Annotated in this window: 106 protein-coding genes, 2 tRNA genes and 1 pseudogene (2 of these 109 running past the window's edge); 63 read left to right on the plus strand and 46 right to left on the minus strand. The window is 64.6% G+C overall.

Annotation, left to right across the window (positions count from 1 at the left end; genetic code table 11):
• The 3 genes from paaN to AM2010_RS12990 form a co-directional block, all read right to left on the minus strand.
• Positions 1–386, minus strand: partial view of a phenylacetic acid degradation protein PaaN gene (gene paaN / locus AM2010_RS12980; protein WP_047807431.1) — the beginning only. It extends 1,330 nt beyond the left edge of the window; only the first 386 of its 1,716 coding nucleotides appear in the window; its start codon is at positions 384–386; the stop codon falls past the left edge of the window.
• Between the two features lie 89 nt (positions 387–475).
• On the minus strand, positions 476–1,906 hold the full coding sequence (locus tag AM2010_RS12985; RefSeq protein ID WP_047807432.1) for a carotenoid oxygenase family protein: 1,431 nt from the start codon (positions 1,904–1,906) through the stop codon (positions 476–478).
• Positions 1,907–1,956: 50 nt separating this feature from the next.
• On the minus strand, positions 1,957–2,913 hold the full coding sequence (locus AM2010_RS12990) for a DUF1295 domain-containing protein (RefSeq protein WP_047807433.1): 957 nt from the start codon (positions 2,911–2,913) through the stop codon (positions 1,957–1,959).
• Between the two features lie 120 nt (positions 2,914–3,033).
• On the opposite strand from AM2010_RS12990, the gene AM2010_RS12995 reads away from it, so the two are divergent.
• From AM2010_RS12995 to AM2010_RS13015, 5 genes are all read left to right on the plus strand, one after another.
• Positions 3,034–4,017: a winged helix-turn-helix transcriptional regulator gene (locus AM2010_RS12995; RefSeq protein WP_047807434.1), complete on the plus strand. Its 984-nt coding sequence runs from the start codon at positions 3,034–3,036 to the stop codon at positions 4,015–4,017.
• 265 nt (positions 4,018–4,282) lie between these two features.
• The gene (locus AM2010_RS13000; protein ID WP_160325579.1) at positions 4,283–6,607 is read left to right on the plus strand and encodes a TonB-dependent receptor; all 2,325 of its coding nucleotides are present in this window, start codon (positions 4,283–4,285) and stop codon (positions 6,605–6,607) included.
• Between the two features lie 10 nt (positions 6,608–6,617).
• On the plus strand, positions 6,618–7,526 hold the full coding sequence (locus AM2010_RS13005; protein ID WP_053044089.1) for an SDR family NAD(P)-dependent oxidoreductase: 909 nt from the start codon (positions 6,618–6,620) through the stop codon (positions 7,524–7,526).
• Complete coding sequence (locus AM2010_RS13840) at positions 7,523–7,954, plus strand: nuclear transport factor 2 family protein (protein ID WP_053044090.1); 432 nt, start codon at positions 7,523–7,525, stop codon at positions 7,952–7,954. The genes AM2010_RS13005 and AM2010_RS13840 overlap by 4 nt, the downstream gene beginning before the upstream one ends.
• Before the next feature lie 4 nt (positions 7,955–7,958).
• Positions 7,959–9,491 carry an AMP-binding protein gene (locus tag AM2010_RS13015; RefSeq protein WP_053044091.1) on the plus strand — a complete coding sequence of 511 codons (1,533 nt, stop codon included), beginning with the start codon at positions 7,959–7,961 and terminating at the stop codon, positions 9,489–9,491.
• A gap of 378 nt (positions 9,492–9,869) precedes the next feature.
• Here the strand turns inward: AM2010_RS13015 and AM2010_RS13020 are convergent, their stop codons facing one another.
• Both AM2010_RS13020 and AM2010_RS13025 read right to left on the minus strand, forming a co-directional pair.
• Complete coding sequence (locus AM2010_RS13020; RefSeq protein WP_150115294.1) at positions 9,870–10,769, minus strand: SDR family NAD(P)-dependent oxidoreductase; 900 nt, start codon at positions 10,767–10,769, stop codon at positions 9,870–9,872.
• Positions 10,770–10,780: 11 nt separating this feature from the next.
• Positions 10,781–12,484 carry a class I adenylate-forming enzyme family protein gene (locus tag AM2010_RS13025; RefSeq protein WP_047807436.1) on the minus strand — a complete coding sequence of 568 codons (1,704 nt, stop codon included), beginning with the start codon at positions 12,482–12,484 and terminating at the stop codon, positions 10,781–10,783.
• Positions 12,485–12,668: 184 nt separating this feature from the next.
• On the opposite strand from AM2010_RS13025, the gene AM2010_RS13030 reads away from it, so the two are divergent.
• The 3 genes from AM2010_RS13030 to fghA all read left to right on the plus strand — a co-directional run bounded on the left by AM2010_RS13030 (position 12,669) and on the right by fghA (position 16,046).
• Positions 12,669–13,826, plus strand: coding sequence for an acetyl-CoA C-acyltransferase (locus AM2010_RS13030; RefSeq protein WP_047807437.1), 1,158 nt, complete (start codon positions 12,669–12,671; stop codon positions 13,824–13,826).
• Between the two features lie 36 nt (positions 13,827–13,862).
• Positions 13,863–15,095: an acetyl-CoA acetyltransferase gene (locus AM2010_RS13035; RefSeq protein WP_047807438.1), complete on the plus strand. Its 1,233-nt coding sequence runs from the start codon at positions 13,863–13,865 to the stop codon at positions 15,093–15,095.
• Between the two features lie 96 nt (positions 15,096–15,191).
• Positions 15,192–16,046: an S-formylglutathione hydrolase gene (fghA, locus tag AM2010_RS13040; RefSeq protein WP_047807439.1), complete on the plus strand. Its 855-nt coding sequence runs from the start codon at positions 15,192–15,194 to the stop codon at positions 16,044–16,046.
• 34 nt (positions 16,047–16,080) lie between these two features.
• Here fghA and AM2010_RS13045 read toward each other — a convergent pair whose 3' ends face one another.
• The 3 genes from AM2010_RS13045 to metX form a co-directional block, all read right to left on the minus strand.
• The gene (locus tag AM2010_RS13045; RefSeq protein ID WP_047807440.1) at positions 16,081–16,644 is read right to left on the minus strand and encodes a DUF1993 domain-containing protein; all 564 of its coding nucleotides are present in this window, start codon (positions 16,642–16,644) and stop codon (positions 16,081–16,083) included.
• A gap of 393 nt (positions 16,645–17,037) precedes the next feature.
• On the minus strand, positions 17,038–17,640 hold the full coding sequence (gene metW / locus AM2010_RS13050) for a methionine biosynthesis protein MetW (RefSeq protein WP_047807441.1): 603 nt from the start codon (positions 17,638–17,640) through the stop codon (positions 17,038–17,040).
• Complete coding sequence (gene metX / locus AM2010_RS13055; protein ID WP_047807442.1) at positions 17,633–18,745, minus strand: homoserine O-acetyltransferase MetX; 1,113 nt, start codon at positions 18,743–18,745, stop codon at positions 17,633–17,635. Before metX ends, metW begins: the two co-directional genes overlap by 8 nt.
• A 113-nt stretch (positions 18,746–18,858) precedes the next feature.
• Between metX and hisC the strand changes: the two genes are divergently transcribed.
• Positions 18,859–19,959 (plus strand): histidinol-phosphate transaminase, encoded by a 1,101-nt coding sequence (hisC, locus tag AM2010_RS13060; RefSeq protein WP_047807988.1) that lies wholly within the window; start codon positions 18,859–18,861, stop codon positions 19,957–19,959.
• On the plus strand, positions 19,956–20,870 hold the full coding sequence (locus AM2010_RS13065) for a prephenate/arogenate dehydrogenase family protein (RefSeq protein WP_047807443.1): 915 nt from the start codon (positions 19,956–19,958) through the stop codon (positions 20,868–20,870). The genes hisC and AM2010_RS13065 overlap by 4 nt, the downstream gene beginning before the upstream one ends.
• Here the strand turns inward: AM2010_RS13065 and AM2010_RS13070 are convergent.
• Genes AM2010_RS13070 through ftsE form a run of 4 tightly spaced genes read right to left on the minus strand, consistent with a single transcriptional unit; the run spans position 20,867 to position 23,779 of the window.
• Positions 20,867–21,565 carry a lysophospholipid acyltransferase family protein gene (locus AM2010_RS13070; protein WP_047807989.1) on the minus strand — a complete coding sequence of 233 codons (699 nt, stop codon included), beginning with the start codon at positions 21,563–21,565 and terminating at the stop codon, positions 20,867–20,869. The genes AM2010_RS13065 and AM2010_RS13070 overlap by 4 nt on opposite strands.
• Positions 21,562–22,101, minus strand: a complete 540-nt coding sequence (locus AM2010_RS13075) for a YdcF family protein (RefSeq protein ID WP_047807444.1) — start codon at positions 22,099–22,101, stop codon at positions 21,562–21,564. The genes AM2010_RS13070 and AM2010_RS13075 overlap by 4 nt, the downstream gene beginning before the upstream one ends.
• Positions 22,098–23,030: a cell division protein FtsX gene (locus AM2010_RS13080; RefSeq protein ID WP_201784057.1), complete on the minus strand. Its 933-nt coding sequence runs from the start codon at positions 23,028–23,030 to the stop codon at positions 22,098–22,100. The genes AM2010_RS13075 and AM2010_RS13080 overlap by 4 nt, the downstream gene beginning before the upstream one ends.
• Positions 23,027–23,779, minus strand: coding sequence for a cell division ATP-binding protein FtsE (gene ftsE, locus AM2010_RS13085; RefSeq protein WP_047807445.1), 753 nt, complete (start codon positions 23,777–23,779; stop codon positions 23,027–23,029). The genes AM2010_RS13080 and ftsE overlap by 4 nt, the downstream gene beginning before the upstream one ends.
• Before the next feature lie 155 nt (positions 23,780–23,934).
• Between ftsE and AM2010_RS13090 the strand changes: the two genes are divergently transcribed.
• From AM2010_RS13090 to AM2010_RS13105, 4 genes are all read left to right on the plus strand, one after another.
• Positions 23,935–24,810, plus strand: coding sequence for a zinc-ribbon domain-containing protein (locus AM2010_RS13090; protein WP_047807446.1), 876 nt, complete (start codon positions 23,935–23,937; stop codon positions 24,808–24,810).
• 106 nt (positions 24,811–24,916) lie between these two features.
• Positions 24,917–25,003: transfer RNA gene (locus AM2010_RS13095), tRNA-Leu, on the plus strand.
• Between the two features lie 362 nt (positions 25,004–25,365).
• Positions 25,366–27,075, plus strand: a complete 1,710-nt coding sequence (locus tag AM2010_RS13100; protein WP_082132930.1) for a PDZ domain-containing protein — start codon at positions 25,366–25,368, stop codon at positions 27,073–27,075.
• Positions 27,072–27,683 carry a hypothetical protein gene (locus AM2010_RS13105; RefSeq protein ID WP_058350927.1) on the plus strand — a complete coding sequence of 204 codons (612 nt, stop codon included), beginning with the start codon at positions 27,072–27,074 and terminating at the stop codon, positions 27,681–27,683. Before AM2010_RS13100 ends, AM2010_RS13105 begins: the two co-directional genes overlap by 4 nt.
• Before the next feature lie 52 nt (positions 27,684–27,735).
• Here the strand turns inward: AM2010_RS13105 and AM2010_RS13110 are convergent, their stop codons facing one another.
• Positions 27,736–28,161, minus strand: coding sequence for a DUF2147 domain-containing protein (locus AM2010_RS13110; RefSeq protein ID WP_047807448.1), 426 nt, complete (start codon positions 28,159–28,161; stop codon positions 27,736–27,738).
• Entirely contained in the window at positions 28,158–29,012 is an 855-nt protein-coding gene (locus tag AM2010_RS13115; RefSeq protein WP_047807449.1) for a metal-dependent hydrolase, read from the minus strand. The genes AM2010_RS13110 and AM2010_RS13115 overlap by 4 nt, the downstream gene beginning before the upstream one ends.
• A gap of 147 nt (positions 29,013–29,159) precedes the next feature.
• Here AM2010_RS13115 and AM2010_RS13120 point away from each other — a divergent pair, with 147 nt between their 5' ends.
• On the plus strand, positions 29,160–29,786 hold the full coding sequence (locus AM2010_RS13120; RefSeq protein WP_047807450.1) for a TetR/AcrR family transcriptional regulator: 627 nt from the start codon (positions 29,160–29,162) through the stop codon (positions 29,784–29,786).
• A gap of 113 nt (positions 29,787–29,899) precedes the next feature.
• On the opposite strand, the gene AM2010_RS13125 is transcribed toward AM2010_RS13120, so the two are convergent.
• The 3 genes from AM2010_RS13125 to AM2010_RS13135 form a co-directional block, all read right to left on the minus strand.
• Positions 29,900–30,280: a VOC family protein gene (locus tag AM2010_RS13125; protein ID WP_047807451.1), complete on the minus strand. Its 381-nt coding sequence runs from the start codon at positions 30,278–30,280 to the stop codon at positions 29,900–29,902.
• A gap of 61 nt (positions 30,281–30,341) precedes the next feature.
• Entirely contained in the window at positions 30,342–31,454 is a 1,113-nt protein-coding gene (locus tag AM2010_RS13130) for an S-(hydroxymethyl)glutathione dehydrogenase/class III alcohol dehydrogenase (protein ID WP_047807452.1), read from the minus strand.
• Between the two features lie 282 nt (positions 31,455–31,736).
• On the minus strand, positions 31,737–33,167 hold the full coding sequence (locus tag AM2010_RS13135) for an NAD-dependent succinate-semialdehyde dehydrogenase (RefSeq protein ID WP_047807453.1): 1,431 nt from the start codon (positions 33,165–33,167) through the stop codon (positions 31,737–31,739).
• 105 nt (positions 33,168–33,272) lie between these two features.
• Here AM2010_RS13135 and AM2010_RS13140 point away from each other — a divergent pair, with 105 nt between their 5' ends.
• The 5 genes from AM2010_RS13140 (at position 33,273) to AM2010_RS13160 (ending at position 37,627) form a co-directional block, all read left to right on the plus strand.
• Entirely contained in the window at positions 33,273–33,629 is a 357-nt protein-coding gene (locus AM2010_RS13140) for a hypothetical protein (protein ID WP_047807454.1), read from the plus strand.
• 81 nt (positions 33,630–33,710) lie between these two features.
• Entirely contained in the window at positions 33,711–34,160 is a 450-nt protein-coding gene (locus AM2010_RS13145; RefSeq protein WP_047807455.1) for a hypothetical protein, read from the plus strand.
• An 80-nt stretch (positions 34,161–34,240) separates the two neighbouring features.
• Entirely contained in the window at positions 34,241–34,912 is a 672-nt protein-coding gene (locus AM2010_RS13150; protein WP_047807456.1) for a glutathione S-transferase family protein, read from the plus strand.
• A 32-nt stretch (positions 34,913–34,944) separates the two neighbouring features.
• Positions 34,945–35,343, plus strand: coding sequence for a peptide-methionine (R)-S-oxide reductase MsrB (gene msrB, locus AM2010_RS13155; RefSeq protein WP_047807457.1), 399 nt, complete (start codon positions 34,945–34,947; stop codon positions 35,341–35,343).
• A 97-nt stretch (positions 35,344–35,440) separates the two neighbouring features.
• Positions 35,441–37,627, plus strand: a complete 2,187-nt coding sequence (locus AM2010_RS13160; protein WP_047807458.1) for a transglycosylase domain-containing protein — start codon at positions 35,441–35,443, stop codon at positions 37,625–37,627.
• Between the two features lie 95 nt (positions 37,628–37,722).
• On the opposite strand, the gene AM2010_RS13165 is transcribed toward AM2010_RS13160, so the two are convergent.
• The 3 genes from AM2010_RS13165 to hflK form a co-directional block, all read right to left on the minus strand.
• The gene (locus tag AM2010_RS13165) at positions 37,723–39,273 is read right to left on the minus strand and encodes a Do family serine endopeptidase (protein ID WP_236699468.1); all 1,551 of its coding nucleotides are present in this window, start codon (positions 39,271–39,273) and stop codon (positions 37,723–37,725) included.
• A 109-nt stretch (positions 39,274–39,382) separates the two neighbouring features.
• Positions 39,383–40,228: a protease modulator HflC gene (gene hflC / locus AM2010_RS13170; protein WP_047807459.1), complete on the minus strand. Its 846-nt coding sequence runs from the start codon at positions 40,226–40,228 to the stop codon at positions 39,383–39,385.
• A gap of 1 nt (position 40,229) precedes the next feature.
• On the minus strand, positions 40,230–41,390 hold the full coding sequence (gene hflK, locus AM2010_RS13175) for a protease modulator HflK (protein ID WP_236699469.1): 1,161 nt from the start codon (positions 41,388–41,390) through the stop codon (positions 40,230–40,232).
• Positions 41,391–41,493: 103 nt separating this feature from the next.
• Between hflK and AM2010_RS13180 the strand changes: the two genes are divergently transcribed.
• The 4 genes from AM2010_RS13180 to AM2010_RS13195 are packed head-to-tail and all read left to right on the plus strand — an operon-like array spanning position 41,494 to position 47,243.
• On the plus strand, positions 41,494–42,459 hold the full coding sequence (locus tag AM2010_RS13180) for an Mrp/NBP35 family ATP-binding protein (protein ID WP_047807994.1): 966 nt from the start codon (positions 41,494–41,496) through the stop codon (positions 42,457–42,459).
• Between the two features lie 2 nt (positions 42,460–42,461).
• Positions 42,462–44,780, plus strand: coding sequence for a molybdopterin cofactor-binding domain-containing protein (locus tag AM2010_RS13185; RefSeq protein WP_047807460.1), 2,319 nt, complete (start codon positions 42,462–42,464; stop codon positions 44,778–44,780).
• Positions 44,777–45,799: a ferrochelatase gene (hemH, locus tag AM2010_RS13190; protein ID WP_047807461.1), complete on the plus strand. Its 1,023-nt coding sequence runs from the start codon at positions 44,777–44,779 to the stop codon at positions 45,797–45,799. Before AM2010_RS13185 ends, hemH begins: the two co-directional genes overlap by 4 nt.
• A gap of 43 nt (positions 45,800–45,842) precedes the next feature.
• Positions 45,843–47,243 (plus strand): cytochrome P450, encoded by a 1,401-nt coding sequence (locus AM2010_RS13195; RefSeq protein ID WP_047807462.1) that lies wholly within the window; start codon positions 45,843–45,845, stop codon positions 47,241–47,243.
• A gap of 19 nt (positions 47,244–47,262) precedes the next feature.
• On the opposite strand, the gene AM2010_RS14070 is transcribed toward AM2010_RS13195, so the two are convergent.
• Complete coding sequence (locus tag AM2010_RS14070; protein ID WP_082132931.1) at positions 47,263–47,421, minus strand: DUF1674 domain-containing protein; 159 nt, start codon at positions 47,419–47,421, stop codon at positions 47,263–47,265.
• A gap of 54 nt (positions 47,422–47,475) precedes the next feature.
• Between AM2010_RS14070 and AM2010_RS13200 the strand changes: the two genes are divergently transcribed.
• Complete coding sequence (locus AM2010_RS13200; RefSeq protein ID WP_047807463.1) at positions 47,476–48,720, plus strand: RsmB/NOP family class I SAM-dependent RNA methyltransferase; 1,245 nt, start codon at positions 47,476–47,478, stop codon at positions 48,718–48,720.
• A gap of 35 nt (positions 48,721–48,755) precedes the next feature.
• Here AM2010_RS13200 and AM2010_RS13205 read toward each other — a convergent pair whose 3' ends face one another.
• The 3 genes from AM2010_RS13205 to msrA all read right to left on the minus strand — a co-directional run bounded on the left by AM2010_RS13205 (position 48,756) and on the right by msrA (position 50,817).
• Positions 48,756–49,058, minus strand: coding sequence for a hypothetical protein (locus AM2010_RS13205; protein ID WP_047807464.1), 303 nt, complete (start codon positions 49,056–49,058; stop codon positions 48,756–48,758).
• Positions 49,059–49,338: 280 nt separating this feature from the next.
• Positions 49,339–50,118: a class I SAM-dependent methyltransferase gene (locus AM2010_RS13210; protein ID WP_047807995.1), complete on the minus strand. Its 780-nt coding sequence runs from the start codon at positions 50,116–50,118 to the stop codon at positions 49,339–49,341.
• Between the two features lie 132 nt (positions 50,119–50,250).
• Positions 50,251–50,817: a peptide-methionine (S)-S-oxide reductase MsrA gene (msrA, locus tag AM2010_RS13215; protein WP_047807465.1), complete on the minus strand. Its 567-nt coding sequence runs from the start codon at positions 50,815–50,817 to the stop codon at positions 50,251–50,253.
• Between the two features lie 104 nt (positions 50,818–50,921).
• Between msrA and AM2010_RS13220 the strand changes: the two genes are divergently transcribed.
• From AM2010_RS13220 to AM2010_RS13245, 6 genes are all read left to right on the plus strand, one after another.
• A complete protein-coding gene (locus AM2010_RS13220) occupies positions 50,922–51,752 on the plus strand; it encodes a class I SAM-dependent methyltransferase (protein ID WP_047807466.1) in 831 nt (276 codons plus the stop codon).
• 43 nt (positions 51,753–51,795) lie between these two features.
• Positions 51,796–52,647, plus strand: a complete 852-nt coding sequence (gene aguB, locus AM2010_RS13225) for an N-carbamoylputrescine amidase (protein WP_047807467.1) — start codon at positions 51,796–51,798, stop codon at positions 52,645–52,647.
• Positions 52,644–53,150: a 2-amino-4-hydroxy-6-hydroxymethyldihydropteridine diphosphokinase gene (gene folK, locus AM2010_RS14075; RefSeq protein ID WP_269084053.1), complete on the plus strand. Its 507-nt coding sequence runs from the start codon at positions 52,644–52,646 to the stop codon at positions 53,148–53,150. Before aguB ends, folK begins: the two co-directional genes overlap by 4 nt.
• A 24-nt stretch (positions 53,151–53,174) precedes the next feature.
• Positions 53,175–53,250, plus strand: a tRNA-Lys gene (locus AM2010_RS13235).
• A gap of 297 nt (positions 53,251–53,547) precedes the next feature.
• Positions 53,548–56,391 (plus strand): TonB-dependent receptor, encoded by a 2,844-nt coding sequence (locus AM2010_RS13240; RefSeq protein WP_236699470.1) that lies wholly within the window; start codon positions 53,548–53,550, stop codon positions 56,389–56,391.
• A gap of 113 nt (positions 56,392–56,504) precedes the next feature.
• A complete protein-coding gene (locus AM2010_RS13245) occupies positions 56,505–57,356 on the plus strand; it encodes an alpha/beta hydrolase (protein WP_047807996.1) in 852 nt (283 codons plus the stop codon).
• A gap of 160 nt (positions 57,357–57,516) precedes the next feature.
• On the opposite strand, the gene AM2010_RS13250 is transcribed toward AM2010_RS13245, so the two are convergent.
• A complete protein-coding gene (locus tag AM2010_RS13250; protein ID WP_082132933.1) occupies positions 57,517–58,266 on the minus strand; it encodes a polysaccharide lyase family 7 protein in 750 nt (249 codons plus the stop codon).
• Positions 58,267–58,520: 254 nt separating this feature from the next.
• On the opposite strand from AM2010_RS13250, the gene phhA reads away from it, so the two are divergent.
• Complete coding sequence (gene phhA / locus AM2010_RS13255; protein ID WP_150115321.1) at positions 58,521–59,411, plus strand: phenylalanine 4-monooxygenase; 891 nt, start codon at positions 58,521–58,523, stop codon at positions 59,409–59,411.
• Between the two features lie 97 nt (positions 59,412–59,508).
• On the opposite strand, the gene AM2010_RS13260 is transcribed toward phhA, so the two are convergent.
• The 5 genes from AM2010_RS13260 to AM2010_RS13280 all read right to left on the minus strand — a co-directional run bounded on the left by AM2010_RS13260 (position 59,509) and on the right by AM2010_RS13280 (position 65,303).
• Complete coding sequence (locus AM2010_RS13260) at positions 59,509–59,787, minus strand: hypothetical protein (RefSeq protein WP_047807472.1); 279 nt, start codon at positions 59,785–59,787, stop codon at positions 59,509–59,511.
• Between the two features lie 78 nt (positions 59,788–59,865).
• Positions 59,866–60,123: a hypothetical protein gene (locus AM2010_RS13265; RefSeq protein WP_047807473.1), complete on the minus strand. Its 258-nt coding sequence runs from the start codon at positions 60,121–60,123 to the stop codon at positions 59,866–59,868.
• 117 nt (positions 60,124–60,240) lie between these two features.
• The gene (locus tag AM2010_RS13270) at positions 60,241–61,050 is read right to left on the minus strand and encodes an undecaprenyl-diphosphate phosphatase (RefSeq protein ID WP_047807474.1); all 810 of its coding nucleotides are present in this window, start codon (positions 61,048–61,050) and stop codon (positions 60,241–60,243) included.
• Between the two features lie 106 nt (positions 61,051–61,156).
• Entirely contained in the window at positions 61,157–63,310 is a 2,154-nt protein-coding gene (locus AM2010_RS13275) for a M13 family metallopeptidase (protein WP_047807475.1), read from the minus strand.
• A 154-nt stretch (positions 63,311–63,464) separates the two neighbouring features.
• Positions 63,465–65,303 (minus strand): ABC transporter transmembrane domain-containing protein, encoded by a 1,839-nt coding sequence (locus AM2010_RS13280; protein WP_082132934.1) that lies wholly within the window; start codon positions 65,301–65,303, stop codon positions 63,465–63,467.
• 163 nt (positions 65,304–65,466) lie between these two features.
• On the opposite strand from AM2010_RS13280, the gene AM2010_RS13285 reads away from it, so the two are divergent.
• Positions 65,467–66,711, plus strand: coding sequence for a polyhydroxyalkanoate depolymerase (locus tag AM2010_RS13285; RefSeq protein ID WP_047807476.1), 1,245 nt, complete (start codon positions 65,467–65,469; stop codon positions 66,709–66,711).
• Between the two features lie 36 nt (positions 66,712–66,747).
• Here the strand turns inward: AM2010_RS13285 and AM2010_RS13290 are convergent, their stop codons facing one another.
• The 5 genes from AM2010_RS13290 to AM2010_RS14240 all read right to left on the minus strand — a co-directional run bounded on the left by AM2010_RS13290 (position 66,748) and on the right by AM2010_RS14240 (position 70,824).
• Positions 66,748–67,359, minus strand: a complete 612-nt coding sequence (locus tag AM2010_RS13290) for a DUF4126 domain-containing protein (protein WP_047807477.1) — start codon at positions 67,357–67,359, stop codon at positions 66,748–66,750.
• 110 nt (positions 67,360–67,469) lie between these two features.
• On the minus strand, positions 67,470–68,648 hold the full coding sequence (locus tag AM2010_RS13295) for an acetyl-CoA C-acyltransferase (protein ID WP_047807478.1): 1,179 nt from the start codon (positions 68,646–68,648) through the stop codon (positions 67,470–67,472).
• A 105-nt stretch (positions 68,649–68,753) separates the two neighbouring features.
• A complete protein-coding gene (locus AM2010_RS13300; protein ID WP_047807479.1) occupies positions 68,754–69,203 on the minus strand; it encodes a MaoC family dehydratase in 450 nt (149 codons plus the stop codon).
• A gap of 63 nt (positions 69,204–69,266) precedes the next feature.
• Positions 69,267–70,664, minus strand: a complete 1,398-nt coding sequence (locus AM2010_RS13305; RefSeq protein WP_047807480.1) for a DUF5935 domain-containing protein — start codon at positions 70,662–70,664, stop codon at positions 69,267–69,269.
• Positions 70,657–70,824 carry a hypothetical protein gene (locus tag AM2010_RS14240; protein WP_156178744.1) on the minus strand — a complete coding sequence of 56 codons (168 nt, stop codon included), beginning with the start codon at positions 70,822–70,824 and terminating at the stop codon, positions 70,657–70,659. Before AM2010_RS14240 ends, AM2010_RS13305 begins: the two co-directional genes overlap by 8 nt.
• 101 nt (positions 70,825–70,925) lie before the next feature.
• Here AM2010_RS14240 and AM2010_RS13310 point away from each other — a divergent pair, with 101 nt between their 5' ends.
• The 5 genes and pseudogenes from AM2010_RS13310 (at position 70,926) to AM2010_RS13325 (ending at position 80,312) form a co-directional block, all read left to right on the plus strand.
• Positions 70,926–72,152 (plus strand): TIGR04063 family PEP-CTERM/XrtA system glycosyltransferase, encoded by a 1,227-nt coding sequence (locus AM2010_RS13310; protein WP_047807481.1) that lies wholly within the window; start codon positions 70,926–70,928, stop codon positions 72,150–72,152.
• A 32-nt stretch (positions 72,153–72,184) separates the two neighbouring features.
• Positions 72,185–73,918: a hypothetical protein gene (locus AM2010_RS13315; RefSeq protein WP_047807482.1), complete on the plus strand. Its 1,734-nt coding sequence runs from the start codon at positions 72,185–72,187 to the stop codon at positions 73,916–73,918.
• 219 nt (positions 73,919–74,137) lie between these two features.
• Positions 74,138–75,067: pseudogene (locus AM2010_RS14540) on the plus strand (glutamate synthase subunit alpha); the annotation flags it as partial.
• 73 nt (positions 75,068–75,140) lie between these two features.
• Positions 75,141–78,818: a glutamate synthase large subunit gene (gltB, locus tag AM2010_RS13320; RefSeq protein ID WP_476739284.1), complete on the plus strand. Its 3,678-nt coding sequence runs from the start codon at positions 75,141–75,143 to the stop codon at positions 78,816–78,818.
• Between the two features lie 57 nt (positions 78,819–78,875).
• Positions 78,876–80,312, plus strand: coding sequence for a glutamate synthase subunit beta (locus tag AM2010_RS13325; RefSeq protein ID WP_047807483.1), 1,437 nt, complete (start codon positions 78,876–78,878; stop codon positions 80,310–80,312).
• Between the two features lie 162 nt (positions 80,313–80,474).
• On the opposite strand, the gene rpoZ is transcribed toward AM2010_RS13325, so the two are convergent.
• The gene (rpoZ, locus tag AM2010_RS13330; protein WP_047807484.1) at positions 80,475–80,819 is read right to left on the minus strand and encodes a DNA-directed RNA polymerase subunit omega; all 345 of its coding nucleotides are present in this window, start codon (positions 80,817–80,819) and stop codon (positions 80,475–80,477) included.
• A 107-nt stretch (positions 80,820–80,926) separates the two neighbouring features.
• On the opposite strand from rpoZ, the gene AM2010_RS13335 reads away from it, so the two are divergent.
• Complete coding sequence (locus AM2010_RS13335) at positions 80,927–82,117, plus strand: phospholipase D-like domain-containing protein (protein ID WP_082132935.1); 1,191 nt, start codon at positions 80,927–80,929, stop codon at positions 82,115–82,117.
• A gap of 6 nt (positions 82,118–82,123) precedes the next feature.
• On the opposite strand, the gene AM2010_RS13340 is transcribed toward AM2010_RS13335, so the two are convergent.
• Entirely contained in the window at positions 82,124–83,638 is a 1,515-nt protein-coding gene (locus tag AM2010_RS13340; protein ID WP_047807485.1) for a replicative DNA helicase, read from the minus strand.
• Between the two features lie 152 nt (positions 83,639–83,790).
• Between AM2010_RS13340 and AM2010_RS13345 the strand changes: the two genes are divergently transcribed.
• The 3 genes from AM2010_RS13345 to AM2010_RS13355 are packed head-to-tail and all read left to right on the plus strand — an operon-like array spanning position 83,791 to position 85,435.
• Entirely contained in the window at positions 83,791–84,285 is a 495-nt protein-coding gene (locus AM2010_RS13345; protein ID WP_047807486.1) for a UPF0262 family protein, read from the plus strand.
• Between the two features lie 10 nt (positions 84,286–84,295).
• Positions 84,296–85,009 carry a glycoside hydrolase family 25 protein gene (locus AM2010_RS13350; RefSeq protein ID WP_047807487.1) on the plus strand — a complete coding sequence of 238 codons (714 nt, stop codon included), beginning with the start codon at positions 84,296–84,298 and terminating at the stop codon, positions 85,007–85,009.
• A 21-nt stretch (positions 85,010–85,030) separates the two neighbouring features.
• A complete protein-coding gene (locus tag AM2010_RS13355; protein WP_047807488.1) occupies positions 85,031–85,435 on the plus strand; it encodes a cytidine deaminase in 405 nt (134 codons plus the stop codon).
• Between the two features lie 30 nt (positions 85,436–85,465).
• Here AM2010_RS13355 and AM2010_RS13360 read toward each other — a convergent pair whose 3' ends face one another.
• Both AM2010_RS13360 and AM2010_RS13365 read right to left on the minus strand, forming a co-directional pair.
• Positions 85,466–86,608, minus strand: a complete 1,143-nt coding sequence (locus AM2010_RS13360) for a M14 family metallopeptidase (protein WP_047807489.1) — start codon at positions 86,606–86,608, stop codon at positions 85,466–85,468.
• Positions 86,605–87,237 (minus strand): DUF4136 domain-containing protein, encoded by a 633-nt coding sequence (locus AM2010_RS13365; RefSeq protein WP_053044095.1) that lies wholly within the window; start codon positions 87,235–87,237, stop codon positions 86,605–86,607. Before AM2010_RS13365 ends, AM2010_RS13360 begins: the two co-directional genes overlap by 4 nt.
• A 112-nt stretch (positions 87,238–87,349) precedes the next feature.
• On the opposite strand from AM2010_RS13365, the gene galE reads away from it, so the two are divergent.
• From galE to AM2010_RS13380, 3 genes are all read left to right on the plus strand, one after another.
• Positions 87,350–88,390 (plus strand): UDP-glucose 4-epimerase GalE, encoded by a 1,041-nt coding sequence (gene galE, locus AM2010_RS13370; RefSeq protein WP_047807490.1) that lies wholly within the window; start codon positions 87,350–87,352, stop codon positions 88,388–88,390.
• A 98-nt stretch (positions 88,391–88,488) separates the two neighbouring features.
• Positions 88,489–88,614 carry a type B 50S ribosomal protein L36 gene (ykgO, locus tag AM2010_RS13375; RefSeq protein WP_007165381.1) on the plus strand — a complete coding sequence of 42 codons (126 nt, stop codon included), beginning with the start codon at positions 88,489–88,491 and terminating at the stop codon, positions 88,612–88,614.
• A gap of 84 nt (positions 88,615–88,698) precedes the next feature.
• Positions 88,699–89,334, plus strand: a complete 636-nt coding sequence (locus AM2010_RS13380; protein WP_047807491.1) for an HAD family hydrolase — start codon at positions 88,699–88,701, stop codon at positions 89,332–89,334.
• Between the two features lie 67 nt (positions 89,335–89,401).
• Here AM2010_RS13380 and AM2010_RS13385 read toward each other — a convergent pair whose 3' ends face one another.
• Entirely contained in the window at positions 89,402–89,740 is a 339-nt protein-coding gene (locus tag AM2010_RS13385; protein ID WP_047807492.1) for a DUF8200 family protein, read from the minus strand.
• 169 nt (positions 89,741–89,909) lie between these two features.
• Between AM2010_RS13385 and AM2010_RS13390 the strand changes: the two genes are divergently transcribed.
• On the plus strand, positions 89,910–90,455 hold the full coding sequence (locus AM2010_RS13390) for a winged helix-turn-helix transcriptional regulator (protein WP_047807493.1): 546 nt from the start codon (positions 89,910–89,912) through the stop codon (positions 90,453–90,455).
• A gap of 46 nt (positions 90,456–90,501) precedes the next feature.
• On the opposite strand, the gene AM2010_RS13395 is transcribed toward AM2010_RS13390, so the two are convergent.
• Complete coding sequence (locus tag AM2010_RS13395; RefSeq protein ID WP_047807494.1) at positions 90,502–92,010, minus strand: YifB family Mg chelatase-like AAA ATPase; 1,509 nt, start codon at positions 92,008–92,010, stop codon at positions 90,502–90,504.
• Between the two features lie 158 nt (positions 92,011–92,168).
• Here AM2010_RS13395 and AM2010_RS13400 point away from each other — a divergent pair, with 158 nt between their 5' ends.
• From AM2010_RS13400 to bla, 8 genes are all read left to right on the plus strand, one after another.
• Complete coding sequence (locus tag AM2010_RS13400; protein WP_047807495.1) at positions 92,169–92,921, plus strand: hypothetical protein; 753 nt, start codon at positions 92,169–92,171, stop codon at positions 92,919–92,921.
• A gap of 98 nt (positions 92,922–93,019) precedes the next feature.
• Positions 93,020–93,154 (plus strand): 50S ribosomal protein L34, encoded by a 135-nt coding sequence (rpmH, locus tag AM2010_RS13405; protein ID WP_047807496.1) that lies wholly within the window; start codon positions 93,020–93,022, stop codon positions 93,152–93,154.
• A gap of 147 nt (positions 93,155–93,301) precedes the next feature.
• Positions 93,302–93,670 (plus strand): ribonuclease P protein component, encoded by a 369-nt coding sequence (gene rnpA / locus AM2010_RS13410; protein ID WP_047807497.1) that lies wholly within the window; start codon positions 93,302–93,304, stop codon positions 93,668–93,670.
• Positions 93,667–93,876, plus strand: a complete 210-nt coding sequence (gene yidD / locus AM2010_RS13415) for a membrane protein insertion efficiency factor YidD (protein ID WP_047807498.1) — start codon at positions 93,667–93,669, stop codon at positions 93,874–93,876. Before rnpA ends, yidD begins: the two co-directional genes overlap by 4 nt.
• Positions 93,877–93,921: 45 nt before the next feature.
• Positions 93,922–95,700: a membrane protein insertase YidC gene (yidC, locus tag AM2010_RS13420; RefSeq protein WP_047807499.1), complete on the plus strand. Its 1,779-nt coding sequence runs from the start codon at positions 93,922–93,924 to the stop codon at positions 95,698–95,700.
• Entirely contained in the window at positions 95,697–96,335 is a 639-nt protein-coding gene (yihA, locus tag AM2010_RS13425) for a ribosome biogenesis GTP-binding protein YihA/YsxC (protein ID WP_047807500.1), read from the plus strand. Before yidC ends, yihA begins: the two co-directional genes overlap by 4 nt.
• A gap of 57 nt (positions 96,336–96,392) precedes the next feature.
• Positions 96,393–96,854 (plus strand): GNAT family N-acetyltransferase, encoded by a 462-nt coding sequence (locus tag AM2010_RS13430; protein WP_047807501.1) that lies wholly within the window; start codon positions 96,393–96,395, stop codon positions 96,852–96,854.
• The gene (gene bla, locus AM2010_RS13435) at positions 96,845–97,750 is read left to right on the plus strand and encodes a class A beta-lactamase (protein WP_053044096.1); all 906 of its coding nucleotides are present in this window, start codon (positions 96,845–96,847) and stop codon (positions 97,748–97,750) included. The genes AM2010_RS13430 and bla overlap by 10 nt, the downstream gene beginning before the upstream one ends.
• Before the next feature lie 48 nt (positions 97,751–97,798).
• Here bla and AM2010_RS13440 read toward each other — a convergent pair whose 3' ends face one another.
• A complete protein-coding gene (locus tag AM2010_RS13440; protein ID WP_082132936.1) occupies positions 97,799–98,806 on the minus strand; it encodes an isoaspartyl peptidase/L-asparaginase family protein in 1,008 nt (335 codons plus the stop codon).
• A gap of 123 nt (positions 98,807–98,929) precedes the next feature.
• On the opposite strand from AM2010_RS13440, the gene AM2010_RS13445 reads away from it, so the two are divergent.
• A complete protein-coding gene (locus tag AM2010_RS13445; protein ID WP_047807502.1) occupies positions 98,930–100,156 on the plus strand; it encodes a mechanosensitive ion channel in 1,227 nt (408 codons plus the stop codon).
• 95 nt (positions 100,157–100,251) lie between these two features.
• On the opposite strand, the gene AM2010_RS13450 is transcribed toward AM2010_RS13445, so the two are convergent.
• Positions 100,252–100,962: a hypothetical protein gene (locus tag AM2010_RS13450; RefSeq protein ID WP_058350930.1), complete on the minus strand. Its 711-nt coding sequence runs from the start codon at positions 100,960–100,962 to the stop codon at positions 100,252–100,254.
• A 228-nt stretch (positions 100,963–101,190) separates the two neighbouring features.
• On the opposite strand from AM2010_RS13450, the gene ispG reads away from it, so the two are divergent.
• Positions 101,191–102,351 (plus strand): flavodoxin-dependent (E)-4-hydroxy-3-methylbut-2-enyl-diphosphate synthase, encoded by a 1,161-nt coding sequence (gene ispG / locus AM2010_RS13455; protein WP_047807504.1) that lies wholly within the window; start codon positions 101,191–101,193, stop codon positions 102,349–102,351.
• Between the two features lie 54 nt (positions 102,352–102,405).
• On the plus strand, positions 102,406–103,122 hold the full coding sequence (locus AM2010_RS13460) for a murein L,D-transpeptidase catalytic domain family protein (protein ID WP_047807505.1): 717 nt from the start codon (positions 102,406–102,408) through the stop codon (positions 103,120–103,122).
• Positions 103,123–103,142: 20 nt separating this feature from the next.
• Here AM2010_RS13460 and AM2010_RS13465 read toward each other — a convergent pair whose 3' ends face one another.
• Positions 103,143–104,585, minus strand: coding sequence for a L,D-transpeptidase family protein (locus tag AM2010_RS13465; protein ID WP_047807506.1), 1,443 nt, complete (start codon positions 104,583–104,585; stop codon positions 103,143–103,145).
• 165 nt (positions 104,586–104,750) lie between these two features.
• Between AM2010_RS13465 and AM2010_RS13470 the strand changes: the two genes are divergently transcribed.
• The 4 genes from AM2010_RS13470 to AM2010_RS14245 all read left to right on the plus strand — a co-directional run bounded on the left by AM2010_RS13470 (position 104,751) and on the right by AM2010_RS14245 (position 109,813).
• The gene (locus AM2010_RS13470; protein ID WP_047807507.1) at positions 104,751–105,632 is read left to right on the plus strand and encodes a DMT family transporter; all 882 of its coding nucleotides are present in this window, start codon (positions 104,751–104,753) and stop codon (positions 105,630–105,632) included.
• Positions 105,633–105,807: 175 nt separating this feature from the next.
• Positions 105,808–108,480 (plus strand): aconitate hydratase AcnA, encoded by a 2,673-nt coding sequence (gene acnA, locus AM2010_RS13475; RefSeq protein WP_047808002.1) that lies wholly within the window; start codon positions 105,808–105,810, stop codon positions 108,478–108,480.
• Positions 108,481–108,588: 108 nt separating this feature from the next.
• Positions 108,589–109,107 carry a rhodanese-like domain-containing protein gene (locus AM2010_RS13480; protein ID WP_047807508.1) on the plus strand — a complete coding sequence of 173 codons (519 nt, stop codon included), beginning with the start codon at positions 108,589–108,591 and terminating at the stop codon, positions 109,105–109,107.
• 91 nt (positions 109,108–109,198) lie between these two features.
• Positions 109,199–109,813: a hypothetical protein gene (locus tag AM2010_RS14245; protein WP_053044097.1), complete on the plus strand. Its 615-nt coding sequence runs from the start codon at positions 109,199–109,201 to the stop codon at positions 109,811–109,813.
• 549 nt (positions 109,814–110,362) lie between these two features.
• Here the strand turns inward: AM2010_RS14245 and ruvB are convergent.
• Positions 110,363–111,394 (minus strand): Holliday junction branch migration DNA helicase RuvB, encoded by a 1,032-nt coding sequence (gene ruvB, locus AM2010_RS13490; protein WP_047807509.1) that lies wholly within the window; start codon positions 111,392–111,394, stop codon positions 110,363–110,365.
• 88 nt (positions 111,395–111,482) lie between these two features.
• Between ruvB and AM2010_RS13495 the strand changes: the two genes are divergently transcribed.
• Positions 111,483–111,863, plus strand: a complete 381-nt coding sequence (locus AM2010_RS13495) for a GIY-YIG nuclease family protein (RefSeq protein WP_047807510.1) — start codon at positions 111,483–111,485, stop codon at positions 111,861–111,863.
• A 35-nt stretch (positions 111,864–111,898) separates the two neighbouring features.
• Here AM2010_RS13495 and ruvA read toward each other — a convergent pair whose 3' ends face one another.
• Entirely contained in the window at positions 111,899–112,507 is a 609-nt protein-coding gene (gene ruvA, locus AM2010_RS13500) for a Holliday junction branch migration protein RuvA (protein ID WP_047807511.1), read from the minus strand.
• Positions 112,508–112,799: 292 nt separating this feature from the next.
• On the opposite strand from ruvA, the gene aroC reads away from it, so the two are divergent.
• Positions 112,800–113,129 carry the 5' end (the start) of a chorismate synthase gene (gene aroC / locus AM2010_RS13505; RefSeq protein ID WP_047807512.1) on the plus strand. Its footprint extends 753 nt past the window's final position, so 330 of the gene's 1,083 nt are visible here — the first part of the coding sequence; the start codon lies at positions 112,800–112,802; its stop codon lies off the right edge, out of view.

A 113,129-nucleotide genomic window follows, 5' to 3' on the forward strand; every position in this document is an offset into this window, starting at 1 on the left:
TCGAGGCAGACCATCGCGCGGGTTTCGAAATCGACCTTGCGCCAGCTGCGCAGGGCCGCGCTGCCGGCTGCGATGAGCGCCGCCGGTTCGCTGCGCGGATAAGTAATGCCCAGGGCTTCGCGTGTGTAGGGCGACACTTCGTTGCCGATCCATTCCGCGATGCCGGGCTGATCGATCCCGTAGCGGGTGCCGAGAAGCCGTTCGAACGCGGCGCGCCCCGCCGCCGGCTTCTCCGCGCCGTGAATCTTGCTGGAGGGGGAATCCGAAAACGGGCTCCAGCTTTCGCGCGTGGCGACGGCCTCTATCGCGCGTTCCAGGGTGGCGCCATGTCGTTCCGCCAGCTGCTCGTAAGCCGCGTTGTCGGGTGCGGCAGGCTTGCTCGCCATAGTGTTCGGTCCTTCGTCAAATTCGAAAAGTGGGGCGGTGCGCGGGGAAGCGGCGGCTGCAGCCTTCCGCTTCCCCGGCGAAATCTCGCTCAGACGGCGATCTTGTCCCCGTCGGCCCAGGTCGCGTGGAAGCCCGCAGGCACGCGAGCCGGCAGAGGAATGCGGGCGATCGGTCCCTGGGAGAATTTCTTGGCATCCAGGATCAGCACTTCGGATGCGCCGCTTTCGGTGTGCGTGACATATGTGATGACGTAACCATCGTCTTCGTCCTTCGCGTTGGCGCGCGGGGCGAAGACGGGTTCCGAACCGCCAAGCTGGTCGTCGAAGAGGTATTCCTCCTTCGCGCCGGTTTCCAGGTCGTACTTGATCAGACCCTCGAACCGCTGAAGATTCTCGTTCGCCATCGCGACATGGTACGACCAGCGGGTCTTGCGTCCGGCATAGGCCTGGTTGATGGCGGGAAATTCGCTCAACCGGTCGTCGAGCTGGCGCGAGGTGATCTCACCCGTCTTCATGTTCATCCGCCATTCCCAGGCATAGGCGTGGAGCGCCAGGATGTTGACCATGCCGCCGAACTGCCCGTGTTCGGGGTTCGGCTTGAAGTTGTTCGGCGTCATCCGGCAGGCGATCATGACGACTTCGTCGCCTTCCTCCCACGAATTGGCGACGTGGTAGAGATAGCAGGGATCGGTTTCGAACCACTTCACGTCCTGCGCAGTGCCATTGCGCGGCACGACGCCGAACCGGGCGCCGCGCTGTTCGGTCCTGATCTGCCACATGCCGTTGCGGATGCCGCTGTCGGTGAAGACGACCGGCAGATCGTGCAGGATCACGTAGTTTTCGGTGAACCCCATGTCGTGCGGCAGGCGCGGCCCGGGCAGATCGATCTTGGCGAAATGCGTAAGCTCGTTATCGGCGCTCACCACGCCGAAGCTCATCCAGGGTTCGTAGAGAGAATAGTCGAAAAACAGGAACTCGCCCGTTTCGGGATCGACTTTCCCATGCGCCGATACGTTTCGCGGCAGCTTGCCGCCGAAATCCTCGTTGCCGAGGGTTTCCAGCGTTCGGGCGTCGAGCCGCACGGGTGTGCCGGAGATATACCACAGGGCCATCAGCTGCCCATTGTGCATTACCAGATCGGTGTTGGCCGTGTCCTTGTACACTTTGTTCGGCCGGTCGCGGTTTGCCGGGACCAGGACCCCGCGCGCATCCGCACCGTCGCCCTTCATGTCGGCGAGATTGTCGTCCGACAGAACATAGCGATTGCGATATTCGGCCTTCCCGTTTTCGAAATAGATCGAATGCACCATGCCTTCGCCGTCGAACCAGTGATGCGGCTCGTCGGGAATTTCGAAGGGGTTGGGGCCATTGCGCACATATGCACCCCACAGATCCGTGGGCAGTTCACCGATCACGGCGAGGTCGGTCGCGGTAACCTCTTCCAGCTGAGGGGCATAGAAGCCCTGGACGTAAGGGTTCAGCGCGTTGACGTTTCCCTCTGCGAGACTGGCGGCATTCATGGCGACTCTCCTTTCGAAGACGAGTAACAAAATCGGTCTATTAATGCAAGTTAAGGTGTTTTGCGCGACCACGGGAAGAAGCGCGGGGTGCGCTGGCAATAGGCTTTCCACGCGTCACCGCGGGTTCGGCGCATGTGCGCTTCCTTGAACGGGCCGGCCGATCCGAACCCCATGAACCAGGTCGCGAACAGCGGGCCGACGATCGTCAGGAAGCCGAAGGGATGGGCCAGCGCGCAGAAGAAATATCCCCACCACATCACCGCCTCGCCCAGATAGTTGGGCTGGCGAACGATGCTCCACGCACCCGTGTCGAGAATCTTGCCGCGATTGGCCGGATCGGCGCGGAAGCGGGTCAGCTGGCGATCGGCGACCGCCTGCAGCGTGAAGCCCGCCAGCCATACACCGCCCCCGACGACCGCCCATACGAGCGAAAAGTGCGCCACCACGGCAAAGGCAAGCGGGGCGGCCCATAGCCAGAGCGTCACGCCCTGCAGGGCATAGACCTGACACAGGCTCCACCACGACCATTGCGTGCCGAACGCCTGACGCCAGGCGGCATAGGGCTGCCGTTCTTCCGCATGATTCTGCGCGTGCGTCTGAATGACCAGACGAACCGCCCAGAGCGATACCAGCGACAGAATCACCGGGGCCATCCCCGCGCCCGTGCCCGACGTGCCGGGAGGCGAGGATAGAAACGCGGTCCAGGCAACGACGGTCGGCGCCAGTGGATAGGCGATGTCCATAAAGCCGTGATTGCGCTTTGCGCTGCCGAGCACCCATGTGACGAAAAGCAGCGTCGCGGCTGCCAGGCCGCCCGCAAACCAGGCGGAAAGCGCTTCGCCAAGCGCGCCGCCCCGGACGGCGATGCCGAGCGCGAACAGTGCGGCGGGGATGCCGGCCAGCGTGAAATGCCAGGCCTTGCCTTTGGTCTTCTTCGGCATCTTTGCCAGCCAGGCGACCGCCAGCAAGAGCAGGGCCCCTAGAACAATCGCGTCGATGGCTGGCAATGCACTTCTCCCGATAGCCTCGACACGCATTAAACTTTTTAGGTCTTTTAATGCAAGGGACAATCTGATGAGGTGAGCGGAGTTGCTTCTCACGCGCAAAGCGCTCTACATCGAAACCGAATGACCAGATCCCCTCCCGCCAGATCCCCTTCGGTGCGTGCGCTGATTACCGGCAATCCTGTGGCGCTGGCCCACGCAGTCGTCGGCGATGCGTGGACGCAGCTCATTTTGCGAGAGGCATTTTACGGGGTCCGCCGGTTCAACGAATGGTCCGACGCCCTGCATATTCCGCGCACCGTGCTGTCGGGACGGCTCAAGCGGCTGGTCGACAACAAATTGCTGGAAAGCGTCGTGCCGGAAGGCCGCAAGCGTGCCGAATATCGACTGACCGCGATGGGGGTCGATCTGTTCGGGGTCGCGCTGATGCAGGGCCGGTGGGAACGCGATTATGCGCCATCGCCCATGCAGTCGCGTTACGACATGGTGTTTTACGATGCGGCGAGCGGGGAACGGCTGGACCCCGTGGTCCTCAACGGCGTCGGCGGCCCGACGATCGATCCCTATCAGGTGGGTTGGGAAGCCGGCCCCGGACTGATCGAGCGCGATGCCCCGGCGCAGCGGCGCTGGCGCAGCAAGCCGCCGCCGATCGATCGGCCGATGATCGACCGTTCGGTCAAGATCATCGGCGATTACTGGAGCTGGCTGGTCGTCGGCTGCGCTTTCTTTCGCTTGCGTCGATTCGAGGAAATCCTGTCTGCGGCCGGCATGGCGCCGAACATCCTGTCGGACCGCCTGTCGCGCCTCGTCGCAGGCGGGGTGCTGGAAAAGCACGCCTACCAGTCCGGCCCTGAGCGCTTTGAATATCGCCTGACCCAGTCGGGCAGGGGCCTCTATCCGGTTGTCCTGGCGACACATGGGTGGTCGTTGCGCTGGCTCTGCGATGCTGCCGACCCGCCGCTTTCGCTGATCGACCGCAACACCGGGGAGTCCCTTCATCCCGTGGTCTGCGACAGCCACACGAAAATGCCCATCGCTGCGAAGGCCACGCGCTGGGTGATGCAGAACCCCGCATCCCCTCGCCGCGCGGTTCCTGACGCAGACTAAACGCGCTTCCAGTGCCGCCGCCTGCCCGATCGTGGGCACTGCCATCCGCTAACGACCTGCCGCCCCGCCGGACCCGACGCCAGCGGGCGCCGGGTGCTGCCGATTCGCGTGACGGGGCGCAAAGACACTGCTTGCAGTTAAGTCCATTTGTGATATCCATCCCGCAGAAATCGATTCCGAGCCTAACGGAACGATCGAGGGAGAGCCCATGAAACGCGCGACCACATTGTATCTCGGAACGGCCCTGGCTTTGGTTGCATGGCCGATGGCTGCAACAGCCCAGGACGCAGGGAATGCGGAGGTTGATGGCCCTGCGGAACCCGCTGAGGACATGGCCGGAGAGAGCGATCCGTTCACCATCGTCGTGACTGCGCAGCGCCGTGAACAGGATCTCAACCGTGTCCCCATCTCGATAGAGGTGCTGGGCGGCGACAAACTGGCCGACACCGGAATCAGTACATTGGAAGAAGTGACCCTTAGCGTCCCGAACTTCCAGATTACCCAGACCGGCCTGACCACCCAGACCTATATCCGCGGGATCGGGTCGGGTAACGACCCGGCTTTCGAACAGTCGGTTGCCCAGTATGTTGACGGTGTCAGCTATGGCCGGGCCCAGCTGACGCGCGCTCCGTTCTTCGATCTCCAGCGGGTCGAGGTTCTGCGCGGGCCGCAGTCGATCCTGTTCGGAAAGAATTCCACTGCCGGCGCTCTCAACATCATTACCGCCGAGCCGACCGATATGGTGGAAGCCGGGGTTACGGCCATCTACACCCCGGTGTTCGATGGCGTGGAAGGGCAGGCGTTCGTCTCCGGCCCGCTGGCGCCCAACCTGGCCGGGCGGATTGCGGTTCGCGGTCTGAGCGAAGACGGCTTCGTCTACAACACCGTCAAGGATCGCGACGAGCCGCAGCGCGAAGAGCTGGCCGGCCGCGGGACGCTGCAATACGATTCCGGCCCGTTCAAGGCGACGCTGAAGGGCGAGTATTCGACCTTCGACGTTACCGGCAGAAACCTGCTGGTCAGCCAGGATGTCGCCACGCGCACGCTGCCCAATGGCGCGCCGCTCGACTTTGCGACCGCGCTGGCGGGGGCGGGGCTGCCGGGCGTTCTGCAGGACACCACCTTCAATTACCGCCGTCAGGCCGACGCGGACGATTACGACCGGACCGACTTCTGGAACGCAACGCTGACGACCGAAACCGAGCTGGGCGATTCGCTTCTGACCACGGTGACCGGCTATCTCGGATATGACCGCACGACCAGCGTCGACCTCGATTTCACCTCGGCCAGCATTCTCGGCGCGCTTACCCGCGAGAATTACGAGCAGATCAGCCAGGAAGTTCGCGTCGCAACGCCGGACGACCGCACGCTGAGCGTCGTGGGCGGTGCCTATTTCGAGCACAACCGGCTGGAATATTCGGACGTCACCAGTTTCGGCCCGAACCTCGCCAACCTCGGCTACGGCGTCATTTCGGACATCGGCGTGGCACGCGATTTCGAACAGACCAGCACCACTTACGCCGTGTTCGCGCAAGTTCAGTGGCGGGTGAGCGACAGGCTGCGGGTCATCCCCGGATTGCGCATCGCGATCGACGATAAGACCGCCAGCCGTACGCTCGTCGCCCGCCAGGGTGCCTTCAGCTTCGACGGCCCGCTGGTCACCGCGCCGACACCGATCGTGGTCTTGCAGAGCGCGCTCGGCTTCTCGCTCAACAATCCCGGCGCGGGCACCGGGCATGACTTGTCCCGCAGCAGATCGGAAAGCAACGTTGTGCCTTCCATCGCGCTGGAATTCGACGTCACCGACGACGTTCTGCTCTTCGGGTCCTATCGCGAAGGCTACAAGGGGTTCGGGTTCGATGCCCGGTCGAACAACAACCAGTCGTTCGGCTTCGACGATGAATATGTGAACGCTTATGAAGCCGGCATTCGCGCCAGCTTTGCGAACAATGCCGCTTCGGTCGGCCTGACGCTGTACCGTTCGACATATTCGGACCTGCAGATCAGCCAGTTCGACGGCACGGTCGGTTTCAACGTCGGCAATGCGGGCAAGACGCGGACCCAGGGCGCGGAAGCGACTGCGCGCTATACCATTGCCCCGGGCATCGCCTTCAACCTGTCGGCGGCCTATCTCGACTTCGAATATCTGGATTTCCGGCGCGGCAATTGCGCGTTCGGCGAAACGCCGGATGGCGACGTCGTCAACGGGGTGCAGCTGTGCGACTATACCGGTGAACGCGGTCGCTTTACCCCGAAATGGAACCTCTACGGCGGGCTGAATGTGGATCGGCCGCTGTTTGGCGATATTCGCCTGAAGGCCAATGCGGACGTATCCTATACCGGCGAACACAACGTTCACGACAACCTGGACCCGGCGGGGATCGTCGATGGGTACACGATGGTCGATGCCCGGATCGGGTTCGGCACCGACAGGTGGACGATCGCCGCGGTGGGCCGGAACCTGCTCGACGAGCGGTTCCGGACGTACGCCGCGCAAGTGCCTTTCGCCAGCAACGTAGGGGCGAACACACAGTACGCGACGGCATCGCGGCCGCGCTCGGTGGCCGTGCAATTGCAGCTTCGTTACTGACAGGCGGACGATGCCCTCGAAGGCGCTCACGTTCTATGGCCGCTTCCTGCCGTCGTTCACCCGTATCGGATATGTCGCCCGGGGGCTGCCTTTGCGGCCCCCGGCCGGCTCTCTCGCCGGGCAGAGATGGCTGGTTACCGGGGCGACCGGCGGCATAGGCCGGGCCGTCGCGATGCGCGCCGCGCGACACGGCGCGCGCGTCATGGCCGTGGGGCGCGACCCGGCGAAACTCGCAGTGCTGGCGCGTGCATCCGAAGGGATCGAGCCGGCGCAGCGCGACCTGTCGCGGGTATCGGAAAATCTCGGCCTGGCGGAAGAATGCGGCAGCATCGACGTGCTGGTCAACAACGTCGGCGTGCTGGCGACCGCGTATGGCACAACGGCAGAAGGGTTCGAGACGAGTTACGCCACCAGCCTGCTCGGCCACTTCGCGCTTACCGAGGCGCTGATCGACGCGGGCAAGCTCGATCGCGCCGCAATCGTCAATGTGACATCGGGCGGCCTCTATAACGCCCCGCTCGATACGGCGCTGCTGAATCTCGACCGCGGCGCCTACAACGGCTTTCTCGCCTATGCGGCGAACAAGCGGGCCCAGCTCGCGCTCGCCGATCACTGGGCCGGGCGCATCGGCTGTGCCTATGCGATGCACCCCGGATGGGTGGCGACGGCGGGCGTTTCCGATGCCCTGCCGTGGATGGATCGCTGGCTTGGCCCCCTGCTGCGTTCGCCCGATCAGGGGGCCGACACGGCGATCTGGCTTGCCAGCAAGCGGCCGGCGCCCCGGCCTGACCGGGTCTGGTTCGACCGGGCCGCGCGTACCGCACACCATTATGCCCACACCAAAAACGCCCCTTCCGGCATCGACGATCTGCTGGCCAAGCTGCAGGCGGACGTTGCCCGGGCGAAGGACGGTCAATGACAACCAATACCGAACGGGTCGTACGCTTCTTCGACCACTGGCACGCGGCACGGATCGACGACATGGTCGCCATGTTCGCGCCCGATGGCCGCTTCCATTTCTCGGCCACTACCAAGCCGCCGGCGGTGGGGCATGACGAAATTCGCAAGTTCCTGACGGATTACAGCGATCTTTCCGTGACGAAGCGCCTGCGGATCAATGCGATCGCCCAGGCGGGACCGGACGTGTTCTACGAAGCGGTCGAAGACTTCGACCTCGCGAACGGACGGCGTGTCATCACGCCATATGCGGGGGTGGTGCGTGTGGAAAACGGCCGCTTCACCGACTGGCGCGATTACTTCGACCGGGCCACGATCGACGGCCAGGTGGCGGGCGAATACGGCCTGCCGCACTACGCGCTCGAACTGCTGGAACGCCCGGAAGATTGATCGCATGAGCATGAAGCCCCCCGCGACCGTACTGCTCGGCGATTTCATCCTCTATGCCATTGCCCGACATGGCACTGCGCCTGCGTTCATCGATGATCGCGGGCAGACGAGCTACAGCGAATTCGGCGCCATGGTCGCCCAGGCGCTGGCACGGCTCGAAGCGCTCGGCCTGCCCGAAGGGGCAACGATCGCCCAGCTTAGCGAGAACTGCACGCGCCAGTACGCGCTCATGGCCGCAGCCTATATCGGCGGTTACCGCTCGCTCACCCTTCACGCGAAGGGCGGGCGCGAGGATCAGGCGTATATTCTGGAAGACAGCGGCGCGGCCGTTCTGGTTGGCGGAGAAACCATGATCGCCGCTGCGATCGAGCTTGCCGCCATGAGGGGAATTGCCTGCTATTCGCACGAGGCGTGCGCCGGGGCGGAGCGCTTCTGGCCCGATGGGGCGCCCGCGCAGCCGCTTCCCTCGCGAGCGAAGGGTGGGGCGGAAAGCATCATCCGGCTGGCCTATACGGGGGGCACCACCGGGCGGCCCAAGGGCGTGATGCTGTCCAACCGCGCGCTGGCCGCCAACACCGTCATGGCGCTGACCCGGATCGATTTTCCGTCGCAGATCCGGTTCCTGTGCCCTGCGCCGATCTCGCACGGCGCCGGCTCGATCGTTTTGCCGACGCTGATCCGGGGCGGCACGGTCATCCTTCAACGCGAATTTTCGACTGCCGGATTTGCCGCCGCTGCCAAGCGGCATCGCGCCACGGTGAGCTGGATGGTGCCGACGATGATCGGGGCCCTGCTGGACGATCCGCAGTTGCCGGATGACGCGCTGGAAAGCATCGAAACGCTGATCTACTCGGGCGCACCGATGGAACCTGCCCGCGTGATCGAGGCGGTCGAGCGTTTCGGCCCGGTCTTCGTGCAATGTTACGGGCAGAGCGAAGCGCCGAACACGCTGCTGATACTCGACAAGGCTGCGCATCGCGAGGCGCCGGACGCTGCGGGAACCCCGTTCCCCTTCATCGAGATCGAATTGCGCGACGAACAGGGGGCAGTGGTCGAACCCGGCGAGGTCGGGGAAATCTGCGTGCGCGGCCAGCTTGTGATGAGCGGCTATCACGCAAGGCCGGAAGAAACCGCTGAAGTCCTCGACGATGGCTGGCTGCGCACCGGCGATCTCGCCCGCGTGGGGGCGGACGGCCGGTATCGCATCGTTGGGCGGGCAAAGGACATGATCATCACCGGCGGGTTCAATGTGTTCCCCGCCGAAGTCGAAGCCATCATGGCGCGCGACCCGGCTGTATCCTCTGTTGCGGTGTTCGGCACGCCGGACCGCAAATGGGGCGAGAGGGTCACGGCGCTGCTGGTGCCGAGAGCGGGCTGCGATGTCGATCCCGACCGGCTGCGCGCCGCCGTTCGCGAGGCGAAAGGGCCGGTCCACGTGCCCAAGGCCATCTTCACCACCGACGCGCTGCCCAAGACCGGCCTGGGAAAACCCGACAAGGTGGCCATGCGCCGCCTCTACGCCGAGAGCGGGGGTTAGGTCGTAGGCTCATAAATTTCGAAAGGCGGGAAGCGACTTCGTTGCGGACATTTCGACAAAACCCGTTACGTGACGTGGGTGAGATAGCTAGAAAGTCGCCTATGGACGAAGATTGGTTTGGGGTTTTGATTTGGGGCGCTTCTTTTTTGGGTGTCCTGCTTCTGCGATGGTCTTACCGAACCGGAGAAAGCCCAACAGGCTGGCCGTTCAGCGTCACTCGCCGCACTAAACCGGGACTCTATTGGTTTGATATGGTCATCGTCCTTGTGGCTACCGTCATGAGCTTTGGAATAGCGATTGTATGGCTAATGCGTTTGGCGACAGCATAAAGAACGATTCCCACCCCAATCTCTGCCGTTCGGCTAATGAGTCTACGGGCTAGTCCCGCTCTCTGATGCTGGCGTAGAAGTCCGCGAAGGCGGCCTCTCCCCCTTCCATCTCGCGATAGGGCGCAAGGTCCGAGATCTCTTCGGCGTTTCTGGCGAGCCAGGCCGTGTCGGCATCCGCGCTTCCGCCGCCGGCCCCTTCGACCATTGCGGCCCGGCGGAAAGTGCCGCCGCCGCAGACCCAGATCTGCCCGTTCACATCGCAGGCGGGGGATGCGAGCCATGCCGCGGCCGGGGCGGCGCGATCGGGGGACAGGCGCGGATCGCCTTTGCCGTCCTGCGCGCCGGTCATCTTCGTCGCCGCGTAAGGGGCAATGACATTGGTCCGAATGTCGGTGCGCGCCAGTTCGAGCGCGAGCGACCGGCCATAGGCGATCAGCGCGGCTTTCGATGCGGCATAAGGGGCCCGTCCGCGCAGCCCATGCAGCCCCGCAGACGATGCGACCAGCACGATCCGCCCGGCGGGCGATCGCTGCAGATGGGGCAGGGCGGCCTGCACCAGAGCGGCATTGGCAAAGAAGTTGATGTTCAGGACATCGCGCAGATCGGCCGGGTCGCTATCCGCCACTTTGGCGGCGGGGCCGGAAATTCCGGCGTTCAGGATGATGGCGTCGAGCCTGCCGAACTGATCGATGGCGCTGCCGACGATCGCTGCCGCCGCGCCTTCGGGCTCGACGGAATGTTCGTCCAGCCCGGCGCGATGCCCGGCAGCCCGCAGATCCTCGACCAGTGCGGCTGCCGAGCTGGGCCGATCGGGATGGACCCGATTGTTGACCAGAACGGTGTCGCCCTCTGCCGCGCAGGCCCAGGCGAATGCAGCCCCCAGCCCGGCGCCTGCCCCGGTGACGAGCGTGACGCGATCGAGGGCGTCGGTGCGATTGGTGATTGCCATGTCCGCGCCGATCACAGTTTTGCCAGGACGATGGCGCGCAGTTCGTCGCGAACCACCTTGTTCATCGCATTGCGGGGCACGGCATCGACCGTCACGAGGAATTCGGGCCGCTTGAAAATGGCGACTTCGCGTTCCTCCAGCCAGGCCGTCACGTCGGTGAGGCTGGGGCTTTCGCCCTCGTGCGGGACCACGGCGACCGCGATGCGTTCCCCCAGCCGATCGTCGGGCACGCCGACGGTCGCGGCTTCCCTGATCTGGGGCAGGCCGACCATCAGGTCGTCAAGCTCGGCCGGGGAAATGTTGACCCCGCCGCGCATGATGATCTCCTTCGATCGGCCCTGGAACTGATAGAAGCGGTTGCCCGGCCCGGCGATTTCGAACAGGTCGCCGGTGCGGTAATAGCCTTCGCTGTCGAACGCGCCCTGGCTCATTTCCGGCGCGCGCCAGTATCCGTCGAACACCATCGCACCGCCCAGCCGCAGCTCGCCGACCGATCCGGGGGCGGTAATCTCCTCTTCCGTTTCGAGATCCACAAGGCGCGATTTCATGATCTGCGCGGTGCGACCTTCCCAATCCGCGCCTTCAGCCCCGAAGCGGGGAAAGAAGCGGGCCCGCTCCGCCGCATCCGGCACCGAATGCTGGTTGGAAAACAGCGAGGCCCCCTCGTTCGATCCGAAGATATTGGCGATTTCGATGCCGTAGCGATCGCGCCACCCCTCGATCAGCCAGGGCGAAAGCGGCGCGGAGCCCGAACCGACGGTGCGCAGCGTTGAAAGGTCGAACTTCGCCAGCAGATCGGGCTGCTTCAGCAGCGCGCCCAGCACGGCCGGGGGGGCGATCGTGTAGCTGACTTTCTCCTGCTGCAACTGGGTCAGGAACGTGGCCACGTCGAAGGGGTGGTGGAGCACCAGGGTCCCGCCGCAGCGCAGCCAGGGCATCACGAGGCCGCCGATCGACCCGATATTGACCAGCGGGAACGGGTTGAGCACCGTATCGCCGCTCTGCATCGCGGTCGCTTCCACCATCACGTCCCCGTTGAGGACCCAGTGGTTGTGATTGCGCGGTACGCCCTTGGGCTGGTTTTCCGTGCCGGACGTCCAGCAAACGGTGAGGACTTCGCCCGCCTGGACGGGATTGTCGCTGCGATATTCTGCCAGGGCCGCGCGGTCGGCGTCCAGCATCGCCTCGTCCAGCGCGATCGCACCGGGGGCCTTCGCGGTATCGACGGCGCCGAACAGCATCAGCTTCACGTCCTGATCCGCGCAGATCTTCGCGGCCAGCGCGGCCTGGTCGTGATCCTGAAAGCGGAAAACGGTCAGGAAGGCGGCGGGCTCTACCTTGCCGAACACATGGGTCAGTTCGTGCTGGCGATACTGCATGACCACGGGGCTGAGGATCAGGCCCAGGCGCGCCGCGGCGAGGAATGTCACCACGGCATCGATTGTGTTGGGCAACTGCGAAACGATCCGGTCATCCTTGCGCAGGCCATGATCATGAAGCGCGGCAGCGAGCCGGTCGACGCGCTCGTCCAGCTGGGCCCAATCGACGCGTTGCGGTGCCTTGCCGTCCAGTGCCTCGCGGTTGGGCGGGTCGATCACGGCAAGCGGGGCATGCGTGCCGGCCATCGTCTGGAGCAGCAGCGTATCGACCGTGATGCCGGACCACCAGCCCTTGGCTTCATACTCGGCGATTCGCGTTTCGGGGGTGACGTACATCGATCTCTCCAGCTTGGCCGCCGGCTTGCCTCGGCGTTATAGCGACTATTGTAAGCATACTAATTTGATGCCACAAGAGAGTCGAGCGTGCGCGATTGCAAATGGCGCACAGCCCCTGCGGCCAGCCGTCCTCTCGTCGGGACCCTAACCGAACCACAGCAGGCAATCGAACAGGAACGTAGTCATGGAAGTTTATATCGCCGATGCCGTCCGAACCCCGCGTGGCAAGGCCAAGCCCGATGGCGGACTGGCAGAACTCAGCCCGCATGGACTGGCGACGACGCTGATCGACGCACTGGAAGAACGGAGCGGGATCGGCCGCGAGAATGTGGAGCGGCTCTCGCTCGGTTGCGTCGGCCAGGTGGGTGCCCAGGGCGGGCATCTGGCCCTGACGACGAAGATCGCCGCGCGCCTTCCCGAAGGCACGGTTACCCATACGCTCAACAACTTCTGCGTTTCGGGCCTGACCGCCATTGCCGAAAGCGCGAATGCGATTGCCGCAGGGCAGGCCGGCCTGGCCCTGGCCGGCGGGGTCGAGATGATGTCGCAAGTGCCCTTCATGGCGGACAAGGCCGATTATTACACGGCGCGCGAGTTCGCCGCGCGCGATCAGTATATCCCCGTGGTCCTCGCGGCCGAACGGCTGAGCGTGCGGGAGAACATCGACCGGGCGACGATGGATCGCGCGGCGATCGCTTCGCAGGGGCGGGCGGCTGCTGCCGAAAGCGACGATGCCCTCAACGCATCGCGTATCGCGCAACCCTCGCTCGATCGTGACGAGACGATCCGCCCGATCGACGCGGAGAAGGCGGCCGCGCTGGCCCCTGCCTTCGCCGCCATGGGGGAACAGTACGCAGAACCGCTCGACGGGGAAGCGCTCGATTACCGGATGACCGTCGCCCATGCCCCGCCAATGGCCGACGGCGCGGGGATTGCCATGCTCGGCACCCGCGAGCAGGTGGCGAACCCGCGGGCACGGATTGTGGCCTTCGCCGAAGCGGGGGGCGATGTGCGCGATTCCCTCCTCGGTGGCTTTGCCGCGATGGAGCGGGCGCTCGAAAAAGCGGACCTGTCACTTGCAGATATGGACCGTATTGAATTCATGGAAGCGTTCGCGGTTACGATTGCCAAGCTCGAACGGGACTATGCCGTCGACATGGACAAAGTGAACGTCGGGGGCGGCCATCTGGCGAAGGGGCATCCCATGGGCGCGACCGGCGCCATCCTGCTGTCGGCATTGCTCGACGCGCTCGATGCGTGCGAGGGGCGACACGGGCTGGTGGTAACGACCGGCGCCCAGGGCGTGGGCGCGGCGATGATCGTGGAGCGGCTCGCGCGCTGAACCGGCGCATTCGCGCCCGGGTTACGGAGATTTGCGATGGTATACATTCTTGGCGGCGCGCAGACCGATTTCGCACGCAACTGGGCACGCGAGGGCACCGACATGCTCGGCGCTTTCGGCGAAGTTGTGCGCGCCGGCCTGGACAATGCGAAACTCGATGCCGACGAGATCGAGACGGGCCATGTCGGCAATTTCGTCGGCGAGCTTTTTGCCGGGCAGGGCCTGCTTGGCGGATTCTTTGCGATGGTCGATCCCGCGTTCGATGGTCTCCCCACCGCGCGGCACGAAGCGGCCTGCGCCTCGGGAAGCATGGCGATCCTCGCCGCAATGTCCGAGATCGAGGCCGGGCGCTACGATCTCGCATGTGTCGTAGGCATCGAACAGATGCGCAATGTCGGCGGGCGACAGGCGGCGGATCACCTCGGTGCCGCATGCTGGCGAGGGCACGAGTTCGAAGATACCGATTTCGTCTGGCCCCGCGCGTTCTCTGATCTGGCCCAGGAGTACGACGACCGCTACGGCTTGAAGTACGAACACCTGATGCGGATTGCCGAAATCAACTTCGACAATGCACGCGCCAACCCCAATTCGCAGACCCGCAAGTGGGAATTTACCGACGACAGCTTCACCCAGCACGACGCGGCGAACCCCGTCGTTGAAGGGCGAACGCGGAAAATGGATTGCGGCCAGATCACCGATGGTGCGGCATCCGTGTTTCTGGCTTCGGAAAGCCGGGCCGCCGAATATGCCAGCAGGCGCGGCATGGCTCTGCAGGATCTGCCGCGGATCAGCGGATGGGGGCACACCTCCGCCCCGATTTCCTATCGCCGGAAGATCGAGGCAAGCGCGCAGGGCGACTATGTCTTCCCCCAAGTGCGGCGGGCAATCGAAGCTGCGCGCACCCGCGCCGGCGTTTCCGACATTGACCAGATCGACGCGGTCGAGACCCACGATTGCTTCACCACCACCGAATACATGGCGATCGATCACCTCGGCATTACGGCGCCGGGCGAAAGCTGGAAGGCGATCGAGGACGGCAGTATCGAGATGGGGGGGCGCATTCCGGTCAACCCCTCGGGCGGGCTGATCGGCCTGGGCCATCCCGTGGGCGCGACCGGCGTTCGCATGGCGCTCGACGCAGCGAAGCAGGTGACGGGCACGGTCGATGGCTACCAGGTCGAAGGGGCGCGCCGTGTGCAGACGCTGAATGTCGGCGGGTCGACGACGACGACCGCCAGCTTCATCGTCGAACGGCCTGAACGCGGCTGAACGCAAGGCACTGCCCAGATCCCTCCCGCCGATGCGGACGGGAATACGCGAAGCGAGCCTTCGACAAGCCCGGAGCGAGCGGATAGACGGGCACCCATGACCATCGAAACCATCAGCACCCATCGCGCCCACGGCGGCACCCAGGGCGTCTATTCGCACAGCTCGGCGATAACCGGCACGCCGATGACCTTCTCCGTCTTCGTGCCCGATCATGCGCCGGGCGCGCGCCTGCCGGTGCTGTGGTATCTTTCCGGCCTGACCTGCACCCACGCCAATGTCACCGAAAAGGGCGAATACCGCGCGGCCTGCGCGCGGCACGGGGTGATCTTCGTCGCCCCCGACACCAGCCCGCGCGGCGAGGATGTGCCCGATGCGGCGGACGAGTACGATTTCGGCCAGGGCGCGGGGTTCTATGTCGATGCGACGCAGGACCCGTGGGCGAAGAATTACCGGATGCGCAGCTATCTGGAACGCGAGCTGCCCGAAGTGATCGGCACCCAATTCCCCGCCGACATGGCGCGCCAGTCGATCACCGGCCATTCGATGGGCGGCCACGGCGCGCTGACCATCGGCTTGCGCAACCCGGATCGCTTCCGCTCCATCAGCGCCTTCGCGCCGATCGTCGCGCCCGGCGAAGTGCCGTGGGGCGAAAAGGCGCTGGGCCGCTATCTGGGGGAAGACCGCGCGGCCTGGCGCGAATACGATGCCGTCGCACTGATAGAAGACAGGTTCGCGCAAGAGGGCGCGCGCCATCCGCACCTGCTGATCGACCAGGGCGCGGCTGACGATTTTCTGGTCGAACAGCTCCGCACGCACCGCCTGGCCGAAGCCTGCCAGGCCGCCAGCATCGATGCCACGATCCGCCTTCAGGCCGGCTACGACCATTCGTACTATTTCATCTCGACCTTCATGGCCGAACACGTCGAATGGCACGCCCGCTGGCTGGGGTGAGGGGCGGATCGCCGGCGTCCGCCCTGCCGGCCATTCAACCCTGCGGTGCCGTTCCCGGGCGCAAGTACGCGAACATGTGCGCGACGTAATCCGCCTTGCCCAGGTCGATCCCGCGGCTGCGCAGAATGGCGTAAGCGGCCATGACGTGGAAATAGAACTGCGCGATGGCCCAGTCGCGGGCATACTGATCGAGCGTCAGATCGAAGATCATGCCGGTCGGCAATTCGTGTGCGACGGCGCGGTCGGGGGCTCCGCCGTCAAGATCGGCGGGAAGCGACCGGACGAGCGAAAGCGTCTCTTCGATCCGGGCGCGTGCCTGCGCCATCGTTCCCGGATTTTCCCCGCCATTGCGCCCTTCGTCGAGCAGTTCGGTCAGCGCGGGCGGGAAAGCCTCGTCCTGCAGGCGAAACACGCCCTCCTGCGCCTGGACGCAGGCGAAGCGGATCTGGGTCGAGAGCGGGAACATGTCCGGCGCCAGCCGCGCCGAAAGCAGCGCGTCGGCCTGTTCGGGCGTCTGCGCCTGTGCCTTGTCGAGCCAGCCGGCCAGCGCCGTCAGCATCTGCACATATGTGGGAACGAGGAAATCTGCCGGTGTCATGATCGACCTTCCATTGTGTTGCGCCCGGAGGCCCGGCCGCGCGCATAACACGGCCCCATCCCGCCACCTATCGGCCACCTGCCGCCGCGGCGAACGACCGTTTTCCTACAGGCCATCGCACCTGCTAGCAGCGGCGAATCGTTCTTTCGCATCGTAGGTCGTCCGTCCGGTTCTCGCGTACTGAGCGGGCGCGGGTTTTTTCGTCCCAGGACAGTGTAACAGGCGGTCCATGTCTTCCGCCCGGCTGGCCAAGGAAGGGGGCATGCACCTGTCCGTCACCCTGCGGTGCGGCGGCACAAGGTCATGTTTTTACAGGCTAATGAGATGGCCGGCGAAAGTGACGCGGTGTCACCTTTGTCCGGTCCCTGGCAATGGCGGGGAGGGGCGGCGGGCCTAGGCCTTGCTCACTTCGAACAGGGCAAATTCGGCGCGCCAGTTTGCGCCCGCTGCGCCCACTTCGCGGTCGGCGGTGAAGAACCAGCGGTTTTCGATTTCGATGCCGAGTTGCTCGGTCAGTTCCTCGAAATCCTTCACCGTCATGTGGTGGATATTGGCCGTTTCGTACCACGTCACCGGCAGGTGCCGCGTCACCGGCATCCGCCCGCGCCGCATCAGCGCCCAGCGCATCCGCCAGTATGCGAAGTTGGGGAAGGAGACGAAGGCACGGCGGCCCACGCGCAGCAGCTCCGCCAGCATCCGGTCGGGCCGCGCGGCGGTCTGCAGCGTCTGGCTGAGGATCGCGACGTCGAACGCGCCATCGGGATAGAAGGTGAGATCGCGGTCGGCATCGCCCTGCACCACGCTCAAGCCCCGCGCGACGCAGCGTTCGACCAGTTCGGGATCGATCTCTATCCCGCGCGCATCGACGTTGCGGCTGCGCTGAAGCGCCGCCATCAGCGCCCCGTCGCCGCAGCCGACGTCGAGCACGCGCACATCGGAGGGCACCTGGCGGGCGATAACCGCGAGGTCGGTGCGCAGGGCAAAGCCATCAACCATCGAGGAAGCCCTTCACGACCCGGTCGAGCGCGGGCACGTCGAGCAGGAAGCTGTCGTGCCCGAAGGGGGACGACAGCTCCACGAAACTGACCGGCGCGCCCGCGGCGTTGAGCGCGTGGACGACATGGCGGCTTTCGGCGGTGGGATAGAGCCAGTCGGTGTCGAAGCTGACCAGGCAGAACCGCGCGCCCCGGCCCATCGCGTGCCCGGTAAAGGCATCGGCCAGCTTGCCGCCATGCTCTTCCGCAATGTCGAGGTAATCCATCGCGCGGGTGATATAGAGGTAGGAATTGGCATCGAAGCGCCGGGTAAATCCGCTGCCCTGATAGCGCAGATAGCTTTCGACCTGGAAATCGGCATCGAAGCCGAAGCTCTTGGCCGAACGGTCCTGCAGCCGGCGGCCGAACTTCTCGGTCAGGCCCGCTTCGGAAAGGTAGGTGATGTGCGCCGCCATCCGCGCCACGGCCAGGCCGGCATCGGGCGTCGAATCGTGGCCGTAGTAATCGCCTTCACGCCAGTTGGGATCGGCCATGATCGCCTGCCGGCCGACTTCGTGGAAGGCGATGTTCTGCGCCGAATGGCGCGCGGTCGTGGCAATGGCGAGCACGCGCGCCGCCCGCTCGGGGAAATTGGCCGCCAGGCTCAGCGCCTGCATCCCGCCCATCGATCCGCCGACGACGGCGTGGAGCCGCTCTATCCCCAGCCCATCGAGCAGGGCGGCGAGGCCGCGAACCATGTCGCGCACGGTAATGACGGGAAAACGCATCCCCCAGGGCTTGCCATCGGGGGCCTCGCTCGCCGGCCCGGTCGATCCCATGCAGCTGCCGATCACATTGGCGCAGATGACGTGATAGCGGTCGGTATCGATCGGCTTGCCCGGCCCGACCGTCCGTTCCCACCAGCCGGGCTTGCCGGTGACGGGATGGGCGCTGGCGAGGTACTGGTCGCCGGTCAGCGCGTGGCAGACGAGGATCGCGTTGCCCTTGTCCGCCGCCAGCTTGCCATAAGTCTGGTAGGCGATCGTCGCGCCTTCCAGTGCCTGCCCGCCATCGAGCGGGAGGGGGGCAGGCAGCGCGTAGCTGAGCGAGGGATCGGGGGCGGTCATTGCGCGGCGGGGATTGGGCGGCTGCCACGCGCCTGTCAACACATCCGCCCTTAGCCGGGGCAAGCAGGATTTGCTTCGATTTGCAGGTCATGCGGGCTATGCGCCCGGCCATCATGGCCGAAAGTCCCACTCGCAAGCCCTGGATCGAGGGCATCCACGCCTATGTGCCGGGCCAGTCGAAAGATGCCGCCGGGCGCGAGCTGGTGAAGCTCTCGGCGAACGAGAACCCGCTGGGCACCAGCGCGGCGGCGCTCGCTGCGATGGAACGGGTCGCGGGGCCCGCGCGCTACCCCGATCCCGATTCCGCCGCCCTGCGCGCGGCGATCGGCGGGGTTCACGGGATCGACCCGGCGCGGATCGTCTGCGGCACGGGCTCGGACGAATTGCTCAACCTCGCCGCGCAAGGCTACGCCGGGCCGGGGGACGAGGTGCTGTTTTCGCGCTTCAGCTTCGCGGTTTACGACATCGCCGCCCGCCGCTGCGGCGCCGTCCCGGTCGAGGCGAGCGATGCCGATTACGGCGCCGATGTCGATGCCCTGCTCGCCGCCGTGACGCCGCGCACCCGGGTCGTCTTCCTCGCCAATCCGAACAACCCGACCGGCGGCCTCCTGTCGGCCGCGGAGGTCGCCCGCCTCCACGCCGGCCTGCCGCGCGACGTGCTGTTCGTGCTCGATCAGGCCTACGCCGAATACCTCGACCCGCAGGATGACGATCATGGGCTGGCGCTGGCGGAGCGGCACGAAAACGTTCTCGTCACCCGAACTTTCTCCAAGATCTACGGCCTCGCGGGGGAACGGATCGGCTGGGCGACCGGCGCGCCGGAGATCCTCGACACGCTCAACCGTATTCGCGGACCCTTCAACGTGACCGGCCACGGCCAGGCCGCGGCGCTGGCGGCGGTGGAGGATCAGGACTTCGTCGAACGCTCGCGTCGGCACAACGTGGCCGAACGCGCCCGCTTTGTCGATGCGATCGAAGCCCTCGGCAATCGCGGCCTGCGCGCGCTGCCCAGCGCCGGCAATTTCGTGATGGTCCTGTTCGAAGGGGCGACGAGCGCGCGCGAAGCCCACGCCGCGATCGCTCGCGCAGGCTATGCGGTCCGGCACTTTTCCGCCGCCGGGCTCGACCATGCGCTGCGGATCACCGTCGGCACGCGCGAACAGATGGATGCGATTGCCGCCGTCCTGCGCGAAACGGTCGGAGAAGCGCCATGACGATAAAGCGCGTTGCCATCGTGGGCCTCGGGCTGCTGGGGGGATCGGTCGGCCTGGCGATTTCCGAATGCCTGCCCGGCGTCGCGACAACCGGCTACGACGCCGATCCCGAAGTCCGCCGACGCGCTGCCGAGCGGGGCCTGGCCGGAACCGTCTGCGACACGCCGGCCGAGGCGGTGCGCGATGCCGACCTGGTGCTGTTCTGCGTGCCGGTCGGGGCGATGGAGGCCGCCGCGCGCGCCTGTGCCGAGGCTCTGCCGCCGGCGGCGATCGTTTCCGACGTGGGATCGTCCAAGGCCTCGGTCGGCGAGGCGCTGGCGCGCGCGCTGCCGGGCCGCCGGGTGATCCCCGCGCACCCGGTCGCGGGGACGGAGCGGAGCGGGCCCGACGCCGGCTTCGCCAGCCTGTTCCGGCAACGCTGGTGCATCCTGACCCCGCCCGCCGATGCCGACCCGGCGGCGGTCGAGGCACTTGGCCAGTTCTGGGAAGCCCTGGGCGCCCGGGTGGAGATCATGGACGCCGCGCACCACGATCTCGTGCTCGCCGTCACCAGCCATATCCCGCACCTTATCGCCTATACGATCGTCGGCACCGCCTCCGACCTTGAAGACGTGACCCGCAGCGAAGTGATCAAGTATTCGGCCGGCGGTTTCCGTGACTTCACCCGCATCGCCGCCAGCGACCCGACCATGTGGCGCGACGTGTTCCTTTCCAACCGCGACGCGGTGCTGGAAATGCTTGGCCGCTTCACCGAAGACCTGACCGCGCTGCAACGCGCGATCCGGCGGGGGGATGGGGAGGCGCTGTTCGACCTGTTCGCCCGCACGCGGGACATTCGCCGATCAATCCTGGAGCAGGGGCAGGACGATGCCCGGCCCGACTTCGGCCGGGCGGATCACGCCGATCGCTAGCGGCTGGGCGGCGAGCTGGTGTTGAGGGCATTGATCGCTTCGATCACTTTTGCCTCGACTTCGGCGCGCGGCAGCCCCGGCGCAATCGGTTCTGCAAAGCGATAGGTAATCGTCCCCGGCCGTTTCATTCCGCGATGATAGAGCGGGCCGCTGTCGACCGCGACGGGTACGACTGGCAGCGCCAGCAGCTTGTAGAGACCGGCGAACCCGGCCTGAAGCGGTGCGCGTTCGCCATGCGCGATGCGGGTTCCTTCGGGGAATATCGCGAGCGGCCGCCCCGCCGCCACGAAACCGCGCGCGGCCGCGACCATCGCTCGCAGAGCACGGGCCCCCTCTTCGCGCGAAACCGAAATGCAGCCGTAAGCCCGCGCGGCGCGGCCCCAGCCCGGAATGGCAAACAGTTCACGCTTGGCGAACGGGGCGGGATGATCGAACAGGCAAGGCAGGTCGATCGCTTCGAAGAAACTCTCGTGCCGGATGGCATAGAGCGCCGGCCCTGCCAGCGGGGCCCCTTCGATCCGTATCTCGATCCCCAGCAGACTGCGGCAACAGAACCGGTGAAACCCGCACCATCCTGCGACGACTTTGGGCAAGGCGGAACTGCCGATTGCCGCCATCGCCAGCGAGGCGAGCACGTAGAAGACACTGCCGAAATAGAACGTCGGATAGAACGCGAGGTTGCGCAGAACGATCATCCCTTCGCCCCCCGCCACAGGCGCGAAACCACGCTGGCCAGCAGTTTGTGATATTCCAGGAACAGGATGCGCAGCGAAGGCTGCGAAGGAACCGCATCGCGCACCACCTCGACCCCGTCGGGTAGGGTCCGCTGCAGTTCCCCTGCGGCGCGGCGCATATGCCAGTCGGTCGTTACCAGTCGCAGCGAACGGACCCGTCGCGCCCGCACCCACTGCGCGGTTTCGGCTGCATTTCCGCGCGTATCGACGGCGGAAAAGCCCAGCGAGACGCAGCATTCCATCGTCGCCATCGAAACCTCGAACTGTTTGGCGAACTCGATCGGGCGCACTTCGGGATCGACCCCGGTGACAAGCATGGCGCGTGCATCGCCAGCTTGCAGAACCTCCAGCCCGCGCTCTATCCGCCCTGCTGCCCCTGTCGGCACGATAACGGCATCGGTCCTGGCCGCTTCGACCGGCCCGGGCAGGGCAATCGCAAACCACAAGAAGCCCAGCGCCCAGACGAGCACCGCAGCGGAAACCAGTCGGCGGATCATAGTATTCTCCGAAGTGCCGACAGCACTGTGAACCGCGCTGTAACGATTGCAATCACAACGCCTGCCAGCGGGATGGCGGCGAGCGCAACCCAGTCGCCCATACCCAATCCGCCCCCGGCGATCATCCCGGAGCCCAACTGCCGGAACTGCCGCGCGAGAACGAACATTGCCGTAAGGCCGAGGGCGAGGCCGACGATCCCGCCGATCAGCGCGTCCTGCGCGATCGAGCGCTGGAAAATACGCGCGATCTGGCCATCGGTGCCGCCCAGCAGGTGAATGATCTCGATCGTGTTGCGGTTGCTTCCCAGCGCCGAGCGCGCCGCAAGCCAGACTGCCGTCGCGCTGGTCAGGGCAAGCAGAACGACAAGCGCAATCGCCAGCCATTGGAGCGCCGCGATCACATCGAATACCGGGCCGAGCCAGCTCGCCTGGGCATCGACCCGTGCGCCCGGCGCAATTTCCGTCAACCGTGCCTGCAACCGCGCCACTGCGTCGGCGTTCGCCGCCCCGCGCAGCCGCACGTCGATCAACGCGGGAACGGGGACGGTCGCCTCTCCGCTCCCAATGCCCAGCCACGGTTCGAGCAGTTCCTCCAACTCGCTTTCGGGCACGCGCCGGTACGTCGCGACCGCGGGATCGGCGGAAAGCGCCGCTTCAACCGCGTCGGTCTGCTGTTCCCGTTCCTGAGGCAGTGCCTCGAGCACTTGCACGGTTGCACCGCCGTCCAGCTCGGCGCGCGCCGCATCCGCCATGTTCTGCAGCGCGAGTCCGCCGGCTGCTGCGATCACCGTCAATGCCACCATGATCGCAATGACCCACGGCATCGGTCCCGCCAGCCGCGCTTGCGGCACCAGGCGCGCGGCACGTTCCCCCCCGAACGGAGCGAACCCCTTGCGCAGGGCGCGATTGAGTCCGGGCCGGTCGGTCATGACACGCCCCGGTCGCCGCGCGCGGCGCGGGGGGGATATCGCAAAACGCCGGTCGGATCGGACAGGCGCCCCTTGTCGAGCCGCATGATCAGCGATTCGGGCACCTTCTTGAGCAGATGAACGTCGTGGGTCGCCACTACGACCGTCGTTCCCAGACGATTGAGCGCTTCGAACAGGCGCAGCAGCTTCAGCGCCATTTCGGGATCCACATTCCCCGTCGGCTCGTCCGCCACCAGCATATCGGGGCGCCCGATGACCGCACGGGCAATGGCCACGCGCTGCTGCTCCCCGCCCGAAAGCGTCGCTGGCCGCGCATCGCGGCGGTGCGACAGGCCGACCCATTCCAGCATGTCGGAAACCGGCTTGGTCACTTCCGCCTCGTCCACCCCCGACACCCGCAACGGCAGCGCCACATTGTCGAACGCCGATAGATGGGGAACAAGTCGGAAGTCCTGAAATACGACGCCCAGACGACGTCTGAATTGCGGCAGGCGCGCGCGGGGCAGGGTGATCACGTCGGTACCGAACATGCGGATCGCCCCGCGCGATGGGCGCTGCGCCAGATAGAGCAGCTTGAGCAGCGAGGTCTTCCCCGCACCACTCGCACCGGTCAGGAAGTAGAAACTGCCGGGGTAGAGAGTGAAGGACACATCGCGCAGCACTTCGCCATCGGTGCCGTACCGCAATCCGACGTTGTCGAACGACACGATTTCGCTGTCGAAATCGCGCTCGGAGTCGAAATCGGTCATGTTCGGGCGGTCGCCTGCGTGGTCGGGGAGGGGCAAATGGGCATCTGCGGGCGGCTATAGCGGCGCTTCGGTGTGGAAAAAAGCCGCTCGCGCACGTTGTCGCTTCGTCCGAGCCTTGTTGCGATTTGTCTCGCGCCGTAAGGGTGGTGGTTACGATGATCATAGCCTGCCCCGCCTGTTCGACGCGCTATGTCGTTCCCGACAGTGCCATCGGCGTCGACGGGCGCACGGTGCGGTGCGCCAAATGCCGCCATAGCTGGTTCCAGGATGGCAGCGGTGCCGACCGCGATGGGGCGGAGGATCGGACCGAGCGCCGCGACGCTCCGCCACCTCCGCCGCCGGTACCTGCACCAGCGCCGCCTCCAGTGTCCGAGCAAGCGCGCGAAGATGCAGGCCAGCCCACGCTCAGCGAAACGGTCCCTGTCGCCGAGGCCCCTGTCGCCGAGGTCGCTGCGCCGAACCAACCGGCGATCGATCAGACACCTCCCGCTCCGTCGCCTCCGGTCCCGCCACCGCCGCCGGTGGACGATGGATGGGCGCGGGATCCGGATGAAGAGGGCGCTGCCCGTTCGCATTTCGCTGCCGAACCGCCTTTCCGGCCACGCCGTAACCCTCTGAAAGTCTGGACCATCGCCGCGGTTGCGTTCGCGGTGATCGCCCTGGGCACGGTCGGGGCAGTCAGCTATTGGGGCCTGCCCGACTGGGTGCCGATCAGTCGCCCGACTTTCGCGGTGGAACAGCCCGACCTGGTTCTGGAATTCCCCGCCGACCAGCAGGATCGGCGTACGCTGCCCAACGGCACCGAGTTTTTTGGCGCTAGCGGAACCATCACCAATGTCGGTCGCGAAACCCGCAGCGTGCCGTCGATCCTGATCGTCATGCGCGATGCGCGCGACCGGATCGTCTACAGCTGGGAAGTCTCCCCGCCGCAGCCCCGGCTGGCCCCTGGCGAGAGCGTGACGATCAATGAGGCGGTGACCGATGTGCCCAAGTCCGCCAAGTTCGCAGAAATCGGATGGAAGCCCGACTGAAGCACGGCGTGCGCATCGACCCACTCAAACCGCTTGCGATGCCGCAATCCTGTTGCTAGTGGCGCCCGCCTACCCCCCGAAGGACGCCTGTCGTCTTTCTGACTGTGCGGTCGTGGCGGAACTGGTAGACGCGCAACGTTGAGGTCGTTGTGGGCTAACGCCCGTGGAAGTTCGAGTCTTCTCGACCGCACCAATCCCATGGATGACGCAGGCGATCTCGCCAACTTCGTGATCGAACACGAAGTTGGTCGGTGCGGTCGTCGAGGCGATTGCGCTCGACCGGACTTCATCGGCCAGCCCCCGCCATTCAGCGCCTGACCTCCAAGCAGCACTTGTTCTTCGCACCCGGCCATTGCGAGCGATCTTCTGCTGGTTGCCGGAAGAACAGTCGAATACTTTAAAATCAAATGTTTATCTTGTCGATAATGGATGGGGACGGATCGGACGAAGTCGTTCGCCAAACTGTAGCAATGGCGTCGGTCCATTCCTTCTTGCCGTATCTCGCGGCGCAGCGTAATCGTTTTACATCGATACGTTATCGGGGGGAGACGGATCATGAAATTTTCTTCGGTCAAAGTAATCGCTGTTGGCCTAGCCACTTTTGCGGTAATGCCGGCAGGGGCGCAGGAACGCATTCAACCCAATTCGCAGTACTTTACGGTCAGCGAATTCTACGTTCCCGATAGCAGTGGCGAGCTTGAGGAGTATCGCGCAGCAGGGTTCGCCCAGCCGGCGGCGACCGGCGTATCGCCCCGGTTCTGGTTATTGCCGGTCATGTCGATCGATCCCAAAGCCCTGAAATTCTACGACGAGCGGGGCATTCCTTTCACGCCCAGTCAGTACTCGGATAAAGTCGCCACATCGATTTCCGTCCCGATCGCTTACGATGCGTCGATGCCCAATGCCCGCGAGAGAGCCGCGATCGCCGCAGCGCTGCAGGGCGAAACGCTGGAACGCTGGGCGACCCATTGGATGGCCGGGCCTAACGTGCCTTTCGTCCACCCGCCGCTTGCCGGGAATCCGGCGGTCGGCAACTTCGTCTTCCAGGCCTACCAGCAGATGAAGCCTCTGTACGACAAGCTGGAACAGTTCTCCAAAGCATACGAAGGCTACCAGCCGCACGCCGCGACGCTGAACGAAGTGCGGGTTCAGCTACTGGTCGATGGGGAGGTGATCGCATCGCGCGATTATTCAGGTTCGCTGGTGAACTTCGGAAACTCGATGCCGTCCCTCACCGTAACGGCACCTTCGCTCTATCAACAGAACAAGATCGCGGCCGGGGATTTCGAGGTCAATGTGAGCTACCGCTTCCTCGATGCTAAAACCTCGATCGTCGAAGGGCGGTACAACATCCGCCAGGTTCTGAAGCAGTTCGTCGAAGAAACGCAAAGGGCCAAGACGAAAAGCTCATCGTCCGGCTGGCAAATTCTCGGTTTCGGCAGTCGGCGTTCACGGCTCAAGACTTCGCTGGAACAGAACTTCACCTCCAATACCGAGATCGAACAGATGGAGGGAACGCGGGTCGTGACTTACGACGCGAGCGAGGACATGCTCGCCCGTTTCGAGGCGGCGTTCTTCCCAACGCTGAGCAAGCAACAACTGATCGAACGTCATATGAACGCTGCGGAACGGGCACAGGCGTCGGGCAATGACGATCTGGCCAAGGTGCACCGCGACTATGCCGCTGCGGTGGCGAACGACGATGAGATGGCGGAAGTGGATATCGACAAGGCGGCCGCCGCGCTATCGGCGCAGGATTACGCCGGGTTCATCGCCCACGGCATGCGCTTTTCCAACAGCAGCCACCAGCGGACCGACAATTTCCGTCGCGTCATCAATACATCGGCCGAGATAGAGCAGCGCCGCGAGTGGCTGGATTACCGAACGCAAACCGTCCAGCGCGAAACCACCGTGCCGGTGGCGATCGAGGCGGAGCGGAAGTGGAGGGCGGCGATGGGCCTGTGCAACGCGGCCAATATGACCGTTCCGTTCTTCCGCCCCTATATGCCGCCCCAGCCGCAACAGGTGACGACATTGACCTGCGTCGATCCCAACGGGCCGTTGCAGAAGGCCGGCTTTCAGCCCGGAATGTGGGTAATCGATTTCGACGGCAAGCAAGTCGCCAACAGTTCCGACATCGATAACCTTCTCGCCAACTACGAGCCGGGCGATCACATCAACGTTCGCTATATCGATGTGCCCAACTCGAACCCGATGCAGACCGCAGTCGCCAGCCAGTGGGTCACCCTAGGCAAACGTCCGTGACCATCGGTAGGGGGCGTGCCGGGGGGCTGGCAATCGGCATCGCGGCCTTCGTCGCGGCCCCGCCCCTTTCCGCTGCGACTTGCATGGACAGCGATCCCCAGGCGTGGCTGACCAGTTCGGCCCAGCGCAGCCTCTATATACGTCTTGGCGGATATCTTTCGTGTCCGGATGATCCCGTCGATGGACCGCTCGCCGATCGGATCGCATGTAACTACTTCGTCGGCAAAGTGCTTGAGGCGGAATACGGTGTGGCCGATTTCGTTCGCCCATCGGGGGGCTGGCTGACCGCCAACGAGATATCGGCCAAAGTAGCGGCCCCGGCGTCCGGCTGGAGCCGTATTGGCAGCGCGACCAGCCAGCAGACCCTGCGCCGTGCTGCCGCGGCGGCGGATGAAGGTGCGCCGGTGATCGCGGTCAGAACCGGCGCTCCGGGGCATGTGGCGCTGATCTTGCCCGGCGTCTTGCGGCGGTCGGGCAACTGGGATCTGGACGTCCCGAACTCCGCATCGTTTGCATTGGGTGCGGTTGAGCGGGCGTATGTATTTTGCCGCCTGTCTTACGCTTTCGCGTCACCCAGTGGAGTTGTGCTGTACCGGCGCGACCAGTGAGTTCCGCGTAGGCGGGGCAGCCAGGCCGCAGCCCGGCCGCCCCAGTGCCGTGTCAGTGCGCGCGGCTCCAGACTTTGGTGCGGCAGAATATTGCGGCCTTGCAGCCCTTCACCTCCAGCTTGCCGTCGCTGCGCAGAGTCAGATATCCTGTCGCCGCGCCGTCGCCGGATTCCGGGTCGTACACCGGCCCGCCCTTCCATTCGCTTGGCCCACCCCGGAAATTGCGCAGCACGACCAGACCTTTGAGCCTGCGGCCGCGCAGCGAGCTGTCGGGATTGCGCACATCGCGGAGGTCGGGATTGGTCCGTAGCCGGCTCGCGTCCACGATCTTCCCGCACAGCGCGCTGCCGCAGCGGTAGATTTCGACTTTCCCCCCTTCGCTGCCAGTGGCCCACACTCCGGTTATGCCCGGTGCGGCCAGAGCTATCGCCGGCATGGCCGCCATCGCGAGCGCGGCAAGCGCTGTCAGCCGCCTCATGCCGGCACCTTTGCGGCAGCAGGCGGGGCAAGCGTTTGCAACGCCTCGGCAACCAGCGCGCGATCATCGTGCTGCCACGGATGAAACCCGGGCCGCATATATCCGATCGCGCTTCGCACCAGAAGCCGCATGGCGCCGCCTTTGCCGTAGAGATAGCCGAGCAGTTTGCGCCAGGTCTTGAAGTCGTTCATCCCGTCCTGCGCCAGCAGGCCGGCGGTATTGGCGAAGATCACGTAATGGAACCGCACCGTGGCCGCGCCCATGGCGAAGGAGCGCCTCAGCCAGCGCCGCCAGCGTGGCAGGCGACGCGTGGCGTGCAGCCAGGTATCGTAAGCCACCGCCTTGTGTTCGATTTCTTCGATCGCGTGCCAGCGCCACATCCGGTGAGCTTCCGGATCGGCCCCCGCCAGATGTCGGGGATCGGACAGAACCGCATTGGCGAGCGACGCGGTGAAATGTTCGAGCGCGCAGGTGGCGGCTAGCTGCATCACCGGGGGGCGCCGCTTCGCCCAGGCGATCGTGCGCGCCGCGCGATCTTCGGCCGGAGCGATGTCGAAGCCCGCCTCGCGCGCCTGCTTGTTGAAGAACACATGTTCGCGGGTGTGCATCGATTCCTGGTAGATGAAATCGTCGATCTGCGCGCGCAATTCCTCCGGCGCATCATCGCGGTAATGCCGCACTGCGGTCATGAAGAACTTCTCCCCCACCGGGAACGTGGACGACAGGGCGTTGAAGAACGCCGTGCGGCCGGGGTCGCCGCCGTGCCACCACCGGCGAGCGGGGTCGCCGCGGCCGAACTTCCAGTTGCGTTTCTGAATGGCAAGATTGCCGGGAGTCTGCGTTGAAGACATGGTCGAGCTCCTTTGCGTTCTTGCCTTACATAACTGACATTGATGTCAATGTAAAGACATACCTGAAGGGGGTGACGCGCGCTGGCACTTCTGTATGTGCTATCAAGCGCGTACGTCAGATCGGCTGGCGCGATTACGGAGGGACATATGGCACATCCGAAGGACCAGCGCGTTCGGCGGCGCAAGCGGATGGGTGACGAAGTTCGCGAAGAGGCGCTTGTTGCGGCGCGCAGGCTTCTGCTCGATCGCGGGCCTTCGGCGGTCACCGTTGCCAATGTCGGTAGTGCGATCGGCATGTCGCATGCCAACGTGCTGCATCATTTCGGATCTGCGGCCACGCTGCAATCGTCCCTCATGGGCTCGATGATCCGGGACCTGACCGATGCGCTCGATAACGTCGTGGAAATGCTCAAGACCGATGCCGCCGCGCCGCGAGCGGTGACGGACAAGGTGTTCGATGCCTTCGATCAGGGCGGGGCAGGCCAGCTCGCCGCGTGGATCATTCTGACCGGAGACGTTGAGCAGCTCGCCCCGGTTCGCGACGCCGTGCGCGCGCTGGTCGATGCCATCGTCGATCAGGCGCAGGACGACAATGCGGACAGCCGGGTGCGTTCAGCCGTGCTTATGATGGCGGTCTGCGCCTTCGGCGATGCGCTGATCGGCCCGCACGTCCGCGAAATGCTGGACCGGGACGATGACGCGATGCGCGACCTGATCGCACGTATCCTGCCGCTCTTCCTCCTGCCCGGGGGAATTCCTCCGGCAACCAGCTGACACCCGTGGCCGTTCGTGCCGGAGGGAAACGGTTAGCAAACTCATGCGCGGAACGGATTGCCACGGCCCGAAGGGCCGCCGGTCATCCCGTCCCGCGCGTGTAGTGGTGGCGATCAGGCGTCCATCCGGTTGAGCGCGCAGAGCTTGTTGCCATCGGGATCGCGCAGATAGGCGAGATACATTTTCATGCCATTGCCCTCGCGCACGCCGGGCGGATCCTCGATCGCGGTGCCACCGTTCTCGGTGCCCGCCTTGTGCCAGGCGTCCGCCTGTTCCGGGCTCATCGCGAAGCCGACCGTGCAGCCGTTGCCGGGCGTCGCAGGCTCGCCGTCGATCGGCCTGGTGACGAGAAACAGGCCGCCGTTGTTTACGTAGATCAGGCGGCCTTTGGGATCGAAGAAGCCTTCCTTGCCGCCGATGGCGGTGAAAATGGCATCGTAGAACGTCTTCGAGCGATCGAGATCGTTCGATCCGACCATCATGTGGCTGTACATCTTTTCCGGTTCTCCTTGCGCTTGCCGCGTCTCATCCTCTCCCGGCGCCGGGGGAAGAATGTCAGTAAACCACCACACTGCGGATGCTTTCGCCCGCGTGCATCAGGTCGAATCCCTTGTTGATGTCTTCCAGCGACAGGACATGCGTGATCATCGGGTCGATCTCGATCTTGCCGTCCATGTACCAGTCGACGATCTTGGGCACGTCGGTCCGGCCGCGAGCCCCGCCGAAGGCGGTGCCGCGCCAGTTGCGCCCGGTAACCAGCTGGAACGGTCGCGTCGCGATTTCCTTGCCCGCTTCGGCCACGCCGATGACGATGCTGGTGCCCCAGCCGCGATGGCAGGCCTCGAGCGCGGTGCGCATGACCTCGGTGTTTCCGGTGCAGTCGAACGTGTAATCGGCGCCGCCATCGGTCATTTCGACCACCTTGGCGACGACCTCGTCGCGGCTCATGCCCTTGGTGTTGAGGAAGTGGGTCATGCCGAACTTGCGACCCCATTCCTCGCGGTCGGAATTGATATCGATCCCGATGATCATGCCCGCGCCCGCCAGCCGCGCGCCCTGGATCACGTTGAGGCCGATCCCGCCGAGGCCGAACACGACGACATTGTCGCCGACCTGCACCTTGGCGGTGTTGGTCACCGCGCCGACGCCGGTGGTAACGCCGCAGCCGATGTAGCAGCTGGTCTGGAAGGGCGCGTCTTCGCGGATCCTGGCGACCGCGATTTCGGGCAGCACGGTGAAGTTCGAGAAGGTCGAACAGCCCATGTAGTGGTAGATCGGCTCCCCCTTGTAGGAAAAGCGGGTCGTCCCGTCGGGCATCAGCCCCTTGCCCTGGGTCGCGCGGATGGCGGTGCACAGGTTGGTCTTGCCCGAAAGGCACGACTTACACTGGCGGCATTCGGGCGTGTAGAGCGGGATCACGTGATCGCCGGGCTTCACGCTGGTGACACCTGCGCCGACTTCGCGCACGATCCCCGCGCCTTCGTGGCCGAGGACAGAGGGAAAAATCCCCTCGCTGTCGTGCCCGTCGAGCGTATAGGCATCGGTATGGCAAATGCCCGTGGCCATGATCTCGACCAGGACTTCGCCCGCCTTCGGCCCTTCCAGATCGAGTTCGACGATCTCGAGCGGCTTTTTGGCTTCGAAGGCGACCGCAGCGCGGGTTTTCATCGGGGCACTCCTGTAAACGTCCAGTTATCTGAATCCGAAGTTCGCTATCATCAATGGACCGTCACCCTGAACTTGTTTCAGGGCCCATTTCTCCGCTTGCACTGTCAGTGCATGGAGGCAGGATGGATACTGAAACAAGTTCAGCATGACAGCTTCATGTAGCGAACCCCCGGTTCCGGTGCGTCGCCAACTGCGAATCGCACCATTGCGATGCTCCACTTCAACAACCATTTAGCGTTTTGATTCCAACTAAAAAACGCCAAATAGGTTATAACCTCGCGATCAGCCCTCGTGGATGGTCTTGGGCACCATGCAAGCCATCACGCCCTCGCGTCCGTCCTCACTGCCGTAACCCGACCATTTGATCCCGCCGAACGGGGCGTCGACTGCCGAAACACTCGCGCCGTTGATCGCCAGCATTCCCGCCTCGACTTCGGCGGCCAGTCGGCGACGGCGGGCCGGATCGTTGGTCCAGGCATAGGCGGCCAGGCCATAAGGCAGCCGGTTCGCTTCCTCGATCATGGCCTCTTCACCCGCCATCGGATTGATTACCGCCACGGGGCCGAAAGGCTCCTCGCTCATGATGTCGGCGTCCTGCGGCACATTGCCGAGCACGGTCGGTTCGTGGAAGAAGCCCTGGTTACCGATCCGCGATCCGCCAGCCAGCAGCTTGGCGCCCTTCTCCTGCGCATTGCCGAGCAGCTTTTCCATCGAATCGAGCCCGCGCGAATTGGCCAGCGGCCCCATCTGCGTACCATCATCGAAACCATTGCCGACGACGACTTTCTTCGCCCGTTCGACGAAGCCGTCGCGGAATTTCTCGAACACCGGCTCTTCCACCAGGAAGCGTGTCGGGCTGACGCAGACCTGCCCCGCGTTGCGATACTTGGCCGCAACCATCGTATCGAGCACGGCATCGATATCGCTATCTTCGAACACCAGCACAGGGGCGTGGCCGCCCAGTTCCATCGTCGCGACCTTCAGATCATCGGCCGCCAGCCGGGCCAGGTGCTTGCCCACTGCGGTGGAACCAGTGAAGGTCACCTTGCGAATGACCGGAGAGGCGAGCAGATGGCGGCTGACAGTGTCGGGCACGCCGAACACACACTGCACCGCATCGCCGGGAACGCCGGCATCGAGCAGGGCCTGAACCAGCGCGATCCCGCCGGCGGGTGTTTCCTCGCTCGGCTTGATGATTACGGAGCAGCCGGCTGCCAGAGCGCCGCCGATCTTGCGCATGACGTTGATCGCGGGGAAATTCCACGCCGCGAAGCCGGCCACCGGGCCGACCGGGTGATACTGCACCTCGACCCGCTGGCCCGCGGGGCGCACCATTGTGCGGCCATAGATCCGCTTGATTTCCTGCGCGTAAAATTCGAGCAGCATCGCGCAATAGATCGTCTCGCCGATCGCTTCCTTGACCGGCTTGCCCTGTTCGCGGGTCATCGCCGGGCCGATGTCGGCGGCGCGTTCGCGGATCAGGGCTGCGGCCTTGGTCAGAATCGCGGCGCGCTTGTCGGCGGAGGTATTGCGCCATTCGCGAAAGCCACGCTGTGCGCCTTCCAGCGCGCGATCCAGATCGTCGCCGGTCGCGCGCGGCAGGGAACCGATCGTCTCGCCGGTTGCGGGGTCAACGACATCTTCGGTTTCGCGGCCGCCGCCGGACAGTTTTTCTCCGCCGATCAGCAGGTGGAGAGTGGGATAGTCGGCCATTTGCAGCTCCTCGTGTTCGTCGTTGAGCGGGGGATGGCGGCGCGCAGGCAGTGCGTCAACCGGCGCGTTGGCAAGTGTTCATACCGCTGCGTATAAGCGGGCACGATGATCCGCTCGATTTTCCCCGCTCTCGCAGTTCTCGCCGCCGTTCCCGTTCTCGCGCAGGAACGGGCCCCGCTCGACGTAAGCCAGCGAACGGCCTTGCGCTGCTCGGTCGCGTTCGCACTTGTCGCGGAGGGGCAGGCGCAAGGCGATCCGGCGATGGCAGCCTATCCGCAACTGGGCACGCGGGGGCGCGAGTTCTTCGTGCGCAATGCAGCGCAGATCATGGATGAAGCCGGGCTGGACCGGGACGCGGTGGCCGGGCTTTTCGCCGGGGAGCTGAACGAATTGCGGGCCGATGGGGCACTGGAAGCGGTCATGCCGCCGTGCCTCCTGCTGCTGGACGCATCGGGGCTGTAGCGCGCCGGGGCGCGTCGCGGCGTTCACCCTCGGGTCAGGCGCAACCGGGTAGCGCCGCGGCGAACGATTCGGAGATAGTCCATGCGCATTCTCGCCCTGTCCGCCGCTGCGATGCTGGCATTGCCGGTTGCCGCGCAGGCTCAGGTCGCGGGCGATCCGCTCGGCGACGAGTATCTGGCAGGCGATGCCCCGCTGTCGCAGCAACTGCGCGATCCTGCGATGCAGGATGGCCTGGCCGCGACCGTCGCGGTTCTGGGTGAAATTCTGCTCGATCTCCCCCTGACACCGATCATGGAACCCATGGCCGAAGCCACCGGACGCGATCCGGGTACCGTCGATCCCGATCTCACCCTTCGCAAGATGCGGCCCGATGCGGGCGAATTGCCGACCCGTGCAGCTCGCGAGCTGCCGCGCGCGATGGACACGATGGCGGCGATGGCCGGCGGCATCGAAGCGATGCGTCCCGCGCTGCAGGATCTGGCTGGGCGGCTGGAGTTCGCGTTCGACCAGGCGCGCCGCAGGCAACGCTAACCTCCGCCGTAGTCACGCTTTCTCCGCATGTGGGCAGGGCTGGACGGCCTCGCGCACATGCGGCATGAGCATACATGCATATGTGGCGCCTCTATCAGTTCCCGCTCTGTCCGTTCAGCCGGAAGGTCCGCCTGCTTCTGAGCGAAAAGGGCGTGGGTTACGAACTCTGGCGCGAGAATCCGTGGGATGCGAGCGACGAGTTCTGGGCGCTCAACCCCGCTGGCCGCACCCCCGTTCTGCACGATCCCGAACGCCGCATCGCGCTGGCCGATAGCCGTGCGATCTGCGAATATTTCGAAGAAACGGTGGACAAGGCGCCGATGATCAACGGCACGGCTGCGAACCGGGCGGAGATCCGCCGGCTCGTGGCCCTGTTTGACGAGAACTTCTTCGGCGATGTCACGATGCCGCTGCTGCATGAACGGATGAAGAAGCGGCTGGTCCTGCGCCAGCCGCCCGACTCGCGGATTCTGCGCGAGGCGATGAAGCTGGCGCACGGGCATCTCGACTATATCGACTGGCTGATCGACAACCGGACCTGGCTGGCCGGCGCGACGATGAGCCTGGCGGATCTTGCCGCTGCGGCGCAGATTTCGGTTGCCGATTATCTCGGCGGGATCGACTGGGCCGGGCACGAACAGACGCGCGGATGGTATTCGGTATTCAAGAGCCGTCCGTCTTTCCGCCCGCTTCTGTCGGAGCGGATGGAAGTGATCCAGCCACCGCGCCATTATGCGGAGCTGGATACCTGACGGCGGCTCGCGCCAGAAATGGAGAATGCGCCATGACCGACAAGGTCCAGCTTTCCGACGCCGAATGGCGTGAACGATTGACGCCCGAGCAGTACCAGGTCCTGCGCCAGGGCGCGACCGAGCGTGCCTTCACCGGCAAGTACGAGAAGAACAGGCAGGCCGGCGAATATCGCTGCGCCGCCTGCGGCCAGGCCCTGTTCGAAAGCGATACCAAATACGACAGCGGTTCGGGCTGGCCCAGCTTCACTGCCCCTGCCGGCAGCGATGCGGTGGAGGAACACCGCGATGCCACCCACGGCATGATCCGCACCGAAGTGGTCTGCGCGCGGTGCGAAGGGCATCTGGGTCATGTCTTCCCCGATGGGCCGGGGCCGGAAGGGCTGCGGTATTGCATCAATAGCGCAGCGCTCGACTTCAAGCCTGAGGAATAGTCGCCGCCGCCCGTTCACGCCGGGTTACAACTCGCCTATGCATCGGGCAGGATGCGTAAAATCGGGCGTTTCGCCCGCAAAGAGGTAAGCGGAATAGATGGCGAAACGGGGCAGCCGACGGCAAGGCGCCAGGTCTAGCGGCAAAGGCGGGCCGACGGGCTGGAAGCGCTGGTTGCGCCGTATCGTGATCTGGGGTGGGGCGCTGGCGCTGCTGGGCGCTCTCTTCCTCGGCCTCGCGGTGGCTTTCGCTGCGCGGTCGCTGCCCAGCTATTCCGAACTGAAGGCCTCGCAGACCGGGCAGACGATCGTGGTCCGCGCGCGCGACGGGTCCGAAATCGTCGAACTCGGCCCCAGCTACGGCGCGTGGCTGGACAGTTCTGAGATTCCGCAGGTGATGAAAGACGCGATGATCTCGGTCGAGGATCGCCGCTATCGTTCGCATCCCGGTATCGACCCTGTCGGCCTGGCGCGCGCTCTATGGGTGGCGGTGACCGGCGACGGGCGCATTTCGGCGACGTCGACGATCACCCAGCAGCTGGCCCGCAACATCTTCCTTAATTCGAACCGCACGCTCGACCGCAAGCTGCGCGAGGCCGTGCTGGCGCTGGCGCTCGAATGGAAGTTCTCGAAGGAACAGATCCTCGAGCTGTACCTGAACAAGGTCTATTTCGGCGGCGGCGCCTATGGCGTGGACAGCGCGAGCCGCAAGTTCTTCAGCCACCCGGCGACCGAACTTTCGACGGCCGAGGCGGCGATCATCGCCGGTCTGGTCAAGGCGCCCAGCCGCTATTCCCCCACCGCCGATGTCGATGCCGCGGTCGGCCGGGCCAACGTGGTCCTGCGGCTGATGCGCGAACAGGGGCGCATTTCGGCCAGCGAGGCGAGCGTCGATCCCTCCGCCGTCAAGCTGAAGGAAGATCGCAGCCAGAATTCGGTCCGCTATTTCACCGACTGGGCCCTGCCACAGCTCGACCTGCTGTTGCCCGAGACGTTCGAACCGATTGAGGTCTGGACCACGATCGATGTCGGGATGCAGCGCGCGGCGACCGCTGCGATCAAGTCCAACACGCCGGGCGGGGCGCAGGGCGCGCTGGTCAGCCTTGACCGCGACGGCGCGATCCTGGCGATGGTCGGGGGCACCGATTACGTCACTACAAATTACAACCGCGCGACCGATGCGGTGCGCCAGCCGGGTTCGGCGTGGAAGCTGTTCGTCTATCTCTCCGCGCTGGAAGCGGGCTATACGCCGGAAGATCGGGTGGTCGATGCCCCGGTGACGATCGACGGGTGGAGCCCGCGCAATTCGGGCGGCAGCTTCGCCGGCGAGATCGATCTGCGTGCCGCCTTCGCCTATTCGAAGAACACGGTCGCTGCGCAGCTCGGCAACGAAGTCGGGTTCGGCACCGTCGCCTCAATGGCCAAGCGGTTCGGGATCACCACCCCGATTTCCACTTATCCGGCGATGGTTCTGGGCAGTTCGGAAGTGCGCGTGATCGACATGACCCGCGCCTTCGCCGCCATTTCCGCCGGGGGCAATTCGGTCGAGCCGTACGGCATCGTCAAGGTGACGACCGCCAGCGGCGAAACGCTGTATCAGCACGAGGCGCCGCGCTCGACGTCGCTGGTGCCCGATTACGTGGCAGCGGGGATCACCGACCTTCTGCAAACCACGGTCAACACCGGGACCGGGCGGGCGGCACAGATCGGGCGACCCGTCGCGGGCAAGACGGGGACGACCAATTCCAACAAGGATGGCTGGTTCCTCGGCTTTTCCAGTGGGATCACCACCGGCGTATGGATGGGGCGGGACGATGCCAAGGCCGTGCCGGGCCTGCAGGGCGGGCGGGCGCCGGCGCAGGCCTTCGCCGCCTATATGCGCTACGCCGTAAAAGATCGCCCGGTTGAGGAATTCGACACCAAGCTGCAATTGCCCGAATGGCAGCTGGAGCCGGATGACGAATATTATTACGGCGATCCGGACGATTATTATTATATCGATGAGCAGGGCAACCTGATCGAACCGGGCCGCAGGGAAGAGCCGGGTGAACTGCCGTTCCCGGTCGAAGGCGAACTGCCGCCGGGCGATCGCCCGCGCCAGCCGACACCCGCGCCGACGAACGAAGCCGGCGGTAATGGACAGGCGGCGAGCGACGATTTCCTCGACCGCGCGACCGGGCGCAGCGGCCCGCAGAATCGCACCGCACCGCAGCAGCCTGGCGTGGCTCCGGGTGCCGCCCCCACGCCCCAGCCCCTGCGCCTTCCGGGTCCGGGAGGCGAGGAGTAGCATCGTTGGGGCGGGCTAAGAAAAAGGCCCTCCCCCGGTGAGGGAAGGGCCTTTTCGTTGCAAAGCCGCGCGAACGGCACGGCGATATAGCCAGTTCAGCGCATTCTTACGGCGATATAGAACGGGCTCACCTGGCCGACCCGCTGCACCCGCAACAGAACCGAGTCGCGCCCGTTGCGCTGCGCCTCGCTGACGATTGTCTCCAGCTCGTCGATCGACGTGACCTCGTTGTAATTCGCGCTCAGGATAATGTCGCCGCGCGTGACCTTGCGGCCCGCATCGGTCGAGCGGTCCACAGCGGCGATCACGACACCTTCGGTATCGCTGGGCGCGCGCAGTTGCCGGGCGATCTGCGGAGTCAGCTCGATCACCTGCAGACCGAGGCGTTCAGCAACCACACCGGTCTGCGGCGTATCGTCCATATCCGGTTCTTCTTCCGGATCGAACGTCTGCTGTTCCTGGGCAAGAACTTCTTCCGAGGGGAACTGGCCCACCGTCACAGTGACCGTTCTGCGTTCGCCGTTGCGATAGAGCGTGACCGGCAGGCGCGTGCCCGGTGCCGTGTTGGCGATGATAAAGGACACGCTGCGCTCTGCAGTTACGGCCTGGCCGCCCACTTCGACGATGATGTCGCCAGGGCGAATGCCGGCGCGTTTCGCCGGGCCTCCATCGCGCACGCCTTGCACGAATTCGCCGAGGCGCCGATCCAGTCCTACCGAATCCGCAATGTCTTCGTCCACGGGGCCGAGTTCCACCCCAAGGTATCCACGTTCAACCTCCCGACCTTCGCGCAACTGTTCGACGATCGGTGCGGCAATGTCGGCAGGGATCGCGAAGCCGATGCCGACACTGCCTCCGGTGGGGGAGATGATCGCGTTGTTGATCCCGATCACATTGCCCCGCATGTCGAACAGCGGGCCGCCCGAATTGCCGCGATTGATGCTGGCATCGGTCTGAATGTAGCGGTCGTAAGCGCCCACGACCTGCTGACCATTGACCGGTGGCGTGCGATAGACTGCCGAAACGATCCCGCTGGTAACCGTGCCACCTAGGCCGAAAGGGTTGCCGATCGCGATCACCCAATCCCCCACGCGTGCCTGATCCGATTCGCCGAACTCGACGAAGGGGAACGGCTCATCGCGAACGATCTTCAGCACTGCGAGGTCGGATTCCTTGTCCGATCCGACCAGTTCCGCCGGATATTCGGTGCCATCGGGTGTCGTCACGGTGATCTCTTCGACCGTGGCACCGCGTGCGCCGGGCGCGATCACGTGATTGTTCGTGACCACGTAACCGTCTGCCGAAATGATGAAGCCGGAGCCGAGCGATTGCCCTTCGCGATATTGCGGCTGCTGCTGGCCGCGCCGCCGGCCGAAGAACCCTTCGAGCGGGGTGCCGGCGAAGGGGTTCATCGACTGCACCTCGACCCGCTGCTTGGTCGAGATATTGACCACTGCGGGTTGAAGCTGCGCGGTCAGATCGGCGAAACTTTCGGGGGCGCCGGCGCGCGGAACCGCGCCGGCAATACGGCTTTCGTCGTTCTGGGCGACTTGCGCACCCGCAGGATAGCCGGTCGCGAGCGAGATCGCCGCGCCGCCGACAAGGAGTGCCGAAGTCAGGCCATAGGCGTATTTCACGGGCTTCACTTCCTTTGCTTCCTCTTCATGTCCAGTGCGTTTCCATGCCTCTGTCAGAGGCGGTTTGCAGTCCCGATGCGATAGATGCGCCCGGGCCCTTAATGCGCCTTGAATAGGATCAACGCTGGCCGCGGAACTGCCGCAGATATTCGTTGTCCGGCGACAGGATCATCGTGCTCTCGCCCTCGCCCTGTTCGAACGTGCGGCGGTAACTCTCCATCGCACGATAGAAGTCGTAGAACTGCGGATCCTTGCCATAGGCGGCAGCATATGTCGCGGCAGCTTCGGCATCGGCCTCAGCCCGGATGATCTGGGCGTTCTTGTCGCCCTGCGCACGGATGGTTGCCGCTTCTTCCTGCCGGTCGGTCTGCATCCGCGTGAAGGCGGCGTTAAGCGGGGTGCCGTCGGGCAAGTCGGCCCGCTTGATCCGCACGTCGATCACCTGGGCACCATAGTTGCGCGCCTCGCGGTCGAGAGCGTCGCGGATATTGGCCATTGCGCTGCCGCGTTCCGCCGTCAGCAATGACGCGAACGGCCGGCGGCCCAGTTCCTGACGCAGTACGGAAGTCAGGATCGGCGACAGCTGCGTCCGCAGAATCTCCTCCGAGCCGGCGTTTTCGACCATCAGCACGGGGTTGATGATGCGGAACCGGGCATAGGCATCGACCTGAAGGCGCTGCTGATCGCTGGAAAGCACCTGCTGGCGATCCATGTCCAGGTCGAGCACGCGTTTGTCGACCATCTGAACCCGCTCGTATCCGGGCACGCGGAAGACGATCCCGGCACCGGTCTGGCCATAGGCCGCATCGGATTTGAACTGATTTGCCACCCGATCCGGGCGGCCGCCCTGGATGATGACCGCCTGATGCGTTTCGGGCACGATGACGAGCGAGGCCAGAAGCGCGAGCAGCGCCACCCCGACGGCGATCACGCTGCCTTTGTGATTGTTCCAGATCTGGTTCATGTCACTGCCCCTCCGGCGTGTTGACCACTGCGGGCGGAGCGCCGGCACCGGCAGCCTGCGCGCGGCGGCGCACTTCCGGCAGCGGGAGATATGGGGTCACGCCGTCGGCTTCCAGGATCGTCTTGTCGGTCTTGCTCAGAACGCTTTCCATGGTTTCATAATAGAGCCGCCGGCGCGTCACCTCGGGCGCCATCCGGTATTCTTCGTAAATCTTGTCGAACGCCGCCGCATCACCCTGCGCGCGGGCCAGCATCCGCTGGGCATAGGCGCGGGCGCTGTTGACGGCGGTTTCGGCATCCTGCTGCGCGGCTGAAACGTCCTTGAACGCTTCAACCACTTCGGTCGGCGGATCGGTCTTCTCGACCTCGATCCCCTGGACAGCAACGCCGGCGCGATAGGCATCGAGGATCGATTGCATCCGGGTGCGCACGCGCTCTTCGATTTCGGCGCGGCCTTCGCCCGAAAGAACGGCGTCCAGATCCTGTTCCGCCACCGATGCGCGCATGGCGGCTTCCGCCACTTCGCGAATGGTTTCTTCGGGATCGGCGAGCTGGAACTTGAACTGCTTCAGATCCTTGATGTTCCAGCGGATGAGATAGGACAGGTCGACCAGGTTCTGGTCGCCGGTAAGGATCAGCTTTTCCTCGTTCGTTCCGGGAATGCTTTCCGAACGGATCTGGCTGACGTTTTCGATCTCAACGACCTGTACCGGCCAGGGGAACGTGAAGTTCAGCCCAGGCGAAAGCGTGCGCGAATATTTGCCGCCGAGCCAGGTTACGACGCCCTGCTCGCGGGGGGCGACCTGATGAACGCTGGTGGCGAACAGCCACAGCGCGGCGATCGCGGCAATCGCCAGGGGGAACCAGCTGCGCCCACCCGGCCCATCGGGCAGGCGGAAACGTGGCCCGCCGCCGCCGCGTCGCGGACCTTCCGGCCCGCGGTGCTTGAAGATATCTTCAATATTGGCGGAACGGCGCGGCCCGTCCCCGCCGCCAGGCAGCCAGGGATTGCGCGGCCCGCGCGGCGGATCGCCCGCCGGCGGGTCGTCGGCAGGGCCATCGCCCCCTTCTCCGCCCGATCCGCCCCCCGGTTTGCCGCCCCAGGGGCTCTTGCCGGCCATCGCCAGCGCAATGCGTTTTTGAAATCCGCCCATCATGTTCATGCCATCCTTTATAGGTGGCAATGCCGGGAAAAACAGGGGCAGCGGCGGGAATCTCACCGGCGATGCTTCCGCCGCCGCCAATCATACTCTAGGGATCTGCGCGATGACCGAAGAGGAGCTTAGATCCCGCCTGCCCGCGCCGATTGCCGCGCGGGTTCAATCGCTGAAAGTGGCGGAGGGCAAGGTGACCGCCATCCTCGACGCGAGTGGGCTCGACGCCGCTGCGCGCGAAAGCCTGGAAAGCGCCACCCGGGATACCCTGGCCCAGGCCGAGGGGGTTCGCGAAGTCCGGGTCGCCACGATTGCGGACCGGCCGCAGCGCCGGATCGTCGCAATCGGTTCGGGCAAGGGCGGGGTGGGCAAATCCACGCTGACGGCCAACCTGGCGGTTGCGCTGGCGCGTGCCGGGCACAAGGTCGGGATCGTCGATGCCGATATCTACGGCCCTTCGCAGCCGCGCCTGCTCGACAATGAAAGCGAGCGCCCTGTGGCCGAAGGCGACAAACTGGTGCCGGTCGCAAGCAAATGGGGCGTGCCCGTGCTGTCGATGGGGCATCTGGTCGATCCCGGGCGAGCAATTACCTGGCGCGGCCCGATGGCGGGGCGTGCGCTGGGCCAGCTGATCGATGCGAACTGGGGCGATACGGATCTGCTGCTGGTGGACCTGCCGCCGGGCACGGGCGACGTGCAGATCACCATGCTGCAGAAGTTCAAGCCCGCTGGCGCGGTGATCGTTTCGACGCCCCAGGACCTTGCCCTGATCGACGCGACCCGCGCCATGCAGATGTTCGAGGCAGGCGGCGTCCCGGTGTTGGGCCTGGTCGAAAATATGGCCGGTTATGTCTGCCCCCATTGCGGCGAGACGAGCGACCCGTTCGGCAGCGGGGGTGCGGAGGCTGAGGCGGAGAGCAAGGGCATACCGTTCCTCGGCCGGATCCCGCTCGCGCTGACCATTCGGGAAGCGAGCGATGCCGGTGCACCGCCGGCTGCAAGCGAAGGCGGGCAGGGCGATGCCTTCCGCGCGATCGCCGATCGGTTGGCGCAGCGTCTGGCAGAAGGGGCAGCCTGACAGTGCCGATCAGCCGCCGCGGGGTGCTGATCGGCGCCGCGGTGGGCGGCGGCCTCGTCGCCGCGTGGACGCTGCGCCCGCGCACCTTTGCCGATCCACTTCCGCCCGGTCGCGGCGAACATGCATTCGGTGCCTGGCTCAAGATCGCGCAGGATGGCGTCATCACGATTGCCGTGCCCCAGCTGGAAATGGGGCAAGGGGCGACGACGATCCTGCCGCAAGTCGTTGCGCAGGAACTGGGGGCCGACTGGCGACAGGTCGCGGTCGAACCGGCGCCTGTCAGCGGAGCCTATGCCAATGTACCGCTGGCGGCGGAATGGGCACCGCTGTGGATGCCCGCTTTCCCGGATCTGGCCGATGGGCCCGACGACATTTTCGCGCGACGATTTGCGGAGGCGAACCGCTTCGCCGTTACGGCGAACGGCACGACACTAGCCGCTTACGAAACCCCCTGCCGCGAAGCCGCCGCCGCGGCGCGCTCGGTCCTGTGCATGGCAGCGGCGAGGCGCTGGGGCGTGGCATGGGAGGAATGCGATGCCCATGCCGGGTTCGTGCTGCATGACGGGAAGCGGCTGAGCTTCGCCGCACTCGCGGCGGAGGCGGCGGAGCTGACCGCGCCCGACCCACCGCCTCTGCGTGCGCAGGCCCCTGCGGAAACACCGATCCAAGGCGAGGCCGAAGCGCCCGGTTCGTTCCCCAGGCTCGATCTGCCGACCAAAGTCGATGGCACGTTCCTGTTCGCGGGGGACGTGCGCCTGCCGGACATGCTCTATGCCGCGATCAAGCACGGGCCGGCAGGTGTGACGGAGCTGACCGATTTCGATCCGGAGGGGGTCGCCCGTATCGGCGAACTGGTCCAGGTGATCGAGGGCAAGCGCTGGCTCGCCGCCGTGGCCACGAACTGGTGGGCCGCCGACCGCGCGCTGACGGCGATGAAGCCGCGTTTCCGCGTGACCGGCGCGCTGGAAACGACCACGATCGACGAACGGCTGGACGCGGCTGTGCGGCGCGGCGATGGGCAAGCCGTTGCGGTGCGCGGCGATGGGGTGGAGTGGGGGACGGAGCCCGGTTCTGGCCCGGACCTTGCCCTGCGCTACAACGTCGCCCCCGCTGCTCATGTCACGCCCGAAACCGCCAGCGTCACCGCTCGCTTTGCCGATGGACGGCTGGAATTGTGGATGGCCAGCCAGGCGCCGGAGGGCGCGCGCCGTGCCGCCGCCGATGCGCTGGGGATTTCGGTCGCGAATGTGATCTTCTACCCGATCGCGGCAGGCGGCAGCTTCGATCGCCGTTTGGAATACGATCATGCGATTGAGGCGGCGCTGATCGCGCGCGAAGTGGGGCGGGAGCAGTCGCGCCCGGTCCAGCTCGTCTGGTCGCGATGGGAAGAACAGCTTGCCGGGCGCCCCCGCGCGCCTGTCGCCGCAATCGTTTCCGCGCGGCTCGCGCCGGAAGGGGAGGGGCGGATTGCCGGTCTCAAGGCCCGGATAGCGGTGCAGCCGACCGGGCGCGAATTCGGCCGGCGGCTGTTCGACAACCAGACCGCGCCCGCCGCGCTGGCCAACAGTTCGGGCGAAAGCGATCCGATGGCGGTGGCAGGCGCGATGCCGCTCTACGACATTCCCCACGCCACCGTCGAACACGTCCCGGCCGATACCGGGATGCCGAGCGGTCGCCTGCGCGCCAATGCGCATGGCTATACCGCGTTCTTCATCGAAAGTTTCATCGACGAGCTGGCCCATCGCAATGGCCGCGAACCGCTGTCCTACCGGATGGAGATGCTCGGCGGCGATCCGCGCATGGCCGAATGCCTTCAGCGCGCCGCGCGCCTTGCGGAATGGGACGGCGGGCAAGCGCAGAGCGGCAAAGGGCTGGCGTGCCATCGCATGGAGGCCGTGGCTGCTGGCGATGGTGACGGCGCTGCTGGCGGGCGGATCGCCTGTATCGCCATGGCCCGGCAGGAGGAAGGCGGCGTGCGGGTGTCACGGCTTGCCGCCTGCGTCGACATCGGGCGGATCGTCAATCTCGACATTGCCCGTCAGCAGATAGAGGGCGGGCTGGTTTTCGGCATGGCCCAGGCGCTGGGCGCGGCGGTATCCTATCGTCAGGGGGTGCCCGACCAATCGCGGCTGGCCGACATGAACCTGCCCACTTTGGCCAATGCGCCGGACATTACGGTCGATTTCGTCGACAGCGGTGCGCCACCGTTCGATCCGGGCGAACTGGGCGTCGCGGTCGCGGCCCCGGCGATTGCCAACGCTCTTCATTCGGCAACGGGGCTTCGCCTGCGGAGCCTTCCCCTGCTATCGGGTGGTTTGTGACCTGGACAGAACAGAAGGTGCCGCGCGATCACGTGCCGGTCGAAAGCGGGGGCATTGGCGTCCTGCTCGTCAACCTGGGCACTCCCGATGCGCCCGACCCGCCCGCCGTGCGCCGCTACCTCGCAGAATTCCTGTCCGATCGCCGCGTGGTCGAACTGCCGCGTCTGCTGTGGCAGCCGATATTGCGCGGCGCGATTCTGACAACGCGCCCGAAGCAAAGCGCGCACGCCTATCGTCAGGTGTGGACCGATGCCGGATCGCCGCTTGCCGCGATCACCGCGGAGCAGGCTGCCGGCCTGCAGGATCGCCTTGGCGATGCGGCGCAGGTGCGCTGGGCCATGCGTTACGGCACCCCTGCTATCGGGGATGAACTGCAAGCCCTGATGGATGCGGGGTGCGAACGCATCCTGCTGGCCCCGCTCTATCCGCAATACTGCGCAGCGACGACGGCAACGGTTGTGGATAAGGCTGCGGACAAGCTGCGGACAATGCGTTGGCAACCCAGCCTGCGGACGTTGCCGCCCTATCACGACGATCCGCACTACATCGCTGCTCTTGCGCGCGATGTCGGCGAGCAGATCGACGCGCTCGATTTCGTGCCCGAGGTGCTGCTGCTCAGTTTTCACGGGATGCCGGAACGGACGCTGCGCCTGGGCGATCCCTACCACTGCCACTGCCGTAAGACCGCGCGCCTGGTGGCGGAGGCGCTGGGGCGCGCGAACTTGCGGATCGAGACCACGTTCCAGAGCCGGTTCGGCCGGGCGAAGTGGCTGGAACCGGCAACCGACGCGGTGCTGGAGGCCGAAGCAAAAGGCGGAACGCAGCGGCTGGCCATTGCCGCGCCGGGATTTTCCGCCGACTGCCTCGAAACGCTGGAGGAACTGGCGATCCGTGGGCGGGAGCAGTTTCTGGAGGCGGGCGGAAAGCAGTTCGCCACGCTCGCCTGCCTCAATGCGCGTGCGCCGGGCATGGCAATGCTGGAGACTATCGTACGGCGCGAACTTGCGGGGTGGATTTAGCGTCGCGAACTACTTACACTTGGGTAAGTAGGGAGAATCGAGCATGGCCACGCTTGCACAGGAAAGCACGCCCGGCACCGCCCAGCCGGCGCCGCCGCCGCGCCATTGGCGCGAAAGGACTTTGACGGAGGCGGATCTCGCTCACATTCCTGGCGAAGGCGGTCTGCCCTTCGTTGGCAACACCTTCCGCATGTTGGCCGATCCCCACGCCTTCACCCGGCGCATGGTGGAAACTTACGGGCCGGTTTACCGCAACAAGGCCTTCGGCGGCTGGAACATTGCCCTGGTCGGGGCCGATGCGAACGAGCTGGTTCTGTTCGACCGGGAGAAGCTGTTTTCCAGCGAACAGGGCTGGGGCCCCATTCTCGACCGGCTGTTCCCGCGCGGGCTGATGCTGATGGACTTCGACCATCATCGCGCCGACCGCCGCGCGTTGTCGATTGCGTTCAAGCCGGGGCCGATGCGGCATTATGCCGGAAGCCTCAATCGCGGGATCGCGCAATCGGTGAAGAACTGGGGCGGCGCGCCGATGCAGTTCTATCCGGCGATCAAGGCGCTCACGCTCGATCTGGCGGCGGACAGTTTCATCGGCATACCCTGGGGCCCGGAAGCGGACCGGATCAACGAGGCATTCGTCGATATGGTCCAGGCCTCCGTCGCGCCGGTTCGCAGGCCTTTGCCTTTCACGCTGATGCGCAAGGGGGTGACAGGGCGCGAATTCCTGGTCGAATACTTTACGCGCGAAACCCACCGCAGGCGGGCAGAGGGGGGCGGGCAGGACATGTTCAGCCAGTTCGCCACTGCCACGCGCGAGGATGATACCCTGTTGCCGGTCGACGAAGTTGTCGACCACATGAATTTCCTGATGATGGCGGCGCACGACACGATCACCTCCTCCGCCACCACGCTGGTCCAGATGCTGGCGCGGCATCCCGAATGGCAGGAACGCCTGCGTGCCGAAATCGTCGCCCTCACGGGCGGCGGCGGAGACGTCGATTACGATGATCTGGGCAAGTTTGAGCTGACCGAGATGGCGTTCAAGGAAGCGCTACGGATGATCCCGCCGGTGCCCTCCACGCCGCGCCGGGCCCTGCGCGCGTTCGAGTTCGGCGGCTATCGCATTCCCGCGGGCGCGCCGGTTGGCATCAATGCGCAATATGTCCACCACATGGAAGAACACTGGCCCGATCCCGAGCGCTTCGATCCGATGCGTTTCACGCCGGACCAGGTGAAGGCGCGCCACAAATATGCGTGGGTCCCCTTCGGCGGGGGCGCGCACATGTGCCTTGGCCTTCATTTCGCTTATATGCAGGTCAAGATCCTGATGGCGCAGCTGCTGACGCGATATGAGATCGTGACCGAAGCGGGATATTCCCCGGATTGGCAGGCATGGCCGATACCGCGGCCGAAAGATGGGCTGAAGGTGACCTTCCGCCCTCTATGACGGATCTGGGCCGGCGGGCTCAGAAGTCGATGGCTATGCCGTCCTTCACCCAGTCGCCGTAACGGGTGGGGCTGAGCGTTTCCGGGTTCTCCGCAGGGCGCGGTTTGGGCACGGGATCGTTGCTCCAGTGTGCCGGTTTGCTGAATTCCTGGGGTCGTTCGGTCGCACGCTTGGTCATTGCCCCAGAATGCGCGCACTGGCGCGCGGTTGCAAGCGCAGCTAGGGCGCGCGGATGGCCCAGCCCCCCGGAATTCACGCGCGCCGCGCCGCGCTCCGTCTGCTCGACGCCGCATTGCGCCGGGGCGAAACGCTCGATCAGGCCTTTGCCGGTGCAACCGGGGACGTTCGCCGGCCCGAAGACAGGGCGCTGGCCCGCGCGATCGCGAGCGAAGCCTTGCGCTGGCTGGTCGATTTCGACGCGCTGATCGACAGCGCGACCCGGCAGCCCCTGCCGCCCGATGCGAAGCCGCGCGCCGTCCTGCGCCTGATGCTGGCCCAGTGGCTGCGCCTGGGCACGCCGCCCCATGCCGTGATCGCGACCGCGTTGCCGCTGCTGGCGGGCGGGCCGCGCCGGTTGGCCCACGGGGTTTTCTCCACACTCTCGCGGCAGGACGCGAAGCTGCCCGATGCGCCGACGGTGCCGGAGACTGCGGCTGACCGATGGGGCGACCGAGCCCCGGCGATCGCGCGCGGGATGGCCGAACCGCCGCCGCTGGATCTGACCTTGCGCGATCCCGATCGGACCGAACACTGGAAGGTGCAACTGGGCGCCGACAGTTTCATGCCTGGCCATCTTCGCCTGCCGCGCGGAGCCCCGGTCGAAAAGCTCGCCGGATTTTCGGACGGCGCGTGGTGGGTCCAGGATTTCGCTGCCTCGCTCCCGGCGCGATTGCTCGGCACGGGCGAGGGACGGCATGTGCTGGACTTGTGCGCCGCGCCCGGTGGCAAGACGCTCCAGCTCGCGGCGGCAGGCTGGCGCGTCACCGCGCTCGATATTTCGAAGCGGCGGCTGGAGCGCCTGCGCGAAAACCTGAAGCGCACTGGATTGGAAGCGGGCGTGGTTCGGGCGGATGCGCTGGAATGGGAGCCGAAGCATCGGTTCGACGCAATCCTGCTCGACGCGCCCTGTACCGCAACCGGCACTGTCCGGCGCCATCCCGAAGTGCTGCACCGCATCGGCGCGCGCCAGATCGCCGAAATGGCGGAGCTTCAGGCTGCCTTGCTGGCGCGGGCGACCAACTGGCTCAAGCCGGGCGGTACGCTGGTCTATGCCACCTGTTCTCTGGAGCGGGAGGAGGGCGAGGAGCAGGCGAAGGCCGTCCCCCTCCGGCCCGAGCCGATAGAACGGAGCGCCTTGCCTGCCGGCCTCGATCCCCGGCCTGACGGTTGGCTGCGGACCGATCCGGGCATGCTGGCGGACGACGGCGGGCTCGACGGGTTCTTCATCGCGCGCTGGCGTGGGCCGGACCGCGATTGAGGCACCGCGCCATCCCGCGCCTCGTCCGCCATTGACTACTGCCGGGTGCCTGGAATGGCAGGGCGTTCTTCCACCACTGCGCCCTTCGTGACCGTACCGGGCGCTGGGTCGCTTCCGCGCATTCCGCTCTGCGGAGCGACGATCCAGATGTTCGCCCCATCGGGATCGATCCGTTCGATCCGGCAGACGAACCGTTCGCCTTCGAACAGCTGGGCCCAGCGGCCTTGCGCTTCCCGGCCCGCGATCTTGAGAGCACCGGTGGCATTTGCTGCCTCGAACTCGATTCGTTTGGCTACGCCGTGGCGATCGTCTTCGTAAATCAGCTTGTATGTCGTCATTCTCCCCCTCCTCTGGGGAGGATCTCGTTTCGGGTGGACGGGTGTTTCAGTCAGCGGCTCTTGTGACTGCCCTTGCGTGCGCTTTCGTGTAGCTGCTCCTGTCGCCTTTCGACATTTCTACGTCCTTCAAACTGCCCCGTCACAAGCAACGACCCGCCGTTTACGCAGGCCCAGCGAACGAGCGAGGAAATCGTTCCATTCGAAGAGCTTGCATAGGAAAAGTCCGCCTCGCCACGATTGGCGCGACGGGCTTTCCGGTGACGGTGGTGGTCTTAGGTGACTAGCGTCGCGCCACCGCAACCAGGGCAGTTGAAGGCACCGGCAAGGTCTCGCGGCCATCCGCCATGCGCCGGATCTCAGCAACCACGGCAGCCTGTTCGCTATCGTTCAGCGCGGCCCAGTCGGGCGACATGCCGAACAGCTTTTCGGGCGCGTCCAGCGCGGCGACCTCAAGGGTGAAATCGTGCGTGATCTTCTCGATCGTGACGTCGGTATAGCCGGCGGCAATCATCTCTCGGGTAAAGTCGTCCGGATCGTTCAGGACCTGCAGGCCCGCGGGCATCGGCATCGGCTCGCGGTCGGGGAACAGCGTGCGGCATACCTGGCGGCACAGCAGGAACGTGGCTGCTCCGGTGTCTTCCCAGGTCGCCACGACGCCCGTGCCACCGGGGCGGGTCACCCGCGCCATCTCTGCCAGTCCCTTCCGCCAGTCGGGGAACATCATGACCCCGAAGATCGAGAAGACCGCATCGAAAGTGCTGTCGGGGAGAGCAAGTTCCTGCCCGTCCATAACCGCCGTATCGACATTGGGCAGCGCCTTGGCGGCGATGGCAGCGACCATTCCGGGCGAGAAGTCGGTCGCCAGCACCTGCGCGCCTGTCCGCGCCGCGGCGAGCGCCAGCGCGCCGGTGCCCGCTGCGACATCCAGCACGCGGCTGTCTGGCCCCAGTGGCACGCGGGCGAGCGCCGTTTCGGCATATAGCGCGGTAAAGGGGTGGGCGGTCTTTTCGTATTGCTGCGCGGCATCGTTCCAGTGGGCTGGATCTTCGTACTTCTGCATCTCGATCTCTTTCCTTCGAATCACGTAACATTGCATGTATCGTGATAGGGCAAGCGATGCAATTGGCTGCCGCCCGGGAAAAGCTCGGAATGCCGGTTGTCGGTGTGGGGGTTCTGTCGACCTGCCGGTCGGTCAGGCCTTGCCGTCCTTGAGCTTGGCGGCGAAGCTCTTGCGCAACTTCATCAGCTTGGGCGGAATCACGGCCAGGCAATAGGGGTTCCGCTGGCCTTCGCCTTCCCAGTATTCCTGATGATAGTCTTCGGCTGGGTACCAATCGGCAGTCTGCCGCCCCTGCGACAGGCCCTCTATGGTGGTCACCGCCTGCTGGCCTTCGTGTTCTGCGTTCCAGCGCGCGATCGCGGCTTTGGCTTGCGCGTTCTGGGCATCGTCGAGCGGGAAGATTGCGCTGCGATATTGCGTACCGACGTCGTTCCCCTGCCGGTTCAACTGCGTCGGATCGTGAGTGCCGAGGAAGACGTCATAGATTTCCGCCAGCGAGATCGCTTCGGGGTCGTAAGTCAGGCGTATCGCTTCGGCATGGCCGGTCTCTCCGCCGCAAACCTGCTTGTAGGTCGGGTTTGGCACCGTGCCGCCGATATATCCGCTTTCCACCGTCTCGACCCCGATCACGTCGCGAAAGACCGCTTCCGTGCACCAGAAACAGCCGCCGGCAACGATCGCCTGTTCGTTATTCGCCATAGTCGCCATTCTCCTTTGCCTGCGGAGATAGGAAGCGCGGTCGTGCTTGTCATCGGCGGCGGGCGGCGTAGAGTGGCTGGCCTGCCGCCGATGGAGAGAATCCCATGCGTTACCTGCTTGCCGCCGCCGCTTCGCTTGCCGTTTCCACGCTCGCCGTTCCAGGTCTGGCGCAGGACCAGGGCGGCAGCGAACATAGCGCAGCGATCGAACACGCTATTGCCGACGCAAATCGTGATGACGACCGCGCGCGGGATGAATTCCGCCATCCTGCGGAAACGCTCGCGTTCTTCGAAATCGCTCCGGACATGAAGGTCGGTGAATTCGTTTCCGGCGGCGGGTGGTACTCGCGCGTGCTGGGCAACTATCTGGGTGATACGGGCCAGTTGACCGGTCTCTATTTCACCCCGGACTCCGGCCCTTTCGATGCCGATGCCCAGGCCAACATGCGCAAGAGCGCCGCCGATTTTCCGGCCAAGGCTGCGGGCTGGACCGGGAAGCCGGAAGCAAGTTTCGCCGGGTTCACGCTCGATACCGTCCCCGAGGAGGAGAATGGTACTTTCGATCGCGTGCTGGTGATCCGCATGCTGCATAACATGATGCGCTGGAACAATGCCGACAGCGAATTGAAGGCGATGCGCGAACTGCTCAAGCCCGATGGGATGCTCGGTATCGTCCAGCATCGGGCCAAGGCCGATGCACCGGCCGACTATACCGATGGCAACAAGGGCTATCTCCGGCAGGACGATGTCGTCGGCTTCGTCGAGGCGCTCGGTTTCGAACTGGTCGGATCGAGCGAGATCAACGCCAATCCCAACGACAGCGCGGATCATCCGAAGGGCGTTTGGGAAATGCCGCCGACGCTGGCGACCAAGCGTGAAGAGCTTGAGAACCTCGGCGAAAGCGACCGGATGACCCTGCTGTTCCGCAAGCGCTGAACCCGGCGTGGACTTCGCGCAGGCGCGCCGGTAATTGGCGGGCATGAGCGAAATCACCGTATCCGCGTTGCAGCTCGACCTGTCATCGGGCGACGAGCGGACCAATATCGATGCCGTATCCGCACTGGTGGAACGGGCCGCGAGCGAGGGCGCGCAGGTGATCCTGCCGCCCGAGCTGTTTTCAGGCCCCTATTTCTGCAAGGTGGAGGACGAGGCGCTGTTCGCGCTGGCCCGCCCTACGACGCAGCACCCATCGGTCGCCGCGATGCAGGCGCTCGCCGGCAAGCTGAAGGTTGCGATCCCGACCAGCTTCTTCGAGCGTGACGGCCATCACTATTACAACACGCTGGCGATGATCGGCCCCGATGGGGAAATCATGGGCACATATCGCAAAAGCCATATCCCCGACGGCCCCGGGTATGAGGAGAAGTATTACTTCCGCCCGGGCAACGACGGGTTCAAGGTGTGGGACGTGTTTGGCACCCGTATCGGCGTCGGCATTTGCTGGGACCAGTGGTATCCTGAAAGCGCGCGGGTCATGGCGTTGATGGGGGCCGAGCTTCTGTTCTATCCCACCGCGATCGGCTCCGAACCTTATGACACCGATCTCGATACCAGCCGCATGTGGCGCCGGGCCATGCTTGGCCACGCCGTGTCGAACTGCATGCCGGTGATCGCCGCAAACCGCATCGGTGACGAGGACGGGCAGGAATTCTACGGCCACAGCTTCATCACTGACGAGTGGGGCGATATGGTGCAGGAATTCGGCGCCGGCGAAAGCGGGGCGCTCGTCGCCACGATCGACCTCGCACGCGCCGCGCGACACCGCGCGGGGATGGGCTTCTTCCGCGACCGCCGGCCGCAGCTCTATGGCCGCATCTGCGAGGACGTGTGACCTTAAGCGCCGGGCGTCATCGCTATCTGGTCGCGCTCGGTTCCAACATGCGTCATCCTTTCCACGGATCGCCGCGCATGGTGATCGAGGCCGCCTTCGCTGCCCTGACCGCGCGCTTCGATGTGGAGGCTGCCTCGCGCATAGTATCCACCGCGCCGCTCGGCCCCTCGCACAGGCGCTATGCGAACGCTGCCGCCGTTGTCGGGACGGACATGGTGCCACTCGACACCCTGGCCGCATTGCAGGCGATCGAGCGTGAGTTTGGCCGGCGTCGCCGCGGACAGCGATGGAGCGCGCGAGTGCTGGACCTCGATCTGATATTGTGGAGCGGTGGTCCGTTTGCGGAGCCGCACCTGCAAATTCCCCACCCTGCCTTTCGCGAGCGGGAATTCGTGCTGGAACCCGCAAGCGATGTCGCGCCGCATTGGCGCGATCCCGAAACTGGCCTTTCGCTGCGACAGCTCCATGCCCGCTTGACCCGGCCGCGCGCCCTGCCTAGGTGAGCCGCCTCGACACAACGTGTCCGTGGGCCCTTAGCTCAGTCGGTAGAGCAACTGACTTTTAATCAGTAGGTCGCTGGTTCGAACCCAGCAGGGCTCACCACCTCCGAAAAGCTGCATATTCTCGGTCCGAGCTGCGCGGGGGCGTGGTTCGTGTGGAAGCTTGCGCTCCGGCTTGGCAGTCGAACGGAGCCTTGCGGTTTCGGGTCTGCGGAGCTGTAGCGACCGCCTGGAATAGCACGGCAAGTTCTCTTCTGCGTTGAATTGGTATGACAGAAATCAAATATCAAATATCAAAAATTGGTTGACATAAAAGGTCGGCCCGGTATCCCCGCCGAACAGAACAACATGGGAGGGGAAATTGACGATCTTCACAGCATATTTGCGCGCCGAATCCGGCTTGGGACTGGCATCGCGCCTGCTGCAGGGGTGTGCCGTTTGCGCGATCGCTTTGCCGATCGCCGCTCACGCTCAGGACGTTGGCCAGGCCGAGAAACAGGCCGGCGACGTCGCTGTCGAGGAAGAGAATGTCATCGTCGTTTCCGGCCTTCGACAGACGATCCGCGATTCGATCGAAACCAAACGCGCGGCCACTGCAATCGTGGACGCGCTGTCGGCCGATGACATCGGCGATATTCCGGCGATCTCGGTCGGACAGGCGATTCAGACCATTACCGGCGCCACGACCCACCGCGAAAAGGGCGATGCCTCCGAGATCGCGCTCCGCGGCCTTGGCCCGTTCCTCAGCAATGCGACCTTCAACGGGCGCGAAGCATCGAACGGTAGCGGCGACCGGTCGGTCAACTTCAACCAGTTTCCATCGGAACTGATCAACCAGATCACGATCTACAAATCGCAACAGGCCAGCCTGGTCGAAGGCGGTGTCGCCGGCACAATCGAGTTAGGCACCCTGCGGCCGCTCGATTTTGGCCGGACTCGGCTGCAGGGCGAGATCAAGGTCAACTACAATCCCTACCAGGATCGGATCGTTGGCGATGGGGGTATGGGCTGGCGTGGAACCGTCAGCTACGTGGACCAGTTCGAGCTTGGCGATCTGGGCGATTTCGGTGTCTCGATTGGCTATCAACGCCAGCGCACTTCCAATCCCGAAGAGACGATGGCGGGCAGTTCCACCTGGCGCGCGTGCGATGACTCGATCACCGTGTCCGGCGTTTGCCAGGAAGTTTCAAATGCAGAAGCCAATGCCGGCACGCCGTTCTACATCGTTCCCAACGCCCTGGTGTTCCGCCAGATCAGTGAAGAAGACGAACGCGATGCGGTCTTCGGTGCCATTCAGTGGCAACCTTCGCCCACGGTCGAAATCAATTTCGATGTGCAGTATTCCGATCGCTACATCAATGAAGATCGGAGCGATCTGAACTTCTCCGAACTGCCCCTGGCGTTGCAGAACCGTGAAGTCGATCCGGCTGGGTTCCTGCGTTATGTGGAGGGTGCCTCTTCACTTGAATCGACCTCCACGCTGCAGGAAAGAACGGAGGAGTATCTTGGCGGCGGGCTGGAGATCGCTATCGACGTGTCCGATCGCTTGCGGATAGTGGGCGACGTTTCCTATTCGGATACGCGCCGTCTCGACACGGTTCGCAGCACCCGCTTGCGTACCGACGCGCTCGATATCTATGGCAATCCGACCCCGGTCGGGAACCAGCGTGTTTTTTACACCTACGACGCGCGCGATTCTTTTGCGCCGGTGTTCACTATCGATCCACGCTTCGATCTCGACGACTGGTCGCTGTTCAGTGATGACGCTCGTCTGCGCCGTGACGAGCGGGAGCGGAACAACACGATCTGGGCCGGTCGCTTTGACGCCACCTACGAACTTGACGGCTTCCTTTCAGCGGTGCACGCCGGTGTGCGCTACAGCCAGCAGACTTACGCCGATCACACCGATCGGGTAGAATTCTCACAAGGCGATCGCGACGTTGATCGTGAAGTGAACCTCGCTTGCAGGAGACAGTTCCCGCAGCGCGATTTCCTCAGCAATGCGCCGGGTGAGCAGTTCTCGAGCTGGGCTACCTTCGATCCGGTCTGCCTGTTCCGTGAGTATCTCGGAACGGAAGATCCGGGCCCCAACGACGATCTGCGGAGCATCGCCAACGCCGATGTGAGCGAAGATGTCTGGGCCGGGTACGTCATGGCCGAGTACGAGCACGAACTGGGCGCGATGCCGATCCGTGGCAACTTCGGCGTGCGCGTGGTCAACACAGCCGTCACTTCGCGTGGGTTGCGCAGCGGTCTGGACGTGATCGACAATGGCGATGGTACTATCCGGCTCGAAGAAACCGGAGATTACGAAGATGTGGTGATCAAGCACGACACCACGCGCATCCTCCCGAGCGCGAATGCGATCTTCGAAGTCGCCCCTGACGTTCAGGTCCGCGCCGCAGTTTACCGCGCAATGTCCCGGCCAGCGCCGAGCGCGTTGACGGCCGGGCGGTCCATTCAACTGGAGGACGGGACGGCGTTCACCGACGTGGCCGATGCAATCCGTGGCATCCAGGCGTCGGGTAGTCCACGGCTGGAACCGCTGATGTCGTGGAACGGCGATCTGGCACTGGAATGGTATCCCAATGCCGATACGATCCTGTCTGGTACGCTGTACTACAAGAAGTTCTCCGGCGGATTCCAGCCGGTCGTGTTCGACGAGGATTTCACGATCGACGGGCAAACCGCCAGTGTGCCCGTCACGCAGACTCGCAACAGCGACGACAAATCACGCATCTACGGTCTCGAGATTACAGCGGCGACGCGGTTCTCGTTCCTACCGGCCCCGCTTGACGGGCTTGGTACGAAAATCAGTTACAACTACGCCAATTCCGATTTCGAAACCCACGACGTTCGGCTCGGCGACATATACGACCCGGAAACCGAAACCGTGGAACCCGGCATTATCCCCCCGGCGAACATCTCTGGATATTCGAAGCACGTGCTGTCGGCACAGGTCTATTACGACATCGGGCCGGTCAACCTGCAGGGTATCTACAATTACCGTTCGCAGTATTTCCAAGATTTCGTGGGCGGGAATGCGCAACTTCGCTACGTGGCTGGCAATGAGACGTTCGATCTTCGCGCATCGATCGATCTTATGCGTGGGGTGTCGCTGCGTCTCGAAGCGCTCAACATCTTCAACGAGCCGAAGATCACCTACATGCCGGTGGTCGGCAGCACCCGGCAGTATCACTATTACGGGTCGAAGTACTTCCTCGGCCTGCGCGTGAAGATGTGAGGCGGGTGATGATCAGACGGCGAACGATGATGTCGAACAGTGTTCCTTTAGCCAAGGACAGGGCGAGCCGTGCGTTGCCGTCTCTCATGGGCCCCGTCGCGCTTGCCGCGACGTTGGCTTTCGCAACTGCCCCTGAAAGGACACTGGCCGAAACGCGGCAGTCCACCGAGCCTTCGCAGATTTACGAGGACGTAGTGTATCGTTCGGCGGATGGCGTCGATCTGCACCTGAACGTCTATCTCGCCCCGCGATCCTCTGAACAGCCCGCCCCGGTCGTCGTCTACTTTCATGGCGGCGGCTGGGCACGCGGCCAACGGCCGGAAAGCTGGGGCGGGTTCAGGACATTCCTGTCGGCCGGGTTTTCGGTCGTCACGGTTCAGTATCGCCTATCCGGGCAGGCGCCGGCCCCGGCGGCCGTTCAGGATGCGCGCTGTGCAATCCACTGGATCGGGCAGCAGGCGGAAGAATATGCCTTCGATCCTGAGAGAATCGTGGCCTATGGCACGTCTGCCGGAGGGCACCTTGCGCTAATGGCGGGATATCTGTCCGATGACGACGGTGTTGACGTCGAGGAATGTCGCGGCGCGCCTGAAATTGCTGCGGTCCTCGACTTTTATGGCCCGACCGAACTTACCAGGATCAAGCGCGGCAACGCCGGCAGACATCCCAGTGTCGTGCGATGGGTGGGCGACTATCCCGGGGCAGAGGCGATGGACGCGGCGATGTCTCCTGCGCGATACGTAGGTGGCGATACACCGCCGACATTCGTGGTTCATGGCGACCAGGATGAGGTTGTCCCGCTTTCCCAGTCATCACTCCTTGTCAAGCAACTGCAACAGGCAGGGGTCGCAGTGGAACTGTTCACGGTTCCAGGCGGAGGGCATGGGAAATTCGACGCAGCAACCAAGAGCGAGATCTTTGCCAGGGCGCTGCGTTTCGTCCGTTCACGTGGAATCATCGAATAGCTGGTTAGTGCCGCGTACGACTGCGTTCGGGAACAGCGGGCATCGGTCGTTCGGCCCCGCTGCTTCGCGCTCCGGTGAGCAGACTTTCACGCAGTCGACATGTCCTGCTGGCCAGGTTCGCCGGGGGTACCCGACGGACCTGGCCCAATCCGCATGACTGTCAGGTGTCGAAAGTCAGGGTGGAAAGGCGGACGTAACAGTCGCCCGGGTCCTGTAGATAGCAGCCCGTCTTGAAATAGGTCGTCTTCGAGGACTGCGCGTAAAAACTGAAGTTGGTCGACCAGGTTTGCTTGGGATTGGATCCGAGTTGCGCTGTCACCGTTCCGGATTCGTTGTACACTAGGTTCAGTTCGGTAAATGCGGTCGGCGCCGGACCCAGGTCCTTGTACTCGTAGGATGGGAGCGGTCCGGAATTGGTGCGGTATATTCCCCAGAAGCGATTGCTGAGCCCAGACCGGCTGGCGAGAAACTCCACCCGCAAGATCGGCTGGCCTCCGGTTTCCCCATAGATCTGCGCCACCGTGAAGCGATCGGAAAAGCTGCCGCCGTACTGAACTTTCATCCGAGAGCGGAATGTCATGTCTGTCCGCGTGCCGGCGAACGAGTCCCCGCGCAGTTCGTTCCTCTGGGATCCAGCGCCATTATCGATCTCGAACTGCATGTTGGTGTTGTCGAGATACCAGTTGTCCGGATCGTAGTAGTAATTGGTGACCTTGCTGTTGGTCAGGCAGGTGCTCGACGTCGGCAATTGCAGTTTGGCGTGGTCGAGCGCTGATTTGAATTTCGCCTCCGCATAAGGTGCCGAGGACAAGTCCTGTACCTGATCGCAGGCGAACGCCGCTATCGCCGGGGTGGCCTGGGCCCAGCTTGCTGCAGCCAGACCAAGCACGCACCACTTCATCTTACCCATCTCAATTCTCCCATCCAATTGTTCTATTTTGACATGACACAATGCAATACCAAAGAGGCATGCCAATTATGATGCCTAATAGATGGGTGTGCCGCCGTCAAACCGCTTCGCGGTGATTCAGGGAGCCCAAGGCGTGAAGCTGCGTTGTGCAGACAGCCAGCATTTGTCAGCAACCCAGCGACCTGCTAGTCGTTACAAACGAAACCATGATGACCACAGCGACAGATCAACAGGACTTCACCACGCTCCCGGAAATGCCGGAGGGCGTGTTTACGGCACCGCTGAAGCGCCCGGCGCATGTCGGCGACGACTGGCTTGAGCCGAAACAGACCGAATATACCGGTGAAGACGATGCGATCTGGAACGATCTCTTCGCGCGCCAGATGGATGTTCTGCCCGGCCGCGCCGCCAGTGCGTTCATGAACGGTCTGGAGAAACTCGATCTGGGGCAGGGCGGTGTGCCCGATTTCGGTCGGCTGTCGGAAGAGCTTGACCGGCTGACAGGGTGGAGCGTGGTCCCGGTACCGATGCTGATCCCCGATCACGTGTTCTTCTGGCACCTGGCGAACCGGCGCTTCCCCGCGGGCAACTTCATCCGCACGCGCGAAACGTTCGATTATATTCAGGAGCCTGACGTCTTCCACGACGTGTTCGGCCACGTGCCGATGCTGACCGATCCGGTCTATGCCGACTATATGCAGGAATACGGCAAGGCCGGGTGGAAGGCGATGCGCTACAACCGGCTCAAGGCGCTGGGGGCGCTTTACTGGTACACGGTGGAATTCGGGCTGATGCTCGAACATGGTGAGGTGCGCGCATACGGCGCAGGTATTCTTTCAGGCCCGACCGAGGTGGTCTTTGCGGTGGAGGGGCGCAGCCCGAATCGCATAATGCTCAGTGTCGATCGCGTGATGCGAACCGATTATGTGATCAGCGATCTGCAGCCGACGTACTTCGTCATCGAAAGCTTCGAAGATCTTTACCGTCAGACGGTGGAGCGCGATTTCGACCGTCTCTATCGCAATCTTCCGCCGGCGTTCACCTATGCCAATTCGGCGATAATCGACGTGGACAACGTGGCCCACCGCGGAACCCAGGAATATCTGCTGCGCGGCGGGCGTGGCAGTGGAGCCGACCCGGTCTGAACAGACCGCAAGGCTGCGCCCTGCGTTGTCTCAGCCAACAAAAAAGGCCGGCCGGGGATTTCCCGAGCCGGCCTTTCCTTTGCCTCGTAACGAGCGCTTATTCGGCGGTCGCGTCGACAGCTTCGCCTTCGGCAGCCGCTTCGGCCTGCTCTTCCATGGCGTCGGCCTGATCTTCGGCCGCTTCGGTCATGGCATCGGCTTCGGCGTCGGTGATCTGGCCGGCGTCTTCCATCGCTTCGGCCTGATCGTTGACGTCTTCAGCCATCTGTTCACCGGCGTCCTCAGCCGCGTTTTCCTGCGCGCTATCGCAGGCGGCGAGGGTGAGGCCCATGGCGGCAACCGACGCGACCATCGCGCCTTTGAAAATGCTCTTCATCTCAGTCAATCCCCTTTGCTTGTTGGGTGGCCGAGCCATACACGGGACTCGACCGGGCGTGAATAGCGTTTACGTATATTACTTTCTGAACGATTGGTTCCGCAACAGTGCGACGATAACGATCGCAATCAGGGCCCCGCCTGCTGCCGCCGGGATGGAAATGGCACTCGCGCCCGAGAGAACCGACCCGCGGTTGGCGAAAGTGCCGAAAATTGCCGCGCCGATGCCTCCGGCCACCAGGTTTACCGCAATGCGCGGCCCGTCTTCGATTCGGCCGACGATTGCCGCCAACCAGCCAATAAGCGCTCCGGCGATCAGGAAGATCAACAAACCCATTATTCGTCAGTACCCGCGACCCTTCATGAGCAGAGAACCCTGCGCCCGACGCAGCGTTCCATAAATTTACAGGAAGCAGACAGAAAGTTGCGCGTTCGCAACGCCCGGTTCGACCGGTCAGCCGAGGGTGAACCATCCAAGCGCGAAGAGGCCGAGGGCGATCCGGTACCATCCGAACGGGGCAAAACCGTGCCGGCTGACATAGGCAACGAATGCACGGATCACGACCAGCGCGACCAGGAACGACGCCACGAAGCCGAGGGCGATCTCCGTCCAGCCGACGGCTGCCTCTCCGGCAAGGAGCGCCGGCTCGTCGAATATCTTCACCGTCGCTGCGCCGAGCATGGTGGGCACGGCGAGGAAAAACGAGAACTCGGCTGCGGTCTTGCGTCCGACGCCCATCGCCAGCGCGCCGAGGATCGTCGCAGCCGAGCGGCTGGTGCCCGGAATCATGGCAAGGCATTGTGCGAAGCCGACTGCGATTGCCGTTTTCCATGACAGGCCGGCAACGCCCACATCCTCACGTGCAGGAATGGTGCGTTCCAGCACCAGAATCGCAATACCGCCGATAACCAGCGCCACGGCCACAACCAGCGGCGTGCCCAGCATTATGTCGATCGCGTCTTTCGCCAGCAGCCCGATGATCGCGGCGGGAATGAAGCCGAGCAGGATATTCCGGGCAAAGTGCAGGGCTTCGCTCTCCAGCTTCAGGAAGCCGAGGCCCATCGTCCAGAAGGTTTTCCAGTACGTCACCACGACAGCCAGTATCGCGCCGAGCTGGATGACGATATTGAACTGCCGCCACTGCGCGGGATCGTACCCGAAGAACGCCTGCGCCAGAATCAGGTGCCCGGTCGAGGATACGGGGAGAAATTCGGTCAGTCCTTCAAGGATGCCGAGCAGGATTGCGGTCAGGGTCAGGCTCATCGGGACGGGCTCATGACAAGGCTGCGGCGTGTGTCAAACGCTAATGCCGCCCACGGGCGGGAAATCGCCCCCGGCATGGCAGCCGGGGGCGAATCGAGCTGGCAGATCACCAGATGCGGACGCGATCTTCCGGCGGAAGGTAGAGCGCATCTTCAGGCGTCACGCCGAAGGCGTCGTACCAGGCGTCCATCTGACGCACGACGCCGTTGACGCGGTACTCCTCTGGGCTGTGCGGATCGGTACGCAGACGCTGGCGCGCGTTGTCCTCGCGCTGCTGCGAGCGCCAGACCTGCGCCCATGCGAGGAAGAACCGCTGGTCGCCGGTCAGGCCGTCGATCACCTTGTCCTCTTTCCCGCCCAGCGAGAGCTTGTAGGCGCGATAGGCGAGGCTGAGGCCGCCGACGTCGCCGATGTTTTCGCCCAGGGTCAACCGCCCGTTGACGCAGGTTTCCCCATCGTCGAGCGGGCAGAACTCGCCGTACTGTTCGACCAGCGCATCGCCCAGCTTGTCGAAAGCCGCGCGGTCGGCGTCGGTCCACCAGTTGCGCAGCGCGCCGCTGGCATCCGACTTCGATCCCTGGTCGTCGAAACCGTGACCCATCTCGTGCCCGATCACCGCGCCGATGCCGCCGTAGTTGACCGCCGGATCGGCAGAGATCCCGTAAAACGGCTGCTGCAGGATCGCAGCCGGGAAGACGATCTCGTTCTTGGTCGAGTTGTAATAGGCGTTCACTGTTTGCGGCAGCATGCCCCACTCGGTGCGATCGATCGGCCCGCCAAGCTTCTTGACCATGTCCTGCCACTGCCACTTCGCGGCAGCCATGCGGTTGGCCAGCGGGTCGCCTTGCGTGATCGCGAGACCGGGGTAGGTTTCCAGGTTGTCGCGATAGCCGATCTTGGGATCGAAGCTTTCCAGTTTCGCGACCGCTTCCTGCTTGGTCGCCGGGCTCATCCAGGCGTTTTCGGCAATACTGTTGGCCAGCGCTTTCCGCAGGTTTTCAACCAGCTCTTCCATCGCGGCCTTGTTTTCGGGCGGGAAGTAGCGCTCGACATAGGAAGCGCCGACCAGTTCGCCCAACAGGCTTTCGGTTTCCGCAATCGCCCGCTTCCAGCGCGGGCGCTGTTCCGGCGTGCCGGTCAGCGTGCGGCCGAAGAAATCGAAATCGGCCGCGTCGATCGCGCTCGGCAGAACGGCGGCATTGCCTTCGAGGAATTCCTTGACCGTCCAGGCCTGCAGCACCTCGACCGGCGTCTGCGCGAGAAGGGCCGTCATGGCAGGCGTACCGCCACCGATCTTGCCCAGCGTTTCTTCGGTCAGGCCGAGTTCGGCGGCCTCCGCTTCGCTCGGCGGAAGATCGTAGATGACATAGCGGTCGGTTTCGGCAAGGCCCATCGCCCCGACCAACGCGTCAAGCGGGAAGCCGTTGGCCAGCGCGGCCAGTTCGGTCGGCGTTACGGCGTTGTAGGTCAGATCGCGGTTGCGCCGGGTGGCGCGGTCCCAACTGACGGTGCGGGCGATCGCGTCTTCGAAATCGTAGACCTGCTGTGCTGTCGTCTCCGGGTCGGCATAACCGGCCTGTTCGAACAGGAACGCCATGAATTCGCGATACTTGCTCTGAATCTCGCGACCCTTCTCGCTCTCGTCGAGGTAGTAATCGCGGTCGGGCAGGCCCAGTCCGCCCGACGCGACATAGACCGAATAGCGGGTCGGTTCCTTGCCATCGACGGTTACAAATCCGCCCAGCGGCGAAGAATAGCCCGGCGTGCCCCACAGCGCCGCGATTTCGGCGTGGGTATCGGCAGAACGGATTGCAGTCAGATAGGGGCGAGCGGGCGCCAGGCCGGCAGCATCGATCGCATTCTGGTCCAGAAAAGCGTCGTAGGCCTCGACGATCCGCTTCTCATCGGCGGACAGGCTGGCAGGGGATTTGGCAACCAGCTCGTCGACCAGGGCCTTCACGTCGCTGGTCGATTTCTCGCGCAGGAGGTTGAACGCGCCGAAGCGGCTGAATTCCGCCGGCAAGGGATTGGCGGCGAGCCACTTGTCATTGGCATAAGCGAAGAAATCGTCCCCCGGATCGGCGCTTTCGTCGATATAGGCCGGATCGAAACCCCATTCGCCGAAGCTCATGGTGGGCAGCGGAGTTTCATCGCCATCGGTGGCGGTGGCCGGTGCGGAGGTCGATTGTTGCGCAGTGGCCGGTACGGTGGCGACAAGCGCGAGCGCGCTGGCGCTCGCGGCGAGCAGTGTGCGAATCATCTTTGATTTCTCCCGGAAATTTCAGTCAGCCCCAAGGATGCAACGATCCTTTGACTACCACCATAGAAGGGTGAACGCGAACGTCGTGGTCGTTCGTCGGTTTCAGTTGCAACTTCATAGATTGAATTTGCAGTGTGGCGCTTCGGCGTCCCGCTTATGCGGCCTCGGCTGCGAATTGCAGCGCTGCGAGCCGTGAGTAGAGCCCGCCTGCATCGCTCAACTGGCTGTGGGTCCCCTGTTCGACGATCCGCCCTTCATCCATCACCACGATCCGGTCGGCGGCCCGCACGGTGGCGAGCCGGTGGGCGATCACCAGCGTGGTGCGTGCGCTCATCAACCGGTCGAGTGCCTGCTGGACGAGCTGCTCGCTCTCGGCATCGAGCGCGCTGGTCGCTTCGTCGAGCAGCAGGATCGGCGCCTCGCGCAGCAGAGCGCGCGCGATCGCCAGGCGCTGTTGCTGCCCGCCCGAAAGCCGGGTGCCGCTTTCGCCCAGATAAGTATCGAGCCCGTCGGGCAGATCACGCAGGAAGCGCTCGGCATTGGCGGCGCGCGCTGCCTCCCAGATAGCTTCGTCGCTGGCGTCCCATGCGCCGTAGCGCAAATTGTCGCGCGCATTGGCCGAAAACAGCACGCCGTCCTGCGGAACCAGCGCAATGCGCCGCCGGACATCGGCCGGATCGGCACTCGTCAGGGGGATGCCGTCGAGCCGGATCGTGCCCGCCTGCGGATCGTAAAAGCGCTCGGCAAGCTGGAACACGGTGGATTTGCCGGCGCCGGACGGACCGACCAGCGCCACTGTCTCTCCGGGTTCGATTTCCAGCGTGAAATCCTTGAGCGCGGGCGCATCGAGGCGGGTCGGATAGCGGAAGCTGACGCCCCGGAAGGAGAGGCTGCCACGCGGCGGTTCGGGCAGCGCGAGTGGCCTTGCCGGCGGAGCGATTTCCGGTTTTTCCGCCAGCAGTTCTTCCAGCCGGCTGGCAGCCCCTGCGCCGCGCAACAGATCGCCATAGACTTCGGTCAAGGCGCCGAAAGCACCGGCAACCAGGCCGCCGGTCAGTACGAAAGCCGCGATTGTGCCACCGCTGATTTCGCCGCTCGCGACGGCGATTGCGCCGCGCCACATGACCAGCGTGATGCCGCCGAAGACCAGCAGTATCACGACCGATGTCATCGCTGCGCGCAACAGGATGCGCCGCCGTGCGGTGGCGAAAGTGCGCTCTACCGCCTGGGCGAACCGCCCGCCTTCGCGGTCTTCCTGATTGAACGCCTGGACGATCTTCATTGCGGCGAGCACTTCGGTGACCATCGCGCCGACATCGGCCACCCGATCCTGGCTGGACCGGGATACGGTGCGGATGCGGCGGCCGAAATAGACGATCGGCAGGATTACCAGCGGAATGCCGATTATCAGCCCCCCGGTCAGCGTCGGCGCCAGATAGAACAGGATGGCCGTGCCGCCGATGGCGGTCAGCAGATTGCGCAGCGCGACCGAAGCGGTGGTGCCGACCACCTGTTCGATCAGCGCGGTATCCGACGTCATCCGGCTGGAAATTTCCTTGGGGCTGTTTTCCTCATAGAATCCGGGCGCGAGCCGCAGGAGATTGCGCTGCACCTTCAAACGGATATCCGCCACGACCCGCTCGCCCAGCCAGCTGACGAAGTAAAACCGCATTGCGGTGCCGATCGCCAGCACGACGACGATCATCAGCAGATACTGGAACGAATGCGCGATTTCTTCCAGATTTGCGCCGCCGCCGAATGCCCGGTCGATGATCGACTTGAATCGCCACGGGATGGCCAGCGTCGCCGCGGCGGTCACGAACAGCGCGAAAACGGCCAGCGCGACTCGCCCGGGATATTGCACCACTTCGCGAAAGATCATTCTCAGCGGGGCGAGCGAACGGGCGGCGCGCGCCTCCGCATCGGGCGTTTTTCTGCGGCGCAGCAAGCCGCGGCGGGGGCGTTCGTCGGGTTCGGGCGGGTCCGCATCCATGTCGCGCGGACTAGCGGCAGCCGTTCACAAAATCCACTCACCCCTGGCGTTTCGGGCACGAATATCCAAATGATGCATTGCACAATGCAACTACTCCGGTCACTGTGCAGCGCACAATGTGTCCGGAAGCGTCCGTCACGAGACGCCCAGCAGGGGAAACGATTTGCTCTACCACGCCTATGAATTGCAACGCGCCTGGCTGGGCGGGGCAAGCGCCTGGGCCTCCATGAGCGCGGAAATGCTCTCCAGCCCCTATCTTCCGGCAGGATATATGGGGCTGGGCCCGGTGACGGCGAGCGCACTGGAAGTGTTTGCCCATGCAGCGGCGCCGCGTGGAAAGCCGGCGTTCGGGATCGAGACGGTAGAGGTCGACGGCAAGACGTTCGCTGTCGAGGAAGCAACGGTCGTCAACCGGCCGTTCGGCGATCTCAAGCGGTTTGCGCGCGATGGCCTGCCCGCCGATGCACCCCGGCTACTGATCGTGGCCCCGATGAGCGGGCACTACGCCACCCTGCTGCGCGGCACGGTGCGGCGCATGATCGAAAGCTGCGAGGTCTATGTCACGGACTGGGCCGACGCGAAGACGGTTCCGATGAGCGAAGGGCGCTTCGATCTGGACGATTACATCGACTATCTGATCGGGTTTCTCGACCATATCGGGCCTGACGCGCACGTGATGGCGGTTTGCCAGCCTTCGGTGCCCGCACTGGCGGCAACCGCGCTGATGAACGCCGATGAACACCCCTGCCGGCCGGCGACATTGACGATGATGGGGGGGCCGATCGACACGCGCGAGAGCCCCACGACCGTCAACGATCTGGCGATGGAGCGGCCGATCGAATGGTTCCGCCACACGGTAATCGCGACCGTGCCGATCCAGCATCGCGGTGCCGGACGCCGGGTCTATCCCGGCTTCCTCCAGCTTGCCGGCTTCCTCTCGATGAATCTGGGGCAGCACATGATGAGCCATTTCGAGATGTTCAAGCATCTCACCATTGGCGATGAAGACAGTGCGCAGGCGACCAAGGACTTCTATGACGAGTACCGTTCGGTCTGTGACATGACGGCCGAATTCTATCTCCAGACCGTGGAGGAAGTGTTCCAGAAGCATTCGCTGACCAACGGAACGTTCGTCCACCGCGGCAAACCGGTCGATCTCGGTGCGATCCGCGACACCGCGATCCTGGCGATCGAGGGGGAGCGCGACGATATCTCGGGGATCGGGCAGACCCGGGCTGCGCTCGATCTGGCCACCGGCCTTGCCAAGGCGAAGAAGCAGTACTTCCTTGCCGAGGGGGCCGGCCACTATGGTATTTTCAACGGCAGCCGCTGGCGGACCAGGATCGCCCCTGCGGTCGAGAAATTCATCGCACGGCACGGTGCGGCGAAGTTGAAAGCCGCGGCCTGAACGCCCGGGTCTGAGCGACCGGGACGGTGAGGCGGATCACGGCGGCGGCTGTGTCTGCCCGCCTGTCGGCCGGCCGAACAGTCGGCGGATCATCCTGCGCGCGGTCAGCACCAGCCAGATGGTGACCGCCAGCAGGGCGAGAGCGATCGCACCGGCAACGTAAGGATGTTCGAACGCAGTCCACAGCAGGCCGGCGGTGGCGATGTCTTCCACCGTGGACACGGCCACGTTCGATACTGGTTCCGGGCTGGTGTTCACGACACCGCGCGCACCGGCCTTTCCGGCATGGGCGGCAAACGCAGCACCGCCGCCGAGAACGAAAGCGATCACCTGCGCCGCAGGGTCGGCGGGATCGACGATCGCGAGCGCCAGCAGCGCGCCGCCGACCGGGCGGACGAAGCTGTGAACCGCGTCCCAGGCGGAATCGAGCCACATGATCTTGTCGGCCAGAAATTCCGCGACGGCGGCGACGCCGACGATGCCCATCACCCATGGATTCGCCAATACATCCAGCGCGGCCAGGTGTTCGGGCAGGGGCAGCACGCCCGCGCGCATGGCGATCCCGGTGGCGAACAGACACAGGTACAGCCGCCAGCCCGCGAGCAGGCTGACACTGCCGGCGATGCCGATGATTTCCATTACGCCCATGACCACTCTCCCCGCAAAAGCGAACGGGCGGCGCATGTGCTGCTTCCTCGGCCGGGCCCGGTCCGGGAAGAACACATGCGCCGCCCGCGCAATGATGGGTTATAGTGCGATCAGAGCACTTCGAACATCCCCGCTGCGCCCATGCCGCCGCCGACGCACATCGTGACGACGACGTACTTCGCGCCGCGACGCTTGCCTTCGATCAGCGCATGTCCGGTGCAGCGCGCGCCGGTCATGCCGTAAGGGTGCCCGATGGAAATCGACCCGCCGTTGACGTTGAGCAGCTCGTCGGGAATGCCCAGCTTGTCGCGGCAATAAAGGACCTGCACAGCGAAGGCTTCGTTCAGTTCCCACAGACCGACGTCTTCCAGCTTCACGCCGGTGCGTTCGAGCAGTTTGGGAATGGCAAAGACCGGGCCGATCCCCATTTCGTCCGGCTCCGTCCCCGCAACCGCCATGCCGACATAGCGGCCCAGCGGGGTCAGGCCCTTCTTCTCGGCCAGGCTTTCTTCCATCAGGATGCTCGCGGACGATCCATCCGAAAGCTGGCTGGCGTTACCGGCCGTAATCGTGGTGCCCGGGCCCATGACGGGCTGCAGGCCGGAAAGACCTTCCAGCGTGGTGCCGGGCCGGTTGCCTTCGTCCTTGGCGATCGTAACTTCCTTGTCGGAAATCTCGCCGGTTTCCTTGTCCTGGACCTTCATCGTCGTCGTGACCGGGACGATCTCGTCGTCGAACTTGCCCGCTTCCTGCGCCGCGGCCGTGCGCTGCTGGCTCTTCAGTGCGTACTCGTCCTGCTGTTCGCGCGTAATGCCGTAACGCTGGGCGACCGTTTCGGCGGTCTGCAGCATCGGCATGTAGATCGCGCCGTGCATGTTGATCAGTTCAGGATCGGGCATGACCCGCATTTCCTTGGTCTGCACCAGGCTGATCGATTCCTGCCCGCCGCCGGCGACGACATCCATGTTGTCGACCATGATCTGCTTGGCCGCCGTGGCGATCGCCATCAGGCCCGACGAGCACTGGCGGTCGAGCGTCATGCCCGAAACCGAAATCGGGCAGCCCGAACGCAGCGCGACCTGGCGCGCGAGATTGCCGGCCTGGGCGCCCTGTTGCAGGGCAGCACCCCAGACGACATCGTTCAGCTCGCCCGGCTCGATCCCGGCGCGCTCGATCGCCGGTGCGAGCGAGTGAGAGCCAAGCGTGGCCCCCTTGGTGTCGTTGAAGCCCCCCTTGTAAGCGCGGCCGATGGCCGTGCGGGCGGTGGAGACGATAACTGCGTTGCGCATTTCAAACCTCTCGTTACCCGGCGCTGGCCGGGCCTTTCAGATAGTGATGCGGTCGATCCGGACGCCGGCCGCAATTGGACCCCGCGCAGTGCGGGTGGCATTCGTTCAGACGAAAAGCTGCGTGATCCATTCCGCGATCAGGGCCGGCTTTTCCTCACCTTCGATTTCGATCGTGATCTCGGTCGTCTGCTGCCACTGGCCGGGACGCTTTTCGACCATCTCAACCAGTTTCCAGTGGCCACGAATGCGCTTGCCCGAACGAACCGGGTTGATGAAGCGCGTTTTGTTGCCGCCGTAATTGACGCCCATCTTGACCCCTTCGGGCCGGGGCAGGTCGGAATTGGCCGCGAGGTAGGGAATCATCGAAAGGGTCAGAAACCCGTGCGCGATCGTGCCGCCGAACGGCGTCATCTTCGCCTTTTCCTCGTCGACATGGATGAACTGGTGGTCCCCGGTCGCTTCCGCGAACTGGTTGATCCGTTCCTGGCTCATCTCGACCCATTCGCTGGTGCCGATACTTTCGCCGACCTTTTCCGCGATTTCCTGCGGAGTCATACGCCTCTCCTTACGAACCCTCGATTCAATTCGAAACCCGGGCTTCATGGCGCATGCAGCGGTCTAGCGCAACGCGGCCTCCGGTGCCGCTACGGCATCGCCAGCCGCGCGCGGCGGCGTGCGCGGCCATCCGAGCCGACGGACCTGCCGTCCCCGCGAATCAAGGCGTTTGCAGTATGCCCACAGGCCGATCTGCACCCCGATCAGCATGAGTATGAACGGCTGATAGGCGATGCCCTGAAACAGTGATCCGACCAGGTAGATGATGTGGGCGACCTGCAGCGCGCTGGCCAGCGGAGCCTGCCATTGCCCGTCGGTTTCGGCGCGGGCGCGCCAACGGCGGCGGACCCATTCCATTTGCCACAATCCCAGGACGTGGATCCATACCCAGAGCAGCAATCCAGGCCAGCCCTGTTCGCCCAGCATCTCGAAAATTGCGGAGTGGTAGGCGCGTGATTTGTCGATCACGTCGCGATATTCGACCGCCGTTGTGTTCCCCTGCTCCACGAGCACCGGCAGGCGGTAGGCGAAGCTGTTGCCGCGATAGGCGTCGAAACCACCGCCGAAGGGGTTTTCCGAGGCATAGTTCAGCGTCCAGGTCCACACGGCGACACGGGTCGATGCGGATTGATCCTGATCGTGGCTGCCGATCGTGGACATGCGTTCGTAATAGCTCTGCGGAATGAACGGCAATGCCGCCACCGCCAGCGCGGCCCCGGCAGCGAGGAATGCGAAGCGGCGTTTCACATCGCGCAGCGCCACCACCGCCAATACCGCAATGCATAGCAGGCCGGTCCGCGCCTCGGTTCCCACCGGGATCAGCAGGCAGGCGAAAATCAGGGCATAGCCGAACAGCTTCACTCGCCAGTCCGGCGGAAAGATCGTGCCGTGCCGGGTGAACCACACGATCAGTGGAATGATCGCGATCGCCACGGTGGCGAGCGTGGAGCTTTCGTACATCCCGCTGTTGTCGTTGACGAAGAAATAAAGCGACGCGTAGCCGCCGCCGCCCAGCGCGGTTTTCAGCCCGGCGCTGATAATTATGGCGCCCGCCGTCAGCACCATGATCAGCGCAGCGCCTTCTATCCGCAGCCGGGTGGACAGGGTGAATGGCAGGAAGATCGCAAAGACCAGCGCTTTCCAGACCCAATCCCATTTCTCCAGCGCCTCGACCGGGAAATCCGCCGTCTGTGTGGTCCAGAAGCAATAGCCGAGCAGCAGGCACAGCAGGAACTGGCGAAACGTGAAGCGCGTCCCCTTCTTGGTATCGGTCAGCAGCCAGCCGGCGAATGCGGCGCAGAACGCGATCAGCGAGATCGGCAGTGCCGAAGTGATCGACCAGCCGATTTTCTGCGGGGCGAGAATATCGATGTAGAGATAGGCGAGAACCCAGACGAACGGACGCCGGAAGCCAATGGCGAAGAACGCCATGACGAACCCGAACAGCGCAAGATCAAGCATTGCGCGCTTTCCCTTCGCCATCGGTGGCTTCGCGCTGCTCCGCGCCGTCGTTATCTTCCTTGAACGCCGGGTCGCGATCGGTTGCGTCGCGTCCGGCCAGGCGCAGCAGGGCAATCGCGATCAGCGCGTGGATCAGACCAAGGGCGAAGTAATCGATCAAACCGGAAGTTGCCTTGCTATGGCGCGCGGGGAAGGTGTTCCCGCGCCCTAGCAAGGTCCGGTTGACGCGCCGTTAAGTTTGTCATGGCAACAGGCAGCCCCATGACCCGGGTGCTCCATGTTCTCGACCATTCGCTGCCGCTGCACAGCGGATATACCTTTCGCACGCGCGCGATCCTGAAAAGCCAGCAGGCTTCCGGGCTGGAGGTGCGGGGGGTCACCGGCCTGCGCCATTCGGCGGAGGGGCCGGCGATGGAAGCGGTCGAAGGGCTCACCTTCCATCGCACGCCGGGAACGGCATCCGGTCTGCCGGGAATGCGCGAATGGCGCGAGATTGAGCGCCTGGCGGAAGCGATCGATGCCGTGATCGAGGAATGGCGGCCGGACGTGCTTCACGCCCATTCGCCCGCGCTATGCGGTCTCGCCGCGGTCAAGGCGGCGCGGCGCCATTCGATCCCGCTAGTGTACGAAATTCGTGCATTCTGGGAAGACGCTGCGGTCGGCAACGGCACCGGCCGCGAAGGGTCGCTGAAGTACCGGCTGACACGGGCACTGGAAAACCGCGCCGTTGCAGGGGCAGATGCGATCTTCACCATTTGCCGCGGGCTGCGCGACGATTTGATTCAACGCGGCGTTTCGCCTGAGAAGATCGGCCTGTCCCCCAACGGGGTGGATCTGTCGCTGTTCGGCGCGCCTGTGCCGCGCGATCCGGCATTGGCGCGCGAACTGGAATTGGGCGATGGCCCGGTGATCGGCTTCGTCGGCAGCTTCTACGATTACGAGGGGCTGGACGATCTTATCGCCGCCATGCCAAGTGTTCTGGCGCATGAGCCAGATGCGCGGTTGCTCCTCGTCGGCGGCGGGCCAATGGATGAAGCCTTGCGCAAAAAGGCTGCGGCCAGCGCGGCACAGGGGGCGATCCGGTTCACCGGCCGTGTTCCCCATGCGGAAGTGGAGCGATACTATGCCCTCATCGATGTGCTGGCCTACCCACGCAAGAAAAGCCGGCTGACCGATCTGGTCACTCCGCTCAAACCACTGGAGGCGATGGCACAGGGCCGGCTGGTCGCCGCGTCCGATGTGGGCGGCCATCGCGAACTGATCGAGGATCGCGTCACTGGCACGCTATTCGCGCCCGACGATCCGGCTGCCTGTGCCGCGACGCTGGCGGCGCTTCTGGGCGACCGTAGCGATTGGGACGCGATGCGCACCCGCGCTCGCGCCCATGTGGCGCAGAACCACGACTGGGCGCACAATGTGGGTCGTTATCAAGACGTTTACCATCTGCTGTTAGCTCGTGGTGCGAATGGGCCATTGCTCGCTGCGTAAGGCGGGCGGCCTGCGCAACGGGGAAATACCACGTGTCAGCCAAGTATCAGGGCAAGACCGCCAGTCAGGTTCCGATCAGTCAGCATCCGGCCTTTTCGGCCATCGTTGCCTTGTGGTTCGCCGCACTTCTGGGAATCGGAAGCCTGGTATTGCCCGCGGTGCTGTTCGAAAGTCTGTTCGAAGCGACCGGTATCGCCGCCGTGATTCCGGCGGCTGCCGCACCGCTTGGTGTAGCGGCACGGATAGTGATTGCGCTGGTGTTCGCGGCGCTAGGCGTCGCCGGCGGGCTGTATATTTCGCGCAAGGTGGCTTCGGCTCAGGGCGGGGTGCGATCCGCCCCGCGCCGGACCCGTTCCACCCCGGTCGCCCCGCGCGACGATCTTGCCAAACGGCCCCTCTCCGCGCGGGAGGAACTGGGCATGGATAGCTTCGACGATCCCGTGGAAACACCGCGTGCCGCGCCGATCGCAGGCCGTCGCCGGGCCCTGTCGGTCACGGACGAGAGCGGTCCGAGCGAACTTCTGGAAAGTACAGACTTGCCGACCGACACCGCCGGCATCGAATTTGCAGAGGATGTCGCGGCCCCTCTTTCCACACCGTTTCAGGCGCCTGCCGACGATGCGCTCGACCTTGGCGCTTTTGCCGATGAGGGTGCATCCGAGGCTCCGCCAGCAGAGGAAGCCTTGCCGTTTGCCAGCCCGGCCGACACTCCGCCGTTCGCGGAGCCAGCCAACCCTTTCGCGGAGCCGGTCGAAGCTGAAGAAGCACGGCCCTTCGATGTTGCACCGACGCCCACGCCGCCCTTCGCTCCGCCAATCGATCAGGTTGATACCATCGGGGCCGATCTCGCGGAAGACGATGACCGTGCCCAGACGGAAACCGAATGCGCCGCCGCCCCTTCGCAATCGGATTCTACCGAAGAGGATGGCGATAGCGAAGACGGCGCGCTGGCCGATCTCTCGATCACCGAACTGGTCGATCGGTTTGCCCTGTCGCTGCAACGCGCGGCAGAGCGGAGCATCGCCGAAAGCGAACTCCAGCCGGAAGCCGATCCGGCTGAGGAGCCATCCCTGCCGCGCTACGTTCCCGATCTAGGCGTCGAAGCGAGCGAGGCACCGCGGTTTGCGAGCTCCGTGTCCGCCGCCGATATGGCACCCGAGCCAGAAGCCGATCCGTTCGCCGCCACAGTGCAGATTCCCGCCGAACCTTTCGAATCGGTTCCTGCCGCCTTGCGGCCCGTCTCGACCGAGGACGAAGGAGAGGCCGAGCGCGAGAACGACGAGCTGTCGCTGACACTGCCCCTGACACGCGAGGCGCGTCCGTTCGATCGGCCAGCGCCGGGCGCGGTCGAGGGGGGCGTGCAATTCGGCGCAGTCGCATCGAACGAATTCGATGGCGAAGAGACTGCCGATCACGACGTCCACGACATCGCGACCGACGATGGCTGCGGCTCGCTGCTCGATATTCGCTCCCAACCGCGGGACCACGAGTTCGTCCGTATCGACGACGAGCCCGAGGCCGACACCGACGATCACCCTGAACCCGTAGTGGTGTTCCCCGGTCAGGACGAAAGGCGCGCGGCACCCGCCGTCGATGGTCCTGCGCGTGATGCGGAAGGTTCTGTCCAGACCGCAGGCGCACGGCCTTTCGACGCCCCGGCGAATGGCGGTGTCGCGGGCCGTCGCGGCGCGGTGGACGAGGCCCAGGCCGAGCGTGCCCTGCGTGAAGCCCTGCAGAAGCTGCAGCGTCTCAGCGGCGCGGCCTGACCCCCTCGTTCGCCGGGAAATCGCGCCGCAGCCTCTTTTGCGCGCGCAAGAATAACTAATACCTATGCGCACCCTTCGCAGTTGCAAAATGCGCTTCCAATCTGCATGAAGCGCTTTCGCGACAATTTTCGTGCGCGTTCGCGCGACGAAATATACGCTTCATTGCCGAAGGGGCCAGGGGGTACGCGCTTCGGCACCTGACAGAACGGGGTTTTTTGGATGGGATTTCCCACGCCGACAGGTCTGTACGATCCGCGTAACGAACACGATTCGTGCGGCGTCGGTTTCGTCGCGCACATCAAGGGCGAAAAGACGCACGCAATCGTGGGGCAGGCGCTGGAAATTCTGGCGAACCTCGATCATCGCGGTGCCGTCGGCGCCGATCCGCTGCTCGGTGACGGTGCCGGCATTCTGCTGCAGGTGCCTGATCCGCTGATCCGCGAATGGGCCGAACAGGCCGGACACGACCTGCCGCTCCCCGGCGACTACGCTGTCGCGCAGTGCTTCCTCCCGCAGGATGAGGCTGCGCGCGATTTCGTTGCCGAACAGCTCGAAAAATTCGTCGCCAAGGAAGGTCAGCGCCTCGTGGGCTGGCGGGACGTGCCGACGACGCTCGACGGCCTGGGCCGCGCTGTGATCGATTCGATGCCGGTCATGCGCCAATGCATCGTTGCGCGTGGTGACGACTGTGCCGATCAGGACGCGTTTGAGCGCAAGCTGATCGTGATCCGCAAGCAGACGCTCAACCCGCTTGGCAAATTGGCCAAAAAGCACGGAATGCCTGCGTTGACGCAGACTTATATCCCGAGCTTTTCGAGTCGGACGATCGTTTACAAGGGTCTGCTTCTCGCCAATCAGGTTGGCAGTTTTTACGACGATCTGCGCGATCCGCGCTGCGTTTCGGCGCTGGGTCTGGTGCACCAGCGGTTCAGCACCAACACTTTCCCCAGCTGGCGGCTCGCGCACCCCTATCGCTTCATGGCCCACAATGGCGAGATCAACACCGTTCGCGGGAACGTGAACTGGATGGAAGCCCGCCGGCGGACGATGGAATCGGAACTGCTGGGCGTCGATCTCGACAAGATGTGGCCGCTCATTCCGCATGGCCAGTCGGATACCGCCTGTCTCGACAATGCGCTGGAACTGCTGCTGGCTGGCGGATACAGCCTCGCCCACGCGATGATGATGCTGATGCCGGAAGCGTGGGCGAAAAAACCCGCTGATGGATCCTGCCCGGCGCGCGTTCTACGAATATCACGCCGCTTTGATGGAACCGTGGGACGGGCCGGCGGCAGTGGCCTTCACCGATGGCCGCCAGATTGGCGCCACGCTCGATCGCAACGGGCTGAGGCCGGCGCGCTATTGCGTGACGAAGGACGATCTCGTCTGCCTTGCTTCGGAAAGCGGCGTCCTGCCGTTTGCGGAAGAAGATATCGTCCGCAAATGGCGGCTTCAGCCGGGCAAGATGCTGCTGATCGATCTGGAGCAGGGGCGCATCGTCGAAGATGCCGAGCTCAAGGCCGAACTGGCTGCCGAACATCCTTACGAAACCTGGCTGGCGCGCACGCAGTACAAGCTGGAAGATCTCGAAACGATCGAGCCGGAACTGGCGGCGATCCCCGATCACACGACTACCCTGCTCGAACGCCAGCAGGCCTTCGGCTATACGCAGGAAGACATCTCGCGCTTCCTCGAACCGATGGCGCTCGCCGGCGACGATCCGATCGGCTCGATGGGGACCGACACGCCGCTTGCCGTTCTCAGCCAGCGGCCGCGGCTGCTGTACGATTATTTCAAGCAGAACTTCGCCCAGGTTACCAATCCGCCGATCGATCCGATCCGCGAAGAACTGGTGATGAGCCTGCTGTCGATGGTCGGCCCGCGGCCCAACCTGCTGGGGCGTGACGCCGGAACGCACAAGCGGCTCGAAGTCGGGCAACCGATCCTGACGAACGAGGATCTGGCCAAGATCCGCTCGGTCGAGGCCGCGCTCGACGGTGCCTTCCGCACCCATACGCTCGACATCACGTGGGATGCGGAGACCGGGGCCGATGGCCTTGAGATGGCGCTGAAGGAACTGTGTTGGGCGGCGACAGAAGCCGTGCTGCTCGATCACAATATCCTGATCCTGTCGGACCGCGCGCAGGGGCCGGATCGTATTCCTATCCCGGCCTTGCTGGCCACGGCGGCCGTGCATCATCATCTCGTGCGGCAGGGCCTGCGGATGCAGACCGGGCTGGTCGTGGAAACCGGCGAAGCGCGTGAAGTGCATCACTATTGCGTGCTTGCAGGCTTCGGCGCGGAAGCGATCAATCCCTACGTTGCGTTCGAAACGATCGAGAACCTGCGGGCGGAACGCTTCCCCGAAATCCCGGCGGAAGACGCGCGGCGCAATTATATCAAGGCAGTCGGCAAGGGCATGCTGAAGGTCATGTCCAAGATGGGCATTTCGACCTATCAATCCTACTGCGGGGCGCAGATCTTCGACGCCGTCGGCCTGTCGACCCCGTTCGTCGACAAGTATTTCACCGGCACCGCGACCACGATCGAAGGGATCGGCCTTACCGAAGTGGCGGAAGAAGCAGTGCGCCGCCATGCGCTCGCCCACGGCGCGGACCCGCTTTATGCGGGAATGCTCGATGCAGGCGGGATCTACCAGTACCGGCTGCGCGGCGAGGACCACGTCTGGACCCCGGGCAGCGTTGCCAGCCTGCAGCACGCGGTGCGCGGGAACTCCCGCGAACGGTACGAAGATTTTGCGCGCGCGGTGAACGAACAGTCGGAACGTCTGCTGACGATCCGCGGCCTGATGAAACTGAAGCCGGCGAACACGCCCGTTCCGCTGGACGAGGTCGAACCGGCAAGCGAGATCGTCAAGCGGTTCAGCACCGGGGCGATGAGCTTCGGTTCGATCAGCCGTGAAGCGCATACCACGCTGGCGATCGCGATGAACCGCATCGGCGGCCGTTCGAACACCGGGGAAGGGGGCGAGGAACCCGATCGCTTCACCCCGATGGACAATGGCGATTCGATGCGCAGTCGGATCAAGCAGGTTGCCTCTGGCCGCTTCGGCGTGACGACCGAATACCTGGTCAATTCCGACGACATCCAGATCAAGATGGCGCAGGGCGCGAAGCCTGGCGAAGGTGGCCAGCTGCCCGGCCACAAGGTCGACAAGACGATCGGCGCGGTGCGGCATTCGACCCCGGGCGTCGGGCTGATCAGTCCGCCGCCGCACCACGACATCTATTCGATCGAGGATCTCGCGCAGCTGATCCACGACCTGAAGAACGTGCAGCCGACGGCGCGCGTTTCGGTCAAGCTGGTCAGCGAAGTGGGCGTTGGGACGGTCGCGGCCGGCGTGTCCAAGTCCAAGGCGGATCACGTCACGATCTCCGGTTACGAAGGCGGCACCGGTGCCTCGCCGCTGACCAGCCTGACCCACGCGGGCAGCCCCTGGGAAATCGGCCTCGCCGAAACCCAGCAGACGCTGCTCCTGAACGACTTGCGCAGCCGCATTGCGGTGCAGGTCGACGGCGGACTGCGCACGGGGCGCGATGTCGCCATCGGCGCCCTGCTGGGTGCGGACGAGTTCGGTTTCGCTACCGCCCCGCTGATCGCCGCCGGCTGCATCATGATGCGCAAGTGCCATCTCAACACCTGCCCGGTGGGTGTCGCGACGCAGGACCCGGTTCTGCGCAAGCGCTTCACCGGTATGCCCGAGCATGTGATCAACTATTTCTTCTTCGTGGCCGAGGAAGTCCGGCAGATCATGGCCGAAATGGGCTTCCGCACGGTGGAGGAGATGATTGGCCGGGTCGACCGGATCGACACTCGCCGCGTGGAACGCCACTGGAAAGCGCACGGGGTCGATCTGGGCCGTATCCTGCATCCGGTGCCTGCGCCCGAAGGCCGCATGCTCTATCATACCGAAACGCAGGATCACGGCCTGGGTGCAGCGATGGATAACGAGCTGATCGCCGCCTGCCGCGATGCGATCGACAATGGGACGTCGATTCAGATCGATCGCGAGATCCGCAACGTGAACCGCACGGTGGGGGCAATGCTGTCGGGCGAGATCGCCCGGCGCCACGGCCATGCCGGCCTCGGCCCGGAAACGATCCGCATCAACCTTACCGGCGTCGCCGGACAGAGCTTCGGCGCATGGCTGGCGCACGGGGTCACGCTCGACCTGGTTGGCGATGCCAACGATTACGTAGGCAAGGGCCTTTCGGGCGGGCGCATCGTCGTGCGGCAGCCGGCCGGTGTCGCGCGCGATCCCGGTGAGAACATCATCGTCGGCAATACCGTGCTCTACGGTGCGATCTCGGGCGAAGCTTTCTTCGAAGGGGTGGCCGGCGAACGTTTTGCGGTCCGCAACTCGGGTGCCGTCGCCGTCGTCGAGGGTACGGGCGATCACGGCTGCGAATACATGACCGGGGGCGTCGTCTGCGTGCTCGGGCCGACGGGGCGCAATTTCGCTGCGGGGATGAGTGGCGGCGTCGCCTACGTCTATGACGAATCGGGCGAATTCGCGCGCCTATGCAATCCGGCGCAGGTCGATTTGCTGCCGATCTCGGCTGAACCCGATGCGGAGAATGGCACCGGTCGGCCTCAGCAGCATCCGCGCTCGGTCGGCGACCTTGGCATGGGTGACATGCTGCGCCACGACGCGGAGCGGCTGCGCATACTGGTCGAGCGGCACAAGCTGCACACCGGCTCTGCCAGAGCGGCGGCGCTGCTGGATAACTGGGACGCGGCGCTCGCTCGCTTCGTCAAGGTCATGCCCCGCGATTATGCGCGCGCGCTCGCCCAGCTCGAGGCGGAACAGCTGGAGGAGGATCGCGATCCTTCAACCGGCGCGGATGGACAGAAGACGGAAAGCGTGGCGGCGGAATGACGCGCCTCGGCTTTCTTCGGGCGAATGCCCTCTATCGGATGAACTGGATTTAACGGCATGGGCAAGGAAACCGGCTTCCTCGAATTCGATCGCGAAGATCGCACCGCTGCCGATCCGGGTGAACGGGTCGCGCATTACAACGAATTCGTGCACGCGCTGCCCGAAGGGAAGCTGCGCAACCAGGCCGCGCGGTGCATGAATTGCGGCATCCCCTATTGCCACACCGGCTGCCCGGTGAACAATCTGATCCCCGACTGGAATCATCTGGTCTACGAGGCGGACTGGAAGCGTGCGCTGGACATGCTTCATTCGACCAACAATTTCCCGGAATTCACCGGGCGCGTCTGCCCGGCCCCGTGCGAGGCCGCCTGCACGCTGAACATCACCGACCAGCCGGTGACGATCAAGTCGATCGAATGCGCGATCGTCGACCGCGGATGGAAGGAAGGCTGGATCAAGCCGCAGGTGCCCGCGCGGCGCACTGGCAAGTCGGTGGCGGTAATCGGCAGCGGGCCGGCCGGCCTTGCCTGCGCCCAGCAACTTGCCCGCGCCGGGCACGCCGTAACCGTATTCGAGAAGTCGGATCGGATCGGCGGCCTGTTGCGTTACGGCATTCCTGACTTCAAGATGGAAAAGCATCTGATCAACCGCCGCGCGGTGCAGATGGAGGCCGAAGGCGTCCAGTTCCGCACGAGCAGCGAGATCGGAGTGGAAGTGTCGTTCTCCGCGCTGCGTGAAAACTTCGATACGGTGGTTCTGGCCGGCGGGGCGGAAGAAGCGCGCACGCTCGATGTCCCTGGTGCCGAATTGCCTGGTGTGCGGATGGCGATGGAGTTTCTGACCCAGCAGAACAAGCGCAATGCCGGCGACGACGAAGTCCGCGCCGCGCCGCGCGGCACGCTGACCGCGACTGGCAAGCATGTGATCGTGATTGGCGGCGGCGATACCGGCAGCGACTGCGTCGGAACCAGCAACCGGCAGGGCGCGAAGAGCGTGACCCAGCTCGAAATCATGCCCCGCCCACCGGAGCGTGAGGACAAGGCCCTGACCTGGCCCGATTGGCCGCTGAAGCTGCGCACATCGTCGAGCCACGAGGAAGGTGCGGAGCGCGACTGGTCGGTGCTCGCACGCAGAGTGGTTGCTGAAGGCGGCGACGTGGTGGGCCTGGAATGCGTCCGCGTGGAGTGGCGCGACGGGAAGATGGAGCCTGTCGATGGCAGCACCTTCACGCTTCCGGCCGATCTGATCCTGCTGGCAATGGGTTTCACCGGCCCGCAACGTCGTGGACTGCTGGATCGCGCCGGGGTGGAACTGGACGCGCGGGGCAATGTGAAGGCGGACACGCAGGCGTACGCCACCAGCGAAGCCGGGGTCTTTTCCTGCGGCGATATGCGCCGGGGGCAAAGCCTGGTGGTCTGGGCGATCCGCGAAGGGCGCCAGTGCGCGCGAGCGGTGGACGAAGCCTTGATGGGTGCCAGCGAATTGCCGCGTTAAGAGCGCAAAGTGCGGGTCAGTGCCGACAGGGCACAGGTGCAGTTACCGGCGTCTGGTGCGCCAGGCACCGGCGCTGGCGCCGGCTTTCACGCCGGCGAGATGCCAATTATCTCAGAGGAAAATGTGTCGGCGCGCGGCCTGGCCGCGCGACCGTAACACAACCTAGCCGTCGTAATCCGCACCGATCGAGGTCGAACGGGCAGGGGCCGATGCAGTGATCCGCAGCGCTTCCGCCGACTGGCTGAGCGAGCCGACTTCATCGGCCTCGTCCTCGTCGTCGGGAAGAATTTTCTGCAGGTTGAGCACCAGCGATTCGTTCAGATCCTTCGGGCGGATCGTCTGTTCGGCGATCTCGCGCAGGGCGACAACCGGGTTCTTGTCACGGTCACGGTCGACGCTCAGTTCGGCACCGCCAGAGATCTCACGCGCACGCTGCGCGGAAAGCAGGACGAGATCGAAACGGTTGGGAACCTTGTCGACGCAATCTTCGACGGTAACGCGCGCCATAGGGCACTCCGGTATCAAACAGGTTTACGGAAAGGGCGCGAGCTAGGCGTTCGGGGCGCAAGAGTCAAGGATTTGCGCGGCGAAGCGCGGCAGCCTACAGCGCAGCGATGGCCGAAGCGGATCCAGGTTACAACAATGCGGATCGCGCCGGTTTCGTGGCCGCCGAACCGTTCGCGGCTGATGCCTGCGGCCAGTCGCTGACCTTCTACCCGGCCGGCCCCGCACGGCGCGACGCGCTGTTCGCGATGATCGAAGGCGCGCGAACTTCGCTCAAGCTATGCTTCTACATCTATGCCGAAGATGGCATTGGAACCGCCCTGCGCGATGCGCTGGCCGCCGCTGCCGGTCGCGGTGTGGCGGTCACATTGGTGCTCGATTCCTTCGGTGCCGATGCCAGTGATGCCTTCTTCGCGCCTCTTCGCGCGGCGGGCGGGGCCATCCATCGGTTCAGTTCGCGATGGACCCATCGCTATCTGATTCGCAATCATCAGAAGATCGTGATCGCCGACGATCGCAGCGGGATGTTCGGCGGCTTCAATATCGCCGATTCCTATTTCGCCAGTCCGGCCGAAGATGGATGGAACGATCTTGCCGTCGCGATCGAGGGGCCCGCGGTTGCGGGACTGGTCGACTGGTTCGCTCGTCTCGCGGAATGGAGCGATCTCGACGATGGCACATTCCGCCGGATTCGCCGTGCAGTGAAGAGCTGGGACTGGTCCGACGGCGGGGCGCGCTGGCTCGTCGGCGGTCCGACGCGCGGCCTGTCGACCTGGGCGCGGCAGGTGAGCGAAGACCTGCTGGAAGCCAAACGGCTCGACATGCTGATGGCGTATTTCTCGCCGCCGCCACGTCTCCTTCGCCGGATCGGCAGGATCGCATCGACGGGGGAGGCCCGGCTGGTGATGGCCGGGCGCAGCGACAACGGGGCCACGATCGGTGCTTCGCGCTCTCTCTACGATTATCTGCTGCGCAAACGCGCGCAGATCTGGGAATTCGACGCTTGCCGGCTGCATACCAAGCTGATCGTTCTGGACGATGTCGTCTATGTCGGCAGCGCCAACTTCGACATGCGCAGCCTCTATCTCAATCTGGAGCTGATGCTGCAGATCAGGGATGCGGCGCTGGCGCAGCGGATGCGGGCGTTCATCGCGCATCACAGCGCCGCTTCGCAGCGAATTACGCCCCAACTGCACAAATCGCGCGCAACGCTGTTCAACCGAGTGCGCTGGAATCTGGGCTGGTTGCTGGTTTCGGCGATCGATTACACCGTGACCCGCCGGCTCAACCTCGGCCTCTGACGCGGGTTAGTCGTACTCGCCCGTCCGCCGGTCTTCTTCCGCCAGGTCGGAGAAGCGCGTGATCCGCGGTTCGAACCGCAGACGGACTTTGCCGGTCGCACCGTGGCGCTGTTTGGCAACGATCAGTTCGGCCAGGCCAAACACCCGCTCCATTTCGCTCGCCCAGGCGGAGTGGGCTTCGTGCACTTTGGTATCGTCGCTCTCGACCGGACGCTTGGGCTCGCGCGCGGCGACGTAGTAGTCTTCGCGATAGATGAACCAGACCATATCCGCGTCCTGCTCGATCGATCCCGATTCGCGCAGGTCGGAGAGCATCGGGCGCTTGTCGTCGCGCTGTTCGACCGCGCGGCTGAGCTGCGAGAGCGCAATCACCGGAAGGTCCAGTTCCTTGGCCAGCGTCTTCAGGCCGCGGCTGATTTCGGAGATCTCGTTGACCCGGTTGTCGTTTGCGCGGCCGCTGCCCTGCAGCAGCTGGAGGTAGTCGACGATGACCAGGCCGATGTCGTGCTTGCGCTTCAGCCGCCGCGCGCGGGTGCGCAAGGCGGCGATGGTCAGTGCGGGCGTATCGTCGATGAACAGCGGCAGTTCGGCCAGTCGCTGGCTGGCGAAGCTGAGTTTCTGGAAATCGTCGCGGCTGATCTTGCCCATGCGCAGCGCTTCGGAACTGATGCCCGCCTGCTCCGCCAGAATACGGGTCGCCAGCTGATCGGCGCTCATTTCCAGGCTGAACAGCGCCACGCCGGAACCCACCGACTTCTCTTCGTCGATCTCGTCGCGGCGGTCGCGCAGCAGACGGTCGGCACAGTTGAAGGCGATGTTGGTGGCGAGCGACGATTTGCCCATGCCCGGACGCCCGGCGAGGATGATGAGGTCCGAGTTGTGCAGGCCGCCGCACTTGTCGTTGATGGAAGTGAACCCGGTCGTCTTGCCCGACACATGGCCGCCCGAATTGATCGCCAGTTCGATCATGCTCAGCGCCTTGTTGGTCGCCATGCCGAACGTGGAAGCTTCGCTGGTCGCGGATGCGCCTTCGGCCACCTTGAACAGGTCGGCTTCGGCCTGCGCGATGCGGTCCATCGGCGCAACGTCCTCGCTGGTGTCCAGCGCGCCCTCCACCAGGGTGCGGCCGACGCTGACCAGTTCGCGCAGCAGCGCGAGGTCGTAAATCTGCTGGGCGAGTTCCCGCGGGGCCAGCAGGCCCTGACCATCCGCGGTCAATTGCGCGAGATAGGTGATCCCGCCCATTTCCTTCAGCGCTTCGTCCGCTTCGAAATAAGGTTTCAGCGTGACCGGGGTGACCACGGCGTTGCGGTCGAGCAGCGTCAGAACGCGTTCGTAGATGCGCTGATGCAGCGGTTCGAAAAAGTGTTCCGGCCGGACAGAGACCGGCAGTTCCTCGATCACACGGTTGTCGATCAGAACCGCGCCCAGGAAGGCTGCCTCGGCTTCGATATTAGCGGGCAACGCGCGGCCTTGCGCGGCTTCGGCTTCGGGGCGGGAGAGGAGGTCTTGTTCGGCCATCGGCGGCCTTGTGCGCAGGCCGGCGGCGCGAAGGCAATAGCTACAGCCGGCAGCGTGGCTGTGGATAGCGGGGAAAGTCGGCAGATGCTGCGAGGCCGACGATGGAAGGGGGCTTGCCCCATCCCCTTGGCATCTGCGAAAGCGGCAGGATAATGTCCGGCACTGCTGACTCGTGGCGTATCGCCCATATCGCGCTCGATCAGGATACGATCCTGTGGCGCAACCCGGATGTGGAGCAGGAACGCAGGGTCGCGATCTATGACCTGATTGAGGAAAACACTTTCAAGCCGCTCCGCGCGGTGGAGAAAGGCCACACGGGCCCCTGGCGGTTGACGCTGTCGGTGCAGGACGGGCGGCTGGGCCTGGCGATCGCGACGATGGATGAAACGCCCGTGGAAACGCTGGTGCTTGGCCTGGCCCGCTTTCGCCGCCCGATCCGCGAGTACTTTGCCATTTGCGACAGCTATTATCAGGCGATTCGCAAGGCGACCCCGGCAGAGATCGAGACGATCGACATGGCCCGGCGGGGGATTCACAACAATGCTGCCGAAATGCTGCTCGAGCGCCTGGAAGGAAAAGTCGAAACCGATTTCGCCACGGCGCGGCGGCTGTTCACGCTGATTTGCGTGCTCCATATCAAGGGGTAGGGGGCAGCGCATGGCACGCAGAAGAGGGGGCAGGCGGACGCGGACCGGTTGGCGGGCGCGGATACTGGCGGCACTGTTGCTGGTCGTATTGGCCGGCGGCATCTGGCTGCGGTGGGACCTGCGCCACTGGCAACCGGCGGAAAGCGCGTTTCCCGATCAGGGCGTAGAGATCGAGGCCGACGACGGCACCGTCAATTTCCGCACCTTGCGCGCCCTGGGCGCCAGCTTCGCCTACCTCGATGCTAGCGACGGGGCGCAGGGTCAGGACCGGGCGTTGAGCGACAATCTCGCCGCCGCGCGCGCCGCGGGGCTCCAGGTGGGGGCCGTCCATCGGTTCGATCCGTGCGCGATGGCCGATGGACAGTCGGCCAATTTCGTCACGATGGTGCCGCGCGATCCCTTGCTTCTTCCGCCGGCGATCGAACTGGCGCGTACAGCAGGGGACTGTGCCGAACGGGTGAGCGATGCAGCCGTCGAAAGCGAATTGATGACACTGATCAACCAGATCGAGATGCATGCGGGCAAGCCCGTCATCCTCAAGATCGATCCGGGGTTCGAGGATCGCTATCACCTCGCCGGAATGCTGGATCGGAACCTCTGGCTGACCCGGACCCGCTTCGAACCCACTTACGCCGGCCGGCCCTGGCTGCTCTGGACCGCCAACACTGCCTTGCATACTCAGGCCAGCGACCAGCCGCTCCGCTGGGTCGTCGCGCGGCCCTAGATCGTGCGACAGAGGGATAAGATGACGGACGAAGACCTGATCGCTGCGGCGCGCGGAGCGGCCACGAAAGCCTATGCACCCTATTCGGGCTTTCCCGTCGGGGCGGCGCTGCGTTTTGCCGACGGAACCGTGGTGACGGGCGCGAATATCGAAAACGCCAGCTACGGCCTTGCGCTCTGTGCGGAAACGGTCGCCGTGGCCAAGGCAATGGCCGGGGGGATCCGTGGGGGGCTGGAGGCCGTGGCGGTGACCGGGCCCGGCGCCGATCCGATCACGCCGTGCGGCCGCTGCCGCCAGGTGCTCAACGAACTCGCCGCGCTCGGCGACACCGATCCAGAGGTGCTGTGCGTGGGGCCCGACGAAGTCCGGCGGATGCGGCTGAGCGCGCTCCTGCCCGCAGCCTTCGGGCCGGCCAGCCTGGGCTAGCCGACCCGGAAGACACTTGCGACTGGCGTGCTAATTCGCCCCGTCGAGCCATTCCCACAGTGCGCCCAGACAATCGCGGCCCAGTTGGCTGCACCGTTCGGGCGACCAGTTCTGTTCTGGATCGGGCAGGTCGTCGTTATCTTTGTAGGGCATTTCCAGCGTCATCGCCGTGGCACCGAAACGGTGAGCGACCTGGGTGGTGCTCATCGAAAGGTTGGCCTGGCCGGGCTTGGCCGCGACATAGCCTTTTTCGGTCTGGAAGTCGGGCGTGCGGCGATCGAGGATCGCGCGGTAGCGGGTGAAGCCGGCATAGTGATCGTCGGTCAGTCCGGGAAGCCCCTCGTAGCCGGCGAGGAACACGGCGGGAATGGCCTCGTCGCCGTGAACGTCCATCGCGAAGTCGACCCCGGTTTCATCCATTGCATTGCGCAGCGCCAGAACTTCGGGTGAATTGTCCGCTGTCGGGTTGTCCCATTCGCGGTTGAGGTTCACGCCCTTGGCGTTGGTCCGCAAATGCCCGCGCCGCGACCCGTCGGGATTGCAGTTGGGCACGATGTGGAACCGGCATTTCGCCCGTAGCGCACGCGCAATCGGATCGGTGGGATCGATCAGGCGCCCCAGTGCGCCTTCCATCCACCATTCCGCCTGCGTTTCGCCCGGATGCTGGCGCGCGTAGAGCCAGACCTGCCTGTCGCCTTCGCCCAATTCGAGGCAGTCGATCGGCTGCCCGTCCAGCGTAGTGCCGAGCCGGCGATAATCGACGCCTTCGCTGGCAGCGCATTCGGCCACCAGATCGTGATGGCGTTCCATCGAATAAGGCGCGAAATAGGCGAACCAGGCGAGATCGCTGGCCGGCGTATGGCGCACGGTCAGGGTGCCGCCCTCGGCGTTCTTGTCATAGCCGGTGTTCGCAACGGTCCAGTGTTCCCGGTCTTCGCTGACGCGGCAATTGTACTCCGGCCAGCCAAGCGGATAAGCGGACGTTTCCAGCCCTGTGATCCTGAGTACAAGCTCGCGGCCGGCAGCGCCGCTGACGCGGAAATGGAACCACTGCTTGAATTCGGACAGATGATCCTGCCGAATGGCAAGCGTGGCGTTCACGCCGTCGACCGACAGCACCTCGATATTGCCGCCGTCGAAATTGCAGTCGATCTGGATGTCGTTTGTGTTCACTCGGGGACCTTCACTTCTATCGTTTCGCCGTTGCGGCCGGGAAAATCCCGGAACAGTGCCGCCGCGACGGCGTCAGCGCTCGCGGTCGGCTCGGCATATTGTGAATTTTCGCTTACCGAAAATTGCGCGCGCCCTTCCCAATATGTCTCACCGCTTTGCTTGTCACGCAGCATTACCCCGACCTGGGTGCCGATCATCTCTTGCGGCCCGCTTCCACCGAGGTTGATATTGAGACCCAGGCCGACACCCGATCCATAGCTGCCGGTGCCGCCCCCTACGCCGACGCTGACCGGGCCACGACGCCGACCGTCGGGCCCCGATACGAAACGTTCGACCCGGACTTGCGCAATCTGCGACGCACCGGTGCGGGGCGCCTCGCGATAACCGAGGCGAGCGAGTTCGCGGGCCACCGCCTGCTTGTAGGGGGCCAGGGCCAGCGAATCGGCCTGCGCGCCGGGCGCGGTTTCGACGAACACGGTGCCCTGGCCCAGCCGAGCATTTGCAGACGGTTCAACGAAGCGTGTCACCTCTACCGGGCCAGTGATCGCGGGTGTGGCGCAGGCGGACAGCCCGGCGAGAGCAGCGACCGCGAAGGCGGCGGGAAGTCTCTGGAATAATGGGGCTTTCATGGCGGACTTCTCCTCATGCTGTCGCCTGTAACAACGCACAGAAAGGCCTGTACGTGCCCACTTGGCGGCTGGGGCAAACGGTTCCTTTACCACAACGGCCTAGCACGTTTCCATGAATTGCAAGCCCCCCGTCCTGGTAACCGGCGGCGCCGGATATATCGGCAGCCACGCCGTTCTCGCGCTGCTCGACGCCGATTGGCCGGTCGTCGTGATCGACGATCTTTCGACCGGCTTCCGCTTCGCCGTTCCGCCGGCCGTTCCGTTCTATCGCGGCGATGTTGGCGACGCGGGATTGCTGGCACAGATTTTCGCCGAGCAGCGAATCGGTGCAATCATGCATTTCGCCGGATCGGTTGTGGTGCCGGACTCGGTGAGCGATCCGCTCGGGTACTACGACAACAACACGGTGAAGAGCCGGGCGCTTATCGCTGCGGCGGTGGCGGCGGGCGTGCCGCACATCATCTTTTCTAGCACGGCGGCGACATATGGCATACCCGATGTCTCGCCCGTCACCGAAGACGCGCCGCAGCGGCCGATCAATCCTTATGGCTGGTCGAAACTGATGACGGAACGGATGCTCGCGGATACGGCTGCGGTGCATCCCCTCAACTATTGCGCGCTGCGCTATTTCAACGTCGCCGGTGCCGATCCCCAGGCGCGAACCGGCCAGTCGACGGCGGGGGCGACGCACCTGATCAAGGTGGCCTGCGAAGCGGCGACGGGCCAGCGGAGCCATGTCGACGTTTACGGCACCGACTACGCCACGCCCGATGGCACGGGGGTGCGCGACTACATCCACGTCAGCGATCTTGTGGCCGCGCACGTTCTCGCGCTGGAGGCGCTGATTGCGGAACCGGGCCAGTCGCTGACGATGAATTGCGGGTATGGCAGGGGGTTCTCGGTGCTCGAAGTGCTCGACGCCGTCGACCGCGCAACGGACGGCGCGATCGAGCGGCGTTTCGGCCCGCGCCGTGCGGGGGACCCCGATGCAATCGTTTCCGACCCCGCCCTGATCCGCTCGACTTTGCCGTGGGAGCCGAAGTACGCTGATCTGGAACAGATCGTGTTCCATGCGCTGCAATGGGAACGGGTGCTGGCGGAGGTGTGGCCGCGTGAAGCGGAGACGGCGCAGCAAGTCGGTTCCGCCGCCTGAGCGCTTGACTCTGGCGCCCGTGCCGCTTAGGCGCGCCGCTTGATTTCTACGGCATCGGGGGCCATCTCCGGTGCCGATTTCGTTCCCGGGAAAGAACAATGAAGATCCGCAACAGTCTCAAGTCGCTCAAGAACCGTCATCGCGATTGCCGCGTGATCCGTCGTCGCGGGCGCACTTACGTCATCAACAAGACCAACCGCCGTTTCAAGGCGCGCCAGGGCTGATGGCCCGCCCGCCGCGGCACGATCGCGGCGCTGGCGTAAATCGAAAGCCGACGGGGAGCCTCTGCGAAAGCGGAGGCTTTTTGCATGTCTGAAACGGATATTTCTCGCGAAAGCCCCGCTGTGGAAGCGGTCGTGTTCGATGTCGGGCGCGTGATCGTGCAATGGGATCTGCGCGCGCTTTTCGCGAAATTGATCGACGATCCTGCCGAGTTGGATCGCTTCCTCGCCGAAGTCGTGACCGAGGAATGGCATTTCCAGCACGATGCCGGGCGTCCGCTCGCGGAAACGGTGCCCGAACGGCAGGCGGAATTTCCCCAGTATGCCGCGCTGATTGCAGCATATGCCGAACGCTTTCTCGATAGCATACCCGGCCGCGTTCCGGGCACTGCCCAACTGGTGCAACGCCTGGCGGGGCGCGAGGTCCCGCTTTACGCCATAACCAATTTCGGTGCCGAATTCTGGGATATGTTCCGTCCGACCGAGCCGCTGTTCGATCTGTTCGGCGATATTGTGGTTTCGGGTCGCGAAAAGATGATGAAGCCGCATCCGCCCATCTTCGCCCTTGCAGCAGAGCGCTTTGGCCATGAACCGGGCGCGATGCTGTTCATCGACGACAACCGGGCGAATATCGATGCCGCGGCTGCGCTGGGGTGGCAGGTGCATCATTTCCGCGATGCGGCCAGGCTGGAGCGCGATCTGCAGGAGCGTGGGCTGATATGAAAAAAGGCCCCCGGCGCTAGCCGGAGGCCCTGAAGTGCCACCCTGGTCGGAGAGGACGGGTGGAGGACTAGTTGCCGTTGCAGCGAGCGAGATCCTTGTCAGCCAGGGCCTTGCCCTTGGCGGTGAAGCCGGTCACTTCGCCCAGCTCGCGTGCGACGCGCTGGCAGACGACGAGAGGGCGAGAATTGCTCTTGGCTGCTGCGCAGTTCGTGCCCTGGCACTGCCATGCCACACCGCCGATGATGTTGGTGCGTTCGGCAGCCGGGGCGGCCAATTCCGCGGTGTAGAAGGCCGCGCCGTTCGCATGGGCAGGGGCGGGAGCGACAAGCGCACCGAGCGAAAGAGCACTGATGGCGACGGCCAGCGTTGCAGCGCCGGCGGAACGGAGGGGGGAGGAGAAGGTCATTGAACTGATCCTTGTTTCGCAGAGGGCTTACATTCCGAACGAGTTTCGAATAACAACCCGTCGCGAATCACTTCCTACTGCACTGCACAATAGGTTGCAAGCAGAAACTTAATTTAGATTTTGTGACAGCGCGGCTTCGGGCTACACGTTGCTGCGGGAGAATGAGCCAATGGGCGATATTAGAGAACCACTGCGCGAACTGACCAATTGCGGTCTTCCCGAAGCCCTGGAGGTTATGGGAGAGCGTTGGAGCTTCATGATCCTGCGCGCCAGTTTCAACGGCCTGCATCATTTCGAGGAGTTCCTGAGCGAGCTGGGCATTGCCCGGAACATCCTTTCCAACCGCCTCGCCAAGCTGGTTGAACACGGGATACTCGATCGCCAACCGTGCCCCGACGACCGCCGACGGATCGAATATCGCCTGACGGCGAAGGGGTCCGACCTGCTGCCCGCGATGGTCGCGCTGCGTCAGTGGGGGCAGAAATACGGCAGCGAGGTGGTGGAAGATCCGGTACTGGTCGATGATCGCGACCGTCTGCCGATCGGCCCGACCTCGATCCTGTCACACGACGGGCGGGTCCTCGCGCACAAGGACCTGCGCCTGGTCAAACCCGACCGGCTCGGTCTGCGCGACGATGGCACGCGCGCGGAGCCCGGCGAAGCGGTGGAGCGCGGCGACGTGGCCTATTTCGATCGGGTCCAGGCGGCCGAGTAAACGGCATAGTCGGTGGAGCCTCCGCTCCGCGCCCGGGCGACAACCGTTACGCGCGAGGCGGTTGTCTGCGATAGCTGAGCGCTTCGGCGATGTGCACGCGGCTCACCTGTTCGGCGCCGGCCAGGTCGGCAATCGTTCGCGCGACGCGCAACATTCGGGTGTATCCGCGAGCGGAAAGGCGCATGGCCTCCGCCGCCTGCATAAGTAGAGCACGGCCAACTTCGTCGGGGCCGGCGAAACGTTCAAGCGGGTCGCCGTCGAGCTCGGCGTTGGTTCGCGCGCCGGTTTCATCTGCCCGCGCGGTCTGTCTGGCACGGGCGCGGGCAACGCGGGCGGCGACTTCGGCCGACCCTTCTGCCGGAGGGGGGAGCGCCAGGTCGGCGGCGCTGACCGGTTCAACCTCCACATGCAGGTCGATCCGGTCGAGCATCGGGCCTGAAACCTTGCTTTGATAATCGGCGGCGCAACGCGGTGCCCGGCTGCACGCCAGGGCCGGGTCGCCCAGATGGCCGCAACGGCATGGGTTCATCGCCGCCACTAGCTGCACCCGCGCGGGATAGCTGACGTGCGCATTGGCGCGGGCGACGTCGACTTTCCCGGTTTCGAGAGGCTGTCGCAGAGAATCCAGCACAGCGCGCTGGAACTCCGGCAATTCGTCCAGGAACAGCACGCCCAGATGCGCCAGGCTGACTTCGCCGGGTTTGACCTTCAACCCGCCACCGGTGAGCGCGGCCATGCTGGCTGAATGGTGCGGCGCGCGGAATGGGCGGGCGCGGCTGATGCGCCCTCCTTCCAGCGTGCCGGCGACCGACTGCACCATCGACACTTCCAGCGCCTCCGCACTGCTGAGATCGGGCAGGATCCCCGGGAGGCAGGATGCGAGCAGGCTCTTGCCCGCGCCGGGCGGCCCGATCATCAACAGGTTGTGTCCACCCGCCGCGGCGATTTCCAGCGCGCGCTTGGCGGTTTCCTGCCCCTTCACCTGCTTCAGATCGGGTCCGTGTGTCGCCGCCTCCACTTCGCCCCTGACGGGATCGGGCAGGCGCTGGGTGCCCTTCAGGTGGTTGAGCAGACTGATCAGATCGGGCGCGGCGACGACCGGCACGTCGCTCGCCCAGCGGGCTTCGGCTCCCTGTGCCGTTGGGCAAATAAGGCCTGTATCCAGCTGGCTGGCATGAAGCGCGGCCAGCAGAACACCGGGGGAAGGGACGACCCGCCCATCCAGCGCCAGCTCGCCCACGGCCACGAAGTCCGCCAGCTGTTCTGCATCGGTCACGCCCATGACAGCGAGCAGGGCAAGAGCAATTGGCAAGTCGTAGTGCGAGCCTTCCTTGGGAAGATCGGCGGGTGACAGGTTGATCGTGATCCGCTTGGGCGGCAGCGCCAGTCCCATCGAAGACAGCGCGGCGCGGACCCGTTCCTTGCTTTCGCCAACGGCCTTGTCGGCCAGACCCACGATGTTGAACTTGGGAAGGCCCGGCGCGACCGAACATTGCACTTCGACGCCGCGCGCCTCCAGCCCAAGATAAGCAACCGTCCTGACCAGTGCGACCACGCCCAATTCCCCCGTCCCCGGCGGCGAATAGTGGCGCGTGTCGCGTGCGCTGTCGAGAGCGCTGGACCCGATTGCTCCGCCCCCGACCGATTATCGATAACCTTAGCGAAAGCATTTCGCTTTGCACTTGTGCAAGATCGCCCTGCGCAAATGGGAGCATGTTCAGAAGCTTCCCCCTTCTTGCTGCCATTGCCGCCATATTGTCGGCGCCGGTCCAGGCGCGCGAAGTGGTGACCATTACGGTTACAGAAGAATGGGTGTCCGGCGGTTCGGCGCGCCTCGTTCCTGCCGATCTAGCCGTCGAACGGCGCGCAATCGCCAGCTACGGCCCCTTCCGCGTGCTCGATGGCCAGCGGGCTGCGCTCGTCGACGTGACCGATTCGGCCACTCCTGCACAATTCGCCGCCATGCTACGCGATTATCCGGCGCTCGCCACCCTCGAGATGGTTGAATGTCCGGGCACCGAAGACGATCGCGCCAACCTCCGCCTCGGGCGGATGATTCGCGCCGCGGGCCTTGCGACCTATGTCCCCGATGGGGGCTCGGTGCGGTCGGGTGCGGTCGAGCTGTTCCTGGCCGGGGCCGATCGGCAGATCGACGATGGGGCGGAGTTTGCAGTCCATTCGTGGATCGACGAGGACGGGCGCGAGGCGGACGATTTCGCGCCCGGCGCGGCAATCCATGCGCCCTATATCGCTTACTATCGCGAGATGGGCATGGCCGATACTGCTGCGCGCGCATTCTACGCGATGACCAATTCGGTCGGTTTTGCCGACGCCAGATGGCTTCGCGCAGACGAAATGCGCCGTTGGGTGGAGCCTGACCGGACCGAGGCCGACCAAGCGGCAGCGGCGCCGAAAAGGGCAGCGCCGCGCATCGCCTATCTTGACTTGGGCGCCGTGCTGCCCTAGTCGCGCGCCCCTACGGCGGTCGCCTGATTGCAGGCGGCCCTTTTCATTGGCGCCGATTGCTATGGCTTGGGGCGTCGATCTGAGTTTTCGAGGATATTATGAAGCGGACTTTCCAGCCCAGCAACCTCGTGCGCAAGCGGCGCCACGGCTTTTTCGCCCGCAAGGCGACCCCTGGCGGCCGCAAGGTTCTGCGCCTGCGCCGCCGGCGCGGTCGCAAGTCGCTCTGCGCGTAACCCTCTCGCGTGCGTCCGTTTGGCGGGCGTACGACGACTTTTGCGCCCCGCGGCGCAACCGGTGGCCGGCAGGCCTGACGGGCTCCTTTCGGGAGCCCGTTTCGTGCGTGCTTACCATTGCCCGGATTTGACTCTATTCTTTCGTCGATGACACTCGCGACGATCCGCAAGCGCGCCGATTTTCTGGCTGCGAATCGCGGGTTGCGCGTTGCGCGACCCGGCTTCGTACTGCTGGCCCATCCCAACGGCGGGCAGGGCAAGCGCTTCGGTATCACCGTGACCAAGAAAATTGGCAACGCGGTCGTGCGCAACCGGATGAAGCGCCGTTTCCGGGAGCTTCTGCGGGCAGCCTTGCCCGAAGCCGGCCTGCCCGATCACGACCATGTGCTGATCGGCCGCGAAGGCGGGGTGGAGCGCGATTTTGCCCGGCTGGCGGACGAGTTGGGCGAAGCGCTGCGCCGGGCGGCGGCCGGCAAGGGCGATCCGCCACGCCGCCGCCGGGGAGGGCGCAGATGAGGCGCGCGCTGATTCTGGTGGCGCGTGCCTGGCAGATCGGCCCCTCGCGCATCCTGCCGCCTACCTGCCGCTATGCCCCCAGCTGTTCCGAATACGCGATTGAGGCGCTGGAGAAGCATGGGGCAATCAAGGGTGGATGGATGGCGGTGAAGCGTATAATGCGCTGCCACCCATGGGGCGGGCACGGCTATGATCCTGTGCCGTAATGCCTATATAACACACCTGTTGCGATAAACACGGGATCGAACGTCTTGCATAACCAGCGCAATCTCCTGCTTGCCGTCCTGCTGAGCGGCCTGTTGATCCTCGGTTGGGATACCGCAATGGGTTGGCTCTATCCGCAAACCGACCGCGCGGTTACGGAAGGGCGGATAGACACGCCCGCCGAAGCGGTGGAGGCGCGCCATACGCGCGAAGGCGGGCTGACCGATCCGGTCGAGATCGCGCAGGAACAGGCCGATCTCGAAACATCGCTCGCCGCACCCGACCGCGCGACGATCGACGCGCCGGCAATGGCCGGTTCGATCAACCCGGTCGGCGCGCGGATCGACGACATTACGCTGAAGGATCACCGCGAGTCTGTCGAAGAAGACAGTGGCCCCGTGCGCCTGTTTTCGCCGCAAGGGACCCCGGCCCAGAATTTCGCGCAGTTCGGCTGGGTGGGCGAAGGAATGCGCGCGCCCGATGCCGAAACCGTCTGGCAGGTCGAAGGCGGCCCGTTGACGCCCGACAGCCCGGTCACCATGCGGTGGGACAATGGCGAAGGGCAGCGTTTTTCCATCCGTCTGAGCATTGACGAACATTATCTGATCACGGCGGAACAGACCGTCGCCAACACTGGCGACGGCGCCGTAATCGTGCGGCCTTTTGCCCTGCTCAACCGCACCAGCCGCACCGCCAGCGCCAGCCAGTGGATTCTGCATTCCGGCCCGATCGGCTATTTCGGCGACGGCGTGCAGTTCGGCCCCGATTACGACGATCTGGACGAGGATGGGCCGCAATCGCCGGCCGAGCGTGCGGGATGGATCGGCTTTACCGACATCTACTGGATGTCCGCCATCGTGCCGCAGAAGGGCAGCGACGCCGCTGCCGAGTTTCGCGCAATGGGCGGCGAGCATTATCGTGCTTCGCTGGTCTATCAGCCGGTAAGCGTCGCATCGGGACGGCAGGTTTCGCGGACCACGCGCCTGTTTGTGGGTGCCAAGGACAGCGCAGTTCTGGCCGATTATCAGGAAGCGGGGATCCCCGGGTTCGACAATGCCATCGACTGGGGCTGGTTCGGGGTGATCGAGAAGCCGATTCTCTGGCTGCTGAAGCAGCTTTACGATCTGGCGGGTAACTTCGGCGTTGCGATCATCCTGCTGACCCTGGTGGTTCGCCTGCTGATGTTCCCCATCGCGCAGAAGCAGTTCGCCTCGATGGCCGCGATGAAGGCCGTCCAGCCCAAGATGAAGGCGATCCAGGAACGTTACAAGGACGATCGCCAGCAGCAGCAGCAGAAGATCATGGCGCTGTACAAGGAAGAAGGGGTCAATCCGCTGGCCGGGTGCCTTCCCCTGCTGCTGCAGATTCCGATCTTCTTCGGCCTGTACAAGGTGCTGATGCTGTCGATCGAGATGCGCCACAAGCCCTTCGCGCTGTGGATCGACGATCTTTCCGCCCCCGATCCGGCGCATATCCTGAACCTGTTCGGCCTACTGCCGTTCGAGGTGCCGGGGCTGATCGCCATCGGGCCGCTGGCGGTGCTGCTGGGCGTGACGATGTGGCTGACCTTCAGGCTCAATCCGTCGACGATGGATCCGATGCAGCAGCAGATCTTCAACATCATGCCGTGGGTGCTGATGTTCGTCATGGCGCCGTTCGCTGCCGGTCTGCTGCTTTACTGGATTACCAACAACGTGCTGACCCTGGCACAGCAGAGCTATCTCTATTCCAAGAACCCCCAGCTGAAGGCGCAGGCACAGGCGGAGAAGGAAAAGACGGAGCGGGGCAAGACTGACGATCCTGGCGAGAAGAAGGGCAAGGCGTGACCGGAGATATCGCCCCGGAGGAACGCGCGGCGAAGCTGTTCTCGGGCCGGGTGGAGTTTCTACTGTCCGCCCCGCAGCTGAAGTTCCTGCCCGAACCGACCGTGCCAGAAATTGCCTTCTGCGGGCGCAGCAACGTGGGCAAAAGCTCGCTGCTCAACGCCCTGACGGGGCGCCGGGCGATTGCGCGCACTTCTGTCACCCCCGGTCGCACGCAGGAACTGAACTTCTTCGAAGTCGGTGAACCCACGCTTTTCCGGCTGGTCGATATGCCGGGATACGGTTTTGCCAAAGCTCCGGTGAAAGTGGTCGAGCGCTGGCGCCAGCTGGTGCGGACTTATCTCAAGGGGCGGCAGGTGCTGCATCGCACGCTGGTGCTGGTCGATTCGCGCCACGGCCTCAAGGATGTCGATCGCGAGATGATGACGATGCTCGACGAAACGGCGGTCGGTTACCGCATCGTTTTGACCAAGGCAGACAAAATCAAGGCCAGCGAGCTTGCGAAGGTGACCGAAGTGACGGCGGTCGAAGCGCGCAAGCATCCGGCGGCGCACCCGGTGCTCCACGTCACCAGTTCGGAAAAGGGTATGGGTATCGCGGAACTGCGCGCGGCGGTGCTGGAAGACGCGCGCGTCTGACCGCACAGGCGCTGTTAGCGCTTGCTCTGCGCACCGGGGCGACACAGAAACCGCGCCATGACTTACACCATCGCGCAGGACTCGCTGGACGATGCCGAAGTGCTCGCGCTCCTTCAGCTCCACCTCGACGAAATGCATCGCTGGTCGCCGGCGTGCAAGGTTCATGCGCTGCCGGCAGAGCGTTTGCGCGCGCCCGATGTCACGTTCTTCACCGTCCGCGACGGGTCTGCCCTGGCTGCCGTCGGTGCGTTGAAGGAACTGGCACCGGATCGGGGCGAGCTGAAATCGATGCGCGCCGCCCCTGGCTATCGGGGGAAAGGGGCGGGCGAGGCTGTCCTGCTGCATCTCATGGCCGAAGCGCGCGCGCGCGGATACTGCTGGCTTGGCCTCGAAACCGGCCGGCCTGCGCCCTTCCTTCCCGCGGCGCGACTTTACACCAAGCACGGATTCATCGAGTGTCCAGCATTCGGCGATTACGTCTCCGACGAATTCAGCCTGTGCATGGAGAAATGGTTGTGATTTTCGACAGACGGACCGCACTCGCGGGCGGTGTCGCGCTGGCCGCTGGTGCCTGCGTACCGGTGGAACGGGATCGAGGCGGTCGGTACTCCGCTTTGCTGAACATTGTCGAAGAGACGGCGAACGGCACGCTCGGCGTGGCAGTCTTCGATACCGGGACCGGTCGGATCTGGGGCCACAACGATTACGCCCGCTTCCCGCAGCTTTCCTCGTTCAAGCTGTCGCTCGCGGCGCTGGTGCTGCATCTCGACGAGACGGGCACGCTCGATGCGGGGGAGCATATTTCCTGGGAAGCGAGCGAGCTGCTCGATTACGCGCCTTTCGCGAAGGACCGGCTGGAGCAGGGCGCGACGCTGCGCGAACTGGCGGAAGCAACGCAGACGCTGAGCGACAATACCGCCGCCAACGTGCTGCTGCGCCGTCTCGGTGGGCCAGAGCGGCTCACGTCTTTCTGGCGCGCGATCGGCGACGAGACGAGCCGGCTGGATCGAACGGAGCCAGCGCTCAACGACGTGCCGCCCGGAGAGATCCGGGATACGACCACGCCGGCGGCATCGGCGCGCACGTTGGCCAAACTGGTTTACGGCGACGTCCTGGGCGATGTCGCGCGAACGACGCTGAAAACGTGGATGGCCGAAACGCGCACCGGAATGCGCCGGGTGCGTGCGGGCCTTCCGCCCGAATGGCCGGCGGGCGACAAGACGGGGACATCGTTCGCGCCCGGGATGGGCAGCGTCTATGTCGATGTCGGCTATGTCGAACCGGCAGGCCGCGCGCCGCTGACGTTCGCGACGTTTTTTCGCGCCGCGCGCCAGCATACGAGTGTCGACCCGCGGGCCGAAGGAGCATTGGCGGAAACCGGGCGGATCATTGCGCGGTACGCCGCCGAAGGTTGAAGCACGCAAATTCGCGCGGTTCGGTCGCTTCCGCTCCGCCCGGGAGGCTTAATCCTGCGCGAAGATTGCGACCTCGTTCGTCCCGCTGCTGTCGGCACGGCCGCGGTACATGCCTGCGGAATTGAAGCTGAACACCGCCTCGCCTGCATTCGACATTACGATCACACCGCCATCACCGCCCATTTCCGCGACTTCGGCAATTACCGTGTCGGACGCCTGCTGAACGCCTTCGCCCGCCAGCCGCACCCGATCGCAGATGGCTTGCGCAACGCCGGCGCGAATGAAGAATTCTCCCCACCCTGTGGCGGAGACCGCGCAGGACCGGTCATCGGCCCAGGTTCCGGCGCCGATAACCGGCGCATCGCCGATCCGGCCCCATCGCTTGCCGGTCATCCCCCCGGTGGAGGTGCCGGCGGCAAGATGGCCGGCCTGGTCTCGCGCCACCGCGCCAACGGTGCCGAACTTGTATTCAACGTCGAGAGCGGAAAGCTGCCGCGACTTCATGACTTCCAGCTGCTTCCGGCGGCGCTCGGTCGCGAACCAGGCGGGGGGCATCCGTTCAAGCCCTTTCGCGGTCGCGAACTGTTCGGCACCGGCGCCGGACAGGAACACGTGGCGGCCATCGTCCATTACCGCGCGGGCCAGATGGATCGGATGTCGCACCGTGGTGACCCCCGCCACCGCGCCCGCCGCGCGTGTCCGCCCGTCCATGATCGAGGCATCCATTTCATTGGCCCCCTCCCACGTAAACACCGATCCACGTCCGGCGTTGAACAGGGGATCGTCTTCCAGCAGGACGATCGCGGCCTCGACCGCCTGCAGCGCATCGCCGCCGCTGGCGAGAACTTCGGCACCGGCATCCAGTGCGGCCTGTAGCGAGCAGCGATAGGCTTCTTCCTGCTCGGAAGTCATGTTCTCCCGCTTCAGCGTGCCCGCGCCGCCATGAATCGCGAGCGACCAGCGAACCGGCTCCGTTTCCTCCGGCGCGGGCTGCGCGGAGAGGGCCAGCGGGAACAGGGCGAATATCGCGAGAAGCGCGGCGATCGGTTTGCTCATCCGGCGCAGGCTAGTGCGCGCCGCGGCGAAGGCAAGCGGAGGTTGTCCACCGCGGCCAAGCCAACGCTTTCGTCTGTTCTTTCCGCATGATAGGTTGCGGTTGCACAGCAGGGGAGAACACCAATGCAATTGGGAAACTACCGTTTCGACCAGGAACTGGCGCTGCAGATCGGCGAAAAGGTGATCTGGGCCGTTCTGATTCTGGCAATCACCTGGGCGCTGGCGCGTGCCGCCAAATGGGCCTTCGCCAAACTGGTCGATACCGTTTCGATCTTTCGACGAAATACCGGAAGCGGGGCAAGCCTGGGCGAATCGCTGGGCAAGATCGTCAGTCTGCTCGTCTGGCTGTTCGGCTTGCTGATCGTTCTCAGCGTTCTCGGGCTGGGCAATGCCGTCGGGCCACTCAACACGCTGCTGGACAGTGTGATGGCGTTCCTCCCGCGGATTGCCGGCGCGGCGTTGATCTTCTTCATCGGCCTGATGATTGCCCGGATCGTGCGCGATCTGGTCGTCACGACGCTGCAGACGATCGATTTCGACAAATGGGCCAATCGCGGCGGGATTGATACCGTCACCGGCAACAGCGCGATCAGCAGTACGATCGGGACGATCCTTTACGCCCTGATCGTGATCTTCGTCGCGATTCTCGCGCTCGACGCGCTCGACCTGCAGAGCGTGTCGGCCCCCGCGAGCAACATGTTGCAGCTCATCTTCGATGCGATCCCGCGGATCATCGGTGCGGCCCTGCTGCTCGGCGTCGGCTATCTGATTGGCCGGTTCCTGGTTCCGTTGATCAAGGAAGTGCTCGTTGGGCTCGGCGTCGATCAGGCGCTGGGGGCGACGGAACTGCTCCCCGACAATACGACCGCGACCGATCTGATTGCGCGCGTTGCACAGATTGCGATCGTGCTGTTCTTCGCGATCGCCGCGACGCGGCTGCTCGGCTTCCCGGAACTGACCGCCATTCTCGACCAGGTGCTCGAACTTGGCGGGCGGGTTATCTTCGGGGCCGTGGTGATCCTCGTCGGCTTCCTCATCGCACGGTTGCTGGTCCGGATGATCTCGGGCGCGGGCGAGGCCAATCTCGCGGGCACGATCATCAAGTGGGCGACGATCTTCGTCTTCACCTTCATGGGGCTCAGCTTCATGCAGGTCGGTGATGAGATCGTTCAGATCTTCTTCAGCGCCCTGGTGATCGGCGGCGCAGTGGCGGCAGCGCTGGCTTTCGGGCTGGGCGGACGCAACTGGGCCGCGCGCAAGCTGGAAGAATGGGATGCCGATGCACCGTCGTCGTCGCAGACCCGTCCGCGCGGTGAAACCGGGAACGATCCGCTACCGCCCGGCGCCTGAGGCGTAGGCACAGAAAGGGTGCCCTCAGGGTACCCTGCGATCAGGAGGGGCGCGGTCCGGCAGGTTCCGCGCCCCTTCTTGCATTGCGGATCGGTTCAGGCGGCGAGGATGCGACGTTGCCGGTGGGCGTTGAACAGCGCCACAGCGATCAGGAAGGCGATGCAGATCATTACAAACTCGCCCCCGTCCTCCACGAACGTCTCGAATTCGAGCATTACCGGAGTGTGCGGCCCCCAGACGACCATGAGATCGACGATCACCCCGAAAAACGCGGCAACGCCGATGCATCCGGCCAGAATGAGCGATTCGACCGCCGCGCGCAGCCGTGCGTGGCGCAGGCTGATGAACAGCGCGACGAGCCAGACGAGGCCGATCGCCAGGAACATGCTTGCCTCCCCAATGTCGTTCGCGCCTACCGGCAGGGGCCAGCCTTCGAACCAGTGGGCGAAGGCATGGCCGAACCGTTCATGGATCTCGATACTGTTGTCGAGGGTCAGCCAGGCGAAGAGCAATGCATTGGCGAGATAGACGCTCGCCCCTTCCCACAGCCAGGTAATCAGCAGCATCAGCGACACGGCCAGCGTGAGGGAATATTCCAGCCACTCGCCGAACCCGCCGTCGGATGCGAGAAAGAACTGCACCGGCAGATGGGCATCGGTGAGTTCGCCGTAGTGCGCCGCCACGTCCAGTCCGATCAGCACGCCGGCGTAAGGCAGCAGCAGAAGCGCGGCGATGCGCAAGCTGCGCGAAGTGGCGATTTCGCGCAGCACGGCGAATGTCTCGCGGGCGAGTGGCGTATGGATCACTATGGTCTCCCTGAAGGGTATGCCTTCCGCCGATCGGCAAAAAGACGCGCCACGTTGGCGCAAGCGGCACAGGATACAAGTGGATGAAGCGCGAAACGCGTCGATTTCATGCGCGCTCCCGGAATGGGACGAAACATTTGCCCGGCGTCATGCAGTGCGTCGTGGGATTTCGCCGCGCGATGGGACCGGTCATTGCCCCGTCATCCCGGTGTGCGTATATGGCGGACCATGTCAGCAATTCGCCCCTGGCGCACGATTGAACGCCGCAAGAGCCGCCAGATCATGGTCGGCGCCGTGCCTGTGGGCGGCGATGCCCCGATCACGGTGCAGACGATGACCAACACCCCGACCGAAGATGCGGCGGCGACGATCGATCAGATCCGCCGGTGCGAGGATGCCGGGGCCGATATCATCCGCGTTTCCTGCCCTACGGAAGAAGCGACCGCGGCCATGCCGGCGATCGTACGGGCAGCGAATATCCCGATCGTGGCGGACATTCACTTCCACTATAAGCGCGCGCTGGAAGCAGCCGATGCCGGCGCTGCCTGTCTGCGGATCAATCCGGGCAATATCGGCAGCGATGCGCGCGTCGCCGAAGTGGTACGCGCGGCCAAGGCCAACGGCTGTGCAATCCGCATCGGGGTCAACGCCGGCAGTCTTGAGAAAGACCTGCTCGAAAAATATGGCGAGCCTTGTCCCGAGGCGCTGGTCGAAAGCGCGCTCGATCATATCAAGCTGCTGCAGGATCACGATTTTCACGACTACAAGGTGGCGGTGAAGGCGAGCGACGTGTTCCTGGCCGTCAGCGCCTATATGGGCCTGGCCGAGGCGGTCGATTGCCCGCTGCACCTTGGCATCACGGAAGCCGGCGGCCTGATCGGCGGCACGGTGAAATCCAGTATCGGCATCGGCAACCTGCTCTGGGCCGGGATCGGCGACACGATCCGCGTCTCGCTATCGGCAGAGCCTGAAGACGAAGTGCGTGTCGGGTTCGAGATCCTGAAGGCGCTCGGCCTGCGCACCCGCGGTGTTCGCGTCGTTTCCTGCCCCAGCTGCGCGCGCCAGGGGTTCGACGTGATCCGCACGGTTCAGGCGCTGGAAGAGCGGCTCTCACATATCAAGACGCCGCTCTCCCTCTCCGTTCTCGGCTGCGTGGTCAACGGCCCGGGCGAAGCGCGCGAGACCGACATCGGCATTACCGGCGGCGGCAAGGGCAAGCACATGGTCTATCTGTCGGGCGTGACCGATCATCACGTGGCCGACGCGGGCATGCTCGATCACATCGTCGATCTGGTTGAACACAAGGCCGCCGAAATCGAAGCCGCCGAAATCGAGGCGGGCATGAGCGACGCCGGCCAGGCTGACGACGTGCCGGAGGCGGCGGAATAGCGCTATTCCCGCCGTTCACGTTCCCGTTACCGGCTGTTATGCTAGAGTGTGAGCATGGACAGACGCGGCATCATCAAAGGTACATTGGCCCTGGGCGCGACGCTGGCGTTGCCCGCCCGCCTGCCAGCGCAGGTGCGCACCGGCACGCCGCGCGACGCGATCCTGGTGGAGATTGCCAAGCGTGAGCAGCAGAAGGCTGCGGCAAGCCTGTGGCGCACCGACATCGTGGGCATCGCCGATTTCGGACTGCACAGCTCGGAGCCGCGATTTCATTTCGTGAATCTGGAGGCGGGACAGGTCGATTCCTATCTCGTCACCCACGGCAGCGGGTCCGACCCGGAGCATGACGGGTGGCTCAACTGGTTTTCCAACGTGCCCGAATCGCTGTGCACCAGCCGCGGAGCCTACATGACCTATGGCTGGTACACCGGGCGTTTCGGCACCTCGATCCGGCTGGAAGGGCTGGAGGCGGACAATTCCAACGCGCTCGACCGTGCGATCGTGATGCACCGCGCCGACTATGCGGAGCCGGGGCATGTCGCGCGCTGGGGGCGGCTGGGCCGTTCCAATGGGTGTTTCGCGATGGGCGATGCGGATTTCAAGCGCGCGCTGCTCCAGCTCGGCGGGGGGCGCGTGCTGTTCGCCGACCGGCTGGGCCTGGCCCGCGACGGATCGACGATCGTCCGCCCGCAGCAGGACATGGGCGAAATTCGCCCGCTGATGCCCGATCCCCCGCGCGGGGAGGACGTGCTGAACCCCGGCGTTTACTGAAGACGGTCCGACGCCTGCTGTCAGGTCGTCTTCATGTCGTCGATAATCTCCACCGCTTCCTCGCTCGTCCGGCGGGCGCGATACTGTTCGCGCGGGGCATCGAACGCGGCCAGAACCGGGGCGTCGCGGTCGTAGATGTCCCGGAACGTGCGCAATTCGCCGTCGATGTCGGTCCCCATGGTGAAGTAGGTGATGTACACCGGCATCCGGCTTTCGAACGGAACGCGGGTATATTCGCCTGACTTGAGGATCTCCACCGCGTCCTGCGCGGCCGCTTTGCGCTCCTCGTCCGTTTCCGGGTTCTTTGCCAGAATGGCGAGCGTAATCGCCAGTTCGCTCGCCCGTTCGGTACGAATGCACCCGTGGCTCAGCGCGCGATTGGCGTTGTTGAACAGGTGGCGCGACGGGGTGTCGTGCAGGAAGATCGCATGGGGATTGGGCATGTCGAGCTTCATCAGCCCAAGCGAGTTCCCCGGGCCAGGCTGCTGGACCACGGTGACGAAGCCGGTTTCCTTGTTGCGCCAGCCCTTGTAGCCGTTGGCGCGCGCCCAGCCGGGGTTGCCAAGGACGCGGGCGCCGAGCCCTTCGCCCTTCACGATCGATTGCGGCACAGTCCAGTTGGGGTTGAAGATCACCCCTTCCACCGTTTCGGCGAGCTGCGGGGTCGCGGTGCGGCCCGGCTTGCCCACGATGGTCTTGTACGTGCGCATGATCTTGTCGTTGACCGTCAGGCGCAGCTGATATTCGGGTACGTTGGTGATCAGGTACTGACTGCCCAGATCGCGCGCGAGCCAGCGCCAGCGATCCATATTGGCGCGGATCAGCTTGCGGCGGGTCGTGGCATCGGCCGGCGTGGCCGCCAGTTCTTCGCGCAACCGCGCATAATCCGGGTGCAGCGGCGCGACCGATTGCAGGGCACCGGCGATATCGCCGCTGGCCAGGGCCTGCGCCATCACGTCGCCGGTGCGGTAGCGGTCGGCATCGGGGTCGACGACGAACCACTGGCGCCGCGAATCCATCGGCGTGCGGCCGTCGCGCATATCCTCCACCAGCCAGGCAAAGGCGCGGCTGGCCGTCTGGTTCAACTGCTCGCCCGGCCCCGCCATGATCGCGTTGCGCAGTGCAGAAAGGTTGTAATCGGCCGGGTTCAGCCCTTCGGCCCCGATCCCCTCGATCACGGCGACCAGCCGTTCGGCCTGGGCCGTGCTCCACGGCTGAACCTCGGGCGTGAATTGCTGGACGACCTCGCGTGCGATGGTGGACACCGTGTCGCTGGCTTCCTTCGGACGTTCAGGCGCGGGGCTTGCCACCGCCTCGTCATCAGGGTCGACCGGGTATTCCCCGATTATCCGGGATTCGGGGAGCAGGTTTGCCGGCGCGCTCTGCTGCGCCGCTGCTACGCCCGGCACGATCAGCGCCAGTGAAGTGGCCGCCAGGAAGGTCGATTTGAATGTGGTGGTCATATGCTTTCTCAACCCAGGACGTTGCGCAACCGGTTGGGGCGCATCCGTTTGGTCCTAATGTGAATTTGCCCCATTGGAAGGCCGCCATCAAGCATTCCGGCTGACTGGGGGCTGAATCGTCCAAAGCCGGATGACGGGCGCGCGGCGAGCGCCTATGCCGCGACGATGTCGTCCACCCATCGCCTCATGCCGATTGTCGTTACTGCCATCGGCATCGGGCTGTTTGCGGCGATGGATGCGTTTATGAAGTCCGCCTCGCTCGTCATCGGCGCCTATAGCGCGCTGCTGCTGAGGAGCGCGGTCGGGTTCGCGATTGTCGTGCCGCTCTGGCTCGCGCTCGGCGGACGCTGGCCACGGCGGGCGGTAATGCGCATCCATCTGAAGCGCGGCGTGGTCGCGGCATTCATGGCGCTGTCGTTCTTCTACGCCCTCATGCGTTTGCCGATGGCCGACGCCATTGCGCTCTCGTTCGTGGCCCCTTTGATTGCGCTCTATCTCGCCGCAATTCTGCTGGGAGAGACGATCGAACGGCGCGCGATCGTTGCCGCGCTGCTGGGGCTGGCCGGGGTTATCGTCATCATCGGCGGGAAGCTGGGAAACCAGACCATCGATCGCGAGACGGCCTGGGGCCTTGGGGCGATGGGGTTTTCGACCCTGCTCTATGCCTGGAACCTGGTAATCCAGCGCGAACAGGCACTGGTCGCGCGACCGGTCGAAGTGGCGACGTTTCAGAACGGTATCGTCGGGCTGACGCTGCTGCCGCTAGCCCCGTTCCTGTTCGCGCTTCCCGGGGCGGAGGCATGGCGCGATATCGGCGCGGCGGCCCTGCTGGCGACGGGGGCGGCGATCCTGCTGGCCTGGGCCTATGCCCGGGCGGAGGCGCAGGTGCTGGTGCCGGTGGAATACAGCGCTTTCCTGTGGGCGGCATTGTTCGGCTGGCTGTTCTTCCGCGAAGGGCTTGGCCCCGGCACTGTGGCGGGTGCGACGCTGATCGTCATTGGCTGCTGGATCGCGGCGCGACGCCGGCCGGAACAGAGCGCACTTTAGCATCCGCGGCGTCGGACCGTCCCGCGAGGAGGGGCATCGCCGCGATCGTCAGGCGTTGTAGTTGCCGCCACCCCCTTGACGCATCGCCCCCGAACGCGCAGGTGCCGCGGCACATCGCGACTCTCCGCCGGGGCGCAGCGCGGCGGTCGCCACCCATGAAAGGATGATGCACAGCATGACCCAGGTCGGCAAGGACACGCTCGAAACCCGCTCAACGCTTACCGTCAATGGCAAGGACTACGCGTACTATTCATTTGCCAAGGCGGCCGAACACGTCGGCGACGTTTCGCGCCTTCCGTTCTCGCTCAAGGTTCTGCTCGAGAACATGCTTCGGTTCGAAGACGCCGGCTTCACCGTCGGGAAAGAGCATGTTCAGGCGATTGCGGACTGGCAGAAGAATCCGGCGACCGGCCAGGAAATCCAGTATCGTCCGGCACGCGTGCTGCTGCAGGATTTCACCGGCGTGCCCTGCGTGGTCGATCTGGCCGCGATGCGCGATGCGATTGCCGAACTCGGCGGCGATACCGCCAAGATCAATCCGCAGGTTCCGGTCAACCTGGTGATCGACCACTCGGTCATGGTCGACGAGTTCGGCCACCCCAAGGCGTTCGAACAGAATGTGGAACTGGAATACCAGCGCAATGCGGAACGGTATGACTTCCTCAAATGGGGTTCGAAGAGCTTCAAGAACTTTTCCGCCGTGCCGCCGGGCACCGGCATCTGCCACCAGGTGAACCTGGAACATATCGCGCAGGGTGTCTGGGCGAGCGAGGATGAAAGTGGCCAGATGGTCGCCTACCCCGATACCTGCGTCGGCACCGACAGCCACACGACCATGATCAACGGCCTGGGAGTGCTGGGCTGGGGCGTCGGCGGGATCGAGGCCGAGGCCGCGATGCTGGGGCAGCCGGTTTCGATGCTGATCCCCGAAGTCGTCGGCTTCAAGCTGACGGGGGCGCTGGCCGAGGGCGTGACCGCGACCGATCTGGTGCTGACCTGCGTCCAGATGCTCCGCGAAGTCGGCGTGGTCGGCCGCTTCGTCGAATTCTATGGCCCCGGCGTTTCGACCCTGAGCCTGGCCGATCGCGCGACGATCGCCAACATGGCCCCCGAATACGGCGCGACCTGCGGCTTCTTCGGGATCGACGAGAAGACCATCGAATACATGCGTCTGACCGGGCGCAGCGAAGAAACCATCGCGCTGGTCGAAGCGTACAGCCGCGAACAGGGCCTGTGGTTCGAACCGGAGAACGAGCCGGTCTTCACCAACACGCTGGAGCTGGATATCGGCGCGGTCGTCCCCAGCCTGGCCGGCCCCAAGCGCCCGCAGGACAAGGTGATCCTTCCCGACGTCGACAAGCTGTTCAATTCGGATCTTGAGAAGCTTTACGGCAAGAGCGGGCCGGAACGGGTCGCGGTCGAAGGCAAGGATCATGATATTGGCGATGGCGATGTCGTGATCGCCGCGATCACCAGCTGCACCAATACCAGCAACCCCGATGTGTTGATCGCCGCGGGTCTGGTGGCCAAGAAAGCCCATGAAATGGGCCTGAAGCCGAAGCCGTGGGTGAAAACGAGCCTGGCGCCCGGATCGCAGGTGGTCACCGACTATCTTGAGAAAGCCGGTCTGCAGGAACATCTCAATGCCATCGGCTTCGATCTCGTCGGCTATGGCTGCACGACCTGCATCGGCAACTCGGGGCCGCTCGCCCCGCCGATCAGCAAGGCGATCAACGGCAATGACATCGTTGCCGCCAGCGTCCTGTCGGGCAACCGCAATTTCGAAGGACGCGTCAGCCCCGATGTGCGCGCCAATTTCCTCGCCAGCCCGCCGCTGGTGGTCGCCTATGCGCTGAAGGGGACGGTGACCGAAGATATCACCACGACCCCGCTGGGCACGGACAAGGACGGGAACGACGTCTTCCTCAAGGATGTCTGGCCGTCGAACGATGAAGTTGCGAAAATCCGCTTCGGCGCGATCGATCGCAGCATGTTCGAAGCCCGCTATGCCGATGTCTACAAGGGCGATGCGCACTGGCAGGCGATCAACGTTACCGGGTCCGACACCTACCAGTGGCGCCCCGGCAGCACGTACGTCGCCAATCCGCCCTATTTCGAAGGCATGAGCATGACGCCCGCGCCGGTGACCGACATCGTCGAGGCCAAGCCGCTGGCCATTCTGGGCGACAGCGTCACCACCGATCACATCAGCCCGGCCGGATCGATCAAGGAAGACAGCCCGGCGGGCCAGTACCTGCTCGAAAATCAGGTCGCGAAGGCGGATTTCAACTCCTACGGAAGCCGCCGCGGCAATCACGAAGTGATGATGCGCGGCACGTTTGCCAACATTCGCATCCGCAACGAGATGGTGCCCGGCGTCGAAGGCGGCGTTACCGCGTTCGATGGCGAGGAGATGCCGATCTACGACGCGGCGATGAAGCACAAGGCGAACGGCACGCCGCTGGTCGTCGTTGCCGGCAAGGAATACGGCACCGGTTCCAGCCGCGACTGGGCCGCCAAGGGCACGATCCTGCTGGGCGTGCGCGCGGTGATCGTCGAAAGCTTCGAACGCATTCACCGCTCCAACCTCGTCGGCATGGGCGTGCTGCCGCTGCAGTTCCACGATGGTGACACGCGTGAAACGCTGGGGCTGACGGGCGACGACAGCTTCTCGATCCGCGGGCTGGCCGATCTCAAGCCCGCGCAGGATGTCGAGGTCGAGGTGACCCGCGCGAATGGCGAGAGCTTCACGTTCACCGCCCGTTGCCGGATCGATACCGCGAACGAGATGGAATATTACCGCAACGGCGGCATCCTTCACTACGTTCTGCGCAAGCTGGCGGCCTAAACACCGCGATCATGAATCGAAGGGCCCTGCCTGTGCGGGGCCCTTCTGATGTTCAGCGCCGATAAAGCCGCCCCGGCGCACCGCACCCGATTTGCGGGAGGGTGCCCCATGAAATTTCTCTATCCGATATCGCTGTTGGCCGCTGCCTGCCTGTCGGCCCCGGCGCTGGCGCAGCAGGGCAATCCGCAAATCGACTATGACGGTTTCGCGGCGTTGACGATGGAGCTGGCGGAAACCCGCACGCGCCATCTGATCGACCTAGCGACGTTCGAAACGATGCTCGCCCGCGGCGATGCGGTGCTGCTCGACACGCGTTCGGCGGCGGCATTTGAGCTGGGCCATATCGCGGGCGCGATCAACCTGCCGTTCTCCGACTTCACGGATGCGAAGCTGGCCGCCGTTCTGGGCGAGGACAAGGGCCGCGCCATCCTGATCTACTGCAACAACAATTTCAGCGACAATCTCGAACCGGTCGTCAGCAAGCGTGCGCCGCTGGCGCTGAATATCCCGACGTTCATCAACCTCCACGGATACGGCTACACCAATGTGTGGGAACTGGCCGAGGTGGTCGCGACGGCGGACGTCGACTGGGTCGCCGCCGCGCCAGAGCCGGCCAGGGGCGGATAGAAAAAGGGCGGCTCCCATGCGGGGGCCGCCCTTCTTGCGAGTTCGAAGCGTGGGAGTGTGCTTCTAGGCGCCCCGGACGAGGCGCAATTTCTTGCGGCCGAGCACTGCGGCTGCCGCGAGGCCGAACAGAATCGTCATCGGCGGCGCGGGCACCTGGGTGCCGCTGGTGCTGCCGTTGCTCGAGCTCGAGGTGGAGCTGGAGGTCGACGAGCTGGTCGAACTGCTCGTGCTCGAACTGGTGGACGAGCTGGTCGAGCTGCTGGTGCTCGTGCTGCTGGTGACATTGCCCGAAGTCGACGTGCTGGTCGAGACATTGCCCGAGGTCGAAGTGGTCGATGTCACCCCGCCGGTGGACGTCGAAGACGACGTGGTCGAGGTAACGCCGCCGGTCGACGAAGATGTCGTCGACGTCACGCCGCCGGTCGAAGTCGAGGTCGAACTGCCCCCGGTCGATGTGGAGGTGGAGCTGCCGCCGGTAGAGGTCGAGGTCGAGCCCCCGGACGTCGAAGTCGACCCGCCGGACGAAGTGGAGGTGACGACAACGCTGCCGCTGCTGCCCCCGCTGCCGCCGAAGAAACCGCCGAAAAATCCGCCGCCGAAACCGCCAACACCGCCGCTGCCGCCGATCACGGTCACGCCGCCGCTGCTGCCGCCGGAAACCGGCGGTGCGGGCGGAAGGGGAACAGGGGCCATCGCCACCTGGTAAACCGGGGGGCACTCTTCGGAATAGGCGTCGCCATACGCTGTGACGGGCGCGACCGGAGCGGCGCCGGGGCCCATTGGCCCTGTGGCGGGCACGCATTCGACCGTACGGCGCACGATGCGGCGCTTGCGCGTGGTTTCCCTGGGGATGGTGCGCTGGGCGACCTTCTTGGGGGCCTGCTTGATATAGCGGACCGGCTCGGTCTTTCCCTTGGCCGATTTGTACGACGGCTTATCGGTGACGGGCATTTCGGCCACGTGGACCGCGCCACCTGCCAACAGCATACCGCCCGCGGCAGTCGCGGACAATTTCGCCAGGGCCATTTTTACCGACATGGGCAAGCTCTCTAAATTGCGTCGTGGGAGCGCCAAGGCCGACGAGTTCGGCATCCCGGCTGATCCCTCTGCCTTCAGGAAGACGCATTGGAGAGGTCAGGGCAATCGCATTAACCGTCTTGCGCCGCCGAAAACGCGAAAAAATCGGCAGATTGCGGAGCCGCGGCCGGACTTGTCCCGCGATGGGGCGGAAACCGCGCAATTCCTTGCCGCCGCGTTAGGAATTTTCGTCAAACAAACCCGACTGCGCACCCTTGGGCGGAGCCATTTCGAGGTGCTGCCAGCCCGATTCGTTCAGGCATCGCCCCCGTGCCGTGCGCGCGATCAGGCCAAGCTGGATCAGATAGGGTTCGACCACTTCCTCCACCGTATCGCGCGGTTCGGCGAGGCCGGCGGCGAGCGTTTCGACCCCGACCGGGCCGCCCCGGTACGTCGTGGCGATCATGGTGAGATAGCGGCGATCCATCGCATCGAGGCCGAGCCGGTCGATCTCCAGCCGGGTCAGCGCCTCGTCGGCGACCTTGCGGGTCACCGTGCCATCGCCCGCGACATGGGCAAAGTCGCGCACCCGCCGCATCAGCCGTCCGGCGACGCGCGGGGTGCCGCGCGACCGGCGGGCAATCTCGCGCGCGCCGGCAGGGTCGATATCCATCCCCAGCAGGCGGGCACCGCGGGTGACGACCCGGTCCAGTTCCTCGTGCGTGTAGAAGTTCAGCCGCACCGGAATGCCGAAGCGGTCGCGCAGCGGCGTGGTCAACAGCCCCTGCCGCGTCGTCGCGCCGACCAGAGTGAAGGGCGGCAGGTCGATCCGCACGCTGCGGGCGGAGGGCCCCTCGCCAATGATCAGGTCGAGCGCGCGATCTTCCATCGCGGGGTAGAGCACTTCCTCCACCACCGGGTTCAGCCGGTGAATCTCGTCGATGAACAGGACATCGTGCGGTTCGAGGTTGGTCAGCAGCGCGGCCAGATCGCCCGCCTTGGCGATCACCGGGCCGGACGTGGCGCGAAAGCCGACCCCCAGTTCCTTCGCCACGATCTGCGCCAGCGTGGTCTTTCCCAGCCCCGGCGGGCCGAAGAACAGCACGTGGTCCATCGCCTCGCCGCGCGACTTCGCGCTTTCGATGAAGACCTTCAGGTTCCCTCGCGCGGCCTCCTGCCCGATAAATTCGCCCAGCGACTTGGGCCGCAGCGCAGCATCGGGATCGTCCGGCTGGCGATCGGGAGTGTGGAGGGGGACGGGGTCGGTCATGCCGGTGTAGCGCTAGACGCTAAATGGACCCTGAAACAAGTTCAGGGTGACAGGGAGGGAACCCGATCCATTTCCGACTCGATCCGTCATGCTGAACTTGTTTCAGCATCCATCTCCCGGCACCCTCCGCACCATGCCGTTCGAGCGCAACCCCTGCGTCTACGTCCTCGCCAGCGGTCGCTACGGCACCCTCTACATCGGCGTCACCAGCGATCTGATACAGCGGCTCTATCAGCACCGCGAAGGAATCACGGGCGGATTCACGAAGCGATACCGGGTCCACCGGCTCGTTCGCTACGAGATGTTCGGCGACATGGAAGCGGCGATCCTGCGCGAGATGCAGCTCAAACGCTGGCACCGGCAGTGGAAGATCAACCTGATCGAGCGGGACAACCCGCATTGGGCGGACCTGGCGGTGGGACTCGGCTTCGAGCCGCCGGCTTTGTGCGGGGGGCGCAATGGATCCTGAAACGAGTTCAGGATGACGGGGGAGAGAGTGAAGCACTATCCCGCCGCCCGTTTCAGTGCCACGCGGATCAGGTCGCTTTCGCTCGCGTCTTCGCCCAGTTCGCCTTGCGCGGCGGCGACGGCGCGGGCGGCGGTGGCGGGTTTGAAGCCGAGGTTTTCCAGTGCGGATACGGCATCGGCGCTGGCGCCGCCCGCAGGGGCCGCCGCGCCGATCGCAGCGCCCGCCATGCCCCCGCCGGGAAGGGCGCCGGTCTTGTCCTTCAGCTCGTTGACGATCCGCCCGGCCAGTTTAGGCCCCACGCCCTGCGCGCGGGCGACCATGGCCGCGTCGCCGCCCGAGCAGGCCGCCTGGAGTTCACCCGGCGAGAGGGTGGAGAGGATCGCCAGCGCGACTTTGCTGCCCACGCCCTGCACCTGGGTCAGCAGGCGGAACCAGTCGCGTTCCCCCGCTTCGGCAAAACCGAGCAGGCGCATGTCGTTCTCGCTCACCTGCAAATCGGTATAGACGGTGCAGGCTTCCCCGGTTTCGCCCAGCGCGGCGAGCGTCTTGGACGAACAATGGACAAGATAGCCGACGCCCGCGACGTCGATCACCGCCCAGTCGGTGCCGGTTTCGTCCAGCAGGCCCCGCAGTTTCGCAATCATGCTTTGTTCCTGCCCGAGCGCGGGCGGTTTGGCCAGCGCTGTGGTGCATTTGTCCGCAAGCCCGCGGAAATCGGAGACATGGACCGCATGTTACACTGTCCTGGAGCAAAAAAATTGGCCCCGCGCAGCATCCCCTGATCGGCAGGGCAGAGCGCTGGAAAGGGGGCGGGGCAGGGCGGCATAGTACGGGCGACCATGGCATAGGCCGGTGCCTGTAGGAAAACGGTTCTTCGCATGGCCGCAGCAAAGGTGAAGTGGACAGCCCCCGCACCATCGGACACAAGGCACGGCCATGAGCTGGAACACATTCGGGCGCGTCCTGCGCATGACGACCTGGGGCGAAAGCCACGGCCCTGCGCTGGGCGCGGTGGTGGATGGGTGCCCGCCGGGGCTGACGCTGGACGAGCAGGCGATCCAGCCCTTCCTCGACGCGCGCCGTCCGGGGCAGAGCAAGTTTACCACCCAGCGGCAGGAAGCGGACGCGGTGCGCATTCTGTCGGGCGTGTTCGAGGGGAAGACCACCGGCACCCCGATCAGCCTGATGATCGAGAACACCGATCAGCGGTCGAAAGATTATTCGGAGATCGCCAATACCTATCGCCCGGGCCATGCCGACTATGCC

The organism is Pelagerythrobacter marensis (genome assembly GCF_001028625.1).
In the GTDB taxonomy this organism is placed as follows: Bacteria; Pseudomonadota; Alphaproteobacteria; order Sphingomonadales; family Sphingomonadaceae; genus Pelagerythrobacter; species Pelagerythrobacter marensis.

Coding starts and splice junctions, on each gene's coding strand:
- AM2010_RS12985 (WP_047807432.1), bottom strand. CDS start 1,906: ATGAATGCCGCCAGTCTCGCAGAGGGAAACGTCAACGCGCTGAACCCT.
- AM2010_RS12995 (WP_047807434.1), top strand. CDS start 3,034: ATGACCAGATCCCCTCCCGCCAGATCCCCTTCGGTGCGTGCGCTGATT.
- AM2010_RS13000 (WP_160325579.1), top strand. CDS start 4,283: ATGGCTGCAACAGCCCAGGACGCAGGGAATGCGGAGGTTGATGGCCCT.
- AM2010_RS13005 (WP_053044089.1), top strand. CDS start 6,618: ATGCCCTCGAAGGCGCTCACGTTCTATGGCCGCTTCCTGCCGTCGTTC.
- AM2010_RS13840 (WP_053044090.1), top strand. CDS start 7,523: ATGACAACCAATACCGAACGGGTCGTACGCTTCTTCGACCACTGGCAC.
- AM2010_RS13015 (WP_053044091.1), top strand. CDS start 7,959: ATGAGCATGAAGCCCCCCGCGACCGTACTGCTCGGCGATTTCATCCTC.
- AM2010_RS13020 (WP_150115294.1), bottom strand. CDS start 10,769: ATGGCAATCACCAATCGCACCGACGCCCTCGATCGCGTCACGCTCGTC.
- AM2010_RS13025 (WP_047807436.1), bottom strand. CDS start 12,484: ATGTACGTCACCCCCGAAACGCGAATCGCCGAGTATGAAGCCAAGGGC.
- AM2010_RS13030 (WP_047807437.1), top strand. CDS start 12,669: ATGGAAGTTTATATCGCCGATGCCGTCCGAACCCCGCGTGGCAAGGCC.
- AM2010_RS13035 (WP_047807438.1), top strand. CDS start 13,863: ATGGTATACATTCTTGGCGGCGCGCAGACCGATTTCGCACGCAACTGG.
- fghA (WP_047807439.1), top strand. CDS start 15,192: ATGACCATCGAAACCATCAGCACCCATCGCGCCCACGGCGGCACCCAG.
- AM2010_RS13045 (WP_047807440.1), bottom strand. CDS start 16,644: ATGACACCGGCAGATTTCCTCGTTCCCACATATGTGCAGATGCTGACG.
- metW (WP_047807441.1), bottom strand. CDS start 17,640: ATGGTTGATGGCTTTGCCCTGCGCACCGACCTCGCGGTTATCGCCCGC.
- metX (WP_047807442.1), bottom strand. CDS start 18,745: ATGACCGCCCCCGATCCCTCGCTCAGCTACGCGCTGCCTGCCCCCCTC.
- hisC (WP_047807988.1), top strand. CDS start 18,859: ATGGCCGAAAGTCCCACTCGCAAGCCCTGGATCGAGGGCATCCACGCC.
- AM2010_RS13065 (WP_047807443.1), top strand. CDS start 19,956: ATGACGATAAAGCGCGTTGCCATCGTGGGCCTCGGGCTGCTGGGGGGA.
- AM2010_RS13070 (WP_047807989.1), bottom strand. CDS start 21,565: ATGATCGTTCTGCGCAACCTCGCGTTCTATCCGACGTTCTATTTCGGC.
- AM2010_RS13075 (WP_047807444.1), bottom strand. CDS start 22,101: ATGATCCGCCGACTGGTTTCCGCTGCGGTGCTCGTCTGGGCGCTGGGC.
- AM2010_RS13080 (WP_201784057.1), bottom strand. CDS start 23,030: ATGACCGACCGGCCCGGACTCAATCGCGCCCTGCGCAAGGGGTTCGCT.
- ftsE (WP_047807445.1), bottom strand. CDS start 23,779: ATGACCGATTTCGACTCCGAGCGCGATTTCGACAGCGAAATCGTGTCG.
- AM2010_RS13090 (WP_047807446.1), top strand. CDS start 23,935: ATGATCATAGCCTGCCCCGCCTGTTCGACGCGCTATGTCGTTCCCGAC.
- AM2010_RS13100 (WP_082132930.1), top strand. CDS start 25,366: ATGAAATTTTCTTCGGTCAAAGTAATCGCTGTTGGCCTAGCCACTTTT.
- AM2010_RS13110 (WP_047807448.1), bottom strand. CDS start 28,161: ATGAGGCGGCTGACAGCGCTTGCCGCGCTCGCGATGGCGGCCATGCCG.
- AM2010_RS13115 (WP_047807449.1), bottom strand. CDS start 29,012: ATGTCTTCAACGCAGACTCCCGGCAATCTTGCCATTCAGAAACGCAAC.
- AM2010_RS13120 (WP_047807450.1), top strand. CDS start 29,160: ATGGCACATCCGAAGGACCAGCGCGTTCGGCGGCGCAAGCGGATGGGT.
- AM2010_RS13125 (WP_047807451.1), bottom strand. CDS start 30,280: ATGTACAGCCACATGATGGTCGGATCGAACGATCTCGATCGCTCGAAG.
- AM2010_RS13130 (WP_047807452.1), bottom strand. CDS start 31,454: ATGAAAACCCGCGCTGCGGTCGCCTTCGAAGCCAAAAAGCCGCTCGAG.
- AM2010_RS13135 (WP_047807453.1), bottom strand. CDS start 33,167: ATGGCCGACTATCCCACTCTCCACCTGCTGATCGGCGGAGAAAAACTG.
- AM2010_RS13140 (WP_047807454.1), top strand. CDS start 33,273: ATGATCCGCTCGATTTTCCCCGCTCTCGCAGTTCTCGCCGCCGTTCCC.
- AM2010_RS13145 (WP_047807455.1), top strand. CDS start 33,711: ATGCGCATTCTCGCCCTGTCCGCCGCTGCGATGCTGGCATTGCCGGTT.
- AM2010_RS13150 (WP_047807456.1), top strand. CDS start 34,241: ATGTGGCGCCTCTATCAGTTCCCGCTCTGTCCGTTCAGCCGGAAGGTC.
- msrB (WP_047807457.1), top strand. CDS start 34,945: ATGACCGACAAGGTCCAGCTTTCCGACGCCGAATGGCGTGAACGATTG.
- AM2010_RS13160 (WP_047807458.1), top strand. CDS start 35,441: ATGGCGAAACGGGGCAGCCGACGGCAAGGCGCCAGGTCTAGCGGCAAA.
- hflC (WP_047807459.1), bottom strand. CDS start 40,228: ATGAACCAGATCTGGAACAATCACAAAGGCAGCGTGATCGCCGTCGGG.
- hflK (WP_236699469.1), bottom strand. CDS start 41,390: ATGAACATGATGGGCGGATTTCAAAAACGCATTGCGCTGGCGATGGCC.
- AM2010_RS13180 (WP_047807994.1), top strand. CDS start 41,494: ATGACCGAAGAGGAGCTTAGATCCCGCCTGCCCGCGCCGATTGCCGCG.
- AM2010_RS13195 (WP_047807462.1), top strand. CDS start 45,843: ATGGCCACGCTTGCACAGGAAAGCACGCCCGGCACCGCCCAGCCGGCG.
- AM2010_RS14070 (WP_082132931.1), bottom strand. CDS start 47,421: ATGACCAAGCGTGCGACCGAACGACCCCAGGAATTCAGCAAACCGGCA.
- AM2010_RS13200 (WP_047807463.1), top strand. CDS start 47,476: ATGGCCCAGCCCCCCGGAATTCACGCGCGCCGCGCCGCGCTCCGTCTG.
- AM2010_RS13205 (WP_047807464.1), bottom strand. CDS start 49,058: ATGACGACATACAAGCTGATTTACGAAGACGATCGCCACGGCGTAGCC.
- AM2010_RS13210 (WP_047807995.1), bottom strand. CDS start 50,118: ATGCAGAAGTACGAAGATCCAGCCCACTGGAACGATGCCGCGCAGCAA.
- msrA (WP_047807465.1), bottom strand. CDS start 50,817: ATGGCGAATAACGAACAGGCGATCGTTGCCGGCGGCTGTTTCTGGTGC.
- AM2010_RS13220 (WP_047807466.1), top strand. CDS start 50,922: ATGCGTTACCTGCTTGCCGCCGCCGCTTCGCTTGCCGTTTCCACGCTC.
- aguB (WP_047807467.1), top strand. CDS start 51,796: ATGAGCGAAATCACCGTATCCGCGTTGCAGCTCGACCTGTCATCGGGC.
- AM2010_RS13250 (WP_082132933.1), bottom strand. CDS start 58,266: ATGGGTAAGATGAAGTGGTGCGTGCTTGGTCTGGCTGCAGCAAGCTGG.
- phhA (WP_150115321.1), top strand. CDS start 58,521: ATGCCGGAGGGCGTGTTTACGGCACCGCTGAAGCGCCCGGCGCATGTC.
- AM2010_RS13260 (WP_047807472.1), bottom strand. CDS start 59,787: ATGAAGAGCATTTTCAAAGGCGCGATGGTCGCGTCGGTTGCCGCCATG.
- AM2010_RS13265 (WP_047807473.1), bottom strand. CDS start 60,123: ATGGGTTTGTTGATCTTCCTGATCGCCGGAGCGCTTATTGGCTGGTTG.
- AM2010_RS13270 (WP_047807474.1), bottom strand. CDS start 61,050: ATGAGCCTGACCCTGACCGCAATCCTGCTCGGCATCCTTGAAGGACTG.
- AM2010_RS13275 (WP_047807475.1), bottom strand. CDS start 63,310: ATGATTCGCACACTGCTCGCCGCGAGCGCCAGCGCGCTCGCGCTTGTC.
- AM2010_RS13280 (WP_082132934.1), bottom strand. CDS start 65,303: ATGGATGCGGACCCGCCCGAACCCGACGAACGCCCCCGCCGCGGCTTG.
- AM2010_RS13290 (WP_047807477.1), bottom strand. CDS start 67,359: ATGGGCGTAATGGAAATCATCGGCATCGCCGGCAGTGTCAGCCTGCTC.
- AM2010_RS13295 (WP_047807478.1), bottom strand. CDS start 68,648: ATGCGCAACGCAGTTATCGTCTCCACCGCCCGCACGGCCATCGGCCGC.
- AM2010_RS13300 (WP_047807479.1), bottom strand. CDS start 69,203: ATGACTCCGCAGGAAATCGCGGAAAAGGTCGGCGAAAGTATCGGCACC.
- AM2010_RS13305 (WP_047807480.1), bottom strand. CDS start 70,664: ATGCTTGATCTTGCGCTGTTCGGGTTCGTCATGGCGTTCTTCGCCATT.
- AM2010_RS13310 (WP_047807481.1), top strand. CDS start 70,926: ATGACCCGGGTGCTCCATGTTCTCGACCATTCGCTGCCGCTGCACAGC.
- gltB (WP_476739284.1), top strand. CDS start 75,141: ATGGATCCTGCCCGGCGCGCGTTCTACGAATATCACGCCGCTTTGATG.
- AM2010_RS13325 (WP_047807483.1), top strand. CDS start 78,876: ATGGGCAAGGAAACCGGCTTCCTCGAATTCGATCGCGAAGATCGCACC.
- rpoZ (WP_047807484.1), bottom strand. CDS start 80,819: ATGGCGCGCGTTACCGTCGAAGATTGCGTCGACAAGGTTCCCAACCGT.
- AM2010_RS13335 (WP_082132935.1), top strand. CDS start 80,927: ATGGCCGAAGCGGATCCAGGTTACAACAATGCGGATCGCGCCGGTTTC.
- AM2010_RS13340 (WP_047807485.1), bottom strand. CDS start 83,638: ATGGCCGAACAAGACCTCCTCTCCCGCCCCGAAGCCGAAGCCGCGCAA.
- AM2010_RS13345 (WP_047807486.1), top strand. CDS start 83,791: ATGTCCGGCACTGCTGACTCGTGGCGTATCGCCCATATCGCGCTCGAT.
- AM2010_RS13350 (WP_047807487.1), top strand. CDS start 84,296: ATGGCACGCAGAAGAGGGGGCAGGCGGACGCGGACCGGTTGGCGGGCG.
- AM2010_RS13355 (WP_047807488.1), top strand. CDS start 85,031: ATGACGGACGAAGACCTGATCGCTGCGGCGCGCGGAGCGGCCACGAAA.
- AM2010_RS13365 (WP_053044095.1), bottom strand. CDS start 87,237: ATGAAAGCCCCATTATTCCAGAGACTTCCCGCCGCCTTCGCGGTCGCT.
- galE (WP_047807490.1), top strand. CDS start 87,350: ATGAATTGCAAGCCCCCCGTCCTGGTAACCGGCGGCGCCGGATATATC.
- ykgO (WP_007165381.1), top strand. CDS start 88,489: ATGAAGATCCGCAACAGTCTCAAGTCGCTCAAGAACCGTCATCGCGAT.
- AM2010_RS13380 (WP_047807491.1), top strand. CDS start 88,699: ATGTCTGAAACGGATATTTCTCGCGAAAGCCCCGCTGTGGAAGCGGTC.
- AM2010_RS13385 (WP_047807492.1), bottom strand. CDS start 89,740: ATGACCTTCTCCTCCCCCCTCCGTTCCGCCGGCGCTGCAACGCTGGCC.
- AM2010_RS13390 (WP_047807493.1), top strand. CDS start 89,910: ATGGGCGATATTAGAGAACCACTGCGCGAACTGACCAATTGCGGTCTT.
- AM2010_RS13400 (WP_047807495.1), top strand. CDS start 92,169: ATGTTCAGAAGCTTCCCCCTTCTTGCTGCCATTGCCGCCATATTGTCG.
- rpmH (WP_047807496.1), top strand. CDS start 93,020: ATGAAGCGGACTTTCCAGCCCAGCAACCTCGTGCGCAAGCGGCGCCAC.
- rnpA (WP_047807497.1), top strand. CDS start 93,302: ATGACACTCGCGACGATCCGCAAGCGCGCCGATTTTCTGGCTGCGAAT.
- yidD (WP_047807498.1), top strand. CDS start 93,667: ATGAGGCGCGCGCTGATTCTGGTGGCGCGTGCCTGGCAGATCGGCCCC.
- AM2010_RS13430 (WP_047807501.1), top strand. CDS start 96,393: ATGACTTACACCATCGCGCAGGACTCGCTGGACGATGCCGAAGTGCTC.
- bla (WP_053044096.1), top strand. CDS start 96,845: ATGGTTGTGATTTTCGACAGACGGACCGCACTCGCGGGCGGTGTCGCG.
- AM2010_RS13440 (WP_082132936.1), bottom strand. CDS start 98,806: ATGAGCAAACCGATCGCCGCGCTTCTCGCGATATTCGCCCTGTTCCCG.
- AM2010_RS13445 (WP_047807502.1), top strand. CDS start 98,930: ATGCAATTGGGAAACTACCGTTTCGACCAGGAACTGGCGCTGCAGATC.
- ispG (WP_047807504.1), top strand. CDS start 101,191: ATGTCAGCAATTCGCCCCTGGCGCACGATTGAACGCCGCAAGAGCCGC.
- AM2010_RS13460 (WP_047807505.1), top strand. CDS start 102,406: ATGGACAGACGCGGCATCATCAAAGGTACATTGGCCCTGGGCGCGACG.
- AM2010_RS13465 (WP_047807506.1), bottom strand. CDS start 104,585: ATGACCACCACATTCAAATCGACCTTCCTGGCGGCCACTTCACTGGCG.
- AM2010_RS13470 (WP_047807507.1), top strand. CDS start 104,751: ATGTCGTCCACCCATCGCCTCATGCCGATTGTCGTTACTGCCATCGGC.
- acnA (WP_047808002.1), top strand. CDS start 105,808: ATGACCCAGGTCGGCAAGGACACGCTCGAAACCCGCTCAACGCTTACC.
- AM2010_RS13480 (WP_047807508.1), top strand. CDS start 108,589: ATGAAATTTCTCTATCCGATATCGCTGTTGGCCGCTGCCTGCCTGTCG.
- ruvB (WP_047807509.1), bottom strand. CDS start 111,394: ATGACCGACCCCGTCCCCCTCCACACTCCCGATCGCCAGCCGGACGAT.
- AM2010_RS13495 (WP_047807510.1), top strand. CDS start 111,483: ATGCTGAACTTGTTTCAGCATCCATCTCCCGGCACCCTCCGCACCATG.
- ruvA (WP_047807511.1), bottom strand. CDS start 112,507: ATGATTGCGAAACTGCGGGGCCTGCTGGACGAAACCGGCACCGACTGG.